This window comes from Streptomyces longwoodensis, from assembly GCF_001514125.1.
Taxonomy (GTDB): domain Bacteria; phylum Actinomycetota; class Actinomycetes; order Streptomycetales; family Streptomycetaceae; genus Streptomyces; species Streptomyces longwoodensis.
Window position 1 is genome coordinate 323,501 of sequence record NZ_KQ948553.1, and the last position, 112,719, is coordinate 436,219.

Genomic DNA, 112,719 nt, shown 5'->3' on the forward strand with positions numbered 1-112,719 from the left:
CCCAACCCCGTCTCACAGCGGTACAGCCGGCAGGTCGTCGCGTGGGTGTATCCCCTTTTCGAGCAGAACTGGCAGTTGTTCGCCCCCAACCCCGACTCCGTCAACCGCAGGGTGTGGGCCAGGACAGCGCACAGCGGGCCCGACGGCTCAGCGCGGGTCAGCCCCTGGATCGACCTGACCGCCCTGGACCGTGCCGCCGTCGCACACGACCCGTTTCCCAGCCACACGGCGCAGAACCTCCTGCGCCGTGCCTGGACCTCCTACGTCGACACACACGGCGCGGACGACAGGGCACACTCTCCCCGGGCCGTGATGATGCAGACGTACCTGAGCAACATCGCCGCGGACCGCGTCGCCGGTCGGCGCGCGGGCACGTTCGAGTTCATCCAGCTGCGGGTCGTCACCTCGCCCGTCGCCGCGCCTGGCGCGGCGGCCGGCCGGCGGCCCCCTACGCCGGTGGAGAACCGGCTCCTGCCCTGGTGGAAGGTGGCCCCCCGTGGGAAGTGAGAAGGTCCGTGCACTCCCGGTCGGCCCGGCCGTACCGGGCGGGTCCGATGACGGGGCACGGGCCCGCGTCCACCGTCTGCTCCTCGCACGGGCAGACAGTGCCTGGGACCTCCTCACCGGCCGTCCCGTGTCCCTGTACGCCACAGCGGTCCTGCGGATCGGGTACGGGCTGCTCTACCTGGCCTTCCTCCTCCGGGAGTTCCCCCACCGGGACGAGATCTGGGGTCCCGGCTCCCCGTGGACACCCTCACTGGCGGCGCAGCTCTTCGACCAGACGGGCTGGTGGAGCTTCCTGCTCCTGTCGGACAGCCGCACCTACTTCGAGCTCTGCTACGCGCTGGCCCTCCTGACGTCCGCCCTCTTCCTGCTGGGCTGGCGGACCCGGGCCACGTCCTTGCTGTTCGCGGGCGTGGTCGTCTCCTTCCACGCCCGGGCGATCTTCATGACGGACGGCGGCGACAATCTCCTGCTGCTGATGGCCCTCTACCTCACGCTCACCGCGTGCGGTCGGCGCTGGTCACTGGACGCACGCCGCGCGCGGATCAAGGCGGCGCGCACGGACGTCGCCCGCACGCGCCACGTCGTCGCTCCGGACCTGCGTGTGGCCCGCCGGACGCTGGTCACCGTGGTGCACAACTGCGGCGTCCTCGTGATCGCGGCACAGGTCTGCTTCCTGTACGGATCGGCCGGTCTGTACAAGGTCCAGGGCTCGTTCTGGGACGACGGCACCGCCCTGCACTACGTGCTGAACCTAGAGCTCTTCCAGCCGTGGCCCGCGCTCTCCCACGCCATGGACCGGTGTCCGCTGGCGATGGCGGTCGCCGGCTACCTGACCGTCCTCACCCAGGTCGCCTTCCCGTTCGTGCTCTTCGGCCGGCTCAAGTACCCGGTTCTGACCGTGCTGCTGGGCATGCACGTCGCCATCGCCGTGGTGCTCGGACTGCCGCTCTTCTCGGGCACGATGATCGTCGCCGACGCTGTGTTCCTTCCCGACCGCTTCTACGCGTTCCTGCCCCACCTCCTGCGGCGCGGTACACGTCGGTGCGACGGGCCGGGGCCGGAGCGGGGAACAGGGCTCGGATCCGTCCCCCAGCAGGGCGGCCGCCCGGACGCCCGGGAGGAGTACGGGCCGGTGTCACGCCCGGCGAACGGTCACGCCGGTCCGCCGCCGTCCGGCTCGACGACGGCGCCGTAGAAGCCGCGCGGACGCGTGATCGGGGAACGGCCACCCCCGCTCGTGCACCGCCCCTCGCCACACGGTCCCTCCGCGTTGCGACCACACGGCCCCTCCGCGTTGCGACGGAACGCGGAGTAGTGTGGTCAGTACCGAGGGCATCTCGCACACCGGCTTCCACGCCGGGTCGTTCCCGGCGAACGAAGAAACCCGGGCCGCTGCACAAGCGGCCCGGAGACGGGTCCGCATCATGTCGGCGACCTTGCTCCCCACCCTGCCGCTCGCCGAGCCCGCCGCAGCCCCGGCCGCGCGCCTCGCCCTGAAGGCCGACGGCCCCCGGGGACTCCTGGACGGAGCCTGGTGGCCCAGGTCCCGAGACCTGCTGCACGAACTCCCGGCGCTCATGGACGTACTGGATCCCCTCTGGGGCCGCATCACCCGGATCGCCGTCAACCCCGAGCACTGGCCTGTCATCCCGCGCAAGATCCCCGTGGCCGGGCACATCGTCAAGGCCGGCTGGTTCACCCCGGAACTCGACCCCCACAAGTTGCTGCTGCTCTCCTACGGCACCGGCCGCTGGGACCTCCTCGTCATTCCGCCCGGGACCGGGGCGGCGTCGGCGGCCCGGCTGATGGCAGCCGCGTCCGGGCACGACGGGCCGCCGCTGACCGCGAGCGCGCTCATCGCCGCGGACGATGCCCTCGACGACGTCCCGGGCGACGACCGGCCAGGGCGCCCGGACGAGGTATGGGAGTACGAGGGCGGCGCCCCGGCGGTACCCGCGGCCGTTCCCGGGCAGACCGGTCCGCCAGGGCCGGCCAGCCGGCTGATCGTCGGTATGTGAGGTGGCCGCCATGACCGCCTTCCTGACGATCGTCGCCTTCCTGGTCCTCGTCGCGGTGGCGGCGTACGTGATCCACCGGCTCGGGCTCCAGCACGCCGACAGGATCGCGGCGTACCGGTACAGCACCCCCCGGCCCGGTCGCCGTGGTCGTGTCGCGCCCCAGCCGCACCCCGCGCCCTGGGCCGGCGTCCGGACGTCCGACAGGCGACCCGGCAGCCCCGCCCCGGCACCCACCCGGCCCGCGGCGACGCGATCCCAGGACGTGGATACAGGCTCCGGAGCACCCGAGGATCCGAGCGACTGAACCGAGGCGTCATGACTCTTCCGCGGCTGAACATCTACCGCCACGACCGGGGGGCGCGGGCCCTGGTCACCCTGGCCGGTGTGATCGACCCCGCCACCGCGGCCCAGGTGCGCGCCGCTCTGGAGCAGTGTCTGCGGGACGGCATCACCCTCATCGACGTCGATCTGACCACCGTCGAGCGCTGTGACGACAGCGGCTTGCGCGTCTTCCTCGACGTGTCCGAGCATGCCGCCGAGTCCAAGGCGTTCCTCCTGCTGCACCACCCCTCCCCGCAGACCGAACAACTGCTCATGGACACGGGCTGCGACGGTCTGCTTCATCCGACGAGGCCGGGAGGGGCGCGCCCTCAGCGGGCTTGACGGCGGCAGAAGCACCAGGCAACGGGCGACCGGACGGACGGCCACGGGGGGCGTGGGGGTGGGGCCGAAGATGTTATCCGACGACCGGGTGAGAATCAGCTGCAACCACGGTAGCTGCCCAGGCGCTAGCGTCATCCCGCAAAAGCGCCAGATCCGGGAGCAGGATGCAATCTATAGCACTGTCTTCCCGGAACGCGTCAGTACCAGGCACGTCCTCTTTGTGTACGCCTTCTGCGCGCGCTCTTGAGCAGAGTAAGACGGGCCTTAGTTCTCGATCTGGGGCACCACAAACAGTCCGAGTGCGTCCAAGCGTCGCAACCGGCACGCCCGGATTCTGGCGAACGCCCTGGATGCAGCCGCAGGATCCGAGTGGAATGCCGATACCGACTTCGACGTCCGGCTCCAAGACCTCCCGCTCACCCATCGTCGCCCGGACGTCGTCGTGGTACCGCGCAGACACGATCGACCTGACCCCTACTCGGCCTGAGCACGTACTCCTGGTCGCGGAGGTGGTCTTGCCCGGCTCGGAGACCACCGACCGGATCGTGAAGGTGGATCAGTACGCCAAGGCAGGCATCGGCTTCTACTGGCGGATCGAGCAGGCGGCGACAGGCGTGCCTCTCGTGTGCACCTACGTGCTCGACCCCGCGACGCTGACCTACCGGGACGGAGACGTCTTCACCGGCGTCCTCAAGGCAGCGGCCCCCTTCCAGGTGGAGATCGACCTCGGCCAGATCTGACCCACGCGCCGCCGCGGGCCCTACGTTTTGTGGGTGACCCAGAGGGCTTCTGCAGGCCAGTGGTGGGCCCAGTCCGGTGGGTCTGTCTCGTTGTAGCCGTTCCGGGTGCCGGGATCGGGGCGGGGCTCGATGAGGTCGTCGATGATCAGGTCCGCGGCGCGCAGGACCCTGATCCAGTCGCCGTAGGTGAGTTGGTAGCTGGTCGCGTCGTCGCCCTCGGCGATGGTGTGCAGGCCGAAGTAGTCCTGGTGCAGCGTCGTGGTCACGCGGGCGGTGGCTTCGTCGTAGCAGGTCTCGAACCACGGGCTGGCGACGTTGAACACCAGGCGTCCGCCTCGGCGCAGGACGCGGGCGGCCTGGGGGACGGCCCGGTGCGGGGGTGCCCAGCTGAGGCCGCCGAAGTCGCAGAAGACGAGGTCGAAGCTGTCATCGGCGAAAGGGAGGTGCTCGGCGGCGCCTTGCACCAAGGGGTAGCAGGGCGTTCCCATCGACGCCTTTGCTGCTGCGAGTTGGGCTTCGGAGAGGTCCAGGCCGACCACGTCGGCGCCCTCGGCCGCCAGCGCCCTGGACCACTGGCCGGCGCCGCAGCCCAGTTCCAGGACGCGCTTGCCGGTGACGTCGCCCAGGGCCTGCACGTGCGCGTCGGGGATGGAGTACATGCCCCACAGCCGGGGCGTGGCGCCGATCTGTGGGTCGTGCTCGCGCTGGTAGGCGCTGCTGATCCGGTTCCAGAGGCGCCGGTTGGCGGGGATGCTGTCCACGCGGCCACCATAGTTGGGGCCCTCGCCTCGGTCGGGTTGTCTGTCAGTGGTCCTCGTTAGGGTGCCGGTCATGAGTCTGACAGCAGTGATGATCACGGTGGATTGCGCGGAGCCGCAGGAGTTGGCCCAGTGGTGGGCCGTCGCGTTGGGGGGCGAGGTCGCGCAGGATCACGGGGACTTCGTCATCGTCAGGGCGCAGCCCGTGGCGATGGGGTTCCAGCGGGTGGGTGAGGAGCGGCGGGGCAAGAACCGCGTGCACGTCGACTTCGCCGCCCCGGAGGGCACCGGCATGGCCGGCGAGGTGGAGCGGCTGGTCGGGCTGGGGGCGAGCGTCGTCGGTGAGCACAGTGTGCCGGGGCTGGCCTGGACCGTGCTGCGGGATCCGGCCGGCAACGAGTTCTGTGTGCACTGATCCCGCTGCCGGCTGGGCGGGGGTCAGGAGACGTCTGCGCGGTAGGAATCGCCGAGGAAGCCGTCGGTGTAGGTGACGTACTTCGGTGCGAAGGTGTTCTTGCCCGTGACGGTGCCGGAGATGTTCTCGCCCGGGGCCAGTTCGACCGTGGCGATCTGCTTCTCATCCACGGCCAGCTCGGTCGTGTGCTTGGTGCCGTTGCTGTCCGTGACCGTGAAGTAGAGCGGGTTCACGTCGAGGGGCTTGTCGCCGTTGTTGGTGATCGTGACGAGGACGCTGGTGTAGTCGCCGTCAGTGGCCAGGATGCTCTTCGAGAAGGCCGTCGTGCGCGCCTTCAGCGTCACCGCCTGCTTCGACTTGGCGTCCTGCTCCGGCAGGTCGTCCGCTGTCCTGCCGGTGTCCGGCACGGTCGGCGGGGCGCTGCTCTTCGTCGTGTCGTCCTTGTCGCCGTCTCCGCCCACGGCCAGTCCGATCACGCCGATCAGCACGACCAGTCCGATCACGCCCGCGCAGCCGAGGCCGACGATCTTGCCGACACTGGTCTTCTTCGGCGGCTGGGGAGGGGGGCCGTAGCCTTCCGGCGGCCAGGTGGGCTGGTTCGGGTCGTGCGGGTGATGTGGGTGCTGGTTGTTCATGTGCTGTCCCCCGGGGGGTCGGTGGAGGCTTGCACGTGTACGACCCGTGTGGGCGGGGCGGCAGTTGCGGCACGGGTGCGCTTTCACCCGATCGGGGTGCCTCGGGCGGGTGCGCGGGCACCCCGATCGACGTGCGCTGGGTCGTGGCTACTTGAGGTAGACCAAGCCGTCCGTGGTGATCGTCGGGCGGCCGGCCGTCGCCACCACCACGATCTTGACCGTGTGCTTCGCGGTCGTCGGCCAGGTCTTCGTCCAGATGGCCTGGCGGTAGAGCGTGGTGGCCGACTTCAGGTCGACCGTGGAGACCTTCACGCCGTCCACGTAGACGTACGCCTGGCCCGAGGTCGTGGCGCGGGAGACCACCCAGGAGGCCGAGCGGCCCGTGAAGGTCCAGGTCAGGGCGGCGTTCTTGGCGGAGCTGGAGTACGACTTGCCGCCCAGGTAGCTCGTGGAGGAGCGCGTCGTCCACGTGCCCGTCCTCACCGCCGACGTCTCCTGGAGGACCACCGGGGTGTAGGAGGGCGAGGAGGTGGCGTAGTTGCCGGCGTAGTCGTAGGCGCGCATCGACCAGACCGACGCCGTACCGGGCTTGGCCGTGCTGCCGGCGCTGGTGACCGTCGGGCCGAAGGTGGCCGTCGTCGGGGTCAGCAGCTTCACCGAGTGGAGCGCGGCGTTGTCGGCGGCCTTCCAGGACAGGGTGACCGGGACGGACGTCGTGCTGACCGTGCCGGTGCGCAGCGCGAGCGTCGGCGGGGTGGGGAAGGTGGGTGCGGTGGTCTCCGCGACCACCTTCAGCGCCGCCGTCGTCGTCGCCCGGCCCGACACGTGCACGGCGCGTACGGCCACGGAGTGCGTGCCGAGCGGCAGGGTGGCCGAGGCGGACGTGGCCGTACCGGCCGCCGTCGCCGTGACCCTGCCGTCGACCAGCAGCTCGAAGCGGGAGATCAGCGTGCCCGGCGTGGTCGTCGTCCAGCCGACCTTGACGGCGCCCTTGGTGTAGTACGTCGTCCCGGACAGGGTCGCGCTGCCGACCGAGGTGACCTTCAGGCCCTGCGCCGGGCCCGCCGCCCAACTGCGGATCTTCGGCAGCTGGTTGTAGAGGAGGTCGCCGGGACACAGGGTGTTGAAGCCGTCGCGGTGGCCGGAGATCCGCTGGAACGTGTACTTCGTGCCGGTGGTGAAGCTGGTCCCGGCGAGGTTCTTCTGCGTCGCGCCGGCGACGAGCTGGGTCGTGCCGGCCGGGTCGGCGCCGTACTGGCCGAGCTTCCAGGCCGCGAGGCGGGCGATGGAGGTGAGCGCGGCGTCGGTCGCGGAGGTCTGGGTGTAGTCGCCGATGACGGCGACGGCGGCCGCCTCACGGTTCCAGCCGTAGGTGTGGGCGCCAAGGACCGGCAGGTCGACGCCGCCCTTGCGGCCCTCGAAGAGGGTGCCGCACTTGTCGACGAGGAAGTTGTAGCCGAGGTCCTTCCAGCCGCTGACCTGCACGTGGTACGCGTAGATGCTGCGCACGATCGCCGGGGACTGGTCGCAGGTGTAGTCGTTGGTGCCGTCCGTGTGGTGGACGAACAGGGCCTTGACGTCGGTGTTGTACTCCGGTGCCTCGGGGCTGATCGACTCGTCGGCGCCCCAGTCCGCGCGCGGGACGATCTGCGGCCTCGGGGCGGTGGACGGCGGTGCGGTGGGGACCGTGGCGGTCGGGGTGGGGGTGGTGGTCGCGGGCGGGGGCGTGGTGGCGGAGGAGCTGGTGCTCCCCTCCGGTGAGGTGTCCGCCGGGCTCGGGGACGTCGTGGCCGTCGCCTGGTTGTCCGTCGGGGAGGGGGACGTGGTGGCGTCGGGGTCGGTGGACGCGTCCGCGGAGGGGTCCGGGGTCGTCGAGGTCGACGGGTCGGTGCCGTCGAGGGCGAAGGCGGCGGGCTCGGTGCCGTCGCCGTTGCCCTTGCCGTTGCCGTCCGGCTCGGTCTCGGCGTCGGTCACCACACCCGGGTCGACCAGGTTGACCTCGATACCCCTGGGGAGGGGGGTGGTGGTGCCGTTCTTGCGCACCACCTGCACCTGGACGCCGTCGGACGGACCGACCCAGACCGGCTCGGACGCGCCGCGCACCCTCGGGCCCGGCTTGTCCAGCGGGTCCACGTCCAGGTCGAGGTCGTGCCAGGCGGTCCAGTCGCCGGTCTCCACGCTGCGGGTGCGGACCTGTGCGGTGCCGTGCAGGCGCTTGCCCGCGCCGGCCCAGGTGACGCCGAGCAGGGAAAACTGCCGGGTGTCCGTGCGGCTCAGCTCGCGGCGGTCGCCGCCGGTGCCCTGGAGGGCCAGGTCGTACACCTTCACGGGCCGCTTCGGCCGCGCGCCGTCGCCCCCACCGGGGCCGTCGCCGGAGGGGCTGGCGACGGCGTACGTCACCACTCCCCCGCCGCCCAGCACCACCGCCCCCAGCGTCAGCCAGGCCCGCCTCTTCAGGCTCAGCGGTCTGTACGCGTGCGTTCCACGACGACCCACGTCGTTCCCCCCAGTCATGGCCGAGACGGCCACAGCGAATGGCAGCAAGGGGCACACCCGACAGATAGATGGCCCATACATCGCAGCGGGCGGGCAGCAGGGAATGTCACTGGCGATGATCAAAAGTGACGTGGATCACTTGCTGCGTGCGGGCGCCCCGTACCGCTCTTCCGACGGTCGCTTCCTCGCCCACGGCACTCAGGACGGTTCACAGGGCCAGGGATCGTTTCTGCACGTCAGCGGGCACATGAGGTGATCACCTGTGGTGATGAAAGGCGCCCGGAGGGGACAACCGGGGTCGGCCGGAGGCGGTTCTCCCGGTACTCGTACTCAGCCCGGGAACACCGGAGGGGATCCCCTTGGTCAGGCCTCGCCTCGCACGACTCGTCACCTCATTCGTCGCCACGGGGGCCCTCGTGTTCTCCGCAGCGACGGCCGCCCACGCCACCGCGATCGGATCGACTCCCGTGCGCACCTTCGAGTACAGCGTGGGTGGCATGACGATGAAGGTGCCCACCGGGTGCATGTTCACCCACGCCATCCGGGGCTCGGGCAAACGGATCACGTACCAGAACGCCGGCGTGGACTGTGCCTTCGTCGCGGCCCTCAGTTCCGGCTTCTGCAACTGGCGCATCGACTTCACCTATGCCGACACGAACAACCGGACATACCGCACCTCACGTGGCAGGACGCACAGCGAGTGCAAGATCGACCCGATGCGGAACAACTCCCCGCAGCGACTCCCTCGTTACGGCAAGGCGTGTGCGCACCTCGTCGTGAACGGGGTGCGACGGGTCAGTCAGTGTCATCACATCACGAAGTGAGCCGTTCATGATCGAGCAGCAGGAGCAGGAGCATTCCCAGCGGGTGGAGGAGCGGCGCCGGCGGTGGGGGGCTGTGGGGCTCGTCGGGGGGTTCGTCGTCGGCATTCTCTTCTTCGGGTTCTTTCCCGGGTTGCCCCATGTCATCGACTGGGGGGCCATTCTCGTGTCGCTGGGGGTGGGGGTGCTCGTTCGGTGGGGGGTGCGGTGGTGGGTCGGGCGGTGAGGGGGGTCAGGGGCGGCGGGGCAGGGTCAGGGCTGCTGTTACAGCCAGGGACGTGAGGGACAGGAGGGTCATTGCTGTGGGTGGGGACGTGAGTTGGGCTGTTGCTCCTGCTGCCGTGGCGCTGAGGCCCTGGCAGGTGAGCATGCCTGCTGAGTGCAGGCCCAGGGCGTGGCCGCCGAGTTCGGGTGGGGTGAGGCTCATCAGGCGTTCCTGCTGGACCAGGCTCGCGCCGAAGCCGACCGAGGCGAGCGCCGCGCAGAGGGCGGCCACGGGCAGGGGCGGGTGCAGGGCGAAGAGGGTGTACGGGGTCGCGAGGAGCAGGAGGAGAGGGGTGGCCAGGCGGCGGCGGGTGGTGGGGGGCAGGAGGCGGCCCACGGTGAGGTCGCCGGCCAGCATGCCGAGGGCCGCGCAGGCGAACAGCGTGCCCGCGGCGCCGGGTTCGTACGACACGAAGAGGGATTCGCAGCCGACGACCAGGCCGTTGGGCAGCCACAGGCCGAGGTAGGTGAGGCGGCGCGGGCGGGACGACCACAGGACGCGGTTGGTGCGCCAGGTCTCCGCCGGGGTCGGGCGGCCCCGGGTGCGTGCCGGGCGCGGGGTGAGGCCCAGGCGGGTCACCGCGGCGGCGACGGCGTGCAGGGCCGCGCCGAGGAGCAGGGTCGGGCGGGGGGCGAGGGTGGTGAGGAGGGCGCCGCCGGTGGCGTACCCGGCGACCTGGGTGAGGCCGGACATCATGTTGAAGACCGAACGGGCGGGGAGGTAAGCGTCGTTGGGAGTGAGCTCGTGCAGCAGGCCCCAGCGGACGCCGCCGCCCAGCGCCGCGACGAGGCCCTGGACCAGGACGACGAGGAAGAGGGACCATAGAGGGAGGCCCGGGGCCGCGAGGAACGCCGTGCCGAGGGCGAAGGTCGCCGAGATGCCGGTCAGCGTGGCCCGCGGCGACAGGCGGTCGGCGCCGGACAGGAGGACCGTGGCGCCGAGCACCTGGGCGAGGGACGGGCCGAACATGCTCAGCGCCGACAGCAGCGGGGAGTCGGTGGCCTCGTAGACGAGCGTGCCGAGGGCCAGGCCGGTGAGGGTCTGGGCGGCGGTGTGGGCCGCGGAGGAGAGGAAGAGCGGGGTGAACTCCGGGGTGCGGAAGAGGTCGGTGTAGCGGGGGCGGTGGGTGGGGTCGGGGCCCGGGGAGTCTGCGGGGTTCGGGGTGCGGGGAGCGCCGGGGGTGGATTTCTGCGTGGACATGGTCGGAGTGTGGGAGCGGGGTGTGCGGGGTCGTTAACGTTTCGCGTGGGGGCGAAAGGTCGGGGCTCGGGCGGAGGGGGCTCTCGTGGGGTGGTGGCAGGTCGACGCGGACACCGTGGCGCGCAGCCGGTTCGTGGTGTCGTCGTACGCGGAGGTCTTCGCGAGCCTGAAGCTGCTGCACTCCGGGGCGGGGGCGCATCCCGGGGAGGTGGGGTGGCTGCGTGCGCACCGGCCGGACTACCGGGCGCTGCTCGCGGCGGACCCGGTGGCCCGGGAGCTGGTGCGGGTGGGGCTCGGGCGGGAGTGGATCGCGGACTTCCTGACGCCCACGCCCCGGGACGGGGAGGGGTGGGAGGAGGCGCTGGTACGGGTGCGGGGGGTGTCCGGGGAGGCGGCCCGGGCCCATCTGCGGACGGCTGCGGGGGGCGGGGAGCTGCCGGGGCTCCTCGCGCGTGACGATCTCGGCGAGCGGGCCGCGCGGGTGCTGGAGTGGGTGTGGGAGGAGACCGTACGGCCGTACTGGGGGCGGCGCCGGCGGGTGCTGGAGGCCGACGTGGCCGCGCGGACGGCGCAGGTGAGCGAGGGCGGGTGGGCGGCGGTGCTGGATTCGCTGCGGCCGGGGACGCGGTGGCTGGGGGAAAGTCGCTTCCAGGTGAACCTGCACGAGTACCCGCCTCGGGACGTCTCCGGGGCCGAGCTGGTGTTCGTGCCGGTGACCCCCCGGGCGGGGTGGGTGTCCTGGGAGGAGCGGGAGCGGTCGGGCGGGGGTGAGCGGGGGCGGTTCGCCGTGGTGTATCCGTGCGTCGGGGTGCTGGCCGGGGTGGAGCAGGGCGGGGCCGGGGCCGCCGGGGCCGCGCTGGAGGCGCTGATGGGGGCGGGGCGGGCCCGGGTGCTGGTGCTGCTCGGGGTTCCGCTGACGACGACGCAGCTGGTGGCGGTGACCGGGATGGCGCTCGGGTCGGTGGGGCGGCACCTGCGGGTGCTGCTGGACGCGGGGCTGGTGGAGCGGCGGCGGGTGGGGCGGGCGGTGCGGTATTCGCGGACGGGGGTGGGGGATGCGGTGGTGGGGGCGGGGGGTAGGTGAACCGCCGCCCTGGTTGCCCGGGGGTGGGTGCGGGGTGGGCGGCGTTGGGGTTGCCCGGGGGTGGGTCGCGCGGCCCGGCGCTGACGAGGTGCCGCCGCGCCCACCCGTGCCGCCCTGCGGCACGACTGCCCGCGGTGTGCGGGAGGGGCAGCAGCGCAGCCGCCAGGACGCGCGTGCCGCCGGTGCGGGCCGCGCGCGTGGACGGCGGCCGGGGTCGGGGCGGGGGCGGCCGGTGGTCGGGGCCTCGGGCTAGCATCCGCGCATGACTACTGATGCTTCCTCCTCGCCCCTCGACGTGCGGATCGGTGCCCTGAAGGGCGGGGACGCCGAGCTGTCGCAGTACGACGGGAAGGTCGTCCTCGTCGTGAACGTCGCGTCCAAGTGCGGGCTCACCCCGCAGTACACGGCGCTGGAGCGGATCCACGAGCAGTACGCGGACCGTGGCTTCACCGTGCTCGGGGTGCCGTGCAACCAGTTCCTCGGGCAGGAGCCCGGCTCCGCGGAGGAGATCGCCGAGTTCTGCTCGGCCACGTACGGCGTGACCTTCCCGCTGACCGAGAAGGTCGACGTCAACGGCGAGGACCGGCACCCGCTCTACGCCCGCCTCGTCGACGTCGCCGACGCCGAGGGGCACACCGGTGACATCCGCTGGAACTTCGAGAAGTTCCTCATCGGCCGGGACGGCCGGGTCGTCGCGCGCTTCTCCCCGCAGACCGAGCCCGACGCCCCCGAGGTCCTCGCCGCCATCGAGGCGCAGCTCGGCTGAACCGGGTCCGGACACAAGCCGAGCCCTCTCGGCAAGGACGGCGAACTGGTCGAGAGGGCTCCGGTGGTGCTTGTGCAGTTGTGCGGGCAGGGGTGCCTGCTACGCCTTGACCGAGGCCACGAACTTGTTCCACGCGGCGGCCGGGAAGCCGAGGGTGGGGCCCTCGGTGACCTTGGAGTCACGGACGGCCATGGCCCCGACGACCGGCGACTTGATCTCGACGCAGGCGCCGTTGCCGGTGGAGTACGAGGACTTGGTCCACGTGTCCGTGCTGCCCTGACGAATTGCCATTTCTGCTCCGTATTGCCTGTGAGGGGAGTTGCTCGGATCGCGCCAACCCTGTTGCTTCGGTGGCGTGATCGACGCTACTCGCCCGCTCTCCCGGACGGAGCAGTGATTCACTCGACTGGATGGCATATTCCAGTGGAGCCTTCCGCCGCGGACTAGGGAGGGTGTACGGTTCGCCGCCCCATGTGATCCGCGCGGTACGGCCTAGCGCGCGTACTGCTTCGCCGCGTCCGCGATGAACTGCCGGGACTGCTCCACGTTCAGCGCCTGGGCCCGCAGGTGCTCGTACATCACGCTGTACTTCTGCACGTCGTTCGGCTTCTCCAGGTACAGGTCGCTGGTGACGCCCTCGATGTAGACGACGCTGGAGTCGGCCGCGTCCGGGAACTCCAGGATCGCGTACTGGCCGTTGAGGCCCGGGTGGGCGCCCATCTCGAACGGGATCACCTGCACGGTGACGTGCGGCAGTTGCGACTGCTCGACCAGGAACTCCAGCTGCTCGCGCATCAGTTCCTTGTTGCCGACCACCCGGCGCAGCGCCGCCTCGTCGAGGACCGTCCACAGGCGCAGCGGGTTGTCGGGGCTGGAGATGCGTTCCTGCCGGCGCATGCGCACCTGGACCCGCTTCTCCACCTCGGCCTGCGCGGTCTCCGGCAGGGCGCCCGCGATGAGCGCCTCCGCGTACTGCCGGGTCTGCAGGAGGCCGGGGACGACCTGGGGGTCGTAGACCCGCAGGCTCGCCGCGTCGGTCTCCAGGCCGATGTAGACGCTGTAGGGGACGTCGCCGAAGGCGTGCCACCAGCCCTGCTGGCGCGAGTCCTTGGCCATCTGCATCAGCGAGTCGACGATGCGCTGGTCCTCGACCTCGTACACCCCGCACAGGTCACGCACGTCGCGCTGGCTGATGCTGCGCCGGCCGTTCTCCAGGCGGCTGATCTTCGACTGCGACACCAGGAGGCGCTCGGCGACCTCCTCGGCCGTCATGCCCTTGAGTTCGCGGAGCCGGCGCAGCTCCTGGCCCAACCGGCGCCGCCGGACGGTGGGGTTGACACTGGACGCCACGGGACGTGCACCTCCGCTGTGTACCTGACGTGACACTTTGCGTATCTGCTGTTGAGCAGACTGCCACCAAGGTCCTCACCAGCGCTGGAAAATGGTGGATATGCGGTCGGTACGCGCCAGTTCGGGTGGAGAAACCCTTCTTCCCCCACCCCGCGGCTGCCCGGACATGCCTCCGCGCGGGACGCCGTTGCCGTTCGCGGTGCGAACGGTTCCGACGCCCCGCGCGGACGCGGCGGCTCCCGAACGGGTCCTCAGGTGTCGTGACGGCGGCTGCGACCACGGCTGCGACCGTGACGGCAGCCGCGGCTGCGGCTCAGTGCGCCACGACGCGTGCCATCGAGCCACGGTGCGGTTGCGTCGGGACGCCCCGCGCCGGTTCCGGCACCGCCCTGCCTCCGGCACCGGCGGGCTGCCGGCCGGCGGGTGCCGGTGGGGCGCCCCGGCGCGGCTGCGCCACGGCGCCGTTCTGGACGTCCATCACGGCGTGCGCCACGAGTCCGCCCATCGGGTCGTGCCGGATCAGGTCCCGCAGCCGGGAGCGGGACGAGCGTCCCTCGTTGCCCGGATACAGGTGCTTGCCGAGACCGACCGCGTGGGCCAGGGCGGCGAGCGCCGCCGTCCTCGGGTCCGGCGGCACGCCGGTGCGGATCGCCGAGTCCAGCCGGGCCCTGATCTCCCGGCTGATCGCGGTGTCCGTCGCCTGGTAGCGCGTCGTCGGCAACACCCCGCACATCTGGCCCTCGACGGCATGCACCATGCCGCACCGCTCCAGGTGCGAGAGGTAGACCTGACGGAGGCCCAGTCGTGGGCCCCCGATCCAGTGGACCGCCCGCACCGGAGCGCCGCGTCGTCGCAGCAACTCCAACGCGCAGTCCAAGGTCGGATCTCCTGTCGGCCGTGGCACGACCACGGCGATACGATCCCCGTCTGGGGCTATCCGTCCGGCCAGCGCCAGCTCCACTAGCTGTGCTCCGGCCAGACCGAGATCGAGCGACTGCGGCTGTGCAGTGGTACCCGTGGCCGGGTCCAGTGCCAGCAACAGAAGCTCCTCCGGAAGTGTTCTGCGGCTCCTGCCCATCCATGCCTCCCCGCGTGGATGAATGACAGGGTGACCCCTCTCACATTGGTCTGTCGAGGGTGCGTGACCTGTTTGTAAGGGAACCGGCAGGTATGTCGTTCTCGTCTACCGCTCGGGTCGGGCTCGCACACAGGACACTGGTACACGGTTCGGACAGCACGGTGGAGCGGTGGTCCGGCGGGCGGTACACCCTACGAAGCGGCCGCTGTGCGGGTCGTACGGGAACGTAATCGAGGAGGCATCGGTGGCGGGCGAGTCCCCCGACAGGTCGAAGCAGCGCGAGTCGTCGGCAGAACCGACGTCGGGGAGTGCGGGGCCGGTTCCCGAGGCGCGGGAAGCGCGGGAAGCGCGGGAAACGCGGGATCCGCGGATGGCCGTGGCACGGGAGTCCGCCGGGGCGCGCGGCGGCGTGGACACGGCCACGCGGGTGTTCTCGGTCCGGGAGGCGATCGAGGAGGCCGGGAGTACCGACGGTTCCGGGAAGTCCGAGAAGACCGAGAAGACCGGGAAGACCGAGAAGTCGGCGGACGCGGCCGATACGGCGGAACCGGTGGACACGGCGGAGGCCGCGGACACCGCTGAGTCGGCGGATGCCTCCGACGCCGAGGGCGCCTCGCGGGACGCCGAGGGCGGCTCCGGGCGCTCGGGCGGCGCCGGGGAGGACTCCGGGGTCGCCGAGGGCTCCGAGGGCGCGCAGGGCGCCTCCGAGGGCGCGCAGGGCCGTTCGGAGGACGGCGACGGCGACGCCGGGACGGACACCGAGGGTGCGGCCGACGCGGACACGGCCCCCGAGAGCGACGCGGCCGACCAGGACACCCCCGCCGAGGCCGGCTCCGGCCGGCGCGATCCCGCCGACGCGGAGGACGAGCGCGCCGAGGCGGACACGGCGGACGACACCGCCGACGCCCCCGTCGACCAGCCCACCGCGATCTTCAAGGCCCCGCGTCCCGAGCGCGCCGTCGACCAGCCGACCACCATGCTGAAGCTGGGCGACGCCTCCCCGGCCCCCAAGGGCACGACCGCCCCTGCGGACAAGGCCGACGCCGCGCCGGCCCCGGACGGCGACGAGCCCGCCGACGCCTCCCCGGCCGAGGACGCACCCGGCACCGGCAAGACGCCCGAGGGCAAGACCACCGAGCCGCAGCCCACCGACGCCGAGCCCGCCGCAGACGCCCCCGAGGACGCCGAGCCGAAGGACGCAGAGCCGAAGGACGCCGAGCCGAAGGACACGGCCTCCAAGGACGCCGAGCCCGAGCGCACCGAGCCCGAGGACGCCACCCCCGCGGACGCAGAGCCCAAGGACGCGGAGCCCGAGGACGCCGCCCCGAAGGGCTCCGCCCCCAAGGGCTCCACCCCCGAGCCCGACCCCGAGCGCACCAGCAAGTTCGTCGCGCTGAAGTCGCTCGACGACCCCGACGTGCGCAAGCCCAAGCCGGCCGAGTCGACGACCGTGCTGCGCAAGGTCACGCCCCCGGCGACCCCCGGGACCTCCAAGGCCCCCGCGAGCCCCGCGGCCTCCGCCTCCGCGACCGCCCCCGCCGAGGCGACCACCGCGCTGCCGACGGTGAAGCCCTCCGAGGCGACGGCGGTCGTGCCGCAGGTCGGTCCCGAGCGGACGCAGCAGCAGCCCGTGCCGCCGAAGCCGCCGCTGGACCTGCTGGCCGAGCTGACGAACACCCCGCCGCCCCCGCCGACGCCGCTGCGCACGCTGGCCCGGCGGATCAAGATCTGGACGCCGCTGGTCATCCTGCTGGTGATCGTCTTTGCGATCGTGCAGGCCGTGCGGCCGCTCCCGAAGCCCGAGCTGACCCTCACCGCCAAGGACTCCTTCACCTTCGAGGGCGGCAAGGTGCAGCTGCCCTGGCCGGGCGAGGGCCAGGGCTGGATGGACGTGGACGACGTCGGCACCGTGGACTCCTTCGGCAAGCAGACGCCCGTGCCGATCGGGTCCGTCGCCAAGTCGATGACGGCGTACATCGTCCTCAAGGACCACCCGCTGAAGTCCGGCGAGGAGGGACCGGCCATCCCGGTGGACGCGACCGCCGAGAAGGAGGGCGGGTACGACGCCGACGGCGAGTCGACGCTGAACACCGTCAAGGCGGGCGACAAGCTCACCCAGAAGCAGGCCCTGTCGGCGATCATGATCCCGTCGGCCAACAACATCGCCCGGCTGCTGGCCCGCTGGGACGCCGGTTCCGAGACCGCGTTCATCAAGAAGATGAACGACACCGCCAAGGAACTCGGGATGACCAACACCACCTACACCGACGCCTCGGGCCTGAAGGAGACCACCGTCTCCACCGCCGAGGACCAGGTGAAGCTGGGCAACGAGCTGGTGAAGATCAAGGCGCTGACGGACATCACCCGGCTGCCCGAGTGGACCGACCCGTCGGGGCAGAAGTGGCGCAACTACAACACCCTGGTGCCGTACAACCACGCGATCGGCCTGAAGACGGGCAGCACCACCAAGGCCGGCGGCAACCTGCTGTTCGCCGCGACCGAGGAGGTCGGCGGTGAGACGGTGACCCTGGTGGGCGCGATCCTCGGCCAGCACAAGGCGCCGATCATCGACACGGTGAACGCGGTCAGCAAGACCGCGATGCTGGCCGCCCAGGAGTCGATGACCGCGTCGAAGATCCTCAAGAAGGGTGACGTCGTCGGGTACGTCGACGACCTGATGGGGCACCACACGCCGGTCGTGGTGACCGAGGACGTCCCGGCCGTCGGCTGGGCGGGCCTCACGGTGAAGCTGTCCTTCGCCCCGGCCGACGACCTGCCGCACTCCGCGAAGGCGGGCACCCAGGTCGGCACGCTGACCGTCGGCGACGGCGACAGCGGCGCCGTGAAGGTGCCGGTGGCCCTGCAGCAGGAGCTCACCGAGCCCGGCTTCACGGACAAGCTGACCCGGATCGGCTAGCTGTACCGGCCGGCCGCCGGCCTGCCCCCGGCCGGTCCCCGCGCACCCCGTCGGGGCGCCCCCACCGAGGGGGCTGCCCCACGGGGTGCGTGCTAGCGTCACGAAACGGGACAGGCCGGCGTGCGGGCGCCGCCGAACGCACAGGTCGACAGAAGAAGAGACGGGACGGGGAGTGCCTTCAGGTGGCCACTGCGGAGCCGACACGCGCCGACGACACCGGTCCGGGCCCGGACGCCGGCCCGCGAATACGGGTGCCCGCGGACGCTCCCGCACCCGCTGAACCCGGACGGCCCGCCCCGGCCGCACCGCCCGGCGGGTCCGGCCGGTCCGGCTTCCGGGCCCGGCTGGACGCCCTCGCGGCCCTGCTCGGGCGCCACCCGGTGCTGTCGGTCACCGCGCTCTCCGGTGTGCTGCACCTCGTCTGGTTCTTCACGTTCGCGAACAGCGGCGGCGACCTCGCCGCGCAGGACGCGTGGGCCGAGTTCGTCGGCCGCCACCCGGACTCCGCGTACAACCTCGCCTGGTACGGCGGCATGCACCCGGTGTCGTACAGCGTGGTCTCGCCGTACCTGATGTCCGTCCTCGGGGTGCGGACCACGATGATGATCGCGGGGACGCTGTCGGCGGCCCTGCTGACGCTGGTCCTGCTGCGCTGCCGGCCGGTCAGGAACCCGGTGTGGCCGGCCGTGGCCGGGGTGTTCGCGTTCCTGTGCAACGCCGCGTCGGGCCGGGTGACGTTCGGGCTCGGCACGGTGTTCGCGCTGGGCGCGGTGGCCGTCGTCTTCTGCTGGCCGCACCGCTGGCGCTACAAGCGCTGGGCGAAGGCGCTGTGCGCGGCGCCGCTCGCCGCGCTCGCCACCATGGCGTCGCCGGTCGCGGGCCTGTTCGTGGGCCTGATCGCGGTGGCGCTGTTCCTGCAGAAGCGGCGGCCCGGCGCGTGGGCGCTGGGGCTGGCCCCGGCCGCGGTGGTCGCGGTGTCGGCGTGGCTGTTCCCGTTCTCCGGGACCCAGCCGATGTCGTTCGGCTCGGCGTCGCTGCCGTTCGTCTACGCGGTGATCGTGTTCCTGGTCGTGCCGCACGACTGGAAGACCGTGCGGATCACGGCGGCCGTGTACGGGCTCGCGGTGCTCGGGGTGTGGATCGTCAGCTCGCAGATCGGGTCGAACATCACGCGGCTGGCGATGCTGTTCGCGGGGGTGGTGCTGGTGTGCGCGCTGCCGTTCGCGGTGCCGCGCACCCGCAAGTGGTACGTGATCGTGGTGGCGATCGCCGGGTTCGTCACCTGGATCGGCTTCAAGTCGGTCGACGACGTGGTGCGCACGACGCCGGCCGCGTCGTGGGCGCGTGAGCTGGCCCCGCTGGTCAACCAGCTCCAGGGCGTCGGCGCCGAGAAGGGGCGGGTGGAGGTCGTCCCGGCCCGCTCGCACCGGGAGGCGTCCGCGCTCGCGCCGTACGTGAACCTGGCGCGCGGCTGGAACCGGCAGGCCGACATGGAGCGCAACCCGCTCTTCTACGACGACACCCTGAACTCCGCGAACTACCACGAGTGGCTCCAGCGGTGGGCCGTGCACTTCGTGGTGGTGCCGAAGGACAAGCCGGACGGGGACGGCGGTGAGCGGGAGCGGGAGCTGGTGCAGCGGGGGCTGCCCTACCTGACGCAGATCTGGGGCGACGCCAACTGGCAGCTGTTCCGGGTGACCGACCCGGCGCCGCTCGCCGAGCCGCACGCGGTGGTGCAGCGGGCCGAGCAGGGCGAGTGGACGATCGACGTGCAGCGGGCGGGGCGGGTGCTCATCCGCATCCCCTACTCGCCGTGGCTGAGCATCGTCGACGCGCAGGGCAAGAGCCTGAAGGCGCCGCAGGAGACGGAGGCGTCGAAGCACCGCGAGGAGGGCGAGCCCAAGTCGTTCTCCAACCTGAACGGGTGCCTGTACGAGACCGACGAGGACGCCCAGGGCGACAAGTGGACGGTGCTGCTCGCGCCGAAGTCCGGGACGTACCGGCTGGCGGCCCCGTACCAGCTGCCGCGCGGCACGCCGTGCCCGGACGAGCTGAAGGACGACGCCTCGCGGTAGGTCCTTCCCCGCCCCTCCCCAGCGGCGGACGCCCGTGCCCGGCTCGTTCATACTGATGAACCCAGGACAGCACTCCGAACATTTTTGCCTCCCCTTGACCTTCCGCTTACTTGTCGTGTTCACGCGCCCGCACCCACGATGAGCGCCGGGCTGAACCCTGGGAGGGCGCACATGAACGGTCTCGACTGGGCCGTGCTCATCGGCTATTTCGGCGTGATGGTCGCCATCGGCGTGTGGTCGCACAAGCGCGTCGACAACGTCAGCGACTTCTTCACCGCGGGCGGCAAGATGCCCTGGTGGCTGTCCGGCATCTCGCACCACATGTCGGGCTACAGCGCGGTGATGTTCACCGGCTACGCCGGCATCGCCTACACCTACGGGGTCACCTCGTTCATCACGTGGTCCTTCCCCATCGCGCTCGGCATCGCCATCGGCTCCAAGCTGTTCGCGCCGCGCATCAACCGGCTGCGCTCCCGGCTCCACGTGGCCTCCCCGCTGGAGTACCTGAAGAACCGGTACGACCTGCGGACCCAGCAGGCGCTGGCCTGGTCCGGCATGCTGCTGAAGATCGTGGACGTGGGCGCCAAGTGGGCCGCGATCGCCACCCTGTTGTCGGTGTTCACCGGGGTGTCGCTCAACCAGGGCATCCTCATCACCGGCTGCATCACGGCGGTCTACTGCACGATCGGCGGCCTGTGGGCGGACGCGCTGACCGAGCTCGGCCAGTTCGTCATCCAGCTCCTGGCCGGCGTCGCGATGTTCGTGGCCGTGGTGCTGAAGCTGGACGACAAGGGCATCGGCTTCCTGGAGGCGTGGGACCAGCCCGCGCTGCACGGCCACGACAAGCCGCTGGTGGGGCCGTACGGGACGGTGTTCCTGCTGGCGTTCCTGTTCATCAAGCTGTTCGAGTACAACGGCGGCATGCTCAACCAGGCCCAGCGGTACATGGCCACGGCCACCGCACACGAGGCCGAGCGCTCCGCGCGGCTGTCGGCGGCGCTGTGGCTCGTCTGGCCGGTGGTGCTGTTCTTCCCGATGTGGATGTCGCCGCTGCTGGTCGACGCGCAGAAGCCGGACGGCTCCGACTCCTACGGCCTGATGACCGAACAGCTCCTGCCGCACGGCCTGCTGGGCCTGGTGATCGTCGGGTTCTTCTCGCACACGATGGCCATGTGCTCCTCCGACGCCAACGCGATCGCGGCGGTCTTCACCCGGGACGTGGCGCCGGTGCTGTCGAAGCAGGCGCGGGCCTGGGGCGAGCGCAAGGGGCTGGTCGCGGCCCGGGTCACCACGGTGGTCTTCCTCGGCCTGTCGATGGCGGTGGCGACTCAGGTCAACTCGCCCACGTTCAAGGACATCATCACGGTCGTCATCAAGTGGGTGGCGGGGCTGATGGGCCCGATCGCGATCCCGATGATGCTGGGCCTGCTGCGCCCGTTCCGCCGCTCGGGCCCGACCGCGGCGCTGACCAGCTGGTCCCTGGGCCTGCTGGCGTTCTGGCTGGTGAACTACCCGATCAACTGGAACGTCGACGGCGGGGTCCCGCTGCAGTACCAGGTCTCCGTGCCGCTCGCGGTCTCGCTGGTGCTGTACGTCCTGGTCGGGTACCTGAAGCCGGAGGACACCCCGGAGCGGCTGGCGGTCATCGAGCGCATCAACGGCGGTGACGAGGGGACGGCGGCCGCGGTCCCCGAGCCCCGGGACGCCGTCCCGGCCCCCGTGAAGGACTGACGGCCGGGCGCCCGGCCCGCTACACGGCCCGCGGGTAGCGGGCCAGCCAGCCCGGGGACGCGCCGGCGGGGCCGTGCAGGGCCGGGCCCTGGGTCATCTCCATGGCGAAGTCGTCGGCCAGTTCCAGGATCGTCGGACGGCCCTCCAGCTCGGCCAGCCAGGCCGGCGGGAGGGCCGTCTCGCCGTGCAGGGCGCCGAGCAGTCCGCCGGTCAGCGCGCCGACCGCGGCGGAGGCGGCGCCGTGGCCGACCGCGAGGCGCAGTCCGTGCCGTACGTCCTCGGCGACCAGGGCGCAGTAGACGGCGGCGGCGAGCGCGCCGGGGGCGCGGCGCTCGGCGCCGGCCAGTTCCTCGACCCGGGCCGGGGTGGGCAGGCCCTGGCGGACGGTGCCGAGGGCGCGCTGGAGGGCGTCGGTCACCGGCTCGTGGCCGGGCCGGGCCGCCATCAGCGCGAGGGCGCGCTGCACGGCCCCGTCGAGGCTGTCGCCGCGCGCCAGGGCGTGGACGACCAGGGCGTACGCGCCCGCCGTGAGGCAGGCCGCCGGGTGGCCGTGGGTCTGCGCGGCGCACTCGACGGCGAGCTGGGCGACGAGCTGGGGCTCCCAGCCGACGAGCAGCCCGAAGGGAGCGGAGCGCGGGACCACCTCGGGGCCGGCGGCGGCGGGGTTCTTGGGCGCGTCGAGGGTGCCCATGGTGGTGTCACCGAGGCCCATGAGCAGGGCGCGGGTGGGCTCGCGGCGGGCGTACAGCCACTCCTCGCGGGCCAGCCAGCCGTCCTCCGCGCGCCGCTCGTCGGGGCCCCAGTCGCGCTGGGTGGCGGCCCAGCGCAGGTAGGCGCGGTGCAGGTCGGTCGGCGGGTGCCAGGCGCCGGTGTCGCGGCGGACCTGGGCCCGGATCAGGCCGTCGACGGTGAACAGGGTCAGCTGGGTGAGGTGGGTGATCGTGCCGCGCCGCCCGTGGGCGGGGAGCAGGTCGGCCACGCCGTCGGGGCCGTGTGCGGCCTGGATCTCCTCGGCCGACAGGGCGTCGACGGGGGCGCCGAGCGCGTCGCCGACGGCCGCGCCCAGCAGCGTGCCGCGCACCCGGCTGCGGAAGTCCTGCTGCTCGCTGCGGCCCCAGACGGGACCCGCTGTCGCACTCACCACGTCCTCCCGGGCCCCGTTCGCACGTACGACGGTTCGCCACTGTAATCGACCGTGAACGTGGAGTTGAGGTGCACCCGACATGGATCTGGCTCAATCCGCACGGGAGACGGACGTGTGGGCTGGGAATGACCTCCCCATGATCAAATCCAGCGCACCCGCCGCGCGCGGCGCACGCCCCCTGACCGTCACCGCCACCGCGCTCACGGCCACGGTCGCCCTCTACATGGCGCTGGTCGCCTTCGGGAACATCACCGACTTCGGCACCAACCAGCAGTTCGTGCGGCACGTCCTGGCCATGGACACCACCTTCGAGGACGACGACCTGATGTGGCGGGCGATCACCGGCAGGGCGCTCCAGGACACCGCCTACGTGCTGATCATCGCCTGGGAGACCGCCGCCGCGCTGGTGCTGCTGGCCGCCACCTGGCTGTGGGTCCGCCGCGACACCCCCCGCGCCCGCACCCTCTCCACGTACGGCCTGCTGATGGTGATGCTGCTGTTCGGGGCCGGGTTCATAGCCGTCGGCGGCGAGTGGTTCGCCATGTGGCAGTCCAAGGACTGGAACGGCCTGGACGCCGCGACCCGGGTGTTCACGCTGAGCGGCCTGGTGCTGCTCGTCGTGCAGCTGACGACCCGCGAGGAGCCGGCTACGGCACGACCCTGACGTTCGTCCCCGTCGCGCCGAAGGCCCACAGGGCGGTGCCGTCCGCCTTGTGCAGGCGGATGCCGCCCGTGGGGGTGCCGGAGGCGGGCGGCGGGGAGGAGCCGTCGACAGCGTTGGAGAAGGCGATGTTCACGCCGGACGACACCGTGAAGTAGACGATGTGCTCGATGTCGACGCCGTCGGAGCCGGTGGTGGCGTCCTTGCGCAGGGAGATCGTGTAGCTGCCGGGCTTGGGGTCGACCGTGCCGGGCCACACCGTGAAGGTGGACCGGGCCCGGTCGTCGGCGTCGACCAGCCAGACCCGGTCCTGGTCCAGCGAGTAGACGATGCGGCGGCCCGTGCCCGAGCCGTCCGGGACCTCCGCCGACGTGATGGCGCTCGGGGTCGGCTTCGGCTCGGGGGTGGCCGACGCCGAGGCGTGCGGGCGGGCGCCCGCCGCGGCCGACGGGTGCGTGCCCCCGTCGGCCTGTACCGCCAGGGCCACGACCGCGACGATCGCGCCGGTCGTCAGGCCGGTCACCCAGGCCCACGAGGGAAGCCGTCGGGCAGGCACGGGCACCCATCTCCTCAGTCTCCAGCCCCCGATGCCGGGGGTCGGATCATCGTACTCAGTCCAGGACCGGCAACAGGTCCGGCAGGTGGCCGTCGGACGCCTCGGCCGCCCGCACGCGCTCCTCGGGGACCTCCCCGTACACCGTCGTGCGGGGCCGGGCCGGGCGGCCCGCCGCCTCGGCGACCGCGATCAGGTCCTTGACCGACTTGTAGGAGCCGTAGGAGGAGCCCGCCATGCGCGAGATCGTCTCCTCCATGAGCGTGCCGCCCAGGTCGTTGGCGCCCGAGCGCAGCATCTCCGCCGCGCCCTCGGTGCCCAGCTTCACCCAGCTCGTCTGGATGTTGGGGATCCAGGGGTGCAGCAGCAGCCGCGCCATCGCCGTGACCGCCCGGTTGTCGCGCATCGACGGGCCGGGGCGGGCGATCCCGGCCAGGTAGACCGGGGCGTTGGTGTGGATGAACGGAAGCGTCACGAACTCCGTGAAGCCGCCGGTGCGCTGCTGGAGGGCGGCGAGGGTGCGCAGGTGGCCGAGCCAGTGGCGGGGCTGGTCGACGTGGCCGTACATCATCGTCGACGACGAGCGGATGCCCAGCTCGTGCGCCGTCTCCACCACCTCGATCCAGGTGGCCGCCGGCAGCTTGCCCTTGGTGAGGACCCAGCGGACCTCGTCGTCGAGGATCTCCGCCGCCGTGCCGGGGATGGTGTCCAGGCCGGCCTCCTTGGCGGCGGTCAGCCACTCGCGGATCGACAGGCCGGTACGGGTCGCGCCGTTGACCACCTCCATCGGCGAGAAGGCGTGCACGTGCATCCCGGGGACGCGCTCCTTGACCGCCCGGGCGATGTCGAAGTACGCCGTGCCGGGCAGGTCGGGGTGGATGCCGCCCTGCATGCACACCTCCACCGCGCCCACCTCCCACGCCTGCTGGGCGCGGTCGGCGACCTGCTCCAGCGACAGCGTGTAGGCGTCGGCGTCGGTGCGGCGCTGCGCGAACGCGCAGAAACGGCAGCCGGTGTAGCAGACGTTGGTGAAGTTGATGTTCCGGGTGACGATGTACGTCACCTCGTCCCCGACGGCCGACCGGCGGACGTCGTCGGCGATCCGGGCCAGCGCGTCGAGGGCCGGGCCGTCGGCGTGCAGCAGCGCCAGCGCCTCGGCGTCGGTGAGCTTCGTCGGGTCGTCGGCCGCGGTCGCCAGGGCCTGGCGCACGTCGGTGTCGATGCGCTCGGGAACCATCCCGGGCGCGGCCGCCTCGCGCAGCGCGTCCCAGTCGCCGTACACCTCGTCGAAGTCCTCGCGCCGGTCGGAGGTGCGGCCCTCGGTGTCGATGGACGCGTGCAGGTCGGTGCGGCCGGTCGGGGTGAAGACCTCCTCCGGCTCCTGCCACGGGCGGCCCTCCACCACGGCGTCCTCCCGGGCGAGCCCGGTCTGCGGGTCGGCGAGCGCCCGCACGTGCGGCAGCAGCCGCGGGTCCAGCCAGGGCTCGCCGCGCCGGACGAACTCCGGGTACACGCACAGCCGTTCGCGCAGCTCGAAGCCGGCCGCGCGGGAGCGTTCGGTGAGCTCCTCGATCTGCGGCCAGGGGCGCTCGGGGTTGACGTGGTCGATGGTCAGCGGGGACACCCCGCCCCAGTCGTCGATGCCCGCGCCGATCAGCCGCCCGTACTCCCCGTCGACCAGGTTCGGCGGGGCCTGCAGGCAGGCGCTCGGGCCCATGATGTGCCGGGCCACCGCGACCGTGGCGACCAGTTCGTCCAGTTCGGCGTCCGGCATCCCGCGCATCGCCGTGTCCGGCTTGGCGCGGAAGTTCTGGATGATCAGCTCCTGGATGCCGTGGTGGGCGCGGGCGACCTTGCGCAGCGCGAACAGCGACTCCGCGCGCTCCTCGTAGGTCTCGCCGATGCCGATGAGCAGGCCCGAGGTGAAGGGGACCGAGGAGCGGCCCGCGTCCTCCAGCACCCGCAGCCGTACGGCGGGTTCCTTGTCCGGGGAGCCGTAGTGGGGGCCGCCGGGCTCGGACCACAGGCGGGTGGCGGTGGTCTCCAGCATCATGCCCATCGACGGCGCGACCGGCTTGAGCCGCTGGAAGTCCGTCCAGCTCAGCACGCCCGGGTTGAGGTGGGGCAGCAGGCCCGTCTCCTCCAGGATGCGGATCGAGATGGCGCGGACGTAGGCGATCGTGTCGTCGTAACCGTGCGCGTCGAGCCACTCGCGCGCCTCCGGCCAGCGGTCCTCGGGCTTGTCGCCGAGGGTGATGAGGGCTTCCTTGCAGCCGAGGGCGGCGCCCTTGCGGGCGATGTCCAGCACCTCGTCCGGGGACAGGAACATGCCGTGCCCGGCGCGGCGCAGCTTGCCGGGGACGGTGACGAACGTGCAGTAGTGGCACTTGTCCCGGCACAGCCGGGTGAGCGGGACGAACACGCTCTTGGAGTAGGTGATGACGCCCGGCCGGCCGGCCGCGTCCAGGCCCGCGTCGCGGACGCGGGCGGCGGACGCGGTCAGGTCCTCCAGGTGCTCACCGCGGGCCTGGAGCAGGACGGCGGCCTCGGAGACGTCGAGGGCGACGCCGTCCCGGGCACGTTTGAGGGCGCGACGCAGGGAGTTCTCGGTGGGGCCGGTTCCGGGGGTCGCGGGAGTCGTCATCCTTCGAGCATACGGAGCGCTCTGCGGGGTCAGCCGGGAACGGGGGCGGGCGGGATGGGGGTGCGTGGTCGGGTGCGGGTGCGTGGTGTCTTTCGCGCAGTTCCCCGCACCCCTTGAGGGGTGGGCTGGTGTGCGTTGTCCGGTGCCGGTCGTCGTCGTTCTTTGCGCAGTTCCCCGCGCCCCTAAGACACGTCCGCTCACACGTACTCGGCGTATTCGTCCAGCTTGTGCAGGACCTCCCTCTCTCCCTCCGGCGGGAGTTGGACGACGACCTCCTCGATGCCCAGGTCCGCGTAGTGGGTGAGTTTGCCGGGGGTGGGGGTGACCGCGTACGGGACGATCTGGAGAGTGGCGGGGTCGCGGCCGGCGTCCGTCCAGGTCTCGCGCAGGCGCGGGACCGACTCGGTGAGGCCACGGCCGCCGATCGGGAGCCAGCCGTCGGCGTACTCGGCGATGTGGGCGAACAGCTTGGGGCCCGCCGCGCCGCCGACCAGGGTGCGCGGGCCGGTCACCGGGCCGCGGGGCTGCTGTACGGGCTTGGGGTGGGCGAAGGAGGCCCGTACCGCGCCGAACTCGCCCTGGTGGGCGATGGGTTCCTCCGACCACAGGGCGCGCATGAGGGCCATCCGGTCCCGGACCAGTTCGCGGCGCGTCCCCCACCGCACGCCGTGGTCGTCGGCCTCCTCGACGTTCCAGCCGAAGCCCAGGCCGAGGGTGAACCGGCCGCCGGAGAGGTGGTCCAGCGTGGCGATCTGCTTGGCGAGGTCGATGGGGTCGTGCTGGGCGACCAGGGTGATGCCGGTGCCCAGGCCGAGCCGTTCGGTGACGGCGGCGGCCTGGCCGAGGGCGACGAAGGGGTCGAGGGTGCGGCCGTACTCGCGGGGCAGGTCGCCGCCCGCCGGGTAGGGCGTGGTGCGCTCGACGGGGATGTGGGTGTGCTCGGGCAGGTACAGCCCGGCGAACCCGCGCTGCTCCAGCTCACGGGCGAGGCGGACGGGGGTGATCGTCTCGTCGGTGAGGAAGATTGTGACGGCGATGCGCATGCGGCTCTGCCTTTCGTGGGCCCTCGGTGGCCTGCGTGTCGGGTTCATCTGTACCGGCGAGGAGGGCGTCTGTCCATACCGACCGGTCGGCATCCGTTCGGCCATATTTATTGCCTTGCGCCGATTCCCTTGCGGCTCACGGGAGTTCACGTCAGTCCGCGAGACTGGCGGGTATGCGCGAGGACGCTCGGGACATCGGCAGGCGTGGGTTGTTCGTGACCGGGGCCGCCGCCGCGGTCACGGTGGCGGGGGTGGGATTCGCCGCCGCCGGCGGCGCGGACCGGGAGACGAGGACCGTGCGGGGCACGCTCCCCACCGGCTCACCCGACTTCGTGTACGTGCCGGTGGAGGTGCCCCGGGGCGTGCGGGAGCTGCGGGTGTCGTACGCCTACGACCGGCCCGCCGTCCCGGCCGGCACCGCCGGCAACGCCCTCGACATCGGCCTGTTCGACGAGCGCGGCACCGATCTCGGCGGCCGGGGCTTCCGCGGCTGGTCGGGCGGGGCGCGCAGCGAGTTCTTCGTGCGCGCCGACGACGCCACCCCCGGCTACCTCCCGGGACCGGTGCGGCCCGGCACCTGGCACGTCGCCCTCGGCCCGTACACCGTGGCCCCGCAGGGGCTGGCGTACGAGCTCACCGTCACGCTCTCCTACGGCGAACCCGGCGCCGCCGCGCGCCCGGTGTACCCGCCGGAGCGGGCCCGGGGGCGGGGGCGGGCCTGGTACCGGGGTGACTGCCACCTGCACTCCGTGTACTCCGACGGGCGTCGTACGCCTGCGGAGATCGGGGCGCTGGCGCGGGCCGCGGGGCTGGACTTCGTCAACACCTCCGAGCACAACACGACGTCCGGGCACGCCCATTGGGCGGACGTCGCCGGGGACGACCTGCTCGTGCTGCTCGGCGAGGAGGTCACCACCCGCACCGGTCACGTGGTCGCCCTCGGCACCGACCCGGGCACCTTCGTCGACTGGCGCTACCGGGCCCGCGACGACCGCTTCGGCCGGTTCGCGCAGCGGATCCGGCGGGCCGGCGGCCTGGTCGTCCCGGCCCACCCGCACGCCACCTGCGTCGGCTGCGCCTGGAAGTTCGGCTTCGGCGAGGCCGACGCGGTGGAGGTGTGGAACGGCCCCTGGACGCCCGACGACGAGGTGGCCCTGGCCGCCTGGGACGCCACGCTGGTCGCGTCGGTGCGGGACGGGCGCGGGTGGCTCCCGGCGATGGGCAGCAGCGACGCCCACCGCGACCCCGACGTGGTCGGGCTGCCGCAGACCGTGGTCCTCGCCGACGACCTGACCCGGGAGGCGGTCCTCGCGGGCCTGCGCGCCGGGCGGTCGTACGTCGCCCAGTCGCGGGACGTCTCGTTGTCCTTCGGCGCGAGCGGCGGACGCGGTGAGCACGCGGGGATCGGCGAGCGCCTGGCGGTCGGCCGGGACACCCCGGTGACCGTCCGCCTGGAGGTGTCCGGCGCCCCGGGTTGCACCGTGCGCCTGGTCACCGACCAGGGCGTCCTGTTCACCGGCGGTCCGCTGCCCGCCTCGGGCACGGGCACCGTCGAGTGGCGGACGACGCCGGCGTACGCGGCCTATGTGCGCGCCGAGGTCCGCCAGGCGGCGACGGTGCCGGCGGTGCCGGGCGCGCTGGTGGCGTTCACCAACCCCGTGTTCCTCGGGCGCGACTGAGGGTGGGTCAGGTCAGCCGTCGGCGAGGTCCGCGACGACCGCCGCGTGGTCGGAGGGCCACACGCCCTCCACGGGGCCGTCGCCCGCGCGCCGCACCGCCCGGACGTCGCCCAGCCCGTCGGGGCCGGGCGGGCCGACGTGGATGTAGTCGATGCGCACCCCGCGCTTGAGCAGGCTCGCGGTGTACGGGTTGGCCGGGTCCCAGGTCGCGGCGGGCGCCGCCGGGTCGGCGTACTCCCAGGCGTCGACCAGGACCTGGCCCGGCACGGCGGGCGCGGTCTTGTAGCCGCCGTGCAGGCGGACCTCGTCGGAGTCGGGCCAGGCGTTGAGGTCGCCGGTGACGACGGGCGGGAACGGGGTGTCGCCGCGGTGCTCGTGGACGAACGCCCCGAGCGCCCTGACCTGGTCGCAGCGCACGGCCGAGGCGTGCAGGGCGGAGGTCAGGTGGGTGGTGAAGAACGGCACGTCGTGGCCGGGGGCGGCGAGCCGGGCGTAGAGCGCGAGGCGGCCGTCGTCGAGGTCGTCCGGGGCCGGCAGGCGCAGCACCCGCTGCTCGGTGACGGGCCAGCGGCTGAGGACGGCGTTGCCGATGTCGACCCCGGGGTCGCCGATGCGGCGCCGCCAGCGCTCGGGGGCCGGTGAGGGCGCCCAGGCGCAGTGCAGGCCCAGTTCGTCGGCCAGCCAGGCGGCGAGGTTCTCCCCGTCGGCGGCCCACACCTCCTGCAGGCCGACCACGTCGGGCCGCAGGTCGCGCAGCACCGCGAGGATCGCCTTCTGGCGCTCCCGCCAGGGGCCGAAGCGCCACCACAGGTTCCACGTCACGACCCGCATCAGAAGCCACCCGCTCTCGCCGCGCCCTGTCGGAGCACATTCAACCAACGGTCCGCGCCGGGTGCCCTGCCGGGGCGTGCGGGAACGTCGGGGACCTGCGCCGGAACGCGGGGGGTTCAGCCCCGGGGCGGGTCGGGTGCGCAGCCGCGCAGGGTGGCGGCGATCACGTCGGTGAGGCCGTCCGCCATAGCCTCCGGGGGGAGGAAACCGCCGACCGCGAGGCCCGCGTAGCCGTGCAGGGCGGCGAAGACGGGGAGGGCGACGCGCTCCATCGGGCCCGGGCGGACCTCGCCCTCGCGCTGGCCGCCGGCGATCACCTCCAGGAGCAGGTCGGACCAGCGGTGCACGGCGCGGCCCAGGACCTCCGCCGCGTCGGCGCTGTGCTTGACCGAGAACATCAGGTCCAGCAGCGCGGCGTTGGTCATGGCGAAGTCGACGTAGGCGCGGGCCGCGGCGTCCAGCCGCTCGGGGAACGGGGCGCCGGCGTCCTGCTGCGAGGCGGCGATGACGTCCGCGAGCCGCTCGAACCCGGTCAGCGCGAGCGCGTCCAGGAGGGCCTGCTTGGTGCGGAAGTGCCGGCTGGGGGCGGCCGGGCTGACGCCGATGTCCCGGGCCAGCTCCCGCAGCGACAGCGCGCCCGCCCCCCGTTCGCGCAGGGTCTCCTCGGCTCGGGAGAGCAGCTCGGCGCGCAGGTCTCCGTGGTGGTAGGGGCGGCGGCTCGTCATGCGCCCAGCTTAGTGGCGGCGCGGAGGCGTCATGTGGGCGGCGACGACATTGTGTGCAGTATTTACATTGTGGGCGTTGCTTACATTGTGAACACCGCCTACATTGGAGTCATGGCCCCTCACACGCCCCAGACCACAGCCCGTCCCTGGACCGCCCAGGACATCCCCGACCAGACCGGCCGCACCGCCGTCGTCACCGGCGGCAACAGCGGCATCGGCCTCGCCACCGCCCAGGCCCTGGCCCGCGCGGGCGCCCACGTCGTCCTCGCCGTCCGCGACCCGCGCCGCGGGGAGGCCGCCGCCCTGCGCGTCGACGGCAGCGTCGAGGTCCGCCGGCTCGACCTGGCCGACCTCTCCTCCGTGCGCGCCTTCGCCGCCGCCTGGCACGGCGACCTGGACCTGCTGATCAACAACGCCGGCGTCATGAACATCCCCGAGGCCCGCACCAAGGACGGCTTCGAGATGCAGTTCGGCACCAACCACCTCGGGCACTTCGCCCTCACCAACCTCCTCCTGCCGCACGTCACGGACCGCGTGGTGACCGTGTCGTCCGGCGCGCACCGGATGCCCGGCTCCCCGCGCATCCACTTCGACGACCTCGACCTGGCCGGCGCCTACCGGCCGATGGCCGCCTACAGCCAGTCCAAGCTCGCCAACCTGCTCTTCACCCTGGAACTCCAGCGCCGCCTCACCGCCGAGGGCTCCCCCGTGCGGGCGCTGGCCGCGCACCCCGGCTGGGCGGCCACCAACCTCCAGGGGCACGACGCCAGCCCCCTGCGCCGCCTGGCGATGCGGGCGGGCAACCGGTTCCTCGCCCAGGACGAGGCGGCCGGCGCGCTGCCCACCCTGTACGCCGCCGTGCAGGACCTGCCGGGCGCGAGCTACACCGGCCCTGACGGCGTCTTCGAGATGCGCGGCGCGCCCACCCTGGTCGGCCGCTCCCGCGCCGCCTCCGACCCGGTCACCGCCCGCCGGCTGTGGACCGTCTCCGAGGAACTGACCGGCGTGACCTTCCCGCGGCTCGCCGTGGCGGCGGACGCCTGACCCCCACGGCCCCTTCCCTCCCGGCCCCTTCCCTCCCCTCTCCTCCCCCGCCGTGCCGGACGGGCCACCGCCCGCCGCACGGCGGGCGCGGCCGTGCGGAGAGGCTGTGACGGATGTGTGAACTCCCGTCAGGTGTCCGGGCATCGGCCCGGGTCGGCCTGTGATCGGCGTCTCGCCCGACTGCCGTTTCCGGCATGGACAGGGCAAACTGACCCCGATAGTCAGGACGCCGAGGGGGATCCGATGGACGACCACCGTGTACCGCGTGACGCGCGCGTGCCGGAGCAGCGGCGTCCCGCGTCCGCGGCGGCCCCGCGCTTCGGCGTGCTCGGCCCGGTGCGCGCCTGGCGCGGCGATGAGCCCCTGCCCACCGGCTCCCCGCAGCAACGCGCCCTGCTCGCCGCTCTGTTGCTGCGGGAGGGCCGTACCGCGACGGCCGCCGAGCTGATCGACGCGCTGTGGGGCGAGGAGCCGCCGCAGCAGGCGCTGGCCGCGGTCCGCACGTACGCCTCGCGGCTGCGCAAGGTCCTGGACGCGGGCGTGCTGGTCAGCGAGTCCGGCGGCTACGCGATCCGCGGCCTGCCCGACGGCGCGCTGGACCTCGCCCGGGCGCACCGGCTGGCGGCCGAGGCGGAGAAGGCGCGGGCGGCCGGGGAGCCGGGACGGGCGCGCGAGGCGCTGAACCGGGCGCTGGAGCTGTGGGACGGCGAGACCCTGGCCGGCGTGCCCGGGCCCTACGCGCAGGCCCAGCGGGTGCGCCTGGAGGAGTGGCGGCTCGGGCTGCTGGAGTCGCGGCTCGACCTGGACCTGGAGCAGGGCTGCCACGCCGAGGCGGTCTCCGAGCTGACCGCGCTGACCGCGGCGCACCCGCTGCGGGAACGGCTGCGCGAGCTGCTGATGCTCGCCCTGTACCGCAGCGGCCGGCAGGGCGAGGCGCTCGCCGTGTACGCCGACACCCGGCGCCTGCTGGCCGAGGAGCTGGGCGTGGACCCGCGACCGGACCTGCGCGAGCTGCAGGAGCGGATCCTGCGGGCGGACCCCGCGCTGTCCGAGGCGGCGCCCGCGGCCGACCCGGGCGTCCTCCGCGTCCGGCCCGCACAACTCCCGGCGACTGTCCCCGACTTCACGGGGCGCTCGGCGCTCGTGAAGGAGCTCGGCGAGGTGCTGGCGGCGGCCTCCGGCGACGAGGGCAGCGTCATGGCCGTCTCCGCGCTCGCCGGCATCGGCGGCGTGGGCAAGACGACACTGGCGGTGCACGTCGCCCACCAGGCCCGGTCGGCCTTCCCCGACGGGCAGTTGTACGTCGACCTCCAGGGCGCGGGCCAGCGGTCGGCCGAGCCGGAGACGGTGCTCGGCGCGTTCCTGCGGGCCCTCGGCACGGCGGACTCGGCGATCCCCGACTCGCTCCAGGAGCGGGCGGCGCTGTACCGCTCGCTGCTGGACGGCCGGCGGGTCCTGGTGCTGCTGGACAACGCCAAGGACGCGGCCCAGGTCAGACCGCTGCTGCCGGGAACCGCGGGCTGCGCGGCGCTGGTGACGTCCCGGGTGCGGATGCTGGACCTGGCGGGTGCGCACCTGGTCGACCTCGACGTGATGTCCCCGGACGAGGCGCTGGCGCTGTTCACCAGGATCGTCGGCGAGGAGCGGGTCGCCTCGGAGCGGGAGGCGGCGCTGGACGTCGTGGCGGCGTGCGGCTTCCTGCCCCTGGCGATCCGCATCGCGGCGTCCCGGCTCGCGGCGCGGCGCACCTGGACCGTCTCGGTGCTCGCGGAGAAACTCGCCGACGAGCGCCGCCGGCTGGACGAGCTCCAGGCCGGGGACCTGGCGGTCAAGGCCACGTTCGAGCTCGGCTACGGCCAGCTGGAGCCGGCCCAGGCCCGCGCGTTCCGCCTGCTGGGCCTGGCGGACGGCCCGGACGTCTCGCTCGCGGCGGCCGCGGCGGTCCTGGACCTGCCGCTGCCCGACACGGAGGACCTGCTGGAGTCCCTGGTCGACACCTCCCTCCTGGAGTCGGCGGCCCCCGGCCGCTACCGCTTCCACGACCTGGTCCGGCTCTACGCGCGTGCGTGCGCGGAGCGGGACGAATGGCCGCCCACCGAACGGGAGTCGGCGCTGTCGCGGCTGCTGGACTTCTACCTGGCGACGGCGGCCGGGGTGTTCGCGCTGGAGCGGCCCGGGGACCGGCTGGTGGACCACCTGGAGCCGACCCGCCACCCGGGTCTGGCCTTCACCGACCGCCAGCGGGCCCTGGACTGGCTCTACGCCGAGGCCAACTGCCTGCTGTCGTGCGCCCGCCAGGCCCTCACCGGCGGCCGGCTGCGCCGCGGCGTGGACCTGCTGTGGGCCGCGAAGGACCTGAGCGAGTCGGGCGCCAACTCCAAGCAGTACGAGTCCGCCGCCCTGGCCGCCCGGGACGCCGCCGCGGCGGCCGGCGACCGGCGCGCGGAGGGCCGGGCCCGGACGGCACTGACCAACGTGCACCTGGTGGCGGGCCGCTACGACGACGCCGAGGACGAGGCCTGCCGCGCCGTCGCCCTCGCGGGCTCCGTCGGCGACCTCATCCCGCTGTACTGGGCCAGCAACGACCGGGGCATCATCGCGCTCATCCAGGGCCGCAACGAGGACGCCGAGGGCCACTTGCTCTCGGCCATCGAGGGCTCCCGGGCCGACGGCAACCTCCCGCTGGAGGCGAGCGCCCTGTGCAACCTGTCCCGCGTGCACCTCGCCCTGGGCCGCACGTCGCAGGCCATCGCCCTGGCCCAGCAGGGCATCGACCTCTACGACCGCCTCGGGCTCACCCTGCGGCTGGCCAACGCCCGCTACGCGCTGGGCCTGGCCCTCACCGAGGCCGGGCGGACGGCCGACGCGCTGACCGAACTGACCGGCGCCCTGGAGATGTTCCGCACGGACCGCCAGCGCCTGTGGGAGGGGACCACCCACTTCCGCATCGCGCAGGCCCACTTCGCCGGGCGGCAGCCCGCCAAGGCGGCCCAGCACGCCGAACAGGCCCTCGCGATCGGGTGCATCGGCGGCGACCGCATGCGGGCCAACGTCCTGACCGCGCTCGGGCGTTCACTGGATGCACTCGGCCAGGCCGACCGGGCCCGGGCGTGCTGGCGGGAGGCACTCGCCCTCTACGAGCAGGTCGGCGCCGCCGAAGCGGACGGCGTACGCGGGCTCCTGGCCCCCGCCCCGGTCGTCTGACGGCGGCCCGACGGGGCGTTCATCGAACGTTTATGACCCGCTGTCATGCTCGGCGCACCGATCCGTCGCGTCGGGGGGCAGACGGGTCGCCGGGGCTCGGCCACATAGGGTGAGCTCCCGCACGGTCCTTGTCCGGCAGCCCTCGGGGGAGCTGCCGGGCAGGGGCCCCACAGATCCACGGGACCCGGGGAGGGGCTCATGAGCGAAGACAAGAAGATCCAGGACGAGGAGATCGTCACCCTGGACAACCACGCGCCCGCACCGCCGAAGGACGGCCCGGTCGTCGCCCTCGACAACCACGCGCCCGCGCCGTCCGCCGACACGTCCCTCACCACCATGGACAACCACGCGCCGGCCCCGCCGGCCCTGGACCTCGGCGGCAAGTAGACCTCACCGAGGGGGGAACGGCCGCGGTGGCACCGAGGGGGAGCCACCGCGGCCGAGGCGTGTCCGGGGCCGGACGGGTCGCGGGCGTCAGCCGGCCGTGGCGTGCTGCACGGCCAGGCAGTGGTCGACCCTCGCCGCCACACCGGGACCGGACAGGTCCACCTGGACCGTCACCGTGTCGTGCGCGGCGACGAACTCGGCTGCGGTGCGCCGCTCCAGCCGCTCCGAGCGGGCGTCGAGGAAGTCGACGGTCGCGGTGAAGTAACCGCCCCGGTCGTTGGGGTTGGTGACCCGGACGGTGGCGTACGGCATCGCCTCGGTGGCGCAGTCGACGAGCTCGACGTCGGCGTCCCGGAGGGTGCCCGCCGACTGCGACGAACTGCCGGAACTGCCGCCGGTGGACGAGCTGTCGTAGGAGTCGTCGTCATCGTCGTAGTCGTGGTAGCGCGACCCGGACGTGCCGCCGCCGGTGGACGAGCCGTCGTGGTCCTGGTGCGAGCTGCTGCACCCGCCGCCCCCGCCGCCGTGGTGGCTGCCGTGGCCGCGGCCGGTGGAGAAGCCCGTGAGGGCCAGGACGACCAGTGCCGCCACTGCCGTGAGTCTGAGTGTGTGCCCCCGTCGTTCCATGGACCCCAGCCTAGGTACGCGCTGTCACGGCCATGTCACCGCGTGGCGACCGGACCGTACCCGGCGTAGCGTCTGGGAGGAGGGCGGCCCGCCCGCCGCTCCCCCACAGCGACGGTCGTCGTCCGGACCCCTTCCGTGCGCCCGGTGCGACGGCCGTCCCCCCTTTCCCCCTCCGTTTCCCCTCCGGGGTGCGTCAGGCGCCGCGCGCCGTCCCGGTGCCCTTCTCCGCGTCCAGCGCGTACACGCACCGGTCCTTGCTGCACGCGTACACCACCCCGTCCCGGACGACCGGGGAGCCGGTGATCTCGCCGCCGGTGGCGAGCTTCCAGCGCAGCCGGCCGTCGTCGGCCTTCAGGGTGTACAGCAGGTGGTCGGTGGAGCCGAAGTGGATGCGGCCCTCGGCGACGGCCGGGGCGCCCACGATGTCGCCGCTCGACTGGAAGCGCCACTTGGGCGTGCCGGTGACCGCGTCCAGGGTGTACAGGCCCTTGCCGCTGCCCACGTGGACGTGGCCGGCGGCGACGAGCACCGGCTCGACGGAGGAGCGGGCCTCCGTCGCGATGCGCCAGCGGTCGCGGCCGTCGGTGGCGTCCAGGGCGTACACGGTGCCGAGGTAGTCGGCGAGGTAGACCCCGCCGCCGGTGACGGCCGGGCCGGGCACGAAGGCGGGCGGGGACAGGAAGACCGCCGGGGCCTCGAAGTGCCAGCGCACCCGGCCGCCCGCCGCTTCCACGGCGAGCACGCGGGTGCCGGCGCTGATGTAGACGCAGCCGTCCGGGGCCGGGGTCACCCGCACCGGGACACCGCCGCAGGAGGCGGTGTCGCCGATGGGGTACGACCAGCGCTCCTCGCCGCTGCGGGCGTCCAGGGCGCGCAGGCGGGCGTCCTGCCAGACGTAGACCGTGCCGTCGTGCAGCGTCGGCCCCGCCTCGGGGGACTCGAAGTCGGTCTGGCAGCCGGTGATCTCCCACAGCTTCTGGCCGCCGGACGCCTCCCAGGCCTGGACCCCGCCGCCGCGGGTGCCGGTGACGAGGGTGCCCCGGTCGGCCTGGAGGGCGTACACCCAGGCGTCGGTCTGCAGGCGCCACAGGTCCCGCCCCTCACGGGCGTCCAGCGCGAACAGCGTGGGTCCGTCCGAGGCGTGGACCCGGCCGTCCGCGACCGCCATCGACCAGGCCACGTCGCGGGTCTTGAAGCGGCGCCTGCCGGTGGCCACGTCCAGGGCGTGCACCTCGAAGGAGGTGACGTAGACCAGGTCGTCGGCGACGGCCGGGGTGCCCCACACGTCGTTGGACATCCGGAACCGCCACGGGCGCCAGCCCGCGTTGGTCTCCGGGGGCGCGGCGGGCACGGCGGGCCCCACGGCGGAGTCGGCGCCGTTGACGCCGGGGCGCGGGCGGGTCCAGGTGGCGACCAGGCCGGGGTCGGGCACCGGCGCCTTGACCGCGGCCGTGGCGCGCAGGTCGGCGACGCGCGGCCCCGGGCCGATCGGCACGGCCGCGCCGGCCAGCCGGACGGGTCCGGTGTCGGGGGCGCCGACGGGCACCGGGACGTGCGGCGTGGGCACGACCGGGTCGTGCGGGGGCGGGGGCGGGACCGCCGGGCGGTGGCCGCCGCCGCTGCGGCCCGCGGTGGGGGCCGGCTTGACGGAGGGGCGTCCGCCGCGGCGGGTCTCGATCAGGGTGACGGCCTTCTCGGGCAGCCACGCCGAGGCCGTACCGCTGTCGTCGGAGCCGGAGCCGAACAGGTGCGGGGCGAGCTGCGCCTGGAGGTCGGCCGGGTTGGGCCGGGCCGTGGGGTCCATCTGCATGCAGGACTCGATCAGCGGGCGCAGCTCCTGCGGCAGGCCCTCCAGGTCGGGGCCCTCGCGCAGCAGCATGAAGACCGTCTCGACCGGGTTGGCGCCGTGGAAGGGCGGGTGCCCGGTGGCGGCGAAGACCAGCATCGAGCCGAGCGAGAACACGTCGCTCGCGCCGGTCACGCTCCGGGAGTCCTTGGCCTGCTCCGGGGACATGTAGGCGGGGGTGCCGACGGCGACGTTCGTCATCGTCAGACGGGTGTTCGACACACCGGAGGCGATGCCGAAGTCGATCACCCGGGGGCCGTCCTCCACCACCAGCACGTTGGACGGCTTGAGGTCGCGGTGGACCAGCCCGGCACCGTGGATGGACTGCAGCGCCTCGGCGACGCCCGCCGCGAGCCAGCGCACCGCCTGGGCCGGCAGCGGGCCGCACTCGTTCACTATCTCCTCGAGGGAGGGCGCGGGGACGTACGCGGTGGCCAGCCACGGCACGGCGGCCCGGGGGTCGGCGTCGACGACGGCCGCCGTGTAGAAGCCGGAGACCGCCCGGGCGGCCTCCACCTCGCGCGTGAAGCGCACGCGGAAGAGCTGGTCCTCGGCCAGCTCGGTGCGGACCGTCTTGATCGCCACCCGCCGGCCGGACGCCGAGCGCGCGAGATAGACCAGCCCCATGCCGCCGGCCCCCAGCCGTCCCAGCACCTCGAACGGCCCGATCCGCCGCGGATCGTGCTGCGTCAGCTGATCCACCACTTGCCTGCCACCTCCCCGTACGAGCCGCGTCACCCACTATGTGTACGCGACCGAAGTGCAGCGTCTCACCACCGCACCGCCGCGGCGGCACGCACCCCGATTCTTCCTGGCCGGGGCACCGGTTGCGAACCCGGGGAGAAACAGGGTGTCACCGCCCTTACCGGGGCAATGCACCCGACAGGGACACCGGCACCGCCTCCGCTCCGGGGGCCGTCACCGCTCCAGCAGGGCGAACGACGCCCCCTGGTCGTCGGTGACGACGGCGACGGTCCCGTAGGAGGCGGTGAACGGCCCCGCCTGCACCCGCCCGCCGAGCCGGCCGACCGTGCCGAGCGCCGCCTCGCAGTCCTCGACGCCGAAGTGGACGACGAAGTGCGGCGGCATCTGCGCCGGGAAGACGTCGGTGACCGGGGCCCGGCCGAAGTCCGGCTCGGCGTCCGGCCCGAACAGGGCGTCGTGGAAGAGCCCGCCGTAGAAGCCGTTGGCCCGCTCGGTGTCCCGGGCGTACAGCTGCGCCCAGGCGAAGGCGCCGGGCCGGTGCCGGGCGCCGAAGCCGGGGTGGCGGCCGGCCTGCCACAGCCCGAAGACGGCGCCCTCGGGGTCGGTGACCAGCGCCGCCGCGCCCAGGTCGCCGACCGGGAAGGGGGCCGCGACGACCTGGCCGCCGGCCGCGTCGATCCGGCGGGCGGTGGCCGTCGCGTCGGGGGCCGCGAAGTACACCGTCCACACGGTGGGCATCCGGCCGTCCGCCTTGCGGGCGAGCGCGGCCACGGGCTCCCCGTCGAGGCGGGCCCACACGGAGCCGCCGTACGCGTCCTCGAAGGACCACCCGAAGAGCTCACCGTAAAACCGCTTGCCCGCGTCCACGTCGGGAAGCTGGGCGTCCACCCAGCAGGGGACGCCCTCTCCGTACACCGATGCCCTGTTTTCGGCCATGCGCCCAACGTAACGGCGGCGGGCGCACCCCGCAGACCAGCGCAAGCGCCGCCGATCGCCCCCGCACCCCATTTGCAGTCGGCCGAATCGCGCTCCGATCACCCCTCGGTAAGCTGACGACATGACAGGACAAGTGCGTACCGTCGACGGCCGCGTGGCCGGCCGGCGTGGGCAGGCGACCCGGCAGAAGCTGCTCGACTGCCTCAGCGAGATGCTCAGCTCCTCCCCCTACCGGGACGTCAAGGTCATCGACGTCGCCCGGAAGGCCGGTACTTCGCCCGCGACCTTCTACCAGTACTTCCCGGACGTCGAGGGCGCCGTCCTGGAGATCGCCGACCAAATGGCCTCCGAGGGCGCGGCGTTGGCCGGGCTGCTCGAGGGACGGTCCTGGGTCGGCAAGGCCGGGTGGCAGACCGCGCAGGAACTCGTCGACGGATTCCTGGAGTTCTGGCGCAAGCACGACGCGATCCTGCGCGTGGTGGACCTCGGCGCCGCCGAGGGCGACAAGCGCTTCTACAAGCTCCGCATGAAGATCCTGAACGCAGTGAACTCCTCCCTGGCCGACGCGGTCGCCGAGTTGCAGGCCAAGGGCAAGGTCGACAAGGAGGTGAACCCGGCCGCGATCGCCGGGTCACTGGTCACGATGCTGGCGTCGGTCGCCTCGCACCAGAAGGGCTTCTCGGCCTGGGGCGTCAAGCCGCCCGAACTGCGGCCCAACCTGGCCCTGTTGGTGCACCTGGGCGTCACCGGCAAGAAGCCGTCGAGGTAGCCCCCGGCGCGCACGCGCCCCTTTCCCGGGACGGTCGTCCCGGATTTCAAGTCCTGTCTGGCGAGCGGCGGTCCACCCGAGTGGGCCGCCGCTCGCCGTCTTCCCCGTCCGGACGGGGCCGCCCGTCACGGCCCGGTGCGCTCCGCCGGCAGGGGCCGGTCCTTCACCACGTGCTTCATCACCAGCGTGGACGTCAGCCGCTGTACGCCCGGCAGGGTGGCGAGCCGCTCGTCGTACAGGCGCTGGAAGGCCGCGAGGTCGGCGGTCGCCACCCGGAGCAGGTAGTCCGGCTCCCCGAACAGCCGCTCCGCCTCCAGCACGTGCGGGATGCCGGCCAGCGCGGTCTCGAACTCGGCGACCGTGTCCCGGTCCTCCTGCCGCATCGACACGAAGACCAGCGCCTCGAAGGTCAGCCCGACGGACGCCGGCTCCACCACCGCCCGGTACCCGCTGATCGCGCCCGACCGCTCCAGCTCCCGCAGCCGCCGGTGGCAGGGCGAGACGCTCAGCCGCACCCGTGCGGCCAGTTCGGTCACGGTCAGCCGCCCGTCCTGCTGGAGCTCGGCAAGGATTTTCCGGTCCACGTCGTCCATGCGGTAGATCCTCCCCCGGACCGGGGGTGCCCGGGCAAACTTCGGCAGCACTTTCGCGCCCTTCGCGCCTAATGTCACCCCCATGGACAGCACCACCCTCCTCTCCTTCCTCGCCCTGGACCTGCTGCTGGTCTGCGTGCCGGGCGCCGACTGGGCGTACACGATCGCGGCGGGCGTACGGGGCCGTTCGGTGCCCGCCGCGGTGGGCGGCCTGGTCTGCGGGTACGCCGTGCACACCGCGCTGGCCGTCGCGGGGCTCGCGGTCCTGGTGGCGGGCTCGCCGGCGCTGCTCACGGCGCTGACGGTGGCGGGGGCCGGGTACCTGGTGTGGCTGGGCTGGAGCGTGCTGCGGCGGCCGGGGGTGCCGTCCGGGGAGCCCGGCGGGTCCGGGCCCGGCGCGCTGCCGGGCGAGAGCGGGGGCCGGGTGTTCCTGCGCGGGGCGGCGATCAGCGGGCTGAACCCGAAGGGGCTGCTGCTGTACCTGTCGGTGCTGCCGCAGTTCCTGGTGACCGGGGGCGCGGGGGCCGGTGGCGCGGGCGGGAGTGGCGGCGGGGGCGGGGGTCACCTGCCGGTGGCCGCGCAGACGGCCGTCCTCGGGCTGCTGCACATGGCGTGCTGTGCCGCCGTGTACGCCACGGTCGGCGTCCTGGCCCGCGCGGTGCTCGGCGCCCGTCCGGCGGCGGCGCGGGCGGTGACCCGCACGTCGGGGGCGGCGATGCTCGGCATCGGGACGCTGCTGCTCGTGCAGCACGCGCTGTGAATCCCGGCGCGGTGCCGGGCGGGTGGGTGGTTCCGCTCGCCCGGGGCGGTGGTGCGTGGCCGGGACTGATCGGTGGGCGGGGGCGGGGGGAAGGGGCGTCGGAGCGGGCGGCGTTGACCCAGGACGCGAGGACGACCGCTCGACGGACCCCCTGGAGGAGAACGAGATGGCATTGACGCGTGAAGAGCGAGAGGCGTTCCTGGCGGAGCCGCACGTCGCGGCGCTGTCGGTCGACGGCGGGACCGGGCGCGGACCGCTGACGGTGCCGATCTGGTACGGGTACGAGCCCGGCGGCGACGTGTGGATCATGACGGGCCGGGACTCGCGCAAGTACGGGCGCATCCAGGCGGCGGGGCGGTTCTCGCTGATGGTGGACCGGCTGGAGCCGACCATCCGCTACGTGTCGGTGGAGGGCCCGGTGCTGCGGACGGACCCGGCGACCATCGAGGACCTGCGGCGGATGTCGGCGCGCTACCTGCCGGCGGACAAGGTGGACGGGTACGTGGAGTTCGCCTGGAAGAACCACGGCGAGCAGGTGGTGGTGCACCTGCGCCCGGAGCGGTGGGTGTCCTCGGACCTGGGGCAGGTGTGAGCGGGGCGGGGCCGCGGGTGTGACGATGAGGGCATGGCTGAGGACGACGAGACGGGCGAGATCGGCGAGATCGGCGAGACCACGGACGGCACGGCCGAGGGCCGGGACCTGGACGGCCTGCTGAGGTCGCTGCGGGTGTGGGCGCCGGGGGCGACGAGCCTGCCGGCGTTCGACGTGGGGGCGGCCCCCGGGGAGCCGTCGGCGCTGTTCACGACGTGGTTCGCCGAGGCCGTGGCGGCGGGTGAGCGGGAGCCGCACGCCGTGTCCCTGGCGACGGCGGACGAAGAGGGCCGACCCGACGTGCGGATCGTGGTGCTGCACGGCGCGGACGAGCGGGGCTGGTCCTTCGCGACCCACCGCACGAGCAGGAAGGGCGGGCACCTGGCGGCCCGCCCGTACGCGGCGCTGGCCTTCTACTGGCCGGCGCTCGGCCGCCAGGTGCGGGTGCGGGGCCCGGTCACCGCGGCCCCGGCCGCCGAGGCCCGCTCCGACCTGCACGCCCGCTCCACCGGAGCCCTGGCCGCGGCCCTCACCGGCCACCAGAGCGAGCCCCTGGCCTCCCTGGACGACCTGCGCACCGCGTCGGAGGCCGCGTGGGACCGCGCCCGCACCCACCCGGAGACCGAGTCCCCGACCTGGACCCTGTACCACCTGGCCCCGGAGGAGGTGGAGTTCTTCCAGGGCGAGGAACACCGCCGCCACGTACGCCTGCGCTACTGGCGGGAGGCGGGGGAACCTTGGCAGCGGGGGTTGCTGTGGCCGTGAGGGCAGCGCTGGAGCGGAGCGGCTGAGGTGGGCACGGGAGGCGGCGGTACCGCGGAAACCCTCCCCGGCCGCCCGCGGTCACGGCTGGTCCGGGTCGTCCGACAGGCGGGCGTGCAGGTGGACGTCGCGGAAGGCGTCCTGGCGGTGCGCCTCGAACATCGCGCCGCGCAGCGTCCCCTCGTACGGGAAGCCGCAGCGCTCCGCGACCCGGCAGGACGCCGCGTGGCCCAGCGCGTGGCCCAACTCCAGCCGGTACAGGCCGCCGTCGCCGAGCGCCCAGCGGGCCGCCAGGGTCAGGGCGCGGCTCGCCACGCCCCGGCCGCGCGCCTCGGGCAGCACCCAGTAGCCGACCCGTCCGCTGCGCGTCACCCGGTCGATCATGTTGACGCCGACGTGGCCCAGCACCGTCCCGTCCTCCGCGTCGGCGATCCGGTACGACACGGAGGTGCCCTCGGCCGTCTGCCACGCCTTGCCCCGCAGGGACTCCCGGGAGGTCGCGAGGTCCGTCACGGGCCTCAGCGGTGTGTTCCACCGCAGGAACTCCTCGTCGGCCTGACCCCGCCACCACGCCTCGGCGTCGGCGTCCGACTCCGCGTCCCAGGCACCGAGCACGAGACCGTTCCCCCGCAGGACGGGCGGCGCGCCGCCGTCATGGATCGTGTTCATCCGGCCATTCAAACGCCCCGCGGACGGTCGCTCCCGGGCGGCCCCCCGCCCGCCCCTCCCCAGGTGTGATCAATCCGCAACCAATTGTGGTCTTGACCGAGACCCATCAACCCGGGGCGTGATTACGCTCGCGCTCATGGCCGACGACACGACTCCCGAGGGGACCGCTCCCGACGGGCCCGCTCCCGCTCCGCAGCCCGCCGACCGCCCCGTCTACGTCATCGGCGGCGGTCCGGGCGGGCTCGCCGCCGCGTACGCGCTGCGCGCGCAGGGCGTACGGGCCGTGGTGCTGGAGAAGTCGGACCGGGTGGGCGCGTCCTGGCGGGGGCACTACGACCGGCTGCACCTGCACACCACACGCCGCCTGTCGGCGCTGCCCGGCCTGTCGATGCCGCGCCGCTTCGGCCGCTGGGTGTCCCGCGACGACGTGGTGCGCTACCTGGAGAAGTACGCCGAGCACCACGAGCTGGAGATCGTCACCGGCGTCGAGGTCTCGCGCGTCGAGCCCTCCCCCGACGGCACCGGCTGGCTGCTGCACGCCACCGGCGGCCGGCGGCTGACCGGCGCCGCGGTGGTCGTCGCCACCGGCTTCAACCACACCCCGCGCGTCCCCGACTGGCCCGGCCGGGACACGTACACCGGGGAGTTCCTGCACGCCTCCGCCTACCGCAACGGCACCGCGTACGCGGGCCGGGACGTGCTGGTCGTCGGGGTCGGCAACACCGGCGCCGAGATCGCCGTGGACCTGGTGGAGAGCGGGGCGCAGCGGGTCCGGCTCGCGGTGCGCACGGCCCCGCACATCGTGCGCCGCTCCACCGCCGGCTGGGCCGCCCAGTACACCGGCGTCCTGGTACGGCGCCTGCCCGTCGCGCTCGTGGACCGGCTGGCCCGGCCGATGGCGCGGCTCAGCGTGCCCGACCTGTCGGCGCACGGGCTGCCCCGCCCCGGCACCGGGCTCTACAGCCGGGTCACCGAGGGGGCCATCCCCGTGCAGGACGTCGGCCTGATCGACGCGGTCCGCACGGGCCGGGTCGAGGTGGTGGCCGCCGTCGAGGGGTTCGAGGACGGCAAGGTGCTGCTCGCCGACGGCGGCCGGATCTCCCCGGACACCGTGATCGCGGCGACGGGGTACGTCCGCGCGCTGGAGGGCCTGGTCGGTCACCTCGGCGTCCTCGACGGCCGGGGCCGGCCGGTCGTGCACGGGGCCCGCACCCCCTCGGGCGCCCCCGGCCTGTACTTCACGGGCTTCACCAACCCGATCAGCGGGATGCTGCGCGAGCTGGCGATCGACGCGCAGCGCATCGCGAAGGCCGTCGCCCGCGCGGGCGGCGAGAGCCTGTCCCGCCTGCCCGCCCAGGGCTGAGCTCCTACGCCGTCGCCACCACCGTGAGCGGCGCCGCCGGCCTGCGCCGGATCACCAGCGCCATCAGGGCCGCCGCCGCGCACAGGGCGCCGGAGGCGTACCAGACGACGTCGTAGGAGCCGAAGGCGTCGCGGGCGACGCCGCCGAGGAAGGCGACCAGGGCCGCGCCGACCTGGTGGGAGGCCAGCACCCAGCCGAAGACGATGGCGCTGTCCTCGCCGTACTGCTCGCGGCACAGGGCGAGGGTCGGGGGCACCGTGGCGACCCAGTCGAGGCCGTAGAAGACGATGAAGAACAGCATCGGCGGGTGGACCGTCGGCGCCAGGAGCATCGGCAGGAAGAGCAGGGAGACGCCGCGCAGGGCGTAGTAGACGGCGAGCAGGCGGCGCGGTTCGAAGCGGTCGGTGAACCAGCCGGAGGCGATCGTGCCGACCACGTCGAACACGCCGATCACCGCCAGCAGCGAGGCCGCCGCCGTCACCGGCATGCCGTGGTCGTGGGCCGCGGGCACGAAGTGGGTCTGCACCAGGCCGTTGGTCGACGCGCCACAGATCGCGAAGGTGCCGGCCAGCAGCCAGAACGGGCCGGTGCGCACCGCCGACAGCAGCACCCGCACCGCCCGGCCCGCGGCGCCCCGCACCGGGGCGGGCTTGGGCACGAACTCCGTGGCGCCGTACGGCGTGAGCCCCACGTCCGCCGGGTGGTCGCGCAGCAGCAGCCAGACGAAGGGGACGACGGCGAGGGCCGCGAGGGAGACGGTGACCGCGGCCGGACGCCAGTCGTGGTGGGTGATCATCCAGGACAGCAGCGGCAGGAAGATCAGCTGGCCGGACGCGGAGGCGGCGGTGAGGATGCCGCTGACCAGGCCCCGGCGCTCGGTGAACCAGCGGTTGGTCACCGTCGCGGCGAAGGCCAGCGCCATGGAGCCCGACCCGAGGCCCACCAGCAGGCCCCAGCACAGCAGCAGCTGCCAGGCGGCCGTCATCCACACGGTCAGGCCCGAGCCGAGGGCGATCACGGTGAGGGCGACGGCGACCACCCGGCGGATGCCGAAGCGGTCCATCAGCGCGGCGGCGAACGGCGCGGTCAGCCCGTACAGCGCGAGGTTGACCGAGACGGCCGCGCCGATCGTGCCGCGCGACCAGCCGAAGTCCTCGTGCAGCGGGTCGATGAGCAGACCGGGCAGGGAGCGGAAGGCGGCCGCGCCGATGATCGTGACGAAGGTGACGGCGGCGACGAACCACGCCCGGTGCACTCGGGTGCGGCGGGGTCCGGGGAGGGGGCCGGTGGCTCCGGCCGGCGGGGACACGTCGGTTGTCTGGGTCACGGCACCGAGCTTGCGCTGTCCGCGCTCCGTCAACGAGTGGCCCGAGGGACAGCATTCGTTAGGATCGGGCCATGAGCCGTGGCCCGCAGTCCCCGCCGCCGTTCCGGCCGCACCGCGTCGTCGTCCTCGCCCTGGACGGCCTGCTGCCCTTCGAACTGGGCATCCCGCACCGCATCTTCGGCCGCCCGAAGGACGCGCGCGGACGGCACCTGTACGAGGTCGTGACCTGCTCGGTCCGCCCGCCGGGCCCGGTCGAGACCGACGCCGACTTCGCGGTGCACGTCCCGCACGGGCCGGAGGTCCTGGCCACCGCGGACACGGTGATCGTCCCGGCGTCGTACGAGCTGGGCCCGGTGCACGACGAGGGGGTGCTCACCGAGGAGCTGGCCGCCGCCCTGGCCCGCGTCCGGCCCGGCACGCGGCTCGCGTCGATCTGCACCGGCGTCTACGTCCTGGCCGCGGCCGGTGTCCTCGACGGGCGCCCGGCGACCACGCACTGGGCGGACGCCGAGCGGCTGCAGCGGATGTTCCCCCGGATCAGGGTCGACCCGGACGTGCTGTTCATCGACGACGGCGACGTGCTGACCTCGGCGGGCGTCGCGGCCGGGATCGACCTGTGCCTGCACATGGTCCGCCGCGACCACGGCACGGCGGTCGCCAACGAGGTGGCCCGCCGCACGGTCGTCCCGCCGCACCGGGACGGCGGGCAGGCGCAGTACATCGAGCGGCCGGTGCCGGATCCGCAGCAGGCGACGACCACGGCGGCGCGCGCCTGGGCGCTGGCCCGGCTGCACGAGCCGATCCAGCTGCGCGACATGGCCGCGCAGGAGGCGATGTCGGTGCGGACGTTCACCCGCCGGTTCCGTGAGGAGGTCGGGGTGAGCCCCGGCCAGTGGCTCACCCAGCAGCGCGTCGAGCGCGCCCGGCACCTGCTGGAGTGCTCCGACCTGTCCGTGGACCAGGTGGCCCGGGACGCCGGCTTCGGCACGGCCCAGTCCATGCGCCAGCACCTGCAGACGGCGCTGGGGGTGACGCCGACGGCCTACCGGCGGACGTTCCGGGCGGCCGCGGTGGGGGCGTGAGCGCGGGGCCTCAGGCGACCCGGAAGTGCTGCGCGCCCGGGCCGGGCTCCAGGACCTCGTCCTCGGCCAGGAACAGGTCCTCCTCCCCGAAGTCCGGGGCCTGGAAGGGGTTCGTCGCGGGACGGGGCGAGGCCGCCGCCGCGGAACGGCGGGGCTGCCCTTCCGGAGCGGAGAACAACGAGGTGGATTCGATGAGAGGTCTCTCTTTCGGTACGGGCCCCTCGGGGGAGCCCGGTGGGCCGTGACCGGGCCCTGCGGGTTCTACAGCTTGGTCATCTTGGCGTACGGGCTCAGGATCCGCATCTGCGTTGATCCGAAGTCGACGAGCGCGGCGATGCCCTCCTCGATCCCGATCACCCGGCCGAGGCCGTGCGCGTCGTGGGTGACCTGGTCCCCCACGGCGAAGAACTTGGGAGCGGGCGCGACGGGCGCCTTGAAAGGGCTGGTCGGCAAATGACGCTTCGATGCAGCGGGTTTGGTCATCCCTCAGTATGAGCCCAGCCACCGCCGCTCCGCTGTGGTCGTCGGCACAACAATGCGGTAAGCGACCGGGCGCGCGCCGCTGACCTGGCCTTTCCCGGAGACGGCGCGGAGAAATTACCCGGGCGCGACGGCCGTCCCCGGCGTCCGAAACGTTGTCCACAGGCTGTGGAGGGCGCGGCGGGGTCGTCCCGGGCGTCGGGCGCACGCGACGTACGCGACTGTTCGGCTGGCGGCGCGCCGGTACCCGCCCCGAGCACGGCACCGCGCGCCGCCATCCGACTCCGGCGTCCGCACCCCCGCTCCCGGCTGCGCCGGAACGGGAGCACCCCCCACCGGTTCCCGTGGACCCCGAGGGAACCTGCTGCGCCGAATCCGCGACCCGCACTCGACGAGGACTCCCGTCACCGAGCCCCTCGCCGTCCCCTCGCGGCGTGTCGCAGACCACAAGCGTGATCAAACGGACACCTGCCCGTCAACACCTGATTGAAGGTTTGTTACCTTTTGCCGCTTTCGCCGGGGCCGCGCACGGAAGCACGCCCGGGCGCACGGCCCGGCCGGCCTGACGGTCCGTCGACGCCCGCTGCACCGGCCCACGCGCCCCCGCCCGCGCTACACCGCCTCGTAGGCGAACCCCTCGAACCCCTCGAAGCCGCCGTACGTCCCGTACGACCCGTGGGTCCCGAAGGCCGGCTCCGGGCACCGTGCGCCGCCGCCCTGTTCCGCGCCCGCGTCGTCGGACGGGGCGCAGCGGTCCAGTTCGCACCAGATCCGCTTGCCGTCGCCCTCCACGCTCCAGCCCCAGCGGTCGGCGAGCCCGTCGACGAGCGCGAGGCCCCGGCCGCCCGTTGCGTCACCGTCGGCCCACCGGGGCACGGGTGCGCGGGAGCAGGCGTCGGTCACCTCCAGGCGCAGCGTCGCGCCCTCGGCCGTCTCCGGCTCCGGCAGCGACAGCCACAGCACGGCCGGACACCCGGTGTGCACCACGGCGTTGGTGACGAGTTCCGAGACGAGCAGGACCAGCGTCTCGGCGACCGGCTCGTCGGCCCCTATGCCGGACCCGGCCAGGCGCGAACGGGTCCACTTCCGGGCGCGCCCCACCTCAGCGGGGTCGGGCCGGATCTCCAGCTGCACTTGAAGCACCTGCACCGCTACACCATCCGAACCGGAGGACACACGGCCGCACGGCACGCGAGGAACACGCGACGCACGGGCACCACGACGACAAGGGCCACGATCGTAGCCATTTTCTGCATGACCAGAACAACGGCCGGGGAGAGAGTGACGGACCGTGACTCCCGTACCGGACAGCTTGGTTGACGTTCCGTCACCCCAACAAGGGCTTCGGGCATATTCCCGCGCGAAGGAGTACCCGTGCGGGATACTGTGCGACGCTCGCCGAGGTGAGTCGAACAGGCACCAACGGCGGGCTGCGCACCGGGAACCACTCGCATGGCAGCGACGGTACCCGAGCGTCCGCCGACTCCGGGCGGTGACGGACGGCGGCGGCACCCTCATCCGCCACCGTCAGGGCTTCACGCTCCGTGATCGCCCACTGCCACGATCGGCGACATCGCCGGGTCCCGCCGGTCCGCCCCACGGGGCGCCGACCGTTCCGCCACCCCGCGAACTGCTGCGGCGCCCGGGCGTGTTGCGGGCGCCGTCACGCCGGGACCGTGAAGTAGCGGGCGAACGCCGGGACCACGTCCGGCTCGCCGACCCTGCCGTCGCCGTCCGCGTCCAGCGCGCGGGCCGCCGCACCGGCCACGTTCTCGGGGACGCCGAGGGCCCGCAGGGCACGCACGGTGTCGTCGACCGTGGCGGCACCGTCGCCGTCGGTGTCGGCGACCGCGAGCGCGGCGTGCAGGAAGGGCCGGGCGATCTCGGCGAACCGGTCGGGGCTGTCGCTCAGGCGCTTGACCGCGCCGTTCACGAACTCTTCCCGGGTGATGCGCTGGTCACCGTCACGGTCCGCTATCCCGGCCATGCCCTGCCAGAACGCCTCGGCGCCGGCGTACAGCGCCTGCCCCCGGTCGGACCGGGCCGCCGTGGCGAACTCGGCGAGCAGCGCCTTGGCCGCGCCACTGAAGTCCTCCCGGTCGATCCAGCCGTTGCCGTCCTGGTCGAAGGTGGCGAACCGGGCGGCGATCCTTCGCTCGTACTCGCTGCTGACCATGTCCTTGGGCCGCCTAACGTCGTCACGTGGGGTTTCTCTGGCAGGGAGCGTACGTCGCGGACGGCACCCGGGGGACCGGGGGACGACGTCTGTGCCAGGACCGGGGGAATTCCGGGACAACGGCGTGGCACGGGGTGGTGGAGGGGAACTGGGGCGGCGTGACTCAGGGAGCCGTGCGCCCGGCCCGGCTCACGCCGACAGCGGCTCGGTGTCGTCGACGACCGCGTCCTCGAGGCAGAGGTAGACGTCGAAGAGGCGCCGCACGCCGAGCGCGCCGAACACCCGGTTGACGTGGGACCCCTCGACGGCCCCGGCGGCCGGCAGGACCAGGCGCAGGCTGCCCTGGCAACTGCGCAGCAGGCGGCGGGCGGAGATGAGGACCCCGACCCCGCTGGAGTCGCAGAACCAGACGTCGGAGAGGTCGAGGACGAGGCTGTGCCGGCCGTCGGCCACCTCGTCGTGCACCCGCTGCCGCAGCCCGGGTGACGTCACCAGATCCAGCTCGCCCGACACGTGGAGCACGGCCCATCCGCCCTGCTCGCCGCCGGTCACTTTGAACGCCACCACCACACCCTTCGCTCGCCGGAGAGGAAGCGGCAGCAGATCCGGAAGCGGTGCTTACGCTTCCCTTCGCCTCCTTGCAGCGCAGCTGCCCAGCGGCCGTTCCCGGAAACGCCGATCGAGAAACGGAGAGGAAAGGAAAGAGGCTTGTTCCAGTCGAGACCGGTCCTGTTCGATCGGAAGCGGACACGATCGGGCACGCCGAAGAACGGACGGAGGAGCGGACAAGTCCCTTACCATCCCTCACCACGCAGGGGGCGCACATTGCCACAAAGGGGAGTGCGTCCTTCGACGTGCCGACTACATTCGAGGTGACGGTGGGCGCACGCTGGACGCGACGGGACGGGTGAGGGGGCCGCATGGCGAAGAAGGACGCACCGCCCCGCTGGGACCGCAAGATGCAGCAGCGGCTCGCCCGCGGCGAGGCGGCGGCCCTCGGCGAGCTCTACGACCGGTTCGCCTCGCTGGTGCACGGGCTCGCCCACCGCGTGCTCGGCGACGAGCGCGCCGCCGACGGCATCACCCGCGAGGTCTTCGTCCACGTCTGGGAACACCCCGAGTCCTACGACCCGGACCAGGGCCCGCTGCGCACCTGGGTCGCCGGCCTCACCCACCGCCTCGCCGTGCAGCGGCTGCGCGACACCGGGGCCGCCGCGCTGGCCCGCGGCGGCCCCGGCACCGCCGAGGAGCTGGAGCACCGGGTCCGCCACGCCTCCGTCGCGGCCCGCGCCGACTACATCGTCCAGTCGATGCCGGCCCCGCTGCGCGCCGCGCTCGAACTGGCCTACTTCCAGCGCCGCGACTACCGGCAGGCCGCCGCCGACATCGGCATCACCGAGGAGGAGGCCCGCCGCCGGCTGCGCCTCGGCCTCCAGCTGCTGTCCACGGCCCACGACGCCGCCTCCCCCGGCGCACCGCCCGGGTACGGGGGTGCGGCGTGAGCGGAACCACCGGCTCCGAGGCGTACGACGGCGACGACGAGCACGACGACCACGCAGGGCAGGCCCCCGGGGGCCCGCACGGCGGCGGTGGCAGCGGGCCCGACCACCCGCACCGGCCGCCGCGCATACCGACGCCGCGCACCTCGGTGGAGGACGGCGGGCTGCCGCTGCCCGCGGTGCCGGACAGGGAACAGGGGGAGGACGTGCGGGGCATGCGGGAGAACCTCCAGGAGGGCCTGCGGCAGGACGGGGAACGGCTCGGCGACCTCACCGGCACCGCCGGCCCGGACCCGTCGCCCGAACCCGCGCCGGAGCTGGAGCACCCGGTGCTCACGTCGCTGCTCGGCGCGTGGGCGCTGGCCGCCTGCTCCGCCGAGGAGACGGCCGCCGTGGAGGCCCACCTCGGCGTGTGCGGTACCTGCGCCGACGAGGCGCGCCGGCTGCGCGAGGCGGTCGGGCTGCTCCAGCGCCCGGACAGCCTCGACCTCGACCCCGGGCTGCGCACCCGCGTCCTCGAACGCTGCCTGGAGCGGCGGCCGCCGCGCATCCCGGTGCCCGAGTGGGCGCTGTCGTACGACGCCGAGACCGCCCGACTGGACGCGCTGCTGCAGGACTTCGGGGACGCCGAGTGGCACGCGCCCGTGCGGCTGCGGTGGTTCGGCGCCGAGGGGGCGAGCAACCGCCGTACGACCGTCGCCGGGGTGATCGCGCACCTGCTCGCGGTGGACGGGCTGGTCGCGGCGGCGCTCGGCCTCGACGACCCGCTGGAGGAGGGCGCCGCCCCCACACCGCCGCAGGAACGCACCGAGCGGTACTGGCGCAACGCCCACTTCCCGCCCACGCGTTCGGTGCGCGGGCCGTGGCGGGAGCAGACGCACGCCCTGGTGCGCACGGCGTCGTTCACCCAGGGCACGGGGCTGCTGGGAGTGTCGTACGGCGGGTTCGAACTGCCGTTGCGCGACGCCCTGGTGGACCGGGCGTTCGAGTGCTGGGTGCACGCCGAGGACATCGCGGACGCGGTCGACTACCCCTACGAGCCGCCCGCGCCGCGGCACCTGCACGGGATGATCGACCTGGCCGTCCGGATGCTGCCGGGCGCGCTCGCGCAGCGGCGGCAGGCGGGGCTGGCCGCGCCGGGCGGCGACAGTCGGCACCTGGTGGCCGCGGGCCGGCCCGGGCGCAGTGTCCGCCTGGAGATCGAGGGGCGGGGCGGCGGCGAGTGGCTGGTGCCGCTGGACTCACCGGCGGCGGTGGGCTCCGCGGAGCACCAGGTGGCGCACGTGGCGCTGGACGACGTGGAGTTCTGCCGGCTGGCGGCGGGACACGTGTCTCCGCGGGAGGCGGCGGCCGGGCAGGTCGGCGATCAGGGGGCCATCGGGGACGTGCTGTCCGCGGTGGCGTCGTTGAGCCGGCTGTAGGGGGTGGCGGGGGCTCGTCGGCGGCTGCGGGTGCGTGGGGGCGTTCGCGCAGTTCCCCGCGCCCCTGAATGCCGGACCAGTGTCCCTACCCCTCAGGGGCGCGGGGAACTGCGCGACCGGCCACGAACCACCCGCAGCCGCCGACGCGACCGCACCCCCCACCCCCTTAGGCGAACACCACCGTCCGGCGCCCGTTGAGGAGAATCCTCCGCTCCGCGTGCCACTTCACGGCCCGCGCCAGCGCCTGGCACTCCACGTCCCGCCCGACCGCCACCAGCCCCTCCGGCGTCACGTCGTGGCCGACGCGCTCGACCTCCTGCTCGATGATCGGCCCCTCGTCGAGGTCCGCGGTCACGTAGTGCGCGGTCGCCCCGATGAGCTTCACGCCGCGCGCGTGCGCCTGGTGGTACGGCTTGGCGCCCTTGAAGCTCGGCAGGAACGAGTGGTGGATGTTGATGATCCGGCCGCTCAGCTGCTTGCACAGGTCGTCCGAGAGCACCTGCATGTAGCGGGCGAGGACGACCAGCTCGACGCGCTCCTCGCGGACCAGCTCCAGCAGCCGCGCCTCGGCCTCCGGCTTGGTCTCCCTCGTCACCGGGATGTGGTGGAAGGGGATGTTGTACGAGGACACCAGTTCCTGGAAGTCCGTGTGGTTGGAGACCACCGCCGCGATCTCCACGGGCAGCGCCCCGATGCTGGCCCGGAACAGCAGGTCGTTCAGGCAGTGCCCGAACCTGCTCACCATCAGCACGACGCGCATCTTCTCGTCGGCCCGGTGGATCTGCCAGTCCATGTGGAAGGAGTCACCGATCGCCGCGAAGCTCGCCCGCAGCTTGTCCACCGTCACCGGCGACTCGGCCGAGAAGTGGACCCGCATGAAGAACAGTCCCGTGTCGTGGTCGCCGAACTGCTGGCTGTCCTCGATGTTGCAGCCGGTCATGAACAGGTAGCTCGACACGGCGTGCACGATGCCCTGCTTGTCGGGGCAGGACAGGGTCAGGACGTACTGGTCGGCGGGGGCCGCCGCGGCTCGGGTGGACTGCTCGTTCATGCAGCACAGGGTCGCACACACGGGCCCCGCGCCCCACCGTCGTCCCGCTACGCGGACCGGGTCATGATCTGCAGCACCTCGAGGGTGCGCGGCGGCTGGTCGGGGTCCTCGCCGTCGCTCACCGACATCCGCACGTGCGCGTCGCGCGCCGCCCGGACCGCCTCCGGCCAGCCCGCGTGCTCCAGGTAGGCGGACACGGGCGCGTCCGGACCGACCTGGTGCATGATCCGCAGCACCCGCAGCACCGCCGTGTCGACGAGCGCCGCCTCCTGGGAGTCCCGGAAGATCGTGCCGACGTACTTCTCGGCCGACCAGTTGTCCAGCCAGGTGTCCTCGACCAGGCGGTACACGGCGTCGGTGACGTCGCCGTACCCGTCGACGCCCGCCAGCCAGACGTTCCGCTGGAACAGCGGGTCGGAGAGCATGTGCAGCGCCGAGCGCACGTTGCTGCGCCAGCGCCACCACGGCATGTCGTTCAGGGGCATGCCGCCCATGGTGGAGGAGCGACGGCCGCGACGGGAAGAGTTCTCCGAACCTTGCACGGTCATCGATCGTACGTTCCGCCCGGCGCCGGTCCGACCGGCCCCCGTAATTCACCTGTACGTCACCATCCGTTGACCGCGGGTCACTGTGGGGTTGGGGATGTGACGGAAGCGTGTGGGTCCATGACCGGCAGGCGACGTACGCGAAGCACCTTCCTCCCCTGGCACCACCGCTTCACCCGGCACGTCAGACAGTCCGCGCTCCTCGCGGGTGCCCTGACCGCCGGTGCGTCACTCCTCGCCGGCTGCGGGGTCATCCCCGGTACCACGGGGGGTTCCGGGGACACCTCGATCACGGTCATGACCTGGGCGCCGGAGGACACCAGCGCCACCAACAAGCCCGGCATGCCCGCCTTCGCCCGCGCCTACGCGCGCTGGACCAACGCCCACGGCGGCCTCGGCGGCCGCACGCTGAAGGTCCTGACCTGCAACGACCGCAACGACTCGGTGGGCGCCGCGAAGTGCGCCCGGCGCGCGGTGAAGGAGGGGGCCGTCGCGGTCGTCGGCTCCTACAGCCAGTACTCCGACTCGTTCTTCCCCGCGCTGCAGGGCGCCGGCATCCCGTACATCGGCGGCTACGGCGTCACCAACGCCGAGTTCACCAGCCCCCTGTCCTACCCGGTCAACGGCGGCCAGCCCGCGCTGCTGGCCGGGCTCGGCCGGGAGCTCTCCGGGGTCTGCGGCCGGGTGGCGCTGGTCCGCCCGGACACCATCGCCGGTGACGCCCTGCCCAGCCTGCTGAACTCCGGCCTGGACGCGGGCGGCCACGCCGACGCCACCGACCAGCCGGCCGCGGAGGACGCCACCGAGTACTCCGCCCAGGCCCAGAAGGCCCTCGCCGAGGCCACGCGCGGGGGCGGCAAGGGCTGCGTGGTGCCCGCGCTCGGCGACCGCACCAGCACGTTCATGGATTCCTTCCGGCGCGACGACGACGCGTCCTCGGTGCGCACCGCGACCGTCCTCGGCAGCGTCGACCAGACGGTGATCAACTCGACCGGTGGCGCGTCCGGCCCGTACGAGGGCGCCTACGTCACCGGCTGGTACCCGGTGGCGAGCGATGCGCGCTGGAACGGGATGAAGAAGATCATCAGCGACGAGGCGTTCACCGACAACCGCATCGAGGCCGACGACACCGGGGTGCAGACGACGTACATCGCCTACACCGTGTTCAGGAAGGTCGTGGAGTCGCTCGGGAGCGGCCAGGTCACCGCGGACACCGTCCGCAGCGCCCTGGACGACGGGCTGCGGATCGAGACCGGCGGGCTGACGCCGACGCTGCGCTGGCAGTTCGCCGACCGGCTCGGCTCGGTCGGCCTGCCGCGCCTGGTCAACGCCGACGTGAGCCTCCAGGTGGTGCGCAAGGGCCGGCTGGTGGCCGCCAAGAGCGGCTCCGTCGACGTGACCGCGACACTGGAGTCGGCCAACCTCGACTAGCCGGCCGACCTGACCTGGCCGGGCCGCGCCCCGCTGGGCCCGGCCAGGTCAGGTCAGGTCAGAGCTGGGTCGGCTGGCGCTCGGTCAGCCCGTACTTGCGCGCGATGCCGTTCCACAGCTGCGCGGCCTTGCTCTTCTGGGCGCTGGCGGTGCCGCTCGCCCGGTTGCCGGCCTGTGTCTCCGGGGTCGTGCGGGCCTGGCCCTTCCTGCACGCCTTCTTGTTGCCGGCGACCTGGTCGGCCCAGGCCGCGTAGTGGTTGTCGGCCTCGGCGGACGCCTGCCACGCCTTGGTGAGCGCGGTGGTCAGCGCCGCGTGGTCGGGCAGCTCGTCCACGGTCAGGCCGTCCAGCCGGGTCACCAGGTCGGTGCGCTGGCCGGCCGCGGCCCGCAGGTCGGTGGCGGCCTGCTGGAGGTTGCGGCACGCCTTGACGTCCGCCACCGCCCCGATCACGCTGGCCCGGCTGCTGCCGCTGTCCGCGAGCAGCTTGTCCAGCGCGACCGCCTGCTCCTTCGCGGGGTCGGCGGCCGTCGACGCGGACCCCGACTGCACGGGCGCCGACGCGGACGCGGGCCGGTCGTCGCCGCCGCCCCCGCCGCCCCCGCCCGCCATGAGCGCGCCCGCGCCGACGCCGACGACCACGATGGCCACGCCGATCGCCGCGATCAGCGGCACCCGGGACCCCGTCCGTCCGCCGCCGCGCCGTCCGCCGTGGTCGTCGGCGTCGTCGTGCACGGCCCGCCGGCCGCCGGGCGGCAGGAACGAGGGCGGGGCGGAGCGGCCCGCACCGTGACCGGCGGGACCCGCGGGGCCGCCCGGTCCGGGCTCGGTGAAGCGGGGCATCTGCTGGGTGGACCCGGCCGGGGACTCGCCCCGGAACAGGTTGGCGAACTCGGCGGGCGGCTGCCGCTCGCCCTCGGCACCGCCGTACGGGGCCTGGCCCGGCCGGCCGCCGGCGACCGGCGGTATGTACTGCGTGGCCTCGGCGTCGGAGCCGGCGGGCTGCCCCTGCGCGTGCGGGCCCGTGCCCAGGTAGTGGGTCGCCTCGGCGGGCGTCTCCGGCGGCAGCGCGCCCCCGCCGACCGGCGGCAGGAACTGGGTCGCGCCCTCGTCCGGGCGGGCGCCGACCGGAGGGATGTACTGCGTGGCCTGCTGGTCCCCGTGTGCCGCGGGGACCGGCGGTATGTACTGCGTGGCGCCCTCGTCCGCCGCGGCGGGCGGCACCGGCGGGAGGTACTGGGTGGCGCCCTCGTGGGCCGCGGGCGGCAGCGGGGCGCCGGGCACGCCGTGGCCGTACGACGGCGGCTGCGCGCCCTCCGGGGGCAGCGGGCCCGGGCCCTGCTGGGGCGCCGGGTTCCACTGGCCGGAGTCGGCGGGCTGGGCACCGCCCCACTGCTGCTGGTCGGCGGGGAGCGGCCAGGAGCCCTGGCCGGACCGGCCGGACCGGCCGGCGGGCGGCTGCGGGGCCGGCCCGTGCTGGTCGGGGCCCCACGGCTGGCCCCAGGTCTGGCCGGGGGCGGGCTGCGGGTCGCCGTAGGAGGCCTGCTGCGGGTCGCCGTAGGCCTGCTGGTCGCCGTACGGGGCCTGCTGCGGGCCGCCGTAGGAGCCGTGGCCCTGCTGGTGGGGGTCGGCGTAGGAGCCGTGCTCGGGCTGCGGGGAGCCGTAGCCGCCGTGGCCGTCATGGCCGCCGTGGCCGCCGTCGCCCGGGTGGGCGGGGCCGGCGTGCCGGCCGCCGTACGGGTCGTGCTCGGGGCGTCTGTCCTCGCCGCTCGTCGTGCCCGGCAGCAGGGGCGCGCCGCCGTCCGAGGGCAGCACGATGCCTTCGCGCGGGGACCGCGCCGAGGGCTCCTCGCCCTGTCCACTCTGCGTCACCGGGACTCCTGTGAATGGGGGACCTTCGGAATCGTCGGCTCACGCTACCGGCTCCACGGAACCCCGTGCCACGCAGCTCAGGACGTGGCCTCCTCCCTGTGACGTCGCTAACAGAGCGGTGGCACAACGGGGGCGCCGTGCGCTGTGGTTGACCCGCGCGGGCGCCCCCTCGGGCTACGCGGCGGCGGGCAGGTCCAGGCGGGCCCCGAACTCCCTGACCACCGGCTCGTCGCGGTACGGCTCCAGCCGCTGCTGGAGGTCCTCCAGGTACTCCGCGCCCCGGTTGGAGCGCAGGGTCTCCAGCAGCTCGACCGCCTTCAGGCCGGTGCTGCACGCCTGCTCGACCTCGCGCTGCTGCACCTGCGCGCCGGCCAGCAGCACGTAGCCGATGGCGCGGCGGCGGGCCCGGCCCTCCGGGTGCCCGGCGAGCGCCTGCTCCGCGCAGCGCGCCGCCGCCTCGGCCTGGCCGAGGTCGCGGTGGCAGTGCGCCAGTTCGTCCGCCAGGTACGCCTCGTCGAAGTGGGCGATCCACACCGGGTCGTCCCCGGACGCGGGGTCGGCCGCCTCCAGCGCGGACACCGCCCGCCCGGACGCCTCCTGCGCGGCGCGCGCGTCGCCCATCAGGGCGTGGCCCCGGGCCTCGGCGGCGTGGAACATCGCCTCCGCGCGCGGGGTGACCCGCCCCCGGGCCCCTTCCTGGGCCGCGCGCGCCAACTGGGCGATCTCGCGCGGGTTCCCGAGCTGGGCGGCGAGGTGGCTCATGGACGCGGCGAGGACGTAGCCGCCGTAGCCGCGGTCCCCGGCCGCCTGGGCGAGGCGCAGCGCCTGGATGTAGTACCGCTGGGCCAGGCCCGGTTGGCCGGTGTCGACGGCCATGTACCCGGCGAGCTCGGTGAGTCGGGCCACGGCGGCGAACAGGTCGCGGCCGACGGCCTCCCGGTAGGAGCCGGCGAGCAGCCCGGAGACGACGCTGTTGAGGTAGTGCACGACGACCGGGCGCACGTGCCCGCTGCCGTACTGGTGGTCCAGGTCGACCAGCGCCTGCGTCATGGCCCGCACGGCCGCGACGTCGGACTGGCCGACCCGGGGCCCCGCCGAGCGCGCCACCTGGGCGTCGGGCGCCGAGATCAGCCAGTCGCGGCTGGGTTCGACGAGCGCGGAGGCGGCCACCGAGGACCCGGACAGGAAGTCCCGCCGGCCCACGTCGCTGCGCCACAGCTCGCAGACCTGCTCGATGGCCCCCAGTACCGTCGGCGAGAACTGGAGGCCCACGCCCGAGGCGAGGTTCTTGCCGTTGGCCATGCCGATCTCGTCGATCGTGACCGTCCGGCCGAGCTTGCGGCCCAGCGCCTCCGCGATGATCGCCGGGGCCCGGCCCCGGGGCTGCTGGCCGCGCAGCCAGCGGGCCACGGAGGTCTTGTCGTAGCGCAGGTCGAGGCCGTGTTCGGCGCCGCACATGTTGACGCGGCGGGCGAGCCCGGCGTTGGAGCATCCGGCTTCCTGGATGAGCGCCTGCAGCCGTTCGTTCGGCTGCCGCGCGACAAGCGGCCTTGCGGCCATGGCATAACCCCCTGCGAACCCCTTGGAACGAAAGATCCGGCCGTGAAGATCGATGCCCCGCGGACATACCGAAAATGCGGGACATGCGAGGATTGCCGGGGTAAGCCACCGGCCGACCCCTGACCGTGCCTACCCGTTCCCGTCCGCCTTCCTGCCGCGCGCCCCCGCGCGTGCACCCGTGCGCCCCGAAGTCCGCGACGGTGCTCCTCCCCCGCGCACAGGGCACGGCGTAACCCCTGGTGACGGCGGGAGTTGTGTTCATCGTGGAAGACACGATCCCCGGCACCGAAGCCGCTCAGATCCCGAAGCAGCGCGGGGAACCGCTGCTGGAGACCGCCGTCCGCTACGCCGGGGAACGGCACTGGGACGTGTTCCCCGGCACCTGGCTGGAGGCGGTCGACGGGGTGCGGCGCTGCTCGTGCGGCGACACCGCGTGCGCGGCGCCGGGGGCCCATCCCGCGCGGCCCGACTGGGCGAGCCTGGCGACGGGCAGCGCGACCGTCGCGCGCCGGATGTGGCAGAAGCAGCCGACGGCGTCGGTCCTGCTGCCCACGGGGCGGACGTTCGACGCGGTCTCCGTGCCGGAGACGGCCGGGTTCCTGGCCCTCGCGCGCATGGAGCGCATGGGGGTGACGCCGGGTCCGGTGACGCTCGCCCCGGACCGGCGGATGTACTTCTTCGTGCTCCCGGGGGCCGTCGCGAAGGTCCCGGACCTGGTGCGCGCGCTCGGCTGGGCGCCCGCGTCGCTGGACCTGCTGGCGCTCGGCGAGGGCGCGTACGTGGCCGCACCGCCCACCCGGTTCGGATCGGGCGGGGCCGTGCAGTGGGCGTGCCGGCCCACGCAGGCGAACCGGTGGCTGCCGGACGCCGAGGAGCTGGTCCCCCCGCTCGCCTACGCGTGCGGCCGGGACCGGTAGCCCCCTCCGCACGTCCCGGTACGCCGGGTGGACCGCAGGACACGGCCTAAGGTGCGTGCATGAGTTCTGCTGTACGTGTGCACGGCCTCTGGAAGCGGTTCGGGCAGCAGGTCGCCGTCGCCGGGATCGATCTCGACCTGCCCGCCGGGCGGTTCATCGGGCTGGTGGGACCCAACGGCGCGGGCAAGACCACCACCCTGTCGATGGTGACCGGGCTGCTGCGGCCCGACGGCGGGACCGTCGAGGTGGTGGGGCACGACGTGTGGCGCGACCCGGTGGAGGTCAAGGCCCGCATCGGGGTGCTGCCCGAGGGGCTGCGGCTGTTCGAGCGGCTGTCGGGCCGTGAACTCCTCGGCTACACCGGGCGGTTGCGGGGCCTGCCGGGGGCGGAGGTCGACAAGCGGGCCACCCAGCTCCTCGACGTCCTCGACCTCGCGGGCGCCCAGCACAAGCTCGTGGTCGACTACTCCACCGGCATGCGCAAGAAGATCGGCCTCGCGGCGGCCCTGCTGCACAACCCCGAAGTGCTCTTCCTGGACGAGCCGTTCGAGGGGGTGGACCCGGTGTCGGCGCAGACCATCCGGGGCGTGCTGGAGCGGTACACGGCCTCCGGCGCCACCGTCGTCTTCTCCTCCCACGTCATGGAGCTCGTCGAGTCGCTGTGCGACTGGGTGGCCGTGCTGGCCGCCGGGCGGATCCGCGCGCACGGCCCGCTGGAGGAAGTACGCGGGTCGGCGCCATCGCTGCAGAAGGCGTTCCTGGAGCTGGTCGGCGCCCGGGAGCGCGACGCCGGCTCCGACCTCGACTGGCTGGGCGGCGGGCCCCGGTGAGCGCGCCGACCGCCGTCGTCGTCCGGCTGAAGCTGTCGCTGCTGCGCAACGGGCTGCGGCAGTCCGCGGGCAGGCGGGCCGCCTACGTCGCCTCGGCCGTCGTCGTCCTGCTGGTCGCCGCGCTGCAGCTGGTGGGGCTCGTCGCCCTGCGCGGGCACGCGCACGCCGCGTCCCTGGTGGTGCTGCTGGTGGCGGTGCTGGGGCTCGGGTGGGCGGTGATGCCGCTGTTCTTCCCCAGCGGGGACGAGACGCTGGACCCGACCCGGCTGGTGATGCTGCCGCTGCGGCCCCGGCCCCTGGTGCGGGCCCTGCTGGCCGCCTCGCTGGTCGGCATCGGGCCGCTGTTCACCGCGCTGCTGCTGGCGGGCTCCGTGGTGTCGGTCGCGCACGGGGCGACGGCGTACGGCGTCGGCGTCCTCGGGGCCGTGCTGGGGTTGCTGGTGTGCGTGACGCTCGCGCGGGCCGTGGCCGCCGCCAACATCCGCCTGCTGACCAGCCGTCGGGGACGCGACCTGGCCGTGCTGAGCGGACTGGTCGTCGCCGTCGGCGCGCAGGTGGTCAACTTCGGTGCCCAGCAACTGGGTTCCTCGGGCCTCGGCCGGCTCGACCCGGCCGCCGACGTGCTGCGGTGGGTGCCGCCCGCCGCCGCGGTCGGCGCCGCGGATTCCGCGAGCGAGGGGTCGTACGGCAGTGCGGCCGCACAACTGCTGCTCACGGCGGCCGCGTTGGGGGCCCTGCTGGTGGTGTGGGAGCGCAGCCTGACCCGGCTGATGACCGCGCCCGACGGCTCCACGTTCCAGGCCGCCGGGTCCGGGACGCGGGAGCGGCGCGGGTCGTCCGGGCTCGCGCGGCTGCTGCCCGCCGGGCGCACCGGGACCGTGATGGAACGCAGCCTGCGCTACGTGTGGCGGGACCCCAGGACGAAGGCGGCCTGGGTGACGTCCCTGGCGATCGGTCTGATCGTGCCGGTGTTCAACGCCCTCCAGGGCACCGGTTCGCCGTACTTCGCGTGCTTCGCCGCCGGGATGCTCGGCATCCAGATGTACAACCAGTTCGGGCAGGACACCTCCGCCTTCTGGATGGTGGCCCTGAGCATTTCCTCCACCCGGGACGCCTACGCCGAACTGCGCGCGCGGGCGCTGGCGCTGCTGGTGATCACCCTGCCGTACACCGCCCTGGTCGCCGTGGTCACCACCGGGCTGCTCGACGACTGGCCCCGGCTGCCGGAGGTGCTCGGGCTGTCCTGCGCGCTGCTCGGCGCGATGCTCGCGACCGGCGCCTGGACCTCGGCCCGCTTCCCCTACTCGATCCCGCAGGAGGGCTACAAGAACGTGGCCCCCGGGCAGGCGGGCCTCGCCTGCACAGCGATCTTCGGCGGCATGGTGGCGGCCGCCCTGCTGTGCGCCCCGGTGATCGCCGTGACGATCTGGCTGAACGTCAGCGCGGGCGGGGACGCGTGGACCTGGCTGCTGCTGCCGGCGGGCGCGGCCTACGGCGCGACGCTGACCTGTCTGGGCCTGCGCCTCGCGGCCCCCCGCACGGCGGCCCGCCTGCCGGAGATCCTGACGGCGGTGAGCAGGGGGTAGCGGGCAGGGGGTAGCGGGCAGGGGCTTGCGGGGGGGGCCGCCGCGGCCGCCGCCTCAGCCGGTGAGTACCCCGTCCAGGAACGGCTCGACGGCCTCCCGCCAGCCCTCCGGCTGGTCGTAGTGCACCAGGTGTCCCGCGTCGGCCACCTCGGCGTACTCGCCCCGGGGCAGCACCCGCACCATCTCCTGCGCCTCCGCCCGTCCCAGCTCGCCGTCCAGGCCGCGCACGACCAGCGTGGGGCACCGCACCTGGGCCAGCTCCTCCCAGTGGGCGTCGTACACCCAGGTCTCGCGGGAGCGCAGCATCTGCTCGGGCTCGAAGACGGGCCGCCAGCCGTCGGCCGCCTCCTGCATGACCTCGGCGTAGAACGCGCCGCGGGAGGGGTTGGGCCGCTCCACCCAGGGGTCGTCCTCGCCGAACCACGTGCGGACGTCGGCCAGGGTGGCGAAGGGCAGGGGCCAGGTCCGGAACCAGTCGGCCCACTCGCGCTGCGAGGCCGCGCCGAGCGCGGAGGCCCGCATGTCGCAGATGACGAGGCCGCGCACGAGGTCGGGGCGCTTGGCGGCGAGCTGCCAGGCGGTCAGGGCGCCCATGGCGTGACCGATGACGACGGCGGGGGCGAGGCCGAGCTGCTCGAGGGCGGCCTCGGCGTCCTCGACGTACGCCTCGCGCGTGTACGACGCGGCCCGGGGCGGCTTCTCGCTGCGGCCGTGGCCGCGCTGGTCGAGGGCGACGGCGCGGTGCCGCTCGGAGAGCCAGCGGGCGGTGGGGGCCCAGTGGGAGGCGCGGCCCATCAGGCCGTGCAGTAACAGCACCCCGGCGCCGCGGTCCCGCTCCGGGCCGTCGACCGGGCCGGGGTCGCCCTTGGGCGGGTCGCCGAACTCCCACGCCGCCAGGCGCACGCCCCCCGCCCCGGTAACGTCGATGCGTCGCGCCATCGGAACTGGCACCCCCTGGCTTGGCTCGCCGGCTTCCCACACTCACATGGCTCAGCGCACGCGGTGATGCACGCGTGTCACACCCAGACTATCGAACTCGTATTCGAAAAACGCCTGGGTGCCAGGCAACACCCCTCGTTCGAGTGACCCCCCTCAAGGAATGATCGCCGCTGCCGAGGGGAGACCTTCTGCGGGAGGCGGACCGCTCGGGGAAATCGGTCCGAGGGGAACGACCCTGAGAGCTCGGGGCTCCGGGTCGACACAGGGGAGGACAGGCCCCGGTGCCGTACGGCACCGGGGCCCTCCTGTCGTCTGCGGCACATCGTCCCGCCCCCTCCGGTCCCATGCCTCACGCGACAGCCTGGCACGAGACGCGGTGCCGCGCTGCGGTTTTCCGCCCGGCTCCCCCTTGGGCGCACGGCGCCGGACCGTGGGCGCGCGGGGCCGGACCGTGGGCGCGCGTGGCCGGACCTCGGGCGCGCGGCACCCGGGCGCCTCAGCGCTTGGCGACGAAGACGTGGGAGGCGACGTCCGACGCGAGCTCGGCGGCCTCGCCCCCGCTGCCGACCAGCACCCCGCCGGCCGACTCGGTGACGCTCACCACGGAGCCGGGCTGCACCCCGGCACGGCGCAGGGTGTACATCAGCTGGGCGTCGGTCTGGATGGGCTCGCCGATCCGGCGCACCACCACCGTCTTGCCCTCCAGGCCCGGGTGGAGCTCGGCCAGCGAGACCATGCCCTCGTCCAGGAACGGGTCGGCGCCGTCCTTCTCGCCCAGCTCCTCCAGGCCCGGGATCGGGTTGCCGTACGGCGACTCGGTCGGGTGGCGCAGCAGCTCCAGCACGCGCCGCTCGACGGCCTCGCTCATCACGTGCTCCCAGCGGCAGGCCTCGGCGTGCACCTGCTCCCACTCCAGGCCGATCACGTCGACGAGGAGGCACTCGGCGAGGCGGTGCTTGCGCATCACGCGCGTGGCGAGGCGGCGGCCCTCGTCGGTCAGCTCCAGGTGCCGGTCGCTGGCGACGGACACGAGGCCGTCGCGCTCCATGCGCGCGACCGTCTGGCTGACCGTCGGACCGCTCTGGTCGAGCCGCTCGGCGATGCGGGCGCGCATGGGGACGACACCCTCCTCCTCCAGCTCGAGGATGGTGCGGAGATACATCTCCGTGGTGTCGATGAGTCCGGACATACGTGCCCCTCGATGAGTGTCCCGGAGGCTGGACGGCTCTCCGGCGCGTGCGCTGGCCCTGACGTCAATTCTGCCGGATCCCACTGACAACCGTGCCGTGCCGAGGAAGGCAGACCCGGGCGGCGGGCCCCGGCGCGGCCCGCACGCCGTATTGACATCCCACTGGTCCAGACCGCACGGTGATCCGCGACACGGACACCCGACTCGGCAAAGGGGCCCCTCGGATGAGCGACCGCAGGCTCGGTGGGCAGTTCTTCGACGCGGCGATCGGGCTCCTGCAGCGGGTCCGCGACGAGGAGGCCGAGGCCGTCGAGGCCGCCGGGAAGCTCCTCGCGGACACCGTTGCCGACGGCGGCCGGCTCTTCGCCTTCGGCGCCGGGCACTCCTCCCTCGCCGCGCAGGACGTCGTCTACCGGGCCGGCGGACTCGCGCTGATGAACCTGCTCGCCGTTCCGGGCGTCGTCGGCGTCGACGTCACCCCGGCCACGCTCGGCTCCGCCCTGGAGCGCGTCGACGGCCTTGCCGGGGCCGTGCTGGACACCTCCCCGATCGGCGCGGGCGACGCCCTGGTGATCGTCTCGCTGTCCGGCCGCAACGCCCTGCCCGTGGAGATGGCCCTCAACGCCCGCGCCCTCGGGGTCCGGGTCATCGGCGTGACGTCGGTGGCGTACGCGACGGAGACCAAGTCCCGGCACGCCTCCGGCACCTTCCTCAAGGACCACTGCGACGTCGTCCTGGACTCGAAGATCGCCGTGGGCGACGCCGAGCTGGCCCTGGACTCCGTGCCCGCGCCGTTCGCGCCCGCCTCCACCGTCGTCACCGCCGCGCTGCTCCAGGCGGTCATGGCCACCGCGGCCGGCTCCCTGGCGGAGCGGGGCGTCGAGCCGCCGCTGCTGCGCTCGGGCAACGTCGACGGCGGCCACGAGTGGAACGGGCGGATCATGGACGAGTACCGGGAGCGGATCTTCTACCGGCACTGAGGCCGGGGCACGACGACGGCCGCGACGACGACGGCCGCGGCGACGAGGGCCGCGGCGAAGTGACACCCTGACGGACGTGACGGATGTGACGACCGTGACGACGGCGGTCCGTCCGGCGTCCGCGACCCGTCAGGCGTCCCCGCCCCGGTCGCCCAGCGCCTCCGCCAGGTCCAGGGCCGCCGCGATCCGTAGGGCCACATCCTCCGCGTAGGCCGTGTCGGAGCGCTCGAACGGGCTGCGGCCGCGCCCGCGCAGGAACGTCACGACACCGAGCGTGCGGCCCCGGCTGCGCAGCGCCGCGCACAGGGCGTGCACCGTGTCCTCGGGCCACTGGCGGGTGCGCGCCCACTCGCGGGCCTGGTCGGGCGGCACGCTGCCGGCGCCGGCCCGCACGGACCCGGCGCGGGCGACGCACTGCAGCGCGGGGTGGCCGTCGGCGTAGCGCACGGGGAGTCCCGCGCGGCCGGTGAGCGTGCTGGGGCCCGGGCCGCCGCCGGAGGGGGTCTCGACGATACGGACCAGCCGCAGCGGGGCCCCGGGTGGGCGTCCCCCGCCCGCGCCCGACCCGCCGCCCTCCGACGGCGCCGTACCTCCGGTGACGCGGTCGATCAGGGCGTGGTCGGCGAATCCGGCGAGGGCGAAGTCGAGGTGGACGGTGACCGCCTCGGCGGGGTCCTCGCACTCGGCGGCCGCGCGGGCCGCCCGGTGCAGCTGGTTGCCGCGGAAGCGCAGCACGGACGCCTCCTGCTCGCCGTGCTTGGCCTCGGTGACGTCCTGGAACACCCAGCCCACGCCGAGCGGCACCGGCTCCTCCGCGAGCGGCGAGGCCAGCCGCAGGAAGCCGCTGCGCCAGCAGCGCCGCTTCTCGCCGTCCGGGGTGCGCACCCCGACCCACATCTCGGCGAGCGCGGGCGGGGCGCCCTCGGCGAGGACGTGCGTGAGGGCGTTCTCCACCTCCTCCACGCCCTGGGTGAGCAGCTCGCCCAGCGGGCGGCCCAGCGCGGCCGTGCGGCCGGTGCCCAGCGCGCGGGCCGCGTGCGCGTTGACGACGGCGGGGCGCAGGTCGGCGTCGACCAGGACCACGCCCCAGGAGGCGTCCTCCAGGAGCGCCTCGCTCAGCGCGATGGACCGCTCCAGGTCGATCTGGGCGTGCACCTCGCTGAACGCGCAGTACAGGCCGGCGGGCGTGCCCCCGGGGCCGGGCACCGCGGCGGACTGGGTGCGCACCAGGACCCGGCCGCCGTCCTTGGTGACCAGCGCGAACTCGTGCACCTGGCGGCCGGGGGCGCGCATGGCCGCCCGCAGCCGGCCCTCGACCTCCTCGGCGTCCGCCTCGCGCACCGCCCAGCCGGCGAAGCCGTGCCGGCCGACGGCCTCCGCGGCCGTCCAGCCGAGGATGCGCTCGGCCTCCCGGTTCCAGTGGGTGACGACCCCGTCCGCGTCGAAGGCGCACAGTGCCGCGTCCATGCCGTCCAGGAGCGCGGCGAGCAGGTCGGCGCCGCCGGGGTGATCGGGGTGTCCTGGACCGCCGGGCGGCGGGGTGCCGGAGCCGGCACCGCCCCGGTCGGGCGGCTCGGGGCCGTCGTCCGGCCCGAGCTCGTCCGTGGTCCCGCTACGCCGGGAAGCACTCACCTGGAACCCCCATGCCGGACGCGTCGGCGGCGACGGCGCGCCGGTTCGCTCACGGGCCGCCACCAGCCCTTTCCCTCACCTTCATTCAACTCGAAGGTGATGCAGCACACACAGGGTTCCTGCAATATTGCAGAGCAATCGTTGCGGAGCGGACCGTCCCCGGCGCGCTGCCCGTGTGTCCCCACGCCTACCCGCGGTCCCAGCCGCTCAGCCGCAGGTCGATCCACAGATCGTTCTCCCCGTCCAGCACGTAGCGCTCGGTCTCGGCGAACCCGCGCGCGAGGGCGAAGGCGAGGCCGTCCCCGTTGGCCGCCAGCACGCACGTCTCGACCGCTCCGGCGCCGAGCACGCGCGCGTGGGCGAGGCCGTCGTCGTAGAGGGCGGTGCCCAGGCCGCGCAGCCGGTGCTCGGGCAGCACGCGCGCGATGACGGTCGCCACGGCCTCCTCGCCCTGCGGCGGGCGCACGGTGGAGCAGCCGACGAGCACGTCGCCCTCGTAGGCGTTGCACAGGCGGTTGCGGCCCGCACGCGCGCGGACCGCGTCGAGCGGCAGGGCGGCCGGGGGCACGATCGTGTTGTGGACGTGCTGCCAGTCCAGCAGGGCGCCGTCGTCGGCGGCGGCCACGGGGACGATGCGGAGATCGGTCACTCCGGCAGCCAAGCGCGCCGCGCCGACCTGCGTCAACGGCGTATCGGGGGCGGCCGGACGGGGACCGGGACGGGGACCGGACGCGGCACCGCACGGGTGCGGGACGGGGTCCGCGAAAAAAACGGTTGATCCGGGCGCGAACGGTTCCTAGGGTGGCTAGCACTTCGGAAAGGAGGTGGTTCGGCAGATGTATGCATACCGGACGGAAGAGGTGGCTGCGGGCTAGCGGTCCGCCGTCAGACTCGGTTCGGCGCCGGACCAGCGTGTGCGCGACACACGCAGCCGGCCAGTTCCACGCAGTCACCCGACCCGCGAGTCGCCGGTACGTCCGGCCGGCTCCTCCCCCGGGAGGAACCAGACTCGCGGGTCGCTGCATGTCCGGAAGATCTTCCGGTCCCGGTCCGCGCGCTGTACGGGTCTTCCGGGCGGGCGGTACCCTGACGCCATGCTTTCGCTCGTTCGACGCCGCCACGTGGACTTCGTCCGCGTCACGAGCATGGGCTGTCGACGCTCCCTCTGAGCCGTCCGGGCTCCCTCCGAGCCGTCCGGCCCCCCGTGGTCCGAGCTTCTCCCCCGCGCCGTCCCGGCGCCCCCCTGCGCGGCCACCGCCGCCCCCCTCCTCCGCTCCACCCGAGCGGCTTCCGTCAGCTCTCGCCGAGCCCGTACACCCCGCGGACACCTCATGACGCACGCACCCACCCCCGCAGCGACGCTCCCCGCCCACCGGCAGCTCCCGATCATCGACCTGTCCGCGGCCGACCGCGGACCGCGCGCGCGTGCCCTGCTGCACGCCCAGCTGCACAGCGCCGCCCACGACGTCGGCTTCTTCCAGCTCATCGGCCACGGCGTGACCCGCCAGGAGACCGACCGGCTGCTGACCGCGATGCGGCGGTTCTTCGCCCTGCCGGAGGCCGAGCGGCTCGCCCTCGACAACGTCCACTCCCCCCACTTCCGCGGCTACACCCGCACCGGCGACGAGCGCACCGGCGGCCGGCGCGACTGGCGCGACCAGCTCGACATCGGCGCCGAGCGGCCGGCCCGGGTCCCGGGCCCCGGGGAGCCGGCGTACTGGTGGCTGGAGGGGCCCAACCAGTGGCCCGCGTCGCTGCCGGAGCTGCGCACGGCCGCGCTGCACTGGATCGAGCGGCTGAGCGCGGTCGCCGAGCGGCTGCTGCACGAGCTGCTCGCCTCGATCGGCGCGCCCGCCGACTTCTACGACAACGTCTTCGGCGACCGGGCGCACCCGCAGCTGAAGCTGGTGCGCTACCCCGGGACCGCCGAGGACGGCGCCGACCAGGGCGTCGGCGTGCACAAGGACTACGGCTTCCTGACCCTGCTGCTCCAGGACGAGGTGGGCGGGCTCCAGGTGCAGCGCGAGGACGGGCAGTTCCACGACGTCCCGCCGATCGAGGGCGCCTTCGTGGTGAACCTCGGCGAGCTCCTCGAGGTCGCCACCGACGGCTACCTGCTCGCCACCAACCACCGCGTGGTCTCGCCGCCCGGCGGGGTGGAGCGCTACTCGGTGCCGTTCTTCTACAACCCGCGCCTGGACGCGCGCGTGGAGCCGCTGCCCTTCCCGCACGCCCCGGCGGCGCCCGGCGTCACGGACGACCCGGCCAACCCGCTGTTCGCCGAATACGGCTACAACGAGCTCAAGGGCAAGCTGCGGGCCCACCCGCTGGTCGCCCGCCGGCACCACGCGGGGCTGCTGACCCCGGCGTGAGCCGGCCGAGCGCGTCCCCGTAGAGGCGGAACAGGCGCAGTCCCGCCGGCCCGTCGGTGTCCGTCCCGCGCAGGCGGTGCCAGCAGTCGGCGGTCAGGCGTCGTGCGTGGGCGCCGGGCCACGGCTGGGGCAGCAGTTCCGGCGGAAGCAGCGGGTCGGGGTCAATCGCCCTGGTGAACTCGGCGGCGAGTTCCACCGCCATCGCCAGTCGTCCGGCCGACGCCGCGCTGTCGGTGCCGTCGCCCCCGGCCGGCGCGTCCAGCCGGGCCAGGCAGTGCTGCGCGAACGCGGTGAGCCGTTCGTAGCGGGCGGCGACGTCTTCCAGGGGCCACAGCCCGGCGGCCAGCGCGGCGGGGTCGGTGAGGGTGCCCACGCGCAGGTCGGTGCTGGTCAGGAAGGTCAGGGAGTCCAGGACGCCGAGGCGGCGGGCGTGGGCCTCGACGATGTCGGCGACGTCGTTGGCGGTGACGTAGAGGCCGCCCTGGAGGGGGGCCGCTCCGAGGTGCAGGAGGGTGTCCCGCAGGGCGTCGCGGGTGGTGCGCCGCGCTTCGGGGACGGCGAACGCGAACAGGTGCCAGACCCCGTCCCAGGGGGCGTGCCCGGCGTCCTGCCGGTAGGCGTGGTGTACGTACGCCGCGTCGGGCGCGAGGGCGCCGGTCGGGTCGGCGACGGCCCGCAGGACCGCCTTGCGCCCGCGGCCCTCCTGGGTGAACCGCCCGTCGGCGACGAGGCGCCTGACGCACAGGCGCACCTGTTGATCGGTCATGCCCAGCAGGACCGCAACGCCGTACAGCTCGGCGGCGTCCACGGTGCCGTCCTCCCGCACGAGCGCGTGCACGAGCAGCCGGGTGGGCACCTCCGGCCGCGGGGGGCCGTCCGCTCCGGTACCGGTGGCGGGTGTGCCGGCGGCCGTCACCGCCCGTCCCCCGCGGTGCGGTCCGCCCCGGTGACGGGCCGGTACATGGTCGTCACGGCGCCGAATCCCAGCAGGCGGCGCAGGTAGGGCGTCCGCTCGGTGTGCCGGGCGACGTAGCCGTGGCGTTCGTACAGGGCCCGGGCGCGGGGGTTGGTGTCGATGACGTCCAGCCGGATGCGCCGGCATCCGTTCTCGGCGGCGACGGCGGCGACCTGCGCCAGCAGGAGGCTGCCGATCCCCTGGCCCCGGTGGCGCGCGTCCACCGCGATGCCGTCCATGACGAGCTCCGCCTCCTCGGGGGTGCGGTCGAACAGGGCGAGTACGGCGAGCCGGGGCAGGCCCCGGAGGACGCCGTAGGTGGACAGGACGTCCGGCACGTCGCCGCCGGTCAGCGCGCGCCCGCCGAGGCGGTAGCCCGCGACGCCGACCACCGTGCCGTCGGCGAGGGCGGTCACGCCCCGGTCGTGGTTCAGGTGCGCGGCGATGAAGGCCCGCCCGGTCTCCGGGGGGTCGAGGGCCGGGCCGAGTTTACGGCCGAACGCTTCCCAGTAGAGCGCGGCCACCTCCCCCTCGGCCCCCTCGGGCACACCTCGTCGGCACGTGACGGTCCCGTTCCGCGCGTTCGTGGGCTCCATGCTCCTGCTCCCCCAGCCTCTCCGATCCCCTTGCCCTATCGATTCTAATACGTTCATCCTTGATACGAGCGTTTTTACTATGAACGGAATGAATGACAGATCGGAGCGGTCCGGTGCTGGGACGACGGAGGACGGGCAGGACGGTCCGCGCGCGGCGGGGGCGGCGGTACCTGCTGTGGACCCTGGTGGGCGCCCTGCTCGTGGCGGGCGGGCTCGGCGGGGTCGTGGTGTGGCGGAACACCTACGACCTCCGCGAGGAACGCGTGGTGCTGCGGCACCACGGTCACCGCCTGGACGGGGTACTGGCCCGCCCGTCCTCGGGCGGGGGGCCGTTCGGGCTGGTGGTCTTCGTGCACGGGGACGGGCCAGTGGACGCCACCCACGACACCTTCTACCGGCCCCTGTGGGAGGCGTTCGCGCGGGCGGGTTACGCCTCGCTGTCCTTCAGCAAGCCGGGGGTGGCCGGCTCGGAGGGCGACTGGCTCGACCAGAGCATGGACGACCGCGCCGAGGAGACACTCGCCGCCGTGGCCTGGGCGCGCGGGCGTCCCGGGATCGACGGGCGCCGCATCGGACTGTGGGGGGCCAGCCAGGCCGGATGGGTCCTGCCCAAGGTCGCCGCGAAGGACCGGGGCATACGTTTCGTCATCGCCGTCTCCCCGGCCGTCAACTGGCTGCGGCAGGGCCGCTACAACCTGCTCGCCGAACTCCGGCGGGAAGGCGCCGGCCCGCAGCGCGTCGAGGCGGCGCTGCGCCGCCGCGAGACGACCGTGCGGCTGCTGAGGAGGGGCGCGACCTACGCCGAGTACCGCGCGGCGGTCGGTGACCCGGACGGCGTCACGCCCGCCCGGTGGCGGTTCATCTCGGCGAACTACGCCTCCGACGCGGTCGCCGACCTGCGCGCCATGAAGGGGACCCCCGTCCTGCTCGTGCTGGCCGGCCACGACGTGAACGTGGACGTCAAGGAGACGCAGGCCGTGTACCGCGAAGTCCTCCCCGCCTCCACGCTGAGCGTCGAGCACTACCCGGACGCCACGCACTCGCTGGTGGACCACGCCACGGAACGCTCGTCGCTGCGGCTGACCGCGACCGCCGTCCTCGCGCCACGGAAGCTGTACGCGGCGGGATTCCTGGACCGCCAGACCCGTTTCCTGCGGGAGACCGGCGCGCGCCGGGGAGACACGTCGGCGTCTCCCTGACGCCGATCCGGGACCGGCGGTGCCACGCGCCCGCACCGCCGGTCACGCCGGTCACGCCGGTCTCTCGGCGAGCGGCGTCAGGAAGCGATGTCCGCGTACCCCTCCACCTCGCGCGGGTCGCGCGGGCCCGGGCCCATGTAGCGGGCGGACGGGCGCACCAGGCGGCCCGTGCGCTTTTGCTCCAGGATGTGCGCCGACCAGCCCGCGGTGCGGGCGCAGGTGAACATCGAGGTGAACATGTGCGCCGGGACCTCGGCGAAGTCCAGGACGATCGCGGCCCAGAACTCGACGTTCGTGGCGAGGACGCGGTCGGGGCGGCGGTTGTGCAGCTCCTCCAGCGCGGCCTTCTCCAGCGCCTCGGCGATCTCGAAGCGGGGGGCGCCCAGCTCGCGCGCGGTGCGGCGCAGGACGCGGGCGCGGGGGTCCTCGGCGCGGTAGACGCGGTGCCCGAAGCCCATCAGGCGCTCGCCCCGGTCGAGGGCCTGCTTGACGTACGCCTCGGCGTCGCCGGTGCGCTCGATCTCCTCGATCATGCCGAGCACGCGTGAGGGGGCGCCGCCGTGCAGCGGGCCGGACATGGCGCCCACGGCGCCCGAGAGGGCCGCGGCGACATCGGCGCCGGTGGAGGCGATGACGCGCGCGGTGAAGGTGGAGGCGTTCATGCCGTGCTCGGCGGCGGACGTCCAGTAGGCGTCCACGGCGGCCACGTGCTTGGGGTCGGGCTCGCCCCGCCAGCGGATCATGAACCGCTCGACGACGGACTGCGCCTGGTCTATCTCGCGCTGCGGGACCATGGGCAGGCCCTGGCCGCGGGCGGACTGGGCGACGTAGGACAGGGCCATGACGGCGGCCCGGGCCAGGTCGTCCCGGGCCTGGTCGGCGTCGATGTCCAGGAGCGGTTTCAGGCCCCAGACGGGGGCGAGCATGGCCAGCGCGGACTGCACGTCGACGCGGATGTCACCGGAGTGGACGGGGATGGGGAACGGCTCGGCGGGCGGCAGGCCGGGGTTGAAGGCGCCGTCCACGAGCAGGCCCCAGACGTTGCCGAAGGAGACGTGACCGACCAGGTCCTCGATGTCGACGCCCCGGTACCGCAGGGCGCCGCCCTCCTTGTCCGGTTCGGCGATCTCGGTCTCGAATGCGACGACTCCCTCGAGCCCGGGTACGAAGTCGGACATCAGGCGGCTCCTCGTGAGGTGAGTGACAGGTGGTGCGTCCGGTGGGACGACCAGGTGTCGGGCGGCTGGGGAGGGTGAGGGGCCCGTGGATCCGCGGTCGTGTCCCGGCTCGCGGTCCTGGGCGCCCACCCCTGTGATGCCCCGTGCGGTCGGCGGTCACCCCACCGGCACGGCACCAGCACGATATCCCCGGAGTGCCACCTTTGGGGAGCCCCCGCGGCACTCAGTGCCATCTGGGTCGGGCGGTGGTCTTCCGGTCCGGGGACCGGGCGGTGCGGGCGGACCATGCGGCAAGATGACCATGTGAGCGACCGAGACGCCGTCCCGTACGATCCCGCCGCCGAACCCGCGCCCGATCCCGCGTCGATGCGCAAGCAGTACCGGGCCGAGGGCCTCGACGCGTCCGACCTGGCCGCGACGCCGGTGGAGCAGTTCGCCCGCTGGTTCCGGGACGCGGCCCTGGAGGCCCACCTGTTCGAGCCGAACGCGATGGTCGTGTCCACGGCCGACGCCGAGGGCCGGCCCAGCTCACGCACGGTGCTGCTGAAGCAGTTCGACGAGCGGGGCTTCGTCTTCTACACCAACTACGACTCCCGCAAGGGCCGCGACCTCGCCGAGAACCCCCACGTGTCGCTGCTGTTCCCCTGGCACCCGATGGCCCGGCAGGTCGTCGTGCGGGGCGTGGCGGTGCGCACCGGGCGCGACGAGACCGCCGCGTACTTCCGGACCCGGCCGCACGGCTCCCAGCTGGGCGCCTGGGCGAGCGCCCAGTCCACGGTGATCGCCTCGCGCGAGGGCCTGGACGCGGCGTACGCCGAGCTGGAGGCCCGCTACCCGGAGGGCGAGCAGGTGCCCGTGCCGCCGCACTGGGGCGGCTTCCGGGTCACCCCCGAGCGCGTGGAGTTCTGGCAGGGCCGCCTGAACCGCCTCCACGACCGCCTGGCTTACGTCGCCGGACCCGACGGCGGCTGGCGGGTGGAGCGACTGAGCCCCTGAGGGTGCCGTGACCGCCGGTGACGGTCCCGGCCGGACGTCGGCTCAGGCGAGGGCCGTGTCCAGGAGGTCCGCCCATTGCGCCACCACACGGGCGCGGCGGGTCGTGTCGTCGGTGAGGAGGTTGGCGAGGCCCAGGCCGCGGGCCATGTCCAGGAGGCCCTGGACGGTCTCGCGGACGCCGGGGCGGGACTCGTCGGCGCCGAGCAGTTCGACGGCTATGCGGTGGGTCTCCCGGCCCACGCGGGCCTCCAGCTCGGTGACCCGGGGGCGCAGCTGCTCCTCGTCGGAGGCGGCGACCCACAGGTGCAGGGCGGCCCGGAACAGGGGGCCGGTGTACAGGTCGACCAGGGCGGCGACGACCGCGCGCCGGTCGCCGGACGCGCCCTGCGGGAACAGGGCGCGCAGGGCCGTGGAGCGCTCCTCGGCGACGTACTCGACGGCCGCGGTGAACAGGTCCTCACGGGTGCGGAAGTGGTGCTGGGCGGCGCCCCGGGAGACACCGGCGCGCTCGGCGACGACGGAGACCGTGGAGCCCGCCCAGCCGCGCTCGGCGAGGCAGGCCACGGCGGCCTCCAGGAGCCGCTGCCGGGTGGCGCGGCTGCGGTCCTGCTTGGGCAGGCGCTCCGCGCGCGCGTCGGCCGTCGCCGCACCGGAAGGGGTGCCGGTCGAGGCACCGGTCACAGCACCCATGAGGGATCCCGTCGTTCGAGGAAGGCCGTCATCCCCTCGCGGGCCGGCGGGGAGGCGAACAGCCGGGCCGAGAGCGCGGTCAGGGTGGCCGCGTCCCGGTCGAAGGTCTCCAGCACCCTAGTCGTGAGCAGCCGTTTCGTCTCGGCCAGGGCCTCGGGCGCGGATCGCCGCAGCCCGTCGAGGACGGGGTCGAGGACGGCGTCCACCTCCTCGCCGTCGCCCGCGGCCGCGGTGAGCAGGCCGGTGCGGGCCGCCTCGACGGCGTCGAAGCGCTCGCCGGTGAGGTAGTAGCGGGCCAGGGCGCGCGGGTCGACGCGGTCCAGGAGCGTCAGCGAGATGACGGCCGGGGCCACGCCGATGCGCACCTCCGTGAAGGCGAACGTCGCCGCGCGGGACGCGACCGCGATGTCGCAGGCGGCCAGGAGGCCGAGGCCGCCCGCGCGGACGTGGCCGGTGACCCGCGCGACCACCGGCCGGGGCAGTTCCACGATCCGGCGCAGCAGGTCCACGAGCGCGTCGGGGTGCGGCGGGTCGCGCAGGTCGGCGCCGGCGCTGAACGTGCCGCCGGTGTGGGTGAGGACGACGGCGCGGACACCGGGGTCGCCGGCGCAGTCGGCGAGGGCTTCCGCCAGCTCGGCGACGAGCGCCGCCGAGAGGGCGTTGCGGTTGTCCGGGGAGTCGAGCGCGAGGGTCTCCACGCCCCGCGCGCGGGTACGGCCGATCAGTGTCATGTGCGCTCCCTGAGCTGCCGGCGCAGGATCTTCCCGGACACGGCGCGCGGCACGGCGTCGATGAAGGTGACGCGGCGCACGCGCTTGTACGGGGCGACCCGCTCGGCGACGTACATCATGACCTCGCCCGCGGAGAGGTCGGCGGCGGTGGGCTGGCGGACCACGAACGCGTGCGGCACCTCGTTGCGGTCGTCGTCGTGGGCGCCGATGACGGCCGCGTCCGCGATGCCCGGGTGGGTGAGCAGCAGCGCCTCCAGCTCGGCCGGGGCGACCTGGAAGCCCTTGTACTTGATGAGTTCCTTGACCCGGTCGACGACGAACAGCCAGCCGTCCCGGTCGACATGGCCGACGTCGCCGGTGTGCAGCCAGCCGTCGCGGTCGATCATCGCCTCGGTGGCGTCGGGGCGCCCGAGGTAGCCCTTCATGACCTGCGGGCCGCGGATGAGGATCTCGCCCGCCTCGCCGACGCCGAGGTCCTTGCCGGGGTCGTCGAGGGAGACGACGCGCATCTCGGTGCCGGCGATGAGCTTGCCGACGGTGCCGGGCGGGGCCTCCTCCATGGCGTCCAGCGGGACCACGTGCGTGCCCGGGGACAGCTCGGTCATGCCGTACGCCTGGCCGACCGGCGGCAGGCCCAGCCGCTGCGCGCAGGCGGCGGCGAGGTCGGCGTCCAGGGGTGCGGCGGCGCTGATGACGTACCGCAGGGACGACAGGTCGTACTGCGCGACCGCCGGGTGCTTGGCGAGGGCCAGCACGATCGGCGGAGCCACGTACAGCCCGGTGATGCGGTGGGTCTGGATCGCGGCGAGGAACGCCTCCAGCTCGAAGCGGGGCAGCACGACGACCGTGGCGCCCTTGCGCAGCGGTGCGTTCATCAGGGCGGTCAGCCCGTAGATGTGGAAGAACGGCAGCACGGCGAGGATGCGGTCGTCCGGTCCCGCCGGGACCGCGGGTTCCAGCTGGGCGAGGTTGGTGGCGATCTGCCGGTGGGTGAGCATCACGCCCTTGGGGACGCCGGTCGTGCCCGAGGAGTACGGCAGGGCCGCCACGTCCTCCACGGGGTCGATGTCCGGCCGGGGCTCGGGGGCGCGAGAGGCGAGCATGTCGATCAGCGAGCGGTGGCCGGGCGCGCTGTCGCAGACGAAGACCTCCTCGACGCCGCCCGCGAGTTCCGCCGCGCGGCGGGCCGTCGCCAGCAGCGGGGAGACGGTGACGATCCACCGGGCCCCCGAGTCGCCGAGCTGCTTGGCGAACTCCTCGGGCGTGCACAGCGGGTGCACGGTGGTGACCGAGGCGCCCGCGCGCGTGGCCGCATAGAAGGCGAGCGGGAAGGCGACCGTGTTGGGGCTGTGCAGGGCCAGTACGTCCCCCTTGCGCACCCCGGCCTCGGCGAGTGCGGCGGCCACCCGGCGGTGGAAGCGGTCGACCTGGTCGTACGTGAGCGTGGTGCCGTCCGTGCCGTCGATCAGCGCCGGCCGGTCGCCGAACTCGGCGGCACGGCCCAGCACGGCCTCGTGGATGGGCAGGTCGACGGGCGGGACGTCTGCGTACTCGCTGCGGAACATGGTTCCTCCTCACGCACGCCGGCGTGCGTCGTCAGTACGACTTGGGCAGACCGAGGGTCTGGTGGGAGACGTAGTTGAGAATCATCTCCCGGCTCACCGGGGCGATACGAGCCACGCGCGCGGCCGTTATCAGCCGGGCCAGGCCGAACTCGCGCGTCAGGCCGTTCCCGCCGAGGGTGTGCACCGCCTGGTCGACCGCCTTCACGCAGGCCTCCCCCGCCGCGTACTTCGCCATGTTGGCCGCCTCGCCCGCGCCGACGTCGTCCCCCGCGTCGTAGAGGTGGGCCGCCTTCTGCATCATCAGGCGGGCCAGCTCCAGCTCGATGTGGGCCTGGGCGAGCGGGTGGGCGACGGCCTGGTGGGCGCCGATGGGGACCTTCCACACGGTGCGCTCGCGCGCGTACTCCACGGCGCGGGCCAGGGCGTGGCGCCCCATGCCGATCGCGAAGGCAGCCGTCATGATGCGCTCGGGGTTGAGCCCGGCGAACAGTTGCAGCAGACCGGCGTCCTCGTCACCGACGAGCGCTTCGGCGGGCAGCCGCACGTCGTCCAGGACCAGCTCGAACTGCTTCTCCTCGCTGTGCAGTTCCATGTCGATCCGGTGGCGGGTGAAGCCGGGCGCGTCCCGCGGGACGATGAACAGGCAGGGCTTGAGGCGGCCGGTGCGGGCGTCCTCGGTGCGGCCGACGATCAGGGTGGCGTCCGCGATGTCCACGCCGGAGACGAACACCTTGCGGCCGGTGAGCAGCCAGTCGGCGCCGTCGCGGCGGGCCGTGGTGGTGATGCGGTGGCTGTTGGAGCCGGCGTCGGGCTCGGTGATGCCGAACGCCATCAGGCGGGAGCCGTCGGCGAGGGCGGGCAGCCACTCGCGCTTCTGGGCCTCGGTGCCGAAGCGGGCGATCACGGTGCCGCAGATCGCCGGGGAGACGATCATCATGAGCAGGGGGTTGCCCGCGGTGCCGAGCTCTTCGAGGACGAGGGAGAGTTCGGTGATGCCGCCGCCTCCCCCGCCATATGCCTCCGGCAGGTTGACGCCGATGTAGCCCAGCTTGGCGGCTTCCTGCCATACGGTCGCCGGGTCGTGGTGGGACTTGGCGAAGGCCGCTACCGCCTTGCGGAGGGCCTGGTGCTCTTCGGGTTCGATGAGGGTGGTCACGGTGGTCCTCCGGGTGGCTGTCGTCGGTGGCTGGGCGCGCAGTTCCCCGCGCCCCTACGGTTGGCTGCTCTCGACCACGGCCAAGAGGGTGCCGACCTCCACCTGGTCTCCTTCCGCCACCGGCAGGTCCACCAGGACTCCGGTGGCCGGTGCGGAAATGCGGTGTTGCATCTTCATCGCTTCGAGCCACAGCAGCGGTTCACCGGCCCGGACACCCGATCCGGTGACGAGGCCGTCGGCGATCTTGACGACCGTGCCCGGCATCGGCGCGAGCAGGGAGCCGGGGGCCTGCTGGGCCGCCGGGTCGGGGAAGCGGGGCAGGGCGGTGAGGGCGGTGCCGTTCACCCAGACCCGGTCGCCGTGGCGGGCCACCTCGAAGCGGCGGCGCACGCCGTCCGTCTCCAGGACGACCGCCGAGGCGTCCACGTGGATCACCTGGACGCCGTCCGCCACCGGGCCGCCGCGGGTGTGCCGGTAGCGCACCTCGTGCTCCTGGCCCGCCATCACGTACCGCTTCACCTGGGGCTGCGAGGGCAGGTTGCGCCAGCCGCCGAAGCGGGAGCGGCCGTGGCTGTCGGCGAGGGCCGCGGCGAGGGGGGCGAGCGGGTCGGCGGCGGGCTGGGTGAGCGCGGCCAGGTGGCGGTCGTAGAAGCCGGTGTCCATGCGCGCGGAGGTGAACTCCTCGTGGCGCAGGGAGCGGACGAGCAGGTCGCGGTTGGTGACGGGGCCGTGGATCGCCGTGCGCTCCAGCGCGCCGGCCAGTTTCCGCACCGCCTCCGCGCGCGTGGGGGCGTGGGCGATCACCTTGGCGATCATCGGGTCGTAGTGGACGCCGATCTCGTCGCCGTCGGTGCAGCCGGTGTCGAGGCGGACGCCGTCGGGGACGGCGAGGCGGTGCAGGGTGCCGGTCTGCGGGGACCAGTCGCCGGCCGGGTCCTCGGCGTACAGGCGGGCCTCGACGGCGTGCCCGCGCGCGGAGGGTGGCTCGGCGGCCAGGGGGGCGCCCTCGGCGATCCTGATCTGCTCGGCGACCAGGTCGAGGCCGAAGACCTCCTCGGTGACCGGGTGTTCCACCTGGAGGCGGGTGTTCATCTCCAGGAAGTGCGCGGTGCCGTCGGCGACCAGGAACTCGACGGTGCCGGCGCCCACGTAGTCCACGGCACGCGCGGCGCGGACGGCGAGGGCGCGCAGTTCCTCGTCGAGCGCCGGGGTGAGCCCGGGGGCGGGGGCCTCCTCGATCACCTTCTGGTGGCGGCGCTGGAGGGAGCAGTCGCGCGTGCCGAGCGCCCACACCGTGCCGTGGGTGTCGGCGAGGACCTGCACCTCGACGTGGCGGCCGTGTTCCAGATAGGGCTCGACGAAGACCTCGCCGTCGCCGAAGGCGCTCGCGGCCTCGGCGCGCGCGGCGCGCAGGGCGGGCTCCAGCTCGTCCAGGCGGCGCACGACGCGCATGCCGCGCCCGCCGCCGCCCGCGGCGGCCTTCACCAGCACGGGCAGGTCGGCCTCGGTGACGTGCTCCGCGTCGAGCGGCGCGATGCCCATGAGCGCCTTGGCGCGGGTCTTGGACGCCATGGCCTCGATGGCCTCCGGCGGCGGCCCGATCCACACCAGGCCCGCGTCGAGGACGGCGCGCGCGAAGCCGGGGTTCTCGGACTGGAAGCCGTAGCCGGGGTGCACGGCGTCGGCGCCGGCGGCGACGGCCGCCTTCACGATCAGGTCGCCGCGCAGGTAGGTCTCGGCGGGTGCGGCGCCCGGCAGGCGTACGGCGCTGTCGGCCACGCGCGTGTGCAGGGCGTGCGCGTCGGCGTCGGAGTGCACGGCGACGGTGCGGATGCCCAGTCGGGCGCAGGTGCGGAAGACGCGGTGGGCGATCTCGCCCCGGTTGGCCACGAGGACAGAAGTGATCACGTCAGGTCCCTCACATCCGGAAGACGCCGAAGCCGCCCCGCGCGCCTTCGTAGGGCGCGGTGTGGATCGCGGACAGGCACAGGCCGAGGACGGTGCGGGTGTCGCGCGGGTCGATGACGCCGTCGTCGTACAGCCGCCCGGACAGGAACATCGGCAGGGATTCGGACTCGATCTGCTGCTCCACCAGGGCGCGCAGGCCCGCGTCCGCCTCCTCGTCGTAGGGCGCGCCCTTCGCGGCGGCCGACTGGCGGGCCACGATGGAGAGCACGCCGGCGAGCTGCTGCGGGCCCATCACCGCGGACTTGGCGCTGGGCCAGGCGAACAGGAAGCGGGGGTCGTAGGCGCGGCCGCACATGCCGTAGTGCCCGGCGCCGTAGGAGGCGCCCAGCAGGACCGACAGGTGGGGGACCCGGGAGTTGGACACCGCGTTGATCATCATGGCGCCGTGCTTGATGATGCCGCCCTGCTCGTACTCCCGGCCGACCATGTAGCCGGTGGTGTTGTGCAGGAAGAGCAGCGGGACGTCGCGCTGGTTGGCGAGCTGGATGAACTGGGCGGCCTTCTGCGACTCGGCGCTGAAGAGGACCCCCTGGGCGTTGGCCAGGACGCCGACCGGGTAGCCGTGCAGCCGGGCCCAGCCGGTGACCAGGCTGGTGCCGTACAGCGGCTTGAACTCGTCGAAGTCGGAGGCGTCGACGATCCGGGCGATGACCTCGCGCGGGTCGAAGGGGACCTTGAGGTCGTCGGGGACGACGCCGAGCAGCTCCTCCGGGTCGTACTTGGGCGGCTCGGCCGGCCCTGGGTCGGGGTACGCCTTGCGGTGGTTGAGGCGGGCGACGACGCGGCGGGCCTGGCGCAGGGCGTCCGGCTCGTCGACGGCGAAGTGGTCGGCGAGGCCCGACACGCGCGCGTGCATCTCCGCGCCGCCGAGGGACTCGTCGTCGCTCTCCTCGCCGGTGGCCATCTTCACCAGCGGCGGGCCGCCGAGGAACACCTTGGCCCGCTCCTTGACCATGATCACGTGGTCGGACATGCCGGGGACGTACGCGCCCCCGGCGGTGGAGTTGCCGAAGACGACGGCGACGGTGGGGATACCGGCCGCGGACAGCCGGGTGAGATCGCGGAAGATGGCCCCGCCCGGGATGAAGATCTCCTTCTGCGAGGGCAGGTCGGCGCCCCCGGACTCCACCAGGCTGATCACGGGCAGCCGGTTGGCGAGCGCGACCTCGTGGGCGCGCAGGGCCTTCTTCAGCGACCAGGGGTTGGAGGCGCCGCCGCGCACGGTGGGGTCGTTGGCGGTGATCAGGCACTCCACGCCCTCGACCACGCCGATCCCGGTGACCAGGGAGGCGCCGACGGTGTAGTCGCTGCCCCAGGCGGCCAGCGGGGAGAGTTCCAGGAACGGCGTGTCCGGGTCGAGCAGCAGCTCGACGCGTTCGCGGGCGAGGAGCTTGCCCCGCGCGCGGTGCCGCTGCACGTACTTCTCACCGCCGCCCGCGAGGGCCTTGGCGTGCTCGGCGTCGAGGTCGGCGAGCTTGGCGAGCATGGCCGCGCGGTGGGCCGCGTGGTCGGGGCCGCGGGTGTCCAGGGCGGACGGCAGGACGGTCACAGCAGGGCCTCCGGGATGTCCAGGTGGCGGGAGCGCAGCCATTCGCCGAGGGCCTTGGCCTGCGGGTCGAAACGGGCCTGCGCGGCGACGCCCTCGCCGAGGATGCCCTCGACGACGAAGTTCAGGGCGCGCAGCCGGGGCAGGACGTGCCGGGTCACCGGCAGCGGGGCGGTCTCCGGCAGGAGCGCGCGGAAGCGGTCGGCGGTCAGGGTGTGGGCGAGCCAGGACCAGGCCGCGTCCGTGCGGGCCCACACGCCCACGTTGGCGTGGCCGCCCTTGTCGCCGCTGCGGGCGCCGGCGACCAGCCCGAGGGGTGCTCGCCGGGTCGGCCCGTCCGGCGGCGGCCCGGGCAGCGGCGGCTCGGGCACGTCCTCCGGTACGGCACTGCCGGGGGCGGGCGCCACGGGGACGCGGCGCCCGTCGGGCAGCACGGCCACGTGCTCGACGGCGTCCTGCGGGACGTGGGCGTCCTCGAAGACGCCGTACGGCGCGCCCTTGCCGGGCGGGGCCAGCACGTGGAAGCCGGGGTAGCTGGCGAGGGCGAGTTCCACCGCGGCCCCGCTCAGGGCCCGGCCCACGGCCTGCTGGTCGGCGTCGCGCACGACGAGCCGCAGCAGCGCGCTCGCGGTCTCCTCGGTGGCGGCGTCGGGCCGGTCGGTGCGCACCAGCTCCCACCGGACGTCGGCGACCTTGCCGAGCGCGGGCGCGAGCTGGCGCCGTACGAGGGCGGCCTTGGCCTCGACGTCCAGGCCGGTCAGCACGAACACGACCTCGTTGCGGAAGCCGCCGAGCCGGTTGCGGCCGACCTTGAGCGTGGGCGGCGGCGCCTCCCCGCGCACCCCCTCGATCCGCACCCGGTCCGGCCCGTCCTGGCGGAGCCGTACGGTGTCCAGCCGGGCGGTGACGTCGGGGCCCGCGTACCGGGCGCCCGCCGTCTCGTAGAGCAGCTGCGCGGTGACCGTGCCGACGTCGACGAAGCCGCCGGTGCCGGGGTGCTTGGTGATGACGGCGCTGCCGTCCTCGTGCAGCTCGGCCAGCGGGAAACCGGGGCGGCCGACGTCGCCCGGCCCCTCGGTGAAGAACGCGTAGTTGCCGCCGGTGGCCTGGGTGCCGCACTCCAGGACGTGCCCGGCGACGACGGCTCCGGCGAGCTGGTCGTAGGCGTCCGCCGGCCAGCCGAAGTGGGCGGCGGCGGGCCCGGTGACCAGGGCGGCGTCCGTGACCCGGCCGGTGACGACTACGTCGGCGCCCGCGCGCAGACAGGCCGCGATGCCGAAGCCGCCGAGGTAGGCGTGGGCGGCGAGACTGCCGGGGTGGGCGGCGGTGAGGTCGTCGCCCTCGACGTGGGCGACCCGCAGGGGCACGCCGAGCCGCTCGGACAGCTCCCGGACGCGCGCGGCGAGCCCCGCCGGGTTCAGGCCGCCCGCGTTGGTGACGATCTTCACCCGCTTGTCGTGGACCAGCGCGAGGCACTCCTCGAGCTGCCGCAGGAAGGTGCGGGCGTATCCGGCGCCGGGGTCCTTCAGCCGGTCCCGGCCGAGGATCAGCATGGTCAGCTCGGCGAGGTAGTCGCCGGTGAGGACGTCGACCTCGCCGCCGGTGAGCATCTCGCGCAGGGCGTCGGAGCGGTCGCCGTAGAAGCCGGAGAAGTTGCCGATGCGCAGGGTCACGCGCCGGCTCCCTTCGGCGGGCGGCTGGCGCCGGGCGGGCCGGCGAACGCCTGGGACAGGTCCAGCCAGCGGTCGGCGTCCGGGCCCTCGGCGCGCAGCGCCAGGTCGGCGCGGTGGGCGCGCCGGGTGACCAGGAGGCAGAAGTCGAGGGCGGTCCCGGTGACGCGCTGCGGGGCGTCCTCGGGGCCGTAGGTCCAGACGTCACCGCCGGGGCCGGTCAGGTCGAGCCGGAACGGGTCGGCGGGGACGGGCAGGCCGTGCACGGTGTACGCGAAGTCGCGGGTGCGGTGGCCGAGCCGGGCGATGTGGCGCAGCCGGTCGGTGGGGGCCCGGGTGACCCCGAGGGCGTCGGCGACGTCCAGGCCGTGGGCCCAGGTCTCCATGAGGCGGGCGGTGGCCATGGAGGCGGCCGACATCGGGGGCCCGTACCAGGGGAAGCGGGCACCGGGCGGGGCCGCGGCCAGGGCCCTGCCGAGGGCGGCGCGGCCCTCGCGCCAGCGGCCCAGCAGGTCGGCGGGCGCGAGGCGGGCGCCGTCCTCGGCGCCCTCGTCGACGAAGGTGTCCGGCGCGGCGAGGGCCTTCTCCACCAGCTCCCGGAACGCCTCCTCGTCGGTGACCGCGGTGAGCGCCGAACGGTCGGTCCAGGCGAGGTGGGCGATCTGGTGCGCGATCGTCCAGCCCGCGGCGGGGGTGGGCAGGGCCCACTGCTCGGGTTCCAACTCCGCGACGAGGCGGTCCAGTTCGTCGCTCTCGGCACGCAGGTCGTCGAAGACGGGCGTCGGGTCGGCCATGGGGGGAGCATGGCAGCGGGGCCAGAAACAAGCAAGCATGCTTGCATGAATTGATGACCGTCCGCCCCCCCGGTGAGAGGCGGCGAGGAGAACAGGCCCGGGGCTCACGCCTCCGGCGCCACCACCGGCTTGCGCCGCCCCACCTGGGTGCGCACCGCGCCCATGCTGGCCGCGATGACCAGGCCGATGGCCAGGGCCTGGGGCAGGCTCAGGGACTGGCCGAGGACGAGGAAGCCCGCGGTGGCGGCGAGGGCCGGTTCCAGGCTCATCAGGATGGCGAAGGTGGGGGCGGGCAGGCGGCGCAGGGCGAGCAGTTCGAGCGTGTACGGCATGACCGAGGAGAGCATCGCCACCGCGGCGCCGAGGCCCAGCGTCACCGGGTCGAGCAGCTGGGTGCCGGACTCGGCCAGGCCCAGCGGCAGGAAGACCACCGCGCCCACCGCCATCGCCAGCGCCAGGCCGTCGGCCTGCGGGAAGCGCCGGCCGGTGCGCGCGCTGAAGACGATGTACGCCGCCCACATCGCGCCCGCCCCGAGCGCGAACGCCACGCCCGCCGGGTCCAGGTCGTCGAAGCCCCCGCCGCCCAGGAGGAAGACCCCGGCCAGCGCGAGCCCGGCCCACACCAGGTTGATCGCCCGGCGCGAGGCGAGGACGGACAGGGCGAGGGGGCCCAGGACCTCCAGGGTGACCGCGGGGCCCAGCGGGATGCGGTCCACGGCCTGGTAGAACAGGCCGTTCATCGCGGCCATCGCCAGGCCGAAGACGACCACCGTGCCCCAGTCGGCGCGCGAGTGGCCGCGCACCTTGGGACGGCAGACCAGCAGCAGCACCACCGCCGCGACGAGCAGCCGCAGCGCGACCACGCCGAGGGCGCCGGCGCGCGGCATCAGCGTCACCGCGAGGGCGCCGCCGAACTGCACGGACACCCCGCCGGCCAGCACCAGGCCGACGGGACCGAGGGACGATCGGGCACCCGGGGCCGCCGGGGTGTGCGCTGCCGTGGGTGCGGTGGAGGTGCTGGGCGTGGTCACGGGCGGTCCAGGGGTAGGTTCGCGGCTCGGAGATCGTTCAGCGTGCTGCACTGCGAAGTCCAGGGTAGTGGACCTCGACAGGCGTGTGAACCCGTTATGCAACTGTCCCGCATGATGGACCGGTCCGCGCGTCAGGAGTCCGCTCAGCGGCGGCCCAGGTACAGGTCGAGCGCCTTGTGCAGCAGGCGGTTGAGGGGGTGGTCCCACTCGCCGAGGTACTCCACCGCCTCACCGCCCGTCCCGGACTTGAAGCGCAGCAGGCCGAGGAGGGGGTCGGACTCCTCCAGGGTGTCGGTGATGCCCCGCAGGTCGTAGACGGCGGCGCCCTCCTCGTGGGCGTCGCAGAGCATCCGCCACTGCAGCGCGTTGCTGGGCTGGACCTCGCGCCTGCGGGCGGTGGAGGCGCCGTAGGAGTACCAGACGTGCTCGCCGACGGTGAGCAGGGTGGCGGCGGCGAGGACCTCGCCGTCGTGGTGGGCGAGGTAGAGCCGCATCCGGTCCGGGTGCTCGGCGGTCAGGGCGGTCCACATCCGCTCGAAGTACGGCAGCGGGCGGGGCAGGAAGCGGTCGCGCTCGGCGGTCTCCCGGTACAGCTCGTGGAAGACGGGCAGGTCCTCCCGGCCGCCGCGGACCACCTTGACGCCCGCCTGCTCGGCCTTCTTGATGTTGCGCCGCCACTGCTGGTTCAGGCCCCGGTGGACGTCCTCCAGGGTGCGCCCGGCGAGGGGCACCTGGAAGACGTGGCGGGGCTGGCCGGCGGCGAAACCGTCCTCGCCGCCCTGCCGCGACGGCCGCCAGCCGGCCCGGCGCAGCCGTTCGGCCACCTCGGCGGCGCGCGGCTCGTACGAGGTCGGCTCGACGTCGCCCAGCCGGCGGGCGGCCGGGTCGGCGACGGCCGCCTTGACCGCGTCGGCGCTCCAGCGGCGCAGCACGACGGGCGGGCCCATCCGCACCGAGAAGGCGCCCTGCTCCTTCAGGTGGGCGAGCAGGGGGGTCAGCCAGCGGTCCAGGTCGGTGTCGAACCAGTCGATCACCGGCCCCTCGGGCAGGTAGGCGAGGTACCTGCGCAGCCCGGGTAGCGGCCGCAGCAGGGCCAGCCCGGCCCCGGCCAGGTGGCCGTCCGGCGTGAACCAGCCGAGGCCCTCCGCCCGCCACTCCTGCTTCACCTCGCCCCACGCGGGGACCTGCAGGTGGCTCACGGAGGGCCGCCCCGCGACGAAGGCCAGGTGCTCGGCCCGGGACAGGGGGCGGACGGACAGGGGCGGGGCTGGCTCGGACATACCGGGATCTCCTTCGCGCAACGGTTGCGACCACCGTAGGAGCCGGGCGGGGCGGAGCGCGCGACGAGACACCCCGACGAGACACCCCCCTGGGTCACGGTGCGTCCGGGAGGGCCTCCGCCAGCACCTCCGCCAGGTGCCTGGCCCGCGCCCCGGACAACTGCTCCACCTGGGTGCGGCAGGAGTAGCCGTCCGCGAGGACCACCGCGTCCGGCGGGGCGTCCCGCAGCGCCGGCAGGAGCTGTTCGTCGGCGCAGGCTCGGGAGACCTCGAAGTGGCCGCGCTCGAAGCCGAAGTTGCCCGCCAGGCCGCAGCAGCCGCCGCTCAGCTCCCCGTCGAGGCCGGCGGCCGCGCGCAGTCGGCGGTCCGGGGCGTCGCCGAGCACCGCGTGCTGGTGGCAGTGGGTCTGGCCGACGGCCGGACGGTCCACGCGGGGCGGCACCCACGAGGGCGCGTACCGCTCCAGCGCCTCCGCGAACGTCAGCACGCGCGTGGCGAGACGGGCGGCCCGCGGGTCGTCGGGCAGCAGCTCGGGCAGGTCACCGCGCAGCGCCGCCGCACAGCTCGGCTCCAGCACGACGACCGGGGCGGCGGTCTCCAGCACCGGTTCCATCAGGTCCAGGGTGCGGCGCAGCACCACGCGCGCGTGGTCGAGCTGGCCGGTGGAGACGTACGTCAGCCCGCAGCACACGCGCGCGCGTCGTGCGGTCAGCAGGGCGAGCGGCGACCGGGAGCGGCCGTCGCCGACCGGCCGTCCGCGCATCCGCAGCGTCGGCGGCAGCGCGACCCGCAGCCCGGCCGCCTCCAGCACGCGCACGGCGGCCCGGCCCACCGACGGCGTCAGGTGCTCGGTGAAGGTGTCGGGCCACAGCACCACCAGCGGCCCGGCCCCGCCGCTCTCCCCGACACCCCCGCTGCTCCCGCTCCCCCGCCCCGCCGTACGCCGCCACCAGCGGCTGAACGTCTCCCCGGCCAGCCGCGGGACCGCCCGCTCGGGTGTCACTCCGGCCAGCCGCTTGCCCACGCGGGCCAGCGGGCGTACGGCCGCGAGCGCGTTGACGAGCGGGGTCAGCCGGGCGCCGGACGCCCAGCGCAGCCACCGCGGGAGCCGGCCCAGGCTGTAGTGGGCGGCGGGGCGGCGCCGGCCGGCGTAGTGGTGGTGCAGGAACTCCGCCTTGTACGTGGCCATGTCCACCCCGACCGGACAGTCCGAGCGGCAGCCCTTGCAGGCCAGGCACAGGTCGAGGGCGTCGCGCACCTCCGGCGAGCGCCAGCCGTCCGTGACCAGCTCGCCGGCCAGCATCTCGTGCAGCAGCCGGGCCCGCCCGCGCGTGGAGTGCGCCTCCTCGCCGGTGACGCGGAAGGAGGGGCACATGACGCCCGGGCCGCCCGCCGACGTCGTACGGCACTTGGCGACGCCCACGCAGCGCCGTACCGCCGCCGTGAAGTCGCCGCCGTCGGCCGGGTAGCCGAAGACGACCGGAACCGGTCCGCGGGGCAGCGGCGCGAAGCGCAGGTGGGAGTCCAGGGGGGCCGGGCGGACCAGCATGCCGGGGTTGAGCAGGTCGTCCGGGTCCCAGACGGCCTTGGCCCGCTCGAAGAGGGCCACGAGCTCCGGGCCGTACATGCGCGGCAGCAGCTCGGCGCGCGCCTGCCCGTCGCCGTGCTCCCCGGACAGCGAGCCGCCGTGTGCGACGACCAGGTCGGCGAGGTCCTCGGAGAACCGGCGGAAGCGGCCGACGCCCGCCTCGCTCAGCAGGTCGAAGTCGATGCGGACGTGGATGCAGCCGTCCCCGAAGTGCCCGTACGGGGTGCCGCGCAGGCCGTGGGAGGCGAGCAGGGCGCGGAAGTCGCGCAGGTAGGCGCCGAGCCGGGCGGGCGGCACCGCGCAGTCCTCCCAGCCGGGCCACGCCTCGGTGCCGTCGGGCATCCGGGTGGCGGTGCCGCTCGCGTCCTCCCGGACGCGCCACAGGGCCCGCTGGGCGGCCGGGTCCGTCACCACCAGGGAGTCCAGGACGTCGGCCGCCCGCACGATCTCCTCCGCTCGCGCGCGTGCCTCGCCGGCCGTCCCCCCGCCGGTCTCCACGAACAGCCACGCGCCACCCCGCGGCAGACCCGCCCCCGGCGGCACCAGGTCGGCCGCCATGCCCTCCACGGTGAGCGGACGGTACGGCAGCAGCCCGGCCGCCGCCTCCGCCGCGGCGCCCTCGTCGCCGTACGCCAGCACCGCCAGCGCCCGCGCGCGGGGCGCCTCGACGAGCCGTACGACCGCCTCGGTCAGGACGCCGAGGGTGCCCTCGGAGCCGCAGAGGGAGCGGGCGACGTCGGCGCCCCGCTCGGGCAGCAGGGCGTCCAGCGCGTACCCGGAGATGCGGCGGGGCAGCTCGGGGAAACCGGTACGCAGCCGGGACAGCTCGCCCTCGACCAGCTCCCGCAGGCCCTGCGGGGCCCCGCCCCAGTCCCGGCCCGGCCGCAGCCGTTCACCGCGGGCGGTGAGCACGTCCAGCTCCCGCACGCTGTCCGCGGTGGTGCCCCAGGCCACCGAGTGGGAGCCGCAGGAGTTGTTGCCGATCATCCCGCCGAGCGTGCACCTGCTGTGCGTGGAGGGGTCGGGGCCGAAGCGCAGGCCGTGCGGGGCGGCGGCCTCCTGGAGCCGGTCCAGGACCAGGCCTGGCTGGACGACGGCGGTGCGGGCGTCCGGGTCCAGGGAGAGGAGGCGGTTCATGTGCCGGGTGAAGTCCAGCACCACGCCCGTGCCGGTCGCCTGCCCGGCGATCGACGTGCCGCCGCCGCGCGCCACCACCGGCACGCCGTGCTCACGGCAGACCGCCAGCACGGCCGCCACGTCGTCGGCGTCCCGCGGCGCGACGACGCCCCGCGGGACCCGCCGGTAGTTGGACGCGTCCATGGTGACCAGCGCCCGGGCCGTGACCGAGAAGTCCACGTCCCCGCGCACGCCCCGGCGCAGCGCCGCCTCCAGCTCCGCGTGATCCGTCATGGGTCCAGCATGCCCAGGGACGGGCGCCCGTCCCCGCCGACGCCGTCCCGGCCGTTCGCGCTCGCGTGCGCCACCCGCAACCGGGGGCAACGCCACCCCGTCCTACGGGACACCATGCTCACGACACCCTTCACCGCCCCGCTCTCCGCCGCCCTGCGCCACCTGCTCGACTTCGCCTGGACGCAGACCCGGGCGTGCGCGTTCGCGATCTGCCTGCTGTCCGGGGTGGCGGCGTCCACGCTGCTGCCGCGGCTGCCGGTGGCGCGCTACGACCTCCTCGTGGTCTACGGCGTGCTCCTGACGGCGCTGTTCTGGCGGCGCGGCTGGGAGACCGGGCGGGACGTCGTCGTGATCGCCGCCTGCCACGTCATCGGGCTCGCCTTCGAGCTGGTGAAGGTGTCCCTGGGGTCGTGGAGCTACCCGGAGCCGGCCGTGCTGAAGTTCGCGGGCGTCCCGCTGTACGGGGGTTTCCTGTACGCGGCGGTCGGCAGCTACGTGTGCCGGGCCTGGCACCTGTTCGACCTGGAGCTGGTCCGCTACCGCCCGCGGGCCACGGCGGTGGTGGCCGCGGCCGTGTACGCCAACTTCTTCACCCACCACTGGCTGCCCGACGTACGGCTGCCGCTGGCCGCGCTGCTGCTGGCGGTGACCGCGGGCACGTGGGTGCGGTTCACGGTGCGCGGGGTGCGCCTTCGGATGCCGCTGGCGCTGTCGTTCGTGCTGATCGGGTTCTTCCTGTGGGTGGCGGAGAACCTCGCCACGTACGCGGGGGCCTGGCGCTACCCGTACCAGCTGCACGGCTGGGAGCCGGTCGGGGTGGAGAAGTTCGGCGCCTGGTCGCTGCTGATCAGCATCACGTTCGTGCTGGCTGCGAGCGGCGGACGGGGAACAGGGTCGGCACCGGGTCGTTCGTGAGGAAGTCCAGGATCATCCGGTTGACCAGGTCGGGCTTCTCCATCGGCAGGGCGTGGGAGGTGCCGGGCACCACGGCCAGCTCGGCGCCGGGGACCGCGCGGTACAGGGCGAGGGTGTGCTCCGGCGCGATCAGGTCGTCGTCGCCGACCATGACGAGGGTGGGCGCGGTGATCCGGCCCAGGTCGGCGGTGGGGATGTCGGGCTGGGTGCGGATCATCTCGACGACCTTGCCGGCGGCGACCGGCCAGTGGGCGGGGCCGTCCGGGGACACGGCCTCGTACATCGTGCGGAACATCGCCATGTCGGGGGCGTCGGGCGTGAGGTGCGCGAACATCTCGGGCGACACGCTGCTGTCGGGCCCGGGGCGGAAGTTGGCGGAGATGGCGACGACCTTGCGCACCAGGTCGGGGCGGGCGATCGCGACGAGCAGGGCGACGATCGCGCCGTCGCTCCAGCCGACCAGGTGGGCGGGGCCGCCGACGACCCGGTCGAGGAAGGCGGCCGTGTCGTCGGCCATGTCCCGGTACGACAGCGGTCCCTCGACGTCGGGGGTGTGGCCGTGGGCGCGGCGCTCGGGGAGGTGGACCCGGAAGCGGGCGGCGAGGTCGCCGCGCTGGGCGCCCCAGGTGTCGTTGGTGCACAGGCCGCCGTGCAGCAGGAGCAGCGGGTCGCCGGTGCCGTCGGTCTCGTACCAGGTCCGGACGGCGGGGAGTTCCACGTACGTGCCCATGGTGTGCGACCTCCCTGGGGGCGGCCCCCTCCCCGTCAGTCTCCGCCGGGCCCGGAGGGCCGCGCAACACGGCCGTGCGGGTGCCGTGGGGCGGCGTGCGGTGGCCGTCTCACCCGACGGACGACGTTTCGCCCAGGTTTCCCGGAACGGCTACCCTCCCCCTCGTGGCTGAGATCCGGATTCCCTCTGACATCAAGCCCGCGGACGGACGTTTCGGCGCGGGTCCCTCCAAGGTGCGGACCGAGGCGCTGGACGCCCTCGCCGCCACCGGCACGTCGCTCCTGGGCACCTCCCACCGCCAGGCCCCGGTCAAGAACCTGGTCGGCAAGGTGCGCGAGGGCATCTCGGAGCTGTTCTCCCTGCCCGAGGGCTACGAAGTGGTCCTCGGCAACGGCGGCTCGACGGCGTTCTGGGACATCGCGACCCACGGCCTGATCGAGAACAAGTCGCAGCACCTCAGCTTCGGCGAGTTCAGCTCGAAGTTCGCCAAGGCCGCCAAGCTGGCGCCGTGGCTGGCCGAGCCGACCGTGATCTCCGCCGACCCGGGCACGCACCCGGAGGCGCGGGCCGAGGAGGGCGTGGACGTGTACGCGTTCACGCACAACGAGACCTCGACCGGTGTGGCCATGCCGATCAAGCGGGTGGCCGGGGCCGACGAGGGCGCGCTGGTGCTGGTCGACGCCACGTCGGGCGCGGGCGGGCTGCCGGTGGACGTCTCCGAGACGGACGTCTACTACTTCGCCCCGCAGAAGTCGTTCGCCTCCGACGGCGGACTGTGGATCGGCGTCTTCTCACCGGCGGCGCTGGAGCGGGCCGAGCGGGTCCACGCGTCCGGCCGCCACGTGCCGGAGTTCTTCAGCCTGCCGACGGCGATCGACAACTCGCGCAAGAACCAGACGTACAACACCCCGGCGCTGTCCACCCTGTTCCTGCTCAACGCGCAGCTGGAGTGGCTGAACGGCCAGGGCGGCCTGGACTGGGCGGTCCGCCGCACGGCCACGTCGGCGCGCACGCTGTACGGCTGGGCGGAGGACGTGAAGTTCGCGACGCCGTTCGTCACGGACCCGGCGAAGCGGTCCCAGGTCATCGGCACGATCGACTTCTCGGACGAGATCGACGCGTCCGCCGTCGCCAAGGTCCTGCGCGCCAACGGCATCGTCGACACCGAGCCCTACCGCAAGCTCGGCCGCAACCAGCTCCGCGTCGCCATGTTCCCGGCCGTCGACCCCGCGGACGTCGAAGCCCTGACGAAGTGCATCGACTACGTGATCGACCAGCTCTGACCCCACGGCACACACGAAGGGGGCGCCCGCCACTCCGGGCGCCCCCTTCACGCGTTCCCCACCACGCCTCACGCCCCGGACGGCTCCACGAACAAATCGTCGGCCGACCCGACGGTCACGGCCCGGTCCAGCCAGGTACCGAGCACCTCGAGGTCGTCACAGCAACTGACCCGCTCCCGCACGGCATCGGACACCGCGATGCCCCGCACGCGCAGCACGCGGAGGATGTCCTCTGCCCGAGCCTTCTCACGGCCTTCTTCCCGGCCCTCTTCCCGGCCCTTGAGGATGGCCTCCTCGATGATCGTGCCGCTACCGGGGAAGCGAAGCGTGTACGTCGACAAGAGTTCCCTCCACAACGTCCGTGCCCGGGCGTCGCCCAGACCTGTTTCGGTGAATTCCGCCCAGCTGTAGGCCTGTTCCCTGTCGACGCCTGACAGCGCCGCCGCCAGTGCGTCCAGTATCGCAGGATGGCCCGGGTCCTTGGCGTGGGCGAGAGCGGAGAGGACGGCCAGGGCGAGGTCGCCGGCCGCCTCCTCCGGATCGGTGATCGCGGGCAGGTTGCCGGGTCCCAGGACCAGCGGGAACACCACCATGCTCGTGTGGACGCGACGGCCGATCCGGATGGGTTCGGCCGCCCATGCGGCGGTCGTCTTGTCCCGGCACACGACCAGCAGGATGGGGGGCAGCCGGTACTTGGCGTACAGGTGCGCCAAGTAGTACGTCCAGCTGCTGGGCTTGTCCGCGTCCGGTCTGCCCTGCGCCTCGACGGCGAGCAGGAACCCGCCCTCCTCGCCCGCCGTGTGGACCCGGAACAAGCTGTCCACCCGGCGTTCCACGGGCCTGATCTCGGTGAGGTCCGTGTCCAGCGGCTCGATCGAGGTGGCCTCGGGGAACGGGATGCCCGCGCGGGGCAGGACGCGGGCGAAGAGGTGCGGATCCTCGCGGAAGATCCGGTGCATCGCCTCGTGCGCTGTGCTGACCATGATCCGCAAGGTAGGGGGACGACCACTTCCGTGCAGGGGTAAACCTGGAGATATTCCCCCAATCGGGTGATCAGGCCCGGAGACCCGACGAAGGGCGCCCGGAGGCAGCGGGCGCCCTTCTCGATTCCGGGGCCCGTCAGGTCGCCGTGCAGGTCACCGTCGGGGACGTGCCCGCGGCCGGGGTCGCTCCGAAGCCCAGGGTGGCCGAGGCGCCCGTGCTCAGCGCTCCGTTGTGGGCGGCGTTGGTCGCGGTGACCGTGGTGCCGGTCTGGGTGTACGTCGCGTTCCACATGTTCGTCACGTGCTGGGAGCCCGACCAGGTCCAGGTGACCTTCCAGGACTTCAGGGCCGTGGCCGAGGTGTTGGTGACCTTCACCTCGGCGTTGAAGCCGGTGCCCCAGTCGCTGGTGACGGTGTAGGCGGCCGAGCAGGTCGGGGTCGTGCCGCCGCCTCCGCCCCCGCCTCCGCCGCCCCCGCCACCGGTGCCCGGGAAGCCCGGTGCCTTGATGCTCGTCAGGTAGTTGTCCTTGGCGGTGTCGACGGTCGCCCAGTCGTCCTTGAGGATGCCGCCCGTGTCACCGGAGTTGGGGTTCCAGGCCCAGTAGGTCCAGCTGAAGCTGTCGGCGCCGTACGTCGACGTCGGGCGCAGGTAGGACACCAGCGCCGCGAGCCACTTCTGGTCCACCGTGGACTGCAGCGTCGTGCCGAACTCCCCCACCCAGACCGGGGCGATGTTCTGCTTGAAGATGTAGCCCCAGTACTTGTCCCAGATGCCGGGCATGTTGGCGGGGAACGCCGGGTCGCTGAACCAGGTCTGCTGCGCCACGCTGGTCGCGTAGTCGTGCGCCGAGTACACCACCCGGTTGGCGACGTCGAGCTGGACCGGGTACTGGGCGACGCCCATCAGGTTGCCGCCCCACCAGCCGGAGACGCCGTTGACTGTCTGCACGCCCTCCACGAAGACCAGCAGCTTCGGGTTGACCGCCAGCACCGCGTTGCCCGCCCGCTGGGCCGCCAGGCGCCAGTCGGTGGCCGTGTCGCCGCAGCCCCAGCAGGCCGGGTCGTGCGGCTCGTTGTGCAGGTCGATGCCGACGACCGTGTCCTGCCCCTGGTAACGCGCCGCCATCGCCTTGAGATTGGCGATCCACGTCGACTCCGGCACGGCGGAGGTGTACCAGAGCGCCGACTGGCCCGAGGAGTCCGGGCGGTGGCGGTCCAGGATGACCTTCAGGCCGTCCTGGCCGGCGTACGCCACGAGCTTGTCCAGGACCTGGAGGGACGTCAGCCCCTGGAGGTCGGCGTTCTTGCCGCTGGAGAAGTCGATGCCGGTCGGGACCGTCCCGGGCTTGAAGATGTCGTCGCTGTACGGGACGCGGATCGTGTTGTAGCCCAGCGACTTCATCTGGTCGATCATGCTCTTGTAGTCGCGGGACCACAGGCCGTGGACGACGTAGTTGGCGGTCTCGAAGCCGAACCAGTTGATCCCGGCGATGCGGACCGGCTGCCCGGCCTCGTCGAGGATCTGGCGGCCACTGGTGTGCCAGTACCCGGCGCCGGCGGCGGTGTCCGCCGCGTGGGCCGCGTGCGCGCCGGCCCCCAGCGGCAGCAGGAGCGCGGCGGCGACGGCGCACAGCGCTCTTCTCAAGGTGCGGAACATGCTCGCTGCATCCTTTCGGAAGGCGAGGGTCCGGAATCGATGGGAGCGCTCCCATCACCCTCGGTCCCTATGGAACCAGCTCTCATGCACACGTCAAGGGAGTGCGCACCACTTCACACCAACGGGCTCCGGGTAAAGCCTCCTCGGCCGCCGGCCTACCGCCGCCGCACCAACCGCCGCAGCCCGAACACCGCCGCGCCCACGACGACCACGGCGACGACGGCCGTCCGCGCACCCCCGTCCAGCCCGCCGCCCGAGGACTTCCCCGACGACCCGCTCCCGGACCCCTCCGACGACCCACCGGACGACGAGGACGAGGAGGACGACGACCCGCCCCCCGGTGCGTCCTCCGGCACCACCTCGCTGCCGGTGCCCTCGCTGCCGTACATCAGCTTGCGGCCGTCGGCGGAGTAGGTGACGGACTCGCCCTGCCGTTGCAGCGGCACGTTCAGCCGCCCGGTCTTCTCCGGCCTCCCGTCGTTCCAGTCGTAGGCGATGCCGCCGAAGTAGCCGCGCACGGCGAGCTGTTCGCCGTTCGGGGAGAAGGCCGCGTCGGTGGCCCACAGGTCGACGGGGGCGACCGGACGGAAGACGTTGGAGCCGGGCCGCGCGGACGCCGTCAGCTGCGCGGGACCCTCGTAGAGGTGCCCGCCGTCCTCGTTCTTGTCGATGATGTAGACGCGCCCGGTGTTGGGGTGCACGAGCAGGGACTCGGCGTCGCGGGGGCCGTCGGAGTAGGTGACCACGTACTGCGTGGCCCGCACGGTCTGGTCCTTGAGCACCTTCGGTTCGGGCAGCCGGTAGATCCACACGTACGGCCAGCTCCCGCCGAGGTTGTCGCCGATGTCGCCGACGTAGATCTCGTTGCCGGGGCCGATGGAGATCGCCTCGACGTCCCGGGGCCGCCCGATGCCGGTGAGGGTGACGCGGGCGACCGTCCTGCCGGTCGCGCTGTCGACGGCGTAGAGGTAGGGGCCGTCGTCGCTGTCGTTGTGGGTCCAGTAGATCCCGGGGTGCAGCCGGGACGCGGCGAGGCCGCTGGACTCGGTGATCCGCGGGTCCTCGATGGTGAACCGCCCGTCGCCGTCCCCGGCAGCGGCGGCGGGCACGGCGAGGGCGCCGACGAGGAGGACCCCGAGGGCGGACACGTGGGCGAGCAGTCGACGGCGCATGGGCCCAAGCGTGCCATCCGCGGCCCGCCCCGGGGCGCGGCCACCCCCTCGGGTGGCGGCCGCGGGGTGGTGACCCTCACATCCCACCGCGGACGCGGATCGTCCATGATGAGCGGATGCTCAGGTTCATGCCGGTCGGCGACTCCCAGACCATCGGCAGCGCGGGGGAACACACGTGGCGGTACCGGATGTGGCGGCACCTGTGCGCCACGTACGACGGCCCGTTCACCCTCGTCGGCCCGCGCGAGACGCTGTACGACCCGCGGACCGACGCGCCCACGTCGTACGCCTACGCCGAACCCGGCTTCCCGCGCGCCCACCTGGCCGGCTGGGGCGAGGGCTGGCTGCACATGGCGCCGCTGGTCGAGGACGCGGTGCGGCGCGGACGGGCCGACGTGCTGCTCGTCGCGCTGGGCCTGATCGACCTCGGCTTCTACACCAACCCGGAGCAGACGGCGGACAACGTCCGCGCGTTCGTCGCCGCCGCGCGCCGGGCCGACCCGCACGTCCGCATGGTCGTGCTGCCGGTCGTCCCCAACGTCCGCGCGGCCACCGACGCGTCGTTCGGGGAGCAGGTGACCGCCTTCAACGAGCTCCTCGCGAAGACCCTCGCCGACCTGGACGAGCCGGGCTCCCCCCTGCTGCTCGCGTCCCTGCCCGCGTCGTACGACCTGCACACGGACACGTACGACGGCACCCACCCCAACGCGAGCGGCGAACACAAACTGGCGGCGGCCTTCGCGAACGCCATGCACCAGGCGTGGGGGCTGGGCGAGCCGTACGCGGGGTGACGGGGAGCGCCGGTTGACGGGGCGCGGGGCTGGGGCGTGCCCTGGTCACCGTGCGTATCGTTGTACCGCGCGGCCGCCCTCGTCGTGAGGCGGCCGGGGAGGAGCGCCACGATGACCGTCCTCGCAGACAGGACCGAGATGGCCGACGACAGCGGCGAGCTGACTCTGGACGAGCTGTTCGAGTCGATCGAGCGGACCACCCCTGAGGGTTACCGGGTCGAGATCGTCGAGGGGACCATCTTCATGGCGCCGCAGCGGGACATCCACTGGAAGATCATCCGTCGGATCGTCCGGGCGATCGAGGACCGGTTCGGGGTGGACGTGGCGGTCCTGTCCGACGTGCGGATCGACTTCCCGGGCAAGCTGAACGGCTACGCGCCGGACGTCGCCAAGCTGCGCGACGGTGCGCGCAAGGACGCGGACGGGCGCTGGCGGTGCACGGACGTCGAGTTCGTCGCCGAAGTCATCTCGCAGGGCACGGCCCAGAACGACTACGGCCCCAAGAAGACCGCCTACGCCCTCGCCGAGGTCCCCGCCTACCTGATCGCGGACCCGTACCAGGGCAGGTGCCACCTCTACACCCGGCCCAAGGACGGCGAGTACGTCAGCGAGCTCTCCGTGGCCTTCGGGGCCGACGTCGACCTGACGGACACGGTGCTCGGTCTGACCTTGGAGACCAAGGAGTTCCCTCGCGACTAGAGCGGGCGCCGGCTGTCAGAATCTCGTCGTATGGCGATCATTCACCGGACCACGCTCAAGCCGACCAAGCTGGAACTGCTCACCGACTGGCTGCCCACGCGCCCCTGGTACGTCGGGGACGGCGGGCCCGAGTTGTCGAGGCCGGGCGGGTTCCGGCTGGACGACCCGGAGGGCGAGGTGGGCATCGAGTTCATGGTCGCCCTGGACACCTCCGGCGCCGCCCCCGTCGCCTACCACGTCCCCCTCACCTACCGCGGCGCCCCGCTCGCCGACGCCGGCCACGCCCTCGTCGGCACGACGGAGCACGGCGTCCTCGGCACCCGCTGGGTCTACGACGGCTGCCACGACCCCGTGTTCCAGGCGCAGTTGCTCGCCCTGTTCGAGGGCCGCGCCCAGGCCCAGGCCCAGAGCCTCACCGACACCCCCGACCACGAGGTCACCCACGCCTGCACCGGCCCGGCCCCCACCGCCCCGGCCCGGCCGGCCACCGTCACCGACACGGCCTCCGGCACGACCCTGCCGACCGCGGACGGCACGATCCTCCGCATCCACCGCCGCCTCACCCCCGGCCCCCACCCCGCCGACGCCCTGGGCCACGTCACCGGCGCCTGGCAGTCACCGGAGGGCGACCGCACCCGCGCGGTGTTCGCGACGCTGGTGCCGGGGGAACACGGCTGAACCGTTCGCGTCGCTTGCCTAGAGCGCACTCCACGCCGTTGGCTGGTGGCATGGAGTACACGCAGCTCGGACGCACCGGACTCAAGGTCAGCCGACTGGTCCTCGGCACGATGAACTTCGGACCGCAGACGAACGAGGCGGACAGCCACGCGATCATGGACGCGGCGCTGGACGCGGGCATCAACTTCTTCGACACCGCGAACGTGTACGGCTGGGGCGAGAACAAGGGCCGCACCGAGTCGATCATCGGCAACTGGTTCGCGCAGGGCGGCGGCCGCCGCGACAAGGTGGTCCTCGCCACCAAGGTGTACGGCAACATGGACACCGACGGCGAGACCGTCTGGCCCAACCACGACAAGCTCTCCGCGCTGAACATCCGCCGCGCGGTGGACGCGTCGCTCAAGCGCCTCCAGACGGACCACATCGACGTCTACCAGTTCCACCACGTCGACCGGTCCACGCCGTTCGAGGAGATCTGGCAGGCGATCGACGTCCTGGTCCAGCAGGGCAAGGTCCTGTACGTCGGCTCGTCCAACTTCCCCGGCTACAAGATCGCCCAGGCCAACGAGGTCGCCGCCCGCCGCGGCGGCACCATCGGCCTGGTGAGCGAGCAGTGCCTGTACAACCTCGCCGAGCGGCGCGCCGAGATGGAGGTCATCCCGGCCGCGCAGGACTACGGCCTCGGCGTGATCCCCTGGTCGCCGCTGCACGGCGGTCTGCTGGGCGGGGTCATCAAGAAGGAGGTCCAGGGCGGACGGCGGGCCTCCGGGCGCGCCGCGGACACCCTGGCCGACCCGGCGGGCCGGGCGCAGATCCAGGCGTACGAGGACCTGCTGGACAAGCACGGCGTGGAGCCCGGCGAGGCCGCGCTGGCGTGGCTGCTGACGCGTCCCGGGGTGACGGGGCCGATCGTCGGTCCGCGCACGGCGGAGCAGCTGGAGTCCGCGCTGCGGGCGGTCGAGCTGGAGCTGGGCGAGGAGCTGCTGACCGGCCTGGACGAGATCTTCCCGGGTCCCGGTCCGTCGCCGGAGGCGTTCGCCTGGTAGGGCGGGGCCGGCGGTGACCGGCGGCCGTCGGGCTACCTGCCGACGGCCGCCGCCACCGCCACCACGACGAACAACAGCACGAGCGCACCGGCCATGATCCGGTTCCGGGTCTTCGGGTCCACGGACCCGAGCCTAACCGGCCGCGCCGAGCGCCCAGCGGCCGACCGGCTCGTAACGGGGCTGCCGGCCGGGCACGCCGGAGGCGGGCAGGTGGCTGCGGACGAGCACCAGCTCGGAGACGGTCCAGGTCAGGCCGGTGAAACCGGCCAGGGCGTCGACCCACGGCCGGGTGTCCACGGCGGTACGGCTGCGGGCGAGCGTGAGGTGGGCCTTGTAGCGGCGGTGCTCGCCCAGGTCGATCCCCGCCTTGCGCCCGGCGGCCTCCGCACGCTCGGCGAGCAGCCGCAGCGCGGGCAGGTCGCCGTGCGCGCCCGTCCACAGGGCGCGGCCGCGCCCGAACTGCCCGCCGCCGCGCAGGGCCAGCTCGAAGGGCGCGCCGCGGTGCGCGGCCCGCTCCAGCCGCGCCGCCAGCGCGGGCACGGTGGCGTCGTCGACCTCGCCGTAGAAGGCGAGCGTGAAGTGCCAGCCGGCCGGCTCGGTCCACCGCAGCCCCCCGGCACCGGGCAGCCCCCGCAGCACGGCCACCTCGGCGGCGAGCTCCCGGGTGACGTCCTCGGGCGGCAGCACGGCGGCGAAGAGTCTCATGGGGTCAGTGTGCTCGCCCTCGCCGCGGCGCCGTGGGCCCGGTCGTCGGGACCGGCGAGTTCCGCGCGACGGACGCCCCCGCCTGCTTCCGGGCCGGAGCCGCGGGGAAGGAACAGTCGTGGCGCTTCCCCCACCCCCGTCCACCGCACTGGTTCCCGACGTCGCGCCGTACGCGCGGGCCGTCGGGCGGGCGATGGCGTACGTGCACCGCGTGGTCGGAGCGGCAGGTGCGCCGTCGGCGGAGCTGTCCCTGTGTCCCGGGTTCGAGCAGGGCTTCGACGGGGCGCGGGCGCGCAGGAGGATCGTGGAGGCCTGGGGGGTGGATCCGGGGTTCGACCTGGCCGGTGAGGGGTTCTCCGCGATGGTGTCGCTGGTGCTGCTCGCGCCGGGCGGCGACCCGGAGCTGGTCCGGTGCCTGGCGCGCCAGGTGGAGACGTACCGGTGGCGCCACCGGTACCGGTTCCTGCCGGGCCCCGGTGGGCTGCCCGCGGACACCGACTGCACCGCCCTGGCGCTCGCCGCCCGGTACGAGTCGGGCCTGCTCCCCGCCGCCGGGCTGCGGGCGGGTGCGCGGGACCTGCTCCGCTCGGCCGCCCCGGCCACCGGCCTTCCCCGTCGGTCGGCGGCGGAGCGGGGTGCCGGTGCCGTCCGGCCGGGGGTCTTCCTGGTCTATTGGGAGGACAGGAAGGAACCGGGGACACTCCCGCGCGGGCCGAAGCAGGACCCCGTCGCCTGCGCCAACGCCCTCTACGCCCTGCTCCTGGCGGACCTCACCGGGTGCGACGAGGCGCGTGGGGTCGCCGACGCCACGATCGGCCACCTCGCCGAGCACCTGTCGTCCGGCCGCTTCCGGTGCGGCACCCGCTACTACCCCTCGCCGGACGCCTACCTTTACGCCGTCTCCCGGCTGTGCGCCCGCTTCCCGGACGCGGCCCGTCCGCTGACCGCGCCGGCCCGCCGTGCCCTGGAGCGGACCGGCGCCGGCGCGCCGGCGGTCCCCGGCAGCGTCCTGGAGACCGCGCTGCGGGTCCTGGCCGCCGACCACCTGGGCGTCACGGCCGGCCAGGACGAGCGCCGTGCCCGGCTCGCCCGCGCCCAGCGACCGGACGGCTCCTGGCCCGCGGCCGCCTACTACCGGATGGGCCGCCTCCCGGTGTACTTCGGCTCCGCCTACCTCACCACGGTGTTCGCGCTGAGCGCCCTGCGGACGGCCCGCCCGGCGCCGGCGGTCCCCGCTCCCCGTACGGGTGAGTGACGGGTGGTTCTCACGGACGCCGGACAGCCGGACGCCGAGCATGGGCGACGGAGGTGTCCAGGCGTCGGGCCTGGCCCGGCACAGGAAGGTGCGAAGGAATGTCCACAGGCCTGCCGCCCATCGGCTCCGAGATCCCCCGCTCGCTGCTCGCCCGGGGAGCCACCCTGGAGATCGGCGGTGCCACCGTGCGGGTGGACCTGCGCGGCGGCATCGAGCAGCGGGTCGACGTCGACCCGGACGCCCCGCACGACAGCGTGGCCCTGCACCCCGTCGGCTTCCAGGTCACCGGCGAGCTCCCGGACGGGCGCACGGTCACCCTCACCCAGGCGGACGCCGGTTCCGGCTCGGCGGGCGCGCTGCGGATCTCCCAGCACCTGCCGCTGAAGTACGAGCTGCTCGACGTCGTGCCCGTGACCCTGACCCTCAGCGGCCCGGACGGTGCGGACGTCGTGGCGTCGGCGGTGCGACCGCTGGTCCTGGTGACCAAGGACGTCACGCAGTTCCCGACCCGCGGTGACCTCAGTTCCCTGGAGGCCCCGGTCGCCTTCGCCGCCGCCGACGCCTCCACCACGGTCGTCGCCCGGCTGGTGACGTTCCCCGTCCAGTCCGGCGGCGTCTGACCGGCCCCGCGGCACCGGCCGGGCGCGCGGGCCGGTGCGGGACGCGGAGGTCACCGCACCGTCCACCCGCCGGGGCTCACGCCGCCCGGGCCAGTTCCTCCTGGCGTTCCCGGGGGACGAAGCGGACCTTCGGGTGCCCGTGGTCCCAGGCCACCGCCAGGCGCAGGCCGCCCACGCGGGCCAGGACCAGGCCGACGGTGACCGCCGCCGCGGCCGAGATCGCGCCGCCGACCGCCAGGCCCGCGCGCACGCCGTACGCGTCCGTGATCCAGCCCGCGATCGGCGCGCCGACCGGGGTGCCGCCCAGGAAGACCATCATGTAGAGGGACATCACGCGGCCGCGCATGGCCGGGTCGGTGCCCAGCTGGATGGCGGTGTTGGCGTTGACGTTGATCGTCATGCCGAACATCCCGATCGGGGCCATGAGCAGCGCGAACAGCCACAGCGAGGGCGCCGTCGCCGCGACCAGCTCCAGCGCGCCGAACAGCGCCGCCGCCGCGATCATCACCCGCAGCCTGGCGGTGCCGCGCCGGGCGGCCAGCAGGGCGCCGGCCAGCGAGCCGACGGCCATCAGGGTGTTGAAGAGGCTGTAGGACCCGGCTCCGACGTGGAAGACGTCGTCGGCGAAGGCGGACAGGTACACCGGGAAGTTGAAGCCGAACGTGCCGACGAAGCCCACCAGGACGATGGTCCAGATCAGCTGCGGGCGTCCGGCGACGTAATGCAGGCCCTCCCGCAGCTGGCCCTTGCCGCGCGGCGCGCGCTCGACGACGTGCAGCTCGCGGGCGCGCATCAGCAGCAGCCCGGCGATGGGGGCGACGAACGACAGGCCGTTGAAGAGGAACGCCCAGCCGGTGCCCACGCCGGTGATCATCAGACCGGCGACGGCCGGTCCGACCAGGCGCGCGGACTGGAAGTTGGCGGAGTTCAGGCTGACCGCGTTCTGCAGCTGCTCGGGGCCGACCATCTCGGAGACGAACGACTGGCGGGCCGGGTTGTCGAGGACCGTGGCCAGGCCGACCGCGAAGGCGGCGAGGTAGACGTGCCAGACCTGCACGTGGCCGCTGAGCGTGAGCACCGCGAGCACGACACCGGTGACGGCCATCGCGGCCTGGGTGGACAGCAGGGTGGGGCGCTTGGGCAGCCGGTCGACGAGGACACCGCCGTAGAGCCCGAACAGGAGCATCGGCAGGAACTGCAGGGCCGTGGTGACACCGACGGCCGTGGCGGAACCGGTGAGGCTGAGGACCAGCCAGTCCTGGGCGATGCGCTGCATCCAGGTGCCGATGTTGGAGACGACCTGGCCGAGGAAGAACAGGCGGTAGTTCCTGATCCTCAGGGAGCTGAACATCGAGGACCGGCGGGCGGGTCCCGGGGTGGGCGGGGAGTCGGATCGGGTGTGCGGTGCGGGGGCGGAAGCTGCTCCGGATCCCGTACTCAAAAGGGTTCGCCTCCTCGATGACGGTGACTGTGCTTACAGGTGTGCGAGCTTCTCCAGCACGGGGGCGGCAGCGCGCAGCTTGGCCCACTCGTCCTCGTCCAGGCCGTCCACCAGGTTCGCCAGGAAGGCGTTCCGCTTGGCGCGGCTCTCCGCGAGCATGCTCTCGGCCTGCTCGGTCCTGGTGACGACCTTCTGGCGGCGGTCCTCGGGGTGCGGCTCCAGCCGGACCAGGCCCTTGGCCTCCAGCAGCGCCACGATGCGGGTCATCGACGGCGGCTGGACGTGCTCCTTGCGGGCGAGTTCGCCCGGGGTGGCGCTGCCGCAGCGGGACAGCGTGCCGAGCACCGACATCTCGGTCGGGCTGAGCGACTCGTCGACCCGCTGGTGCTTCAGGCGGCGCGAGAGCCGCATCACGGCGGATCTGAGGGAGTTCACGGCGGCAGCGTCGTCGCCATGGGTGAGGTCCGGCATGTTCTTTAGCTTAACTCATTACTCTCGCTAAAGAAAAACCGGAGGCGCGCTGGAGCGCCGTGATCCCCGCCACTGCGCGCCGGAACCACTCGGCCGAGATCACTCATACGGGTGATACGAGCGGGGAACGGCACGCATCACCCCGAACCGTGCCGCGACCCTCGTAGCCATGGGGACCAGCGTGCTCAGCCTGCGAATGGACCACGTCCTGCTCGAGCGGCTCCGGCACCATGCCGCGAAAAGAGGAATGAGCGTCCAGGACTATGTCGTCCGGACGCTCATCCGCACCGACTTCGACGAGCGGTTCCAGGCCGCCGTCGAGGAGACGGAGGAGTTCTACGGGCTCACCTGAGGGCGGACCCGGGGGCCGGTCAGGTCAGACCCAGGGCCGGCATCAGGTAGTAGAAGGCGAAGACCGCGGAGACCACGTACATGGCCACCGGCACCTCCCGGCCGCGGCCGGCCGCCAGCCGCAGCACCGTGAAGGTGATGAAGCCCATGCCGATGCCGTTGGTGATCGAGTAGGTGAACGGCATCATCACCATGGTGATGAAGGCCGGGATCGCGATCGTGTAGTCGGCCCAGTCGATCTCCTTCACCGAGCCCGCCAGGATCAGGAAGCCCACCGCGAGCAGCGCCGGGGTCGCCGCCTGGGACGGGACCATGGTCGCGACCGGGGTGAGGAACAGCGCCACGGCGAACAGCGCGCCGGTGACCACGTTGGCGAAGCCGGTGCGGGCGCCCTCGCCGACACCGGCCGTGGACTCCACGAAACAGGTGGTGGCCGAGGAGGAGCTGGCGCCGCCGGCCGCGACGGCGATGCCGTCGACGAAGAGCACCTTGTTGATGCCGGGCATCTGGCCCTGGGCGTCGGTCAGCTTGGCCTCGTCGGAGACGCCCATGATCGTGCCCATCGCGTCGAAGAAGCACGACAGCAGCACGGTGAAGACGAACAGCACGCCGGTCAGCACGCCGACCTTGCCGAAGCCGCCGAACAGGCTGACCTTGCCGAGCAGCCCGAAGTCGGGGGCGCCGACCGGGTTGCCGGGCCACTTCGGGGTGGTCAGGCCCCAGGACGGCACCTTCGCGACCGCCTCGACGATCATCGCGAGCACGGTCATCGCGACGATCGAGATCAGGATCGCGCCGGGGACCTTGCGCACGATCAGCGCGAGGGTGAGCAGCGCGCCCAGCACGAAGATCAGCACCGGCCAGCCGTTGAGGTGGCCGTCGCCGCCGAGCTGGAGCGGGACGGTGGTCTGGGCGACGTCGGGGATGCGGGAGACGAAGCCGGAGTCGACCAGGCCGATCAGCATGATGAACAGGCCGATGCCGATGCTGATGGCCTTGCGCAGGCCGAAGGGCACCGCGTTCATGACCCGCTCGCGCAGTCCGGTGGCGACCAGCAGCATCACCACGAGACCGGCCAGTACGACCATGCCCATGGCGTCGGGCCAGGCCATGCGCGGGGCGAGCTGGAGCGCGACGACCGAGTTCACGCCGAGGCCGGCGGCCAGCGCGATCGGCACGTTGCCGATGACGCCCATCAGCAGCGTGGTGAACGCCGCCGTCACGGCCGTCGCGGTGACCAGCTGGCCGTTGTCCAGCTGGTGGCCGTACATGTCCTTCGCGCTGCCGAGGATGATCGGGTTCAGCACGATGATGTAGGCCATCGCGAAGAAGGTGGCGAAACCACCACGGACCTCACGCGCCAGCGTGCTGCCCCGCTCCGAGATCTTGAAGTAGCGGTCGAGGGCGCCGTGGCCGGGCGTGCCGCCCGGCTGCTCGGACGCGGGGGCCTGGGAAGGGGCCGAGGTGGGGGCCATTGATACTTTCCTACGAACGGAACCGGTCATAGACAAACGGTTTCAGTATGAACATATGAAGCCGTGATTGGCCATCTCCGCGCGTAGACCCCGTGCGGGCACGGGGGACGGCGACCGCGCGCCCCGGGCCTCGTAAGCTGTGCGGCATGGCCGGACTTTTCTCGGGATCCCCCAAGCACGAGGCGCCGGAGCCCCTGGAAGGGCCCGTGGTCGCGACCGTCGTCGGCGGCACGGTCCTGTGGTTCGTCCTCTTCCTCGTGCAGCTGCCCTTCTACGGCTGGTTCGACGACCACGGCCACCTGTGGTGGGTGTGGACCTGCCTGGCCGGGGGCGGGCTGGGCCTGATCGGCATCTGGTACGTCCGCCGGCGCGACGCGGCCCTCGAGCGGGGGCGCGTACTACCACCGCAGGATCCGGCTCCTCCCGTGGTCTGATCTTCGGGACCTCCGGCGGGTGAAGGCCCCCGTCCGCACGTACCGTCGAAGGCATGACCCACACCGACGCCGCCCCCGCCGTCCCGGCACACCGGGCGACGGGGCTCACCGCCGCGGAGGTCGCCGAGCGCGTCGAGCGCGGTCAGGTCAACGACGTTCCCGTGCGCAGCAGCCGCTCGCTCGGCGAGATCGTCCGGGCGAACGTCTTCACCCGGTTCAACGCGGTCATCGGCGTGCTCTGGCTGGTGATGCTGGCCGTCGCGCCCATCCAGGACACCCTGTTCGGCTTCGTGATCGTCGCCAACACCGGGATCGGCATCGTCCAGGAGTGGCGCGCGAAGAAGACCCTCGACTCGCTCGCGGTGATCGGCGAGACCCGGCCCGTCGTACGGCGCGAGGGCACCGCCGTGCCGGTCGCCACCTCGGACATCGTCCTGGACGACCTGCTGGAGATCGGCCCCGGCGACAAGATCGTGGTCGACGGGGTGTGCGCGGAGGCCGACGGGCTGGAGATCGACGAGTCCCTGCTCACCGGCGAGGCCGACCCGGTCGTCAAGCACCCCGGCGACCCGGTCCTGTCCGGCAGCTTCGTCGTCGCCGGCGGCGGCGCCTTCCGCGCCACCAAGGTCGGCCGCGAGGCCTACGCCGCCCAGCTCGCCGAGGAGGCGTCCCGCTTCACCCTGGTCCACTCCGAGCTGCGCACCGGCATCTCCACCATCCTCAAGTACGTCACCTGGATGATGGTCCCGACCGCGCTCGGCCTGGTCGTCAGCCAGCTGTTCGTCAAGAACAACGACCTCAAGGACTCGATCGCCCGCACCGTCGGCGGCATCGTCCCGATGGTCCCGGAGGGCCTGGTGCTGCTCACCTCCGTGGCCTTCGCGATCGGCGTCGTCCGGCTCGGCCGGAAACAGTGCCTCGTCCAGGAACTCCCCGCCATCGAGGGCCTGGCCCGCATCGACACCGTCTGCCTCGACAAGACCGGCACCCTCACCGAGGGCGGCATGGACGTCACCGGGCTGCGCGCCCTCGACGGCCACGACGAGGCCTCGCTGCGCCGGGTGCTCGGCGCCCTCGGCGCGTCCGACCCGCGCCCCAACGCCTCCCTGCGGGCGATCATCGACGCCTACCCCGACGGCGGACGGTGGCGCCACACCCGGGCGCTGCCCTTCTCCTCCGCCCGCAAGTACAGCGGCGCCACCTTCGACGAGGGCGACGGCGCGAGCAGCACCTGGCTGCTGGGCGCCCCCGACGTGCTGCTGGACGACGGGCACCCCGCGCTGGCCGAGACCGAGCGGCTCAACGAGGACGGCCTGCGGGTGCTGCTGCTGGCCCGCGCCGAGCGCGCCCTCGACGACACCGACGTCACGAAGGGCGCCGAGCCGGCCGCGCTGGTCGTCCTGGAGCAGCGGCTGCGGCCCGACGCCGCCGAGACCCTGCGCTACTTCGCCGAGCAGAACGTCCGCGTGAAGGTCGTCTCCGGCGACAACGCGGTGTCGGTGGGGGCGGTCGCCGCCAAGCTGGGGCTCAGCGGCAGCGCCGTCGACGCGCGGCGGCTGCCCGGGGAGCCGGGGGCGATGGCCGAGGCGCTCGACGAGGGCACGGTGTTCGGGCGGGTCACCCCGCAGCAGAAGCGGGACATGGTCGGCGCCCTCCAGTCGCGCGGGCACACCGTCGCCATGACCGGCGACGGCGTCAACGACGTGCTGGCGCTCAAGGACGCCGACATCGGCGTCGCGATGGGCGCCGGGTCCGAGGCCACCCGCGCCGTGGCGCAGATCGTGCTGCTCGACAACAGCTTCGCCACGCTGCCGTCGGTGGTGGCGGAGGGACGGCGGGTCATCGGCAACATCACGCGGGTGGCGACGCTGTTCCTGGTGAAGACCGTCTACTCGGTGCTGCTGGCGCTGCTGGTGGTGTGCTGGCAGGTGGAGTACCCCTTCCTGCCCCGCCACCTGACCCTGCTGTCCACGCTCACCATCGGCGTGCCCGCGTTCTTCCTGGCCCTCGCCCCGAACCGGGAGCGGGCCCGGCCGCACTTCGTCGAGCGGGTCATGCGGTACTCCGTGCCGGGCGGCGTGGTGGCGGGGGTGGCGACCTTCGTGACCTACCTGATCGCCCGCCACCACTACACCGGTGCCGGGTCGCTGGACGCCGAGACCAGCGCGGCGACGCTCACGCTGTTCCTGGTCTCCCTGTGGATCCTGGCGATCATCGCCCGCCCGTACACCTGGTGGCGGGTGCTGCTGGTCGCCGCGATGGGCCTGGCGTTCCTGGTGGTGCTGGTCGTGCCGTGGCTCCAGCACTTCTTCGCGCTGAAGCTGGTGGGGACGACGATGCCGTGGATCGCCGTGGGCATCGCGGCGGTGGCGTCGGCCGCCCTGGAACTGGTGTGGCGGTGGGTCGACCGACGCACCCCCTAGGGGGTGTCTTGCCGATCAGGCCGGGCGCGCGGACGCCCGCCCCGGACGGCTTCCGGGGCGGGCGTTCGCGGTTACGGCCGGTGTCTCACGGACTGGTCAGCGCACGTCGACGTAGTCGCCGGCGGCGGCGATCGCCGGGGCGGCGTTGGTGCCGACGAAGTTGTAGCGCCAGTAGCCGTCCACGCTCGCCTTGACGGTGGTGCTCAGGCCGCCGGTCGAGGTGGTCTTGACGCTCTTGACGGTGGAGTACGTGGTGGTGCCGGCCTTGCGGAACTGGAGCTGGGCGTACACGCCGGCGTAGCCGGAGTAGACGCCGGTGTTCCAGTTGGCGATGGTCAGGCGGCCCGTCGCGGTGATCGTCGCGCCCTTGCGGACGGGCTCGGGCGAGGCGTTGACCGTGACGGCCGTGCGGCGCTGCAGCCTGACCGCGGCCAGGTTGTCCTGGTCGGCGACGCCGACCTTGCTCCAGTCGATCTCGTCCGTGCTGTACGGGTCGACGTCGTTCCAGTCGATGACGTAGCCGGTCGCCTTCCAGGTGGTGGCGTCGACGTTGTACAGGTCCTCGGCCGGGCGGACGTCGACGGTGCCCTTGCAGGTGTCGACCGTGGCGGACACCGCGGTGCACACCGGCCAGTTGTCGCCCTCCAGGAAGTTGGCCGGTTCGTCGTAGGAGCCGCGGTAGAGCGTGACGTCCACCCAGGTGTCGGCGGCCCTGAGGTCGACGTCCGCGGAGTGGGTGACCGTGTAGGTGACGGGCGCGACGACGTGACCGGTGGGACCGGCCACGATCGGCTTGCCGCTGTTGACCTTGACGTTGGAGAAGGTGACGCTCAGCGGGTACGGGGTGCCGGTGTCGGTGCCGGTCGACCCGGTGTACGCGGACTTGCCGTCGGCGGCCTTCAGGGCGGCGCGGACGACGTCCTGCTTGCTGGGTCCGCCGTCGGCGGCCGTCGCGGCCGGCACGGCGAGGGCGGACAGGACCAGGGCGCCGCTGAGGGCGGCCACGGTGGCGCGGATGCGCATGTTTTCCCCCGGTGGGAAAAGGGGGCCCCCGGCGGGTCGGTCCCGACGACTCGTCCTCGCGGGGGGCCCAAGTGATCATGGAGCCTGTTGGCTCACATGATCAGATCCACGACGGATGCGAATGGTTGTACGCCTCCGTGAAGATTTTGTGCCCGCGTCAGTCGAACCAGCGGTCCCGGGCCAACTCCTCGGTGCGCGACGGGTCTTCGAGCAGGGCGGCCACCTCGAAGCGGCGCGGCCACTGGCGTGCCGCCCAGGCGAGGCCCGCGGCCACGCCCTCCAGGGTGGCGGCGTGCAGCACGCCGTCCTGCGTCAGCCGCCAGTCGATCTCCACGCCGTCCACGACGAGTTCCCCGTGCTCGACGTAGGTCCGCGGGGTGAGCGGCCCGAGCAGCACCCGTACCGGCTCCGGCACGTCGTGCTCGGTGCCCTCGGAGTCGACCCCGCCGGTGACCGACTCGCTCAGCCGCCGCACCTGGAACAGCTCGGCCAGCTCGGCGGCCAGGCCCGGGCGGACCGGCAGCAGCGGCACCCCGGCGGTGAAGGGCAGCAGGTCCGGGGAGTCCACGACCACCGCGTCGGCGGCGTCCACGACCTCCACCCGCCCGTCGACCACGGCCCGCAGCTCGTCCGGCAGAGTCACCCGCTCGGGGTCCAGCTCGGCCAACGCGCCGTACAGGCCATGCAGTTGCGCCGCGGTCACGGTGCGGTCCGGGTCGGCGAGGCGGTCCAGGAGCTCGGCCGCGCCGCCCGGTTCGTCCAGCAGCGCCGCCACCGACGTGCGGACCCCGAGCGCGCGCAGCACCTGCTCGTCGTCGAAGCCGGTCGCGTCGGCCTCGTCGTACAGGCCGCGCAGCAGCGGGTCGCCGCCGGCCGCGAGCAGCCCGGCCGGGCGCCGCCCGTCGAGCACCGGGTGCCCGCGCAACCACCAGGCGGTGTAGGGCCGTACGACCTCGTGGGTGCCGTCGGGCAGCAGGATCCGCACCGGCTGGACCAGGGCGTCGCGCAGCGGCGGTCGGGCCAGCAGGGCGAGCGCCCGGGCCCACTGGCCGTCGTCGACGAGGTCGAGGTCGCGCACGGCGACCAGCTCGGTGGCGACCGGCGGGACGGGGCTGTCCGGGAACCGGTCGAGGACGTCCTCGCACCACACGTCGACGGCGTCCAGCAGGCCCGCGTCGTCGGGCTCGGCGAAGTCGCCCTCCCGGGGCTCCAGTTCGTCCGGGTCCAGCACGACGTCGGTGGCCCGCACGAGCGCGAAGTCCGCCAGCACGCCACAGGCGGCCAGCGGCTGTTCACCCCACCGGGCGGCCAGGTCGGCGTCCACGAAAGCCAGTTCGCCCTCCCGGACGACCTCGGCGAACGGGCTGCCCGGCAGGACGAGTTCCCCGGCGGGCGCCGGTTCGCCGTCCTCGTCGGGCAGGGCGAGCGCGCCCAGCCAGGGCTCGTCGCCGGGCTCCAGGCCCGCGTCCCGCACCAGCGCCAGCACCGTGTCCGCCAGCTCCTCGGCGTCCGGGGCGTCCTCGTCCCAGGCGCCGGGGTCGTCGTCCAGGGAGGCGGCCACCGCGGCCCGCACCTGCGGGGTGGTCAGCACCGCCCTCGGCGTGGCGGGCAGTGCGCCGAGCTTCTCCAGCAGCGGGTGCGCGGCGTCGGCGTGGGCGACCTTGAGGCCGAGCCGGGCCAGCACGTCCGTGTCCACCCCGGCGGCCTCGGGCGTCGGCAGCAGCACCTGGCGCGGCCCGATCGTCGTCCGGCCGTCGGCCAGCGGCACCGGGAGCCCGGACAGCCGGTCGGGGTCGACGCCCGCGAGGCTGTCGTAGAGCCGGTACCACCAGCCGGGGTCCTTCTCCAGGCCGGCCAGCCGGTCGACGGCGTCGGCGAGGGGGACCCGGGCGACGCCGAGGGTCCGCAGCTCCACGCGGCGCTCCAGGCCCGCCGGAAGGAGCGTCGGCAGCACCTCGGCCAGTACCCGCACGGTGTCGGCGCCGGCGCCCTCGACGACCTCGGCGTCCCGCGGCCGCAGCGCCTCGGGCAGGTCGTCGTACTCCTCCCCGGTCTCCCCCGGCTCCCCGGGCTCCCCGGCGCCAGGCTTCCCGGGCGCGACGGCCGGCGGCAGGAACGCGGTGCGCGGGAGCCGCTCCAGGACGGCCCGGCGCAGCGCGCCGTCCAGCTCGCCCTTGCCGAGCGGGCCGGGCACGAGGTCGATGACGCCGGGGCCCACCGGCCGCCACCCGGCCAGCAGCTCGGCGTACGCGTCGGCGGCGCGCTCCACCA

Annotated in this window: 101 protein-coding genes and 1 pseudogene (1 of these 102 running past the window's edge); 46 read left to right on the top strand and 56 right to left on the bottom strand. The window is 73.7% G+C overall.

Annotated features, from left to right (window positions below):
- The 6 genes and pseudogenes from AQJ30_RS16535 to AQJ30_RS16560 all read left to right on the top strand — a co-directional run.
- Positions 1–507: DUF5819 family protein (locus tag AQJ30_RS16535; RefSeq protein ID WP_245726956.1), on the top strand; the 507-nt coding region annotated here is incomplete at its 5' end.
- 76 nt (positions 508–583) lie between these two features.
- Positions 584–1,702, top strand: coding sequence for an HTTM domain-containing protein (locus AQJ30_RS16540; RefSeq protein ID WP_079084121.1), 1,119 nt, complete (start codon positions 584–586; stop codon positions 1,700–1,702).
- A 121-nt stretch (positions 1,703–1,823) separates the two neighbouring features.
- Positions 1,824–2,525, top strand: coding sequence for a DUF5994 family protein (locus AQJ30_RS16545; protein WP_067234109.1), 702 nt, complete (start codon positions 1,824–1,826; stop codon positions 2,523–2,525).
- A gap of 10 nt (positions 2,526–2,535) precedes the next feature.
- Positions 2,536–2,829 (top strand): hypothetical protein, encoded by a 294-nt coding sequence (locus AQJ30_RS16550; protein ID WP_245726958.1) that lies wholly within the window; start codon positions 2,536–2,538, stop codon positions 2,827–2,829.
- Between the two features lie 11 nt (positions 2,830–2,840).
- Positions 2,841–3,188, top strand: a complete 348-nt coding sequence (locus AQJ30_RS16555; RefSeq protein WP_067234112.1) for an STAS domain-containing protein — start codon at positions 2,841–2,843, stop codon at positions 3,186–3,188.
- A 292-nt stretch (positions 3,189–3,480) separates the two neighbouring features.
- A pseudogene (locus tag AQJ30_RS16560) lies at positions 3,481–3,928 on the top strand (Uma2 family endonuclease); the annotation flags it as partial.
- Positions 3,929–3,948: 20 nt separating this feature from the next.
- On the opposite strand, the gene AQJ30_RS16565 reads toward AQJ30_RS16560, so the two are convergent.
- Positions 3,949–4,689, bottom strand: coding sequence for a class I SAM-dependent methyltransferase (locus tag AQJ30_RS16565; RefSeq protein WP_067234114.1), 741 nt, complete (start codon positions 4,687–4,689; stop codon positions 3,949–3,951).
- A gap of 70 nt (positions 4,690–4,759) precedes the next feature.
- Here AQJ30_RS16565 and AQJ30_RS16570 point away from each other — a divergent pair, with 70 nt between their 5' ends.
- Positions 4,760–5,101, top strand: coding sequence for a VOC family protein (locus tag AQJ30_RS16570; protein ID WP_067234116.1), 342 nt, complete (start codon positions 4,760–4,762; stop codon positions 5,099–5,101).
- Positions 5,102–5,124: 23 nt separating this feature from the next.
- On the opposite strand, the gene AQJ30_RS16575 is transcribed toward AQJ30_RS16570, so the two are convergent.
- Together AQJ30_RS16575 and AQJ30_RS16580 are read right to left on the bottom strand one after the other, a co-directional pair.
- Positions 5,125–5,736: a DUF4352 domain-containing protein gene (locus AQJ30_RS16575; protein ID WP_067234118.1), complete on the bottom strand. Its 612-nt coding sequence runs from the start codon at positions 5,734–5,736 to the stop codon at positions 5,125–5,127.
- Positions 5,737–5,883: 147 nt separating this feature from the next.
- On the bottom strand, positions 5,884–8,250 hold the full coding sequence (locus AQJ30_RS16580; RefSeq protein ID WP_107119615.1) for a peptidoglycan recognition protein family protein: 2,367 nt from the start codon (positions 8,248–8,250) through the stop codon (positions 5,884–5,886).
- Between the two features lie 449 nt (positions 8,251–8,699).
- On the opposite strand from AQJ30_RS16580, the gene AQJ30_RS36960 reads away from it, so the two are divergent.
- Both AQJ30_RS36960 and AQJ30_RS16590 read left to right on the top strand, forming a co-directional pair.
- Positions 8,700–9,056, top strand: coding sequence for a hypothetical protein (locus AQJ30_RS36960; RefSeq protein ID WP_245726959.1), 357 nt, complete (start codon positions 8,700–8,702; stop codon positions 9,054–9,056).
- A gap of 7 nt (positions 9,057–9,063) precedes the next feature.
- Positions 9,064–9,279 (top strand): hypothetical protein, encoded by a 216-nt coding sequence (locus tag AQJ30_RS16590; protein WP_067234126.1) that lies wholly within the window; start codon positions 9,064–9,066, stop codon positions 9,277–9,279.
- A 6-nt stretch (positions 9,280–9,285) separates the two neighbouring features.
- Here the strand turns inward: AQJ30_RS16590 and AQJ30_RS16595 are convergent, their stop codons facing one another.
- The gene (locus tag AQJ30_RS16595; protein WP_245726960.1) at positions 9,286–10,518 is read right to left on the bottom strand and encodes an MFS transporter; all 1,233 of its coding nucleotides are present in this window, start codon (positions 10,516–10,518) and stop codon (positions 9,286–9,288) included.
- An 85-nt stretch (positions 10,519–10,603) separates the two neighbouring features.
- Here AQJ30_RS16595 and AQJ30_RS16600 point away from each other — a divergent pair, with 85 nt between their 5' ends.
- Positions 10,604–11,602 (top strand): ArsR/SmtB family transcription factor, encoded by a 999-nt coding sequence (locus AQJ30_RS16600; protein WP_067234129.1) that lies wholly within the window; start codon positions 10,604–10,606, stop codon positions 11,600–11,602.
- 262 nt (positions 11,603–11,864) lie between these two features.
- Positions 11,865–12,368 (top strand): glutathione peroxidase, encoded by a 504-nt coding sequence (locus tag AQJ30_RS16605; protein WP_067234131.1) that lies wholly within the window; start codon positions 11,865–11,867, stop codon positions 12,366–12,368.
- A 99-nt stretch (positions 12,369–12,467) separates the two neighbouring features.
- On the opposite strand, the gene AQJ30_RS16610 is transcribed toward AQJ30_RS16605, so the two are convergent.
- The 3 genes from AQJ30_RS16610 to AQJ30_RS16620 form a co-directional block, all read right to left on the bottom strand.
- On the bottom strand, positions 12,468–12,659 hold the full coding sequence (locus AQJ30_RS16610; protein WP_067234134.1) for a DUF397 domain-containing protein: 192 nt from the start codon (positions 12,657–12,659) through the stop codon (positions 12,468–12,470).
- A 201-nt stretch (positions 12,660–12,860) separates the two neighbouring features.
- Positions 12,861–13,718 (bottom strand): helix-turn-helix domain-containing protein, encoded by an 858-nt coding sequence (locus tag AQJ30_RS16615; RefSeq protein WP_067234137.1) that lies wholly within the window; start codon positions 13,716–13,718, stop codon positions 12,861–12,863.
- A 313-nt stretch (positions 13,719–14,031) separates the two neighbouring features.
- Positions 14,032–14,796 (bottom strand): GOLPH3/VPS74 family protein, encoded by a 765-nt coding sequence (locus AQJ30_RS16620; RefSeq protein WP_067234139.1) that lies wholly within the window; start codon positions 14,794–14,796, stop codon positions 14,032–14,034.
- A 370-nt stretch (positions 14,797–15,166) separates the two neighbouring features.
- Between AQJ30_RS16620 and AQJ30_RS16625 the strand changes: the two genes are divergently transcribed.
- The 3 genes from AQJ30_RS16625 to AQJ30_RS16635 all read left to right on the top strand — a co-directional run bounded on the left by AQJ30_RS16625 (position 15,167) and on the right by AQJ30_RS16635 (position 21,519).
- Positions 15,167–17,713, top strand: a complete 2,547-nt coding sequence (locus AQJ30_RS16625; protein ID WP_245726961.1) for a D-alanyl-D-alanine carboxypeptidase — start codon at positions 15,167–15,169, stop codon at positions 17,711–17,713.
- Positions 17,714–17,895: 182 nt separating this feature from the next.
- A complete protein-coding gene (locus AQJ30_RS16630; RefSeq protein WP_067234142.1) occupies positions 17,896–19,788 on the top strand; it encodes a hypothetical protein in 1,893 nt (630 codons plus the stop codon).
- 171 nt (positions 19,789–19,959) lie between these two features.
- On the top strand, positions 19,960–21,519 hold the full coding sequence (locus AQJ30_RS16635; protein WP_067234144.1) for a sodium:solute symporter family protein: 1,560 nt from the start codon (positions 19,960–19,962) through the stop codon (positions 21,517–21,519).
- Between the two features lie 19 nt (positions 21,520–21,538).
- Here the strand turns inward: AQJ30_RS16635 and AQJ30_RS16640 are convergent, their stop codons facing one another.
- A complete protein-coding gene (locus tag AQJ30_RS16640) occupies positions 21,539–22,660 on the bottom strand; it encodes an ADP-ribosylglycohydrolase family protein (protein ID WP_067234147.1) in 1,122 nt (373 codons plus the stop codon).
- 139 nt (positions 22,661–22,799) lie between these two features.
- Between AQJ30_RS16640 and AQJ30_RS16645 the strand changes: the two genes are divergently transcribed.
- Entirely contained in the window at positions 22,800–23,327 is a 528-nt protein-coding gene (locus AQJ30_RS16645) for a DUF2165 domain-containing protein (RefSeq protein WP_067234149.1), read from the top strand.
- Here the strand turns inward: AQJ30_RS16645 and AQJ30_RS16650 are convergent.
- The 3 genes from AQJ30_RS16650 to AQJ30_RS16660 all read right to left on the bottom strand — a co-directional run bounded on the left by AQJ30_RS16650 (position 23,311) and on the right by AQJ30_RS16660 (position 27,564).
- Complete coding sequence (locus tag AQJ30_RS16650) at positions 23,311–23,886, bottom strand: hypothetical protein (RefSeq protein WP_211278997.1); 576 nt, start codon at positions 23,884–23,886, stop codon at positions 23,311–23,313. The two genes, AQJ30_RS16645 and AQJ30_RS16650, sit on opposite strands and share 17 nt — an antisense overlap.
- Positions 23,887–23,935: 49 nt before the next feature.
- A complete protein-coding gene (locus AQJ30_RS16655; protein ID WP_067234152.1) occupies positions 23,936–26,521 on the bottom strand; it encodes a bifunctional FO biosynthesis protein CofGH in 2,586 nt (861 codons plus the stop codon).
- Positions 26,522–26,718: 197 nt separating this feature from the next.
- Positions 26,719–27,564, bottom strand: a complete 846-nt coding sequence (locus AQJ30_RS16660) for an LLM class F420-dependent oxidoreductase (RefSeq protein ID WP_067234154.1) — start codon at positions 27,562–27,564, stop codon at positions 26,719–26,721.
- A gap of 173 nt (positions 27,565–27,737) precedes the next feature.
- Between AQJ30_RS16660 and AQJ30_RS16665 the strand changes: the two genes are divergently transcribed.
- Positions 27,738–29,243, top strand: a complete 1,506-nt coding sequence (locus AQJ30_RS16665) for a CehA/McbA family metallohydrolase (RefSeq protein WP_067234156.1) — start codon at positions 27,738–27,740, stop codon at positions 29,241–29,243.
- Between the two features lie 12 nt (positions 29,244–29,255).
- Here the strand turns inward: AQJ30_RS16665 and AQJ30_RS16670 are convergent, their stop codons facing one another.
- Positions 29,256–30,074 (bottom strand): endonuclease/exonuclease/phosphatase family protein, encoded by an 819-nt coding sequence (locus AQJ30_RS16670; RefSeq protein ID WP_067234159.1) that lies wholly within the window; start codon positions 30,072–30,074, stop codon positions 29,256–29,258.
- A gap of 116 nt (positions 30,075–30,190) precedes the next feature.
- Complete coding sequence (locus tag AQJ30_RS16675) at positions 30,191–30,799, bottom strand: TetR/AcrR family transcriptional regulator (protein WP_067234161.1); 609 nt, start codon at positions 30,797–30,799, stop codon at positions 30,191–30,193.
- Positions 30,800–30,910: 111 nt separating this feature from the next.
- On the opposite strand from AQJ30_RS16675, the gene AQJ30_RS16680 reads away from it, so the two are divergent.
- From AQJ30_RS16680 to afsS, 3 genes are all read left to right on the top strand, one after another.
- On the top strand, positions 30,911–31,843 hold the full coding sequence (locus AQJ30_RS16680; RefSeq protein WP_067234166.1) for an oxidoreductase: 933 nt from the start codon (positions 30,911–30,913) through the stop codon (positions 31,841–31,843).
- A 243-nt stretch (positions 31,844–32,086) separates the two neighbouring features.
- On the top strand, positions 32,087–35,047 hold the full coding sequence (afsR, locus tag AQJ30_RS16685) for an SARP-family global regulator AfsR (protein WP_067234168.1): 2,961 nt from the start codon (positions 32,087–32,089) through the stop codon (positions 35,045–35,047).
- A gap of 198 nt (positions 35,048–35,245) precedes the next feature.
- A complete protein-coding gene (afsS, locus tag AQJ30_RS16690; RefSeq protein ID WP_067234171.1) occupies positions 35,246–35,434 on the top strand; it encodes a regulatory protein AfsS in 189 nt (62 codons plus the stop codon).
- Between the two features lie 87 nt (positions 35,435–35,521).
- Here afsS and AQJ30_RS16695 read toward each other — a convergent pair whose 3' ends face one another.
- The 3 genes from AQJ30_RS16695 to kbpA all read right to left on the bottom strand — a co-directional run bounded on the left by AQJ30_RS16695 (position 35,522) and on the right by kbpA (position 39,548).
- Positions 35,522–36,025 (bottom strand): hypothetical protein, encoded by a 504-nt coding sequence (locus AQJ30_RS16695; RefSeq protein WP_342671630.1) that lies wholly within the window; start codon positions 36,023–36,025, stop codon positions 35,522–35,524.
- A 229-nt stretch (positions 36,026–36,254) separates the two neighbouring features.
- Positions 36,255–38,612: a protein serine/threonine kinase AfsK gene (gene afsK, locus AQJ30_RS16700; protein ID WP_067234177.1), complete on the bottom strand. Its 2,358-nt coding sequence runs from the start codon at positions 38,610–38,612 to the stop codon at positions 36,255–36,257.
- Between the two features lie 213 nt (positions 38,613–38,825).
- Positions 38,826–39,548 (bottom strand): AfsK-binding protein KbpA, encoded by a 723-nt coding sequence (kbpA, locus tag AQJ30_RS16705; protein ID WP_079084087.1) that lies wholly within the window; start codon positions 39,546–39,548, stop codon positions 38,826–38,828.
- A 133-nt stretch (positions 39,549–39,681) separates the two neighbouring features.
- Between kbpA and AQJ30_RS16710 the strand changes: the two genes are divergently transcribed.
- Complete coding sequence (locus AQJ30_RS16710; RefSeq protein WP_067234182.1) at positions 39,682–40,317, top strand: TetR family transcriptional regulator; 636 nt, start codon at positions 39,682–39,684, stop codon at positions 40,315–40,317.
- A 125-nt stretch (positions 40,318–40,442) separates the two neighbouring features.
- Here the strand turns inward: AQJ30_RS16710 and AQJ30_RS16715 are convergent, their stop codons facing one another.
- On the bottom strand, positions 40,443–40,910 hold the full coding sequence (locus AQJ30_RS16715) for an Lrp/AsnC family transcriptional regulator (protein WP_067234184.1): 468 nt from the start codon (positions 40,908–40,910) through the stop codon (positions 40,443–40,445).
- A gap of 82 nt (positions 40,911–40,992) precedes the next feature.
- On the opposite strand from AQJ30_RS16715, the gene AQJ30_RS16720 reads away from it, so the two are divergent.
- The 3 genes from AQJ30_RS16720 to AQJ30_RS16730 all read left to right on the top strand — a co-directional run bounded on the left by AQJ30_RS16720 (position 40,993) and on the right by AQJ30_RS16730 (position 43,027).
- Positions 40,993–41,670, top strand: a complete 678-nt coding sequence (locus AQJ30_RS16720; protein WP_067234187.1) for a LysE family translocator — start codon at positions 40,993–40,995, stop codon at positions 41,668–41,670.
- A 166-nt stretch (positions 41,671–41,836) separates the two neighbouring features.
- Positions 41,837–42,262, top strand: a complete 426-nt coding sequence (locus AQJ30_RS16725) for a pyridoxamine 5'-phosphate oxidase family protein (RefSeq protein ID WP_067234188.1) — start codon at positions 41,837–41,839, stop codon at positions 42,260–42,262.
- A 33-nt stretch (positions 42,263–42,295) separates the two neighbouring features.
- Positions 42,296–43,027, top strand: a complete 732-nt coding sequence (locus tag AQJ30_RS16730; RefSeq protein ID WP_079084088.1) for a pyridoxine/pyridoxamine 5'-phosphate oxidase — start codon at positions 42,296–42,298, stop codon at positions 43,025–43,027.
- Positions 43,028–43,105: 78 nt separating this feature from the next.
- On the opposite strand, the gene AQJ30_RS16735 is transcribed toward AQJ30_RS16730, so the two are convergent.
- Positions 43,106–43,693 (bottom strand): GNAT family N-acetyltransferase, encoded by a 588-nt coding sequence (locus AQJ30_RS16735; RefSeq protein ID WP_067234191.1) that lies wholly within the window; start codon positions 43,691–43,693, stop codon positions 43,106–43,108.
- A gap of 136 nt (positions 43,694–43,829) precedes the next feature.
- Here AQJ30_RS16735 and AQJ30_RS16740 point away from each other — a divergent pair, with 136 nt between their 5' ends.
- Complete coding sequence (locus tag AQJ30_RS16740) at positions 43,830–45,056, top strand: flavin-containing monooxygenase (protein WP_067234194.1); 1,227 nt, start codon at positions 43,830–43,832, stop codon at positions 45,054–45,056.
- A 4-nt stretch (positions 45,057–45,060) separates the two neighbouring features.
- On the opposite strand, the gene AQJ30_RS16745 is transcribed toward AQJ30_RS16740, so the two are convergent.
- Positions 45,061–46,383: an MFS transporter gene (locus tag AQJ30_RS16745; RefSeq protein ID WP_067234788.1), complete on the bottom strand. Its 1,323-nt coding sequence runs from the start codon at positions 46,381–46,383 to the stop codon at positions 45,061–45,063.
- 71 nt (positions 46,384–46,454) lie between these two features.
- Between AQJ30_RS16745 and AQJ30_RS16750 the strand changes: the two genes are divergently transcribed.
- Positions 46,455–47,465, top strand: coding sequence for a GlxA family transcriptional regulator (locus AQJ30_RS16750; protein WP_067234197.1), 1,011 nt, complete (start codon positions 46,455–46,457; stop codon positions 47,463–47,465).
- A 10-nt stretch (positions 47,466–47,475) separates the two neighbouring features.
- On the opposite strand, the gene AQJ30_RS16755 is transcribed toward AQJ30_RS16750, so the two are convergent.
- From AQJ30_RS16755 to AQJ30_RS16775, 5 genes are all read right to left on the bottom strand, one after another.
- A complete protein-coding gene (locus AQJ30_RS16755; protein ID WP_245726962.1) occupies positions 47,476–47,643 on the bottom strand; it encodes a hypothetical protein in 168 nt (55 codons plus the stop codon).
- Between the two features lie 83 nt (positions 47,644–47,726).
- Positions 47,727–47,948 carry a CarD family transcriptional regulator gene (locus AQJ30_RS16760; RefSeq protein ID WP_067234199.1) on the bottom strand — a complete coding sequence of 74 codons (222 nt, stop codon included), beginning with the start codon at positions 47,946–47,948 and terminating at the stop codon, positions 47,727–47,729.
- 609 nt (positions 47,949–48,557) lie between these two features.
- A complete protein-coding gene (locus AQJ30_RS16765) occupies positions 48,558–49,079 on the bottom strand; it encodes an ATP-binding protein (protein WP_067234201.1) in 522 nt (173 codons plus the stop codon).
- Positions 49,080–49,608: 529 nt separating this feature from the next.
- On the bottom strand, positions 49,609–50,121 hold the full coding sequence (locus AQJ30_RS16770) for an EF-hand domain-containing protein (protein ID WP_067234203.1): 513 nt from the start codon (positions 50,119–50,121) through the stop codon (positions 49,609–49,611).
- Positions 50,122–50,310: 189 nt separating this feature from the next.
- The gene (locus tag AQJ30_RS16775) at positions 50,311–50,691 is read right to left on the bottom strand and encodes an STAS domain-containing protein (RefSeq protein WP_067234206.1); all 381 of its coding nucleotides are present in this window, start codon (positions 50,689–50,691) and stop codon (positions 50,311–50,313) included.
- Positions 50,692–51,041: 350 nt separating this feature from the next.
- On the opposite strand from AQJ30_RS16775, the gene AQJ30_RS16780 reads away from it, so the two are divergent.
- On the top strand, positions 51,042–51,623 hold the full coding sequence (locus tag AQJ30_RS16780) for a sigma-70 family RNA polymerase sigma factor (protein WP_067234209.1): 582 nt from the start codon (positions 51,042–51,044) through the stop codon (positions 51,621–51,623).
- Positions 51,620–53,041, top strand: coding sequence for a zf-HC2 domain-containing protein (locus tag AQJ30_RS16785; protein WP_067234212.1), 1,422 nt, complete (start codon positions 51,620–51,622; stop codon positions 53,039–53,041). Before AQJ30_RS16780 ends, AQJ30_RS16785 begins: the two co-directional genes overlap by 4 nt.
- A gap of 166 nt (positions 53,042–53,207) precedes the next feature.
- Here the strand turns inward: AQJ30_RS16785 and purU are convergent, their stop codons facing one another.
- Together purU and AQJ30_RS16795 are read right to left on the bottom strand one after the other, a co-directional pair.
- Positions 53,208–54,092 (bottom strand): formyltetrahydrofolate deformylase, encoded by an 885-nt coding sequence (gene purU / locus AQJ30_RS16790; protein ID WP_067234213.1) that lies wholly within the window; start codon positions 54,090–54,092, stop codon positions 53,208–53,210.
- 47 nt (positions 54,093–54,139) lie between these two features.
- On the bottom strand, positions 54,140–54,640 hold the full coding sequence (locus tag AQJ30_RS16795; protein ID WP_067234216.1) for an SCO4402 family protein: 501 nt from the start codon (positions 54,638–54,640) through the stop codon (positions 54,140–54,142).
- A gap of 117 nt (positions 54,641–54,757) precedes the next feature.
- Between AQJ30_RS16795 and AQJ30_RS16800 the strand changes: the two genes are divergently transcribed.
- Positions 54,758–56,068 (top strand): ABC transporter substrate-binding protein, encoded by a 1,311-nt coding sequence (locus AQJ30_RS16800; RefSeq protein WP_067234218.1) that lies wholly within the window; start codon positions 54,758–54,760, stop codon positions 56,066–56,068.
- Positions 56,069–56,126: 58 nt separating this feature from the next.
- Here the strand turns inward: AQJ30_RS16800 and AQJ30_RS16805 are convergent, their stop codons facing one another.
- Positions 56,127–57,938, bottom strand: a complete 1,812-nt coding sequence (locus AQJ30_RS16805) for a hypothetical protein (protein WP_067234220.1) — start codon at positions 57,936–57,938, stop codon at positions 56,127–56,129.
- Positions 57,939–58,112: 174 nt separating this feature from the next.
- On the bottom strand, positions 58,113–59,498 hold the full coding sequence (locus AQJ30_RS16810) for an NsdA family TPR-like regulatory protein (RefSeq protein ID WP_067234222.1): 1,386 nt from the start codon (positions 59,496–59,498) through the stop codon (positions 58,113–58,115).
- A 254-nt stretch (positions 59,499–59,752) separates the two neighbouring features.
- Here AQJ30_RS16810 and AQJ30_RS16815 point away from each other — a divergent pair, with 254 nt between their 5' ends.
- Genes AQJ30_RS16815 through AQJ30_RS16825 form a run of 3 tightly spaced genes read left to right on the top strand, consistent with a single transcriptional unit; the run spans position 59,753 to position 62,831 of the window.
- Positions 59,753–60,415, top strand: a complete 663-nt coding sequence (locus AQJ30_RS16815) for a bifunctional DNA primase/polymerase (RefSeq protein WP_067234225.1) — start codon at positions 59,753–59,755, stop codon at positions 60,413–60,415.
- Between the two features lie 59 nt (positions 60,416–60,474).
- Positions 60,475–61,245 (top strand): ABC transporter ATP-binding protein, encoded by a 771-nt coding sequence (locus AQJ30_RS16820; protein ID WP_067234227.1) that lies wholly within the window; start codon positions 60,475–60,477, stop codon positions 61,243–61,245.
- Positions 61,242–62,831, top strand: coding sequence for a transporter (locus AQJ30_RS16825; RefSeq protein ID WP_425424149.1), 1,590 nt, complete (start codon positions 61,242–61,244; stop codon positions 62,829–62,831). The genes AQJ30_RS16820 and AQJ30_RS16825 overlap by 4 nt, the downstream gene beginning before the upstream one ends.
- Positions 62,832–62,885: 54 nt before the next feature.
- On the opposite strand, the gene AQJ30_RS16830 is transcribed toward AQJ30_RS16825, so the two are convergent.
- Both AQJ30_RS16830 and AQJ30_RS16835 read right to left on the bottom strand, forming a co-directional pair.
- Positions 62,886–63,770 carry an alpha/beta fold hydrolase gene (locus tag AQJ30_RS16830; protein WP_067234230.1) on the bottom strand — a complete coding sequence of 295 codons (885 nt, stop codon included), beginning with the start codon at positions 63,768–63,770 and terminating at the stop codon, positions 62,886–62,888.
- 496 nt (positions 63,771–64,266) lie between these two features.
- On the bottom strand, positions 64,267–64,959 hold the full coding sequence (locus AQJ30_RS16835; RefSeq protein ID WP_067234232.1) for an iron-dependent transcriptional repressor DtxR: 693 nt from the start codon (positions 64,957–64,959) through the stop codon (positions 64,267–64,269).
- A 224-nt stretch (positions 64,960–65,183) separates the two neighbouring features.
- On the opposite strand from AQJ30_RS16835, the gene AQJ30_RS16840 reads away from it, so the two are divergent.
- The gene (locus AQJ30_RS16840; RefSeq protein WP_067234235.1) at positions 65,184–65,939 is read left to right on the top strand and encodes an SIS domain-containing protein; all 756 of its coding nucleotides are present in this window, start codon (positions 65,184–65,186) and stop codon (positions 65,937–65,939) included.
- 129 nt (positions 65,940–66,068) lie between these two features.
- Here AQJ30_RS16840 and AQJ30_RS16845 read toward each other — a convergent pair whose 3' ends face one another.
- Positions 66,069–67,571 carry a PAS domain-containing protein gene (locus AQJ30_RS16845; protein ID WP_067234238.1) on the bottom strand — a complete coding sequence of 501 codons (1,503 nt, stop codon included), beginning with the start codon at positions 67,569–67,571 and terminating at the stop codon, positions 66,069–66,071.
- 187 nt (positions 67,572–67,758) lie between these two features.
- On the bottom strand, positions 67,759–68,220 hold the full coding sequence (locus tag AQJ30_RS16850) for a GNAT family N-acetyltransferase (protein WP_067234241.1): 462 nt from the start codon (positions 68,218–68,220) through the stop codon (positions 67,759–67,761).
- Between the two features lie 682 nt (positions 68,221–68,902).
- Here AQJ30_RS16850 and AQJ30_RS16855 point away from each other — a divergent pair.
- On the top strand, positions 68,903–69,943 hold the full coding sequence (locus tag AQJ30_RS16855; RefSeq protein ID WP_067234244.1) for an isopenicillin N synthase family dioxygenase: 1,041 nt from the start codon (positions 68,903–68,905) through the stop codon (positions 69,941–69,943).
- Here the strand turns inward: AQJ30_RS16855 and AQJ30_RS16860 are convergent.
- Both AQJ30_RS16860 and AQJ30_RS16865 read right to left on the bottom strand, forming a co-directional pair.
- On the bottom strand, positions 69,873–70,859 hold the full coding sequence (locus AQJ30_RS16860; RefSeq protein WP_245726963.1) for a PaaX family transcriptional regulator C-terminal domain-containing protein: 987 nt from the start codon (positions 70,857–70,859) through the stop codon (positions 69,873–69,875). The two genes, AQJ30_RS16855 and AQJ30_RS16860, sit on opposite strands and share 71 nt — an antisense overlap.
- Positions 70,856–71,494 (bottom strand): GNAT family N-acetyltransferase, encoded by a 639-nt coding sequence (locus AQJ30_RS16865; protein ID WP_067234246.1) that lies wholly within the window; start codon positions 71,492–71,494, stop codon positions 70,856–70,858. Before AQJ30_RS16865 ends, AQJ30_RS16860 begins: the two co-directional genes overlap by 4 nt.
- 92 nt (positions 71,495–71,586) lie before the next feature.
- Between AQJ30_RS16865 and AQJ30_RS16870 the strand changes: the two genes are divergently transcribed.
- Positions 71,587–72,693: an alpha/beta hydrolase family protein gene (locus AQJ30_RS16870; RefSeq protein WP_079084090.1), complete on the top strand. Its 1,107-nt coding sequence runs from the start codon at positions 71,587–71,589 to the stop codon at positions 72,691–72,693.
- A gap of 77 nt (positions 72,694–72,770) precedes the next feature.
- Here the strand turns inward: AQJ30_RS16870 and AQJ30_RS16875 are convergent, their stop codons facing one another.
- On the bottom strand, positions 72,771–73,871 hold the full coding sequence (locus AQJ30_RS16875) for a citrate synthase 2 (protein WP_067234249.1): 1,101 nt from the start codon (positions 73,869–73,871) through the stop codon (positions 72,771–72,773).
- A 285-nt stretch (positions 73,872–74,156) separates the two neighbouring features.
- Here AQJ30_RS16875 and pdxH point away from each other — a divergent pair, with 285 nt between their 5' ends.
- Positions 74,157–74,867 carry a pyridoxamine 5'-phosphate oxidase gene (gene pdxH / locus AQJ30_RS16880; protein ID WP_107119601.1) on the top strand — a complete coding sequence of 237 codons (711 nt, stop codon included), beginning with the start codon at positions 74,157–74,159 and terminating at the stop codon, positions 74,865–74,867.
- A gap of 42 nt (positions 74,868–74,909) precedes the next feature.
- On the opposite strand, the gene AQJ30_RS16885 is transcribed toward pdxH, so the two are convergent.
- From AQJ30_RS16885 to AQJ30_RS16935, 11 genes are all read right to left on the bottom strand, one after another.
- Positions 74,910–75,557: a TetR/AcrR family transcriptional regulator gene (locus AQJ30_RS16885; RefSeq protein WP_067234254.1), complete on the bottom strand. Its 648-nt coding sequence runs from the start codon at positions 75,555–75,557 to the stop codon at positions 74,910–74,912.
- Complete coding sequence (locus AQJ30_RS16890; RefSeq protein ID WP_067234256.1) at positions 75,545–76,288, bottom strand: enoyl-CoA hydratase family protein; 744 nt, start codon at positions 76,286–76,288, stop codon at positions 75,545–75,547. The genes AQJ30_RS16885 and AQJ30_RS16890 overlap by 13 nt, the downstream gene beginning before the upstream one ends.
- Positions 76,285–77,853: a 4-coumarate--CoA ligase family protein gene (locus tag AQJ30_RS16895; RefSeq protein WP_067234259.1), complete on the bottom strand. Its 1,569-nt coding sequence runs from the start codon at positions 77,851–77,853 to the stop codon at positions 76,285–76,287. The genes AQJ30_RS16890 and AQJ30_RS16895 overlap by 4 nt, the downstream gene beginning before the upstream one ends.
- A 31-nt stretch (positions 77,854–77,884) precedes the next feature.
- On the bottom strand, positions 77,885–79,009 hold the full coding sequence (locus tag AQJ30_RS16900) for an acyl-CoA dehydrogenase family protein (RefSeq protein ID WP_067234261.1): 1,125 nt from the start codon (positions 79,007–79,009) through the stop codon (positions 77,885–77,887).
- Positions 79,010–79,063: 54 nt separating this feature from the next.
- Positions 79,064–80,917 carry an acetyl/propionyl/methylcrotonyl-CoA carboxylase subunit alpha gene (locus AQJ30_RS16905; RefSeq protein ID WP_067234264.1) on the bottom strand — a complete coding sequence of 618 codons (1,854 nt, stop codon included), beginning with the start codon at positions 80,915–80,917 and terminating at the stop codon, positions 79,064–79,066.
- A 10-nt stretch (positions 80,918–80,927) separates the two neighbouring features.
- A complete protein-coding gene (locus AQJ30_RS16910; protein WP_067234267.1) occupies positions 80,928–82,526 on the bottom strand; it encodes an acyl-CoA carboxylase subunit beta in 1,599 nt (532 codons plus the stop codon).
- The gene (locus tag AQJ30_RS16915) at positions 82,523–84,196 is read right to left on the bottom strand and encodes an acyclic terpene utilization AtuA family protein (RefSeq protein WP_067234269.1); all 1,674 of its coding nucleotides are present in this window, start codon (positions 84,194–84,196) and stop codon (positions 82,523–82,525) included. The genes AQJ30_RS16910 and AQJ30_RS16915 overlap by 4 nt, the downstream gene beginning before the upstream one ends.
- The gene (locus AQJ30_RS16920) at positions 84,193–84,987 is read right to left on the bottom strand and encodes a TIGR03084 family metal-binding protein (RefSeq protein ID WP_067234272.1); all 795 of its coding nucleotides are present in this window, start codon (positions 84,985–84,987) and stop codon (positions 84,193–84,195) included. The genes AQJ30_RS16915 and AQJ30_RS16920 overlap by 4 nt, the downstream gene beginning before the upstream one ends.
- Before the next feature lie 104 nt (positions 84,988–85,091).
- Entirely contained in the window at positions 85,092–86,018 is a 927-nt protein-coding gene (locus AQJ30_RS16925) for an EamA family transporter (RefSeq protein WP_067234275.1), read from the bottom strand.
- A gap of 143 nt (positions 86,019–86,161) precedes the next feature.
- Complete coding sequence (locus tag AQJ30_RS16930) at positions 86,162–87,298, bottom strand: lipid II:glycine glycyltransferase FemX (RefSeq protein ID WP_067234278.1); 1,137 nt, start codon at positions 87,296–87,298, stop codon at positions 86,162–86,164.
- A gap of 94 nt (positions 87,299–87,392) precedes the next feature.
- Positions 87,393–90,296, bottom strand: coding sequence for an FAD-binding and (Fe-S)-binding domain-containing protein (locus AQJ30_RS16935; protein ID WP_067234281.1), 2,904 nt, complete (start codon positions 90,294–90,296; stop codon positions 87,393–87,395).
- 114 nt (positions 90,297–90,410) lie between these two features.
- Between AQJ30_RS16935 and AQJ30_RS16940 the strand changes: the two genes are divergently transcribed.
- A complete protein-coding gene (locus AQJ30_RS16940) occupies positions 90,411–91,211 on the top strand; it encodes a DUF817 domain-containing protein (RefSeq protein ID WP_079084091.1) in 801 nt (266 codons plus the stop codon).
- Here AQJ30_RS16940 and AQJ30_RS16945 read toward each other — a convergent pair.
- Complete coding sequence (locus tag AQJ30_RS16945) at positions 91,150–91,941, bottom strand: alpha/beta fold hydrolase (RefSeq protein ID WP_067234284.1); 792 nt, start codon at positions 91,939–91,941, stop codon at positions 91,150–91,152. The two genes, AQJ30_RS16940 and AQJ30_RS16945, sit on opposite strands and share 62 nt — an antisense overlap.
- Positions 91,942–92,105: 164 nt before the next feature.
- On the opposite strand from AQJ30_RS16945, the gene serC reads away from it, so the two are divergent.
- A complete protein-coding gene (gene serC, locus AQJ30_RS16950) occupies positions 92,106–93,224 on the top strand; it encodes a phosphoserine transaminase (RefSeq protein ID WP_067234287.1) in 1,119 nt (372 codons plus the stop codon).
- A 68-nt stretch (positions 93,225–93,292) separates the two neighbouring features.
- Here the strand turns inward: serC and AQJ30_RS16955 are convergent, their stop codons facing one another.
- From AQJ30_RS16955 to AQJ30_RS16965, 3 genes are all read right to left on the bottom strand, one after another.
- Positions 93,293–94,207: an RpnC/YadD family protein gene (locus AQJ30_RS16955; protein ID WP_067234289.1), complete on the bottom strand. Its 915-nt coding sequence runs from the start codon at positions 94,205–94,207 to the stop codon at positions 93,293–93,295.
- A 136-nt stretch (positions 94,208–94,343) separates the two neighbouring features.
- Entirely contained in the window at positions 94,344–95,864 is a 1,521-nt protein-coding gene (locus AQJ30_RS16960; protein WP_067234292.1) for a cellulase family glycosylhydrolase, read from the bottom strand.
- Positions 95,865–96,019: 155 nt separating this feature from the next.
- Entirely contained in the window at positions 96,020–97,036 is a 1,017-nt protein-coding gene (locus AQJ30_RS16965; protein WP_067234295.1) for a TolB-like translocation protein, read from the bottom strand.
- 116 nt (positions 97,037–97,152) lie between these two features.
- On the opposite strand from AQJ30_RS16965, the gene AQJ30_RS16970 reads away from it, so the two are divergent.
- The 4 genes from AQJ30_RS16970 (at position 97,153) to AQJ30_RS16985 (ending at position 100,250) form a co-directional block, all read left to right on the top strand.
- The gene (locus AQJ30_RS16970; RefSeq protein ID WP_067234298.1) at positions 97,153–97,827 is read left to right on the top strand and encodes a GDSL-type esterase/lipase family protein; all 675 of its coding nucleotides are present in this window, start codon (positions 97,153–97,155) and stop codon (positions 97,825–97,827) included.
- A 111-nt stretch (positions 97,828–97,938) separates the two neighbouring features.
- On the top strand, positions 97,939–98,526 hold the full coding sequence (locus AQJ30_RS16975; RefSeq protein WP_067234300.1) for a Uma2 family endonuclease: 588 nt from the start codon (positions 97,939–97,941) through the stop codon (positions 98,524–98,526).
- Between the two features lie 30 nt (positions 98,527–98,556).
- Positions 98,557–99,204 carry a maltokinase N-terminal cap-like domain-containing protein gene (locus AQJ30_RS16980; RefSeq protein WP_067234303.1) on the top strand — a complete coding sequence of 216 codons (648 nt, stop codon included), beginning with the start codon at positions 98,557–98,559 and terminating at the stop codon, positions 99,202–99,204.
- 50 nt (positions 99,205–99,254) lie between these two features.
- Entirely contained in the window at positions 99,255–100,250 is a 996-nt protein-coding gene (locus AQJ30_RS16985; RefSeq protein WP_067234306.1) for an aldo/keto reductase, read from the top strand.
- A gap of 132 nt (positions 100,251–100,382) precedes the next feature.
- Here AQJ30_RS16985 and thpR read toward each other — a convergent pair whose 3' ends face one another.
- Entirely contained in the window at positions 100,383–100,955 is a 573-nt protein-coding gene (gene thpR, locus AQJ30_RS16990; RefSeq protein WP_067234309.1) for an RNA 2',3'-cyclic phosphodiesterase, read from the bottom strand.
- Between the two features lie 118 nt (positions 100,956–101,073).
- Between thpR and AQJ30_RS16995 the strand changes: the two genes are divergently transcribed.
- Complete coding sequence (locus AQJ30_RS16995) at positions 101,074–102,210, top strand: hypothetical protein (protein ID WP_067234312.1); 1,137 nt, start codon at positions 101,074–101,076, stop codon at positions 102,208–102,210.
- Between the two features lie 98 nt (positions 102,211–102,308).
- On the top strand, positions 102,309–102,830 hold the full coding sequence (locus AQJ30_RS17000) for a hypothetical protein (RefSeq protein ID WP_067234315.1): 522 nt from the start codon (positions 102,309–102,311) through the stop codon (positions 102,828–102,830).
- A 76-nt stretch (positions 102,831–102,906) separates the two neighbouring features.
- Here the strand turns inward: AQJ30_RS17000 and AQJ30_RS17005 are convergent, their stop codons facing one another.
- On the bottom strand, positions 102,907–104,271 hold the full coding sequence (locus tag AQJ30_RS17005; RefSeq protein WP_079084092.1) for an MFS transporter: 1,365 nt from the start codon (positions 104,269–104,271) through the stop codon (positions 102,907–102,909).
- 33 nt (positions 104,272–104,304) lie between these two features.
- Positions 104,305–104,742: a MarR family winged helix-turn-helix transcriptional regulator gene (locus AQJ30_RS17010; RefSeq protein ID WP_067234319.1), complete on the bottom strand. Its 438-nt coding sequence runs from the start codon at positions 104,740–104,742 to the stop codon at positions 104,305–104,307.
- Between the two features lie 169 nt (positions 104,743–104,911).
- On the opposite strand from AQJ30_RS17010, the gene AQJ30_RS17015 reads away from it, so the two are divergent.
- Positions 104,912–105,094 carry a hypothetical protein gene (locus AQJ30_RS17015; RefSeq protein WP_067234322.1) on the top strand — a complete coding sequence of 61 codons (183 nt, stop codon included), beginning with the start codon at positions 104,912–104,914 and terminating at the stop codon, positions 105,092–105,094.
- 19 nt (positions 105,095–105,113) lie between these two features.
- Here the strand turns inward: AQJ30_RS17015 and AQJ30_RS17020 are convergent, their stop codons facing one another.
- Positions 105,114–106,568, bottom strand: coding sequence for an NCS2 family permease (locus AQJ30_RS17020; RefSeq protein ID WP_067234325.1), 1,455 nt, complete (start codon positions 106,566–106,568; stop codon positions 105,114–105,116).
- A 146-nt stretch (positions 106,569–106,714) separates the two neighbouring features.
- Here AQJ30_RS17020 and AQJ30_RS17025 point away from each other — a divergent pair, with 146 nt between their 5' ends.
- On the top strand, positions 106,715–107,002 hold the full coding sequence (locus AQJ30_RS17025) for a DUF2530 domain-containing protein (protein WP_079084093.1): 288 nt from the start codon (positions 106,715–106,717) through the stop codon (positions 107,000–107,002).
- A gap of 53 nt (positions 107,003–107,055) precedes the next feature.
- Complete coding sequence (locus AQJ30_RS17030; protein WP_067234330.1) at positions 107,056–109,425, top strand: cation-translocating P-type ATPase; 2,370 nt, start codon at positions 107,056–107,058, stop codon at positions 109,423–109,425.
- Between the two features lie 96 nt (positions 109,426–109,521).
- Here the strand turns inward: AQJ30_RS17030 and AQJ30_RS17035 are convergent, their stop codons facing one another.
- Together AQJ30_RS17035 and AQJ30_RS17040 are read right to left on the bottom strand one after the other, a co-directional pair.
- Positions 109,522–110,448 carry a hypothetical protein gene (locus tag AQJ30_RS17035; RefSeq protein ID WP_067234333.1) on the bottom strand — a complete coding sequence of 309 codons (927 nt, stop codon included), beginning with the start codon at positions 110,446–110,448 and terminating at the stop codon, positions 109,522–109,524.
- Between the two features lie 157 nt (positions 110,449–110,605).
- On the bottom strand, positions 110,606–112,719 hold the 3' portion of the coding sequence (locus tag AQJ30_RS17040; RefSeq protein ID WP_067234336.1) for a sacsin N-terminal ATP-binding-like domain-containing protein. Its footprint extends 1,048 nt past the window's final position; the window shows 2,114 of its 3,162 coding nt (coding positions 1,049–3,162); its start codon lies beyond the right edge, outside the window; its stop codon occupies positions 110,606–110,608.

What these genes read in the sequence shown, in the direction of transcription:
- AQJ30_RS16750 (WP_067234197.1), top strand. Translation starts at nt 46,455, where the DNA reads ATGAGCCGTGGCCCGCAGTCCCCGCCGCCGTTCCGGCCGCACCGCGTC.
- AQJ30_RS16935 (WP_067234281.1), bottom strand. Translation starts at nt 90,296, where the DNA reads ATGACGGATCACGCGGAGCTGGAGGCGGCGCTGCGCCGGGGCGTGCGC.
- AQJ30_RS16960 (WP_067234292.1), bottom strand. Translation starts at nt 95,864, where the DNA reads ATGTTCCGCACCTTGAGAAGAGCGCTGTGCGCCGTCGCCGCCGCGCTC.
- AQJ30_RS16890 (WP_067234256.1), bottom strand. Translation starts at nt 76,288, where the DNA reads ATGACACTGATCGGCCGTACCCGCGCGCGGGGCGTGGAGACCCTCGCG.
- AQJ30_RS16975 (WP_067234300.1), top strand. Translation starts at nt 97,939, where the DNA reads ATGACCGTCCTCGCAGACAGGACCGAGATGGCCGACGACAGCGGCGAG.
- AQJ30_RS17035 (WP_067234333.1), bottom strand. Translation starts at nt 110,448, where the DNA reads ATGCGCATCCGCGCCACCGTGGCCGCCCTCAGCGGCGCCCTGGTCCTG.
- AQJ30_RS16820 (WP_067234227.1), top strand. Translation starts at nt 60,475, where the DNA reads ATGAGTTCTGCTGTACGTGTGCACGGCCTCTGGAAGCGGTTCGGGCAG.
- AQJ30_RS16835 (WP_067234232.1), bottom strand. Translation starts at nt 64,959, where the DNA reads ATGTCCGGACTCATCGACACCACGGAGATGTATCTCCGCACCATCCTC.
- AQJ30_RS16555 (WP_067234112.1), top strand. Translation starts at nt 2,841, where the DNA reads ATGACTCTTCCGCGGCTGAACATCTACCGCCACGACCGGGGGGCGCGG.
- AQJ30_RS16675 (WP_067234161.1), bottom strand. Translation starts at nt 30,799, where the DNA reads ATGACGAGCCGCCGCCCCTACCACCACGGAGACCTGCGCGCCGAGCTG.
- kbpA (WP_079084087.1), bottom strand. Translation starts at nt 39,548, where the DNA reads ATGGCCGAAAACAGGGCATCGGTGTACGGAGAGGGCGTCCCCTGCTGG.
- AQJ30_RS16740 (WP_067234194.1), top strand. Translation starts at nt 43,830, where the DNA reads ATGGCCGACGACACGACTCCCGAGGGGACCGCTCCCGACGGGCCCGCT.
- AQJ30_RS16720 (WP_067234187.1), top strand. Translation starts at nt 40,993, where the DNA reads ATGGACAGCACCACCCTCCTCTCCTTCCTCGCCCTGGACCTGCTGCTG.
- AQJ30_RS17000 (WP_067234315.1), top strand. Translation starts at nt 102,309, where the DNA reads ATGTCCACAGGCCTGCCGCCCATCGGCTCCGAGATCCCCCGCTCGCTG.
- AQJ30_RS16885 (WP_067234254.1), bottom strand. Translation starts at nt 75,557, where the DNA reads ATGGGTGCTGTGACCGGTGCCTCGACCGGCACCCCTTCCGGTGCGGCG.
- AQJ30_RS16840 (WP_067234235.1), top strand. Translation starts at nt 65,184, where the DNA reads ATGAGCGACCGCAGGCTCGGTGGGCAGTTCTTCGACGCGGCGATCGGG.
- AQJ30_RS16570 (WP_067234116.1), top strand. Translation starts at nt 4,760, where the DNA reads ATGAGTCTGACAGCAGTGATGATCACGGTGGATTGCGCGGAGCCGCAG.
- AQJ30_RS16895 (WP_067234259.1), bottom strand. Translation starts at nt 77,853, where the DNA reads ATGTTCCGCAGCGAGTACGCAGACGTCCCGCCCGTCGACCTGCCCATC.
- AQJ30_RS17010 (WP_067234319.1), bottom strand. Translation starts at nt 104,742, where the DNA reads ATGCCGGACCTCACCCATGGCGACGACGCTGCCGCCGTGAACTCCCTC.
- AQJ30_RS16635 (WP_067234144.1), top strand. Translation starts at nt 19,960, where the DNA reads ATGAACGGTCTCGACTGGGCCGTGCTCATCGGCTATTTCGGCGTGATG.
- AQJ30_RS16855 (WP_067234244.1), top strand. Translation starts at nt 68,903, where the DNA reads ATGACGCACGCACCCACCCCCGCAGCGACGCTCCCCGCCCACCGGCAG.
- AQJ30_RS16665 (WP_067234156.1), top strand. Translation starts at nt 27,738, where the DNA reads ATGCGCGAGGACGCTCGGGACATCGGCAGGCGTGGGTTGTTCGTGACC.
- AQJ30_RS16770 (WP_067234203.1), bottom strand. Translation starts at nt 50,121, where the DNA reads ATGGTCAGCAGCGAGTACGAGCGAAGGATCGCCGCCCGGTTCGCCACC.
- AQJ30_RS16550 (WP_245726958.1), top strand. Translation starts at nt 2,536, where the DNA reads ATGACCGCCTTCCTGACGATCGTCGCCTTCCTGGTCCTCGTCGCGGTG.
- AQJ30_RS16605 (WP_067234131.1), top strand. Translation starts at nt 11,865, where the DNA reads ATGACTACTGATGCTTCCTCCTCGCCCCTCGACGTGCGGATCGGTGCC.
- AQJ30_RS16715 (WP_067234184.1), bottom strand. Translation starts at nt 40,910, where the DNA reads ATGGACGACGTGGACCGGAAAATCCTTGCCGAGCTCCAGCAGGACGGG.
- AQJ30_RS16590 (WP_067234126.1), top strand. Translation starts at nt 9,064, where the DNA reads ATGATCGAGCAGCAGGAGCAGGAGCATTCCCAGCGGGTGGAGGAGCGG.
- AQJ30_RS16610 (WP_067234134.1), bottom strand. Translation starts at nt 12,659, where the DNA reads ATGGCAATTCGTCAGGGCAGCACGGACACGTGGACCAAGTCCTCGTAC.
- AQJ30_RS16760 (WP_067234199.1), bottom strand. Translation starts at nt 47,948, where the DNA reads ATGACCAAACCCGCTGCATCGAAGCGTCATTTGCCGACCAGCCCTTTC.
- afsS (WP_067234171.1), top strand. Translation starts at nt 35,246, where the DNA reads ATGAGCGAAGACAAGAAGATCCAGGACGAGGAGATCGTCACCCTGGAC.
- AQJ30_RS16920 (WP_067234272.1), bottom strand. Translation starts at nt 84,987, where the DNA reads ATGGCCGACCCGACGCCCGTCTTCGACGACCTGCGTGCCGAGAGCGAC.
- thpR (WP_067234309.1), bottom strand. Translation starts at nt 100,955, where the DNA reads ATGAGACTCTTCGCCGCCGTGCTGCCGCCCGAGGACGTCACCCGGGAG.
- AQJ30_RS16670 (WP_067234159.1), bottom strand. Translation starts at nt 30,074, where the DNA reads ATGCGGGTCGTGACGTGGAACCTGTGGTGGCGCTTCGGCCCCTGGCGG.
- AQJ30_RS16955 (WP_067234289.1), bottom strand. Translation starts at nt 94,207, where the DNA reads ATGGTCAGCACAGCGCACGAGGCGATGCACCGGATCTTCCGCGAGGAT.
- AQJ30_RS16865 (WP_067234246.1), bottom strand. Translation starts at nt 71,494, where the DNA reads ATGGAGCCCACGAACGCGCGGAACGGGACCGTCACGTGCCGACGAGGT.
- AQJ30_RS16930 (WP_067234278.1), bottom strand. Translation starts at nt 87,298, where the DNA reads ATGTCCGAGCCAGCCCCGCCCCTGTCCGTCCGCCCCCTGTCCCGGGCC.
- AQJ30_RS16870 (WP_079084090.1), top strand. Translation starts at nt 71,587, where the DNA reads ATGACAGATCGGAGCGGTCCGGTGCTGGGACGACGGAGGACGGGCAGG.
- AQJ30_RS16970 (WP_067234298.1), top strand. Translation starts at nt 97,153, where the DNA reads ATGCTCAGGTTCATGCCGGTCGGCGACTCCCAGACCATCGGCAGCGCG.
- AQJ30_RS16725 (WP_067234188.1), top strand. Translation starts at nt 41,837, where the DNA reads ATGGCATTGACGCGTGAAGAGCGAGAGGCGTTCCTGGCGGAGCCGCAC.
- AQJ30_RS16645 (WP_067234149.1), top strand. Translation starts at nt 22,800, where the DNA reads ATGATCAAATCCAGCGCACCCGCCGCGCGCGGCGCACGCCCCCTGACC.
- AQJ30_RS16940 (WP_079084091.1), top strand. Translation starts at nt 90,411, where the DNA reads ATGCTCACGACACCCTTCACCGCCCCGCTCTCCGCCGCCCTGCGCCAC.
- AQJ30_RS16945 (WP_067234284.1), bottom strand. Translation starts at nt 91,941, where the DNA reads ATGGGCACGTACGTGGAACTCCCCGCCGTCCGGACCTGGTACGAGACC.
- AQJ30_RS16625 (WP_245726961.1), top strand. Translation starts at nt 15,167, where the DNA reads ATGGCCGTGGCACGGGAGTCCGCCGGGGCGCGCGGCGGCGTGGACACG.
- AQJ30_RS16660 (WP_067234154.1), bottom strand. Translation starts at nt 27,564, where the DNA reads ATGCGCATCGCCGTCACAATCTTCCTCACCGACGAGACGATCACCCCC.
- AQJ30_RS16795 (WP_067234216.1), bottom strand. Translation starts at nt 54,640, where the DNA reads ATGACCGTGCAAGGTTCGGAGAACTCTTCCCGTCGCGGCCGTCGCTCC.
- AQJ30_RS16620 (WP_067234139.1), bottom strand. Translation starts at nt 14,796, where the DNA reads ATGGGCAGGAGCCGCAGAACACTTCCGGAGGAGCTTCTGTTGCTGGCA.
- AQJ30_RS17025 (WP_079084093.1), top strand. Translation starts at nt 106,715, where the DNA reads ATGGCCGGACTTTTCTCGGGATCCCCCAAGCACGAGGCGCCGGAGCCC.
- AQJ30_RS16810 (WP_067234222.1), bottom strand. Translation starts at nt 59,498, where the DNA reads ATGGCCGCAAGGCCGCTTGTCGCGCGGCAGCCGAACGAACGGCTGCAG.
- AQJ30_RS16965 (WP_067234295.1), bottom strand. Translation starts at nt 97,036, where the DNA reads ATGCGCCGTCGACTGCTCGCCCACGTGTCCGCCCTCGGGGTCCTCCTC.
- AQJ30_RS16830 (WP_067234230.1), bottom strand. Translation starts at nt 63,770, where the DNA reads ATGGCGCGACGCATCGACGTTACCGGGGCGGGGGGCGTGCGCCTGGCG.
- AQJ30_RS16680 (WP_067234166.1), top strand. Translation starts at nt 30,911, where the DNA reads ATGGCCCCTCACACGCCCCAGACCACAGCCCGTCCCTGGACCGCCCAG.
- AQJ30_RS16985 (WP_067234306.1), top strand. Translation starts at nt 99,255, where the DNA reads ATGGAGTACACGCAGCTCGGACGCACCGGACTCAAGGTCAGCCGACTG.
- AQJ30_RS17015 (WP_067234322.1), top strand. Translation starts at nt 104,912, where the DNA reads ATGGGGACCAGCGTGCTCAGCCTGCGAATGGACCACGTCCTGCTCGAG.
- AQJ30_RS17030 (WP_067234330.1), top strand. Translation starts at nt 107,056, where the DNA reads ATGACCCACACCGACGCCGCCCCCGCCGTCCCGGCACACCGGGCGACG.
- purU (WP_067234213.1), bottom strand. Translation starts at nt 54,092, where the DNA reads ATGAACGAGCAGTCCACCCGAGCCGCGGCGGCCCCCGCCGACCAGTAC.
- AQJ30_RS16730 (WP_079084088.1), top strand. Translation starts at nt 42,296, where the DNA reads ATGGCTGAGGACGACGAGACGGGCGAGATCGGCGAGATCGGCGAGACC.
- pdxH (WP_107119601.1), top strand. Translation starts at nt 74,157, where the DNA reads ATGCGGCAAGATGACCATGTGAGCGACCGAGACGCCGTCCCGTACGAT.
- AQJ30_RS16800 (WP_067234218.1), top strand. Translation starts at nt 54,758, where the DNA reads ATGACCGGCAGGCGACGTACGCGAAGCACCTTCCTCCCCTGGCACCAC.
- AQJ30_RS16735 (WP_067234191.1), bottom strand. Translation starts at nt 43,693, where the DNA reads ATGAACACGATCCATGACGGCGGCGCGCCGCCCGTCCTGCGGGGGAAC.
- AQJ30_RS16875 (WP_067234249.1), bottom strand. Translation starts at nt 73,871, where the DNA reads ATGTCCGACTTCGTACCCGGGCTCGAGGGAGTCGTCGCATTCGAGACC.
- afsR (WP_067234168.1), top strand. Translation starts at nt 32,087, where the DNA reads ATGGACGACCACCGTGTACCGCGTGACGCGCGCGTGCCGGAGCAGCGG.
- AQJ30_RS16980 (WP_067234303.1), top strand. Translation starts at nt 98,557, where the DNA reads ATGGCGATCATTCACCGGACCACGCTCAAGCCGACCAAGCTGGAACTG.
- AQJ30_RS16655 (WP_067234152.1), bottom strand. Translation starts at nt 26,521, where the DNA reads ATGACGACTCCCGCGACCCCCGGAACCGGCCCCACCGAGAACTCCCTG.
- AQJ30_RS16595 (WP_245726960.1), bottom strand. Translation starts at nt 10,518, where the DNA reads ATGTCCACGCAGAAATCCACCCCCGGCGCTCCCCGCACCCCGAACCCC.
- AQJ30_RS16575 (WP_067234118.1), bottom strand. Translation starts at nt 5,736, where the DNA reads ATGAACAACCAGCACCCACATCACCCGCACGACCCGAACCAGCCCACC.
- AQJ30_RS17020 (WP_067234325.1), bottom strand. Translation starts at nt 106,568, where the DNA reads ATGGCCCCCACCTCGGCCCCTTCCCAGGCCCCCGCGTCCGAGCAGCCG.
- AQJ30_RS16780 (WP_067234209.1), top strand. Translation starts at nt 51,042, where the DNA reads ATGGCGAAGAAGGACGCACCGCCCCGCTGGGACCGCAAGATGCAGCAG.
- AQJ30_RS16580 (WP_107119615.1), bottom strand. Translation starts at nt 8,250, where the DNA reads ATGACTGGGGGGAACGACGTGGGTCGTCGTGGAACGCACGCGTACAGA.